Raw genomic sequence first — 112,476 nt, 5'->3', positions numbered from 1 at the left:
GACTCCGGAAAGGTTCATCAGACAACTCCTTTCAGCGCTTGGGCAATATCATGACAAACATGTCTTGTTGTCTGCTTTGACACAAATCAATTTTTTCTAGAACATTGGATATTGAGGTGAGTAATTATTATTAGCACAAGGAGCTTGCCATCGATGATGCTGGAACATCGCCACTCGATCGCCGAAATTCTTTCCCGCCAACCTCTGTTCCTTGGTTTGAGCGAGGCGGAATTGCAACAGATCGCCCTATCGACCCGGGAATACCGGGTGCAAAAAAACGAGGTGCTGTTCCAGAAGGGCCAATCGCCCATGGGCATGCATCTGGTCGTGATGGGTCAGGTCAAGCTGTCCATCCCTTCGCCCCAGGGTGGCGAGAAGGTCATGTATCTGGCCAATCCCGGCCAGTCCTTCGGCGAGGCGGTCACCTTCCTCGACCGGCCCTACCCGCTGAGTGCGCAGGCCACCCAGGACAGCATCGTGCTCCTGATCGACAAGGATCAGCTGCTCTCAGCCATCGACGGCAGCCCGGCGCTCGCTCGCAAGATGCTGGCCAGCCTGTCGGTGCGCCTGCATGAATTGATGATCGACATCGAATCCTGCGCCCTGCGCAGCAGCCTGCAGAAGGTGGCCGGCTATCTCCTGCAGGAAGGCGGCAACATCGAGGCCAACCAGTATCGAGTGGAACTCGGCTCCAGCAAGCAGACCCTGGCTGCCCATCTCAATCTGGCGCCGGAAACGCTGTCGCGGGTACTGGGCCAGCTGAGCAAGAAAGGCCTGATCGAGGTTCACGGCCGCACCATCCAGGTGCTCAATCGCAAGCAACTGGCCGAGGTCGCCGCCTAACGCCTAGCCCGTTGCTTCGCCGCCTTGTGCCAGAACGGCGGCGTCTCGACGAAGTCGTGCCAACTTGTCCCCAGGCCCCGCGCATGGGCCTGGGTGCGTACTTGCAAGGCGCGCTCGAACACCTCGCGCACAGCAGCCCCCTGCTCCCCTTTCAAGCCCAGTTCGTCGATCAGTTGCATCGCCATGACCGCGTCGTTGGCGGCGCCCAGCTTGTCCTGCAAGGCAGACAGCTGATCGAGATAGGGCACCGCCGCAGCGCCATACACCGGCGCCAAGGCATCGGCGGTATAGCGCAGCTTCTTGGCGGCGATGCGCACGCGGTGTCGCCCCTTGGCATCGAGCGCCTCGAAATCCCTGCCCAGGCGCTTGAGCCGGCGCAGCCGGCGATCGAGCAGGGTCCGCGCCCAGGACCGGATCTTGCCCTTGGCCTCGACCGGCGCCGACAAATCGCGGCCGATAGCGAGCACCAGGCGGACGCAGTCAGGTGAGCGCACCGCCTCCCGCGCCTCGGCCCGTGCCCGCTCTTGCAGCCTGACGGCGCGGACACGCAGCGCCTCGCCTTGGGCCGCCGCCATCGACTTCAACTCCGGCAGCAGTTCGGTGACCAGGACATCCCACTCCCGGGCGGGGGCCAAGGCTGCCAGCAGTTGGCGCAGATCGCTCCGCCAGCGCGGCCTGGGGAGGTCGAGGGTCTTGGCCATGCCGCTGACGGCGAGCAGGCGCCGGATCGCCACCCTTGCCTGATGCACGAACTCGGGCTCGTCATCGCTCAACAAGCCTGGCACATTGGCCGAGAATTGCGCCAGCGCCGCCGCCGCCATCGCCTGCCAGGCCCGGCCGGGATCGTCGTCGCGGCCAAGCACCGGCGCCTTGGCCTTGACCGGCATTGGCTTGAACGCCCCGGCCAGGGCATAACCGCGTTCAGCCTTGCTGCGCGGCTCCAGACCGAACGCCACGGTCTTCGCCAGCCGCCCGGCGACCTCGAACAGGCAATCGGGCGAACCCGCGCGCAGTTCGAATTCGACCTCGGCGATGGGCAGGCGAGAGCGACCCGCCTCGATCTCGCCGCGATCGAGGGCCAGTTCCAGGCTGTTGCCGGCCTCCTCCAGAAGCCAGGCCGTGCGCTCGAACCGCGTGCTGAAGCAGGGCTTGAGCGCCGCCACGACCTCGGCCGGGAAGTAGGCCCGGGCCGGCTCGGGCAGGCGCGCGATGTCCGGCTGCCCGCTCGCCACCTGAACCTCCCATTCGGGCCGCGTGGTCAGGGCACCGACCGATTGCGCCTCCGCCTTCACCGTCTGGATCCAGCGCCGGCCGACCCGGCGCACGCGCAAGGCCACGCCTTGGCCCAGCAGGTCGAATTCCGGGGTGTCGTAATAGATGCTGTACAGCAGGCGGCGCACCGGCCGCACGCCGGCCAGCATCGGGCTGCGCTTGAGGCGCAAGGCCTCGGCCGCCGTGACCGCCAGTTTCAATTCGATTTCGTCAGCCATTGCCGATGCGTGACCCGCGATAGATCGCCTTGGATTTTCAAGCTAGCATTAATCAAAGAAACCAAGATGACAACACCGTGACCGCCCTGCCCCCGCACGAATACCTGATCAACCGCGAACTCGGCCTGCTCGAATTCAACCGCCGGGTGCTGGCCCAGGCCGAAGATCCCGACACCCCTCTGCTCGAGCGCCTGCGCTTTCTCTGCATCTTCTCCAGCAACATGGACGAGTTCTTCGAGATCCGGGTCGCCGGGCTCAAGGAACAGATGCGGCTCAACCCCTATCACGCCGGGGTCGACGGCCTGACCGCCCGGCAGGTGCTCAAGGCGGTGTCCGACGAGGCGCACGCCTTGGTCGCCCACCAGTATCGCGTGCTCAACGAACAGGTGCTGCCGGCGCTGGCGGCCGAGGGCATCCGCTTCCACAAGCGGGCACAGTGGACCCCGGAACAGGCCGAATGGATTCACAATTATTTCTTCAACGAGCTGATGCCGGTGCTCACCCCCATCGGCCTCGACCCGGCCCATCCCTTTCCCAACGTGCTCAACAAGAGCCTCAACTTCGTGGTCGAGCTGTCGGGCAAGGATGCCTTCGGCCGCAAGTCGGGCATGGCCGTGGTCCAGGCACCGCGCTCGCTGCCGCGGGTGATCCAGCTGCCGCGCGAGGTGGCCAGCTGCGAATACAGCTTCATCTTCCTCTCCTCGGTGCTGCACGCCCATGTCGGCGAGCTGTTCGCCGGCATGGAGATCCTGAGCTGCAACCAGTTCCGGGTCACCCGCAACTCCGACCTGTTCGTCGACGAGGAAGAGACCAAAAACCTGCGTGAGCTGCTGCAGGGCGAACTGCCGCACCGCCACTTCGGCGATGCCGTGCGCCTGGAGGTGTCCGACATCTGCCGGCCGTCGAATGCCGAATTCCTGCTGCGCCAGTTCAACCTGGCCAAGGAAGATCTCTACCAGGTCGCCGGCCCGGTGAACCTGGTGCGGTTGATGAACGTGCCCGACCGGGTCGACCGGCCGGATCTCAAGTTCGCGCCGTTCACGGCAAGCATGCCGGCAGAACTGATCAAACAGCCCGACGTCTTCCAGGCCATCTCCGCCGGCGACATCCTGCTGCACCACCCCTTCCAATCGTTCCAGCCGGTGATCGATTTCATCAGCCAGGCGGCGCACGACCCCGATGTGCTGGCCATCCGCCAGACGGTCTACCGCACCGGCACCGATTCCGAACTGATGCGGCAGCTGATCCTGGCCGCCCAGCGGGGCAAGGAGGTCACCGCCGTGGTCGAGCTGCTGGCCCGCTTCGACGAAGAGGCCAACATCAACTGGGCCAAACAGCTGGAGGACGCCGGGGCGCACGTGGTCTACGGCGTGGTCGGCCACAAGACCCATGCCAAGATGGCCCTGGTGGTGCGCCGGGAGAAGGGCGTGCTCAGGCGCTATGTCCACCTCGGCACTGGCAACTACCACGCCCGCACCGCCGGCTTGTACACCGACTTCGGCCTGCTCACCTGCAACGAGGCCCTGTGCAGCGACGTCAACGAGGTGTTCACCCAGCTCACCGGCCTGGGCCGGGCGCACGCGCATGCCTACCTCTGGCAGGCGCCGTTCTCGCTGCATTCGAATCTGATCGCGGCCATCGGCCGCGAGATCGAGCAGGCCAAGGCGGGCAAACCCGCCCACATCATCGCCAAGATGAATGCCCTGCTCGAGCCGCGGGTGATCAATGCGCTGTATGAAGCCTCCCAGGCCGGGGTGAAGATCGACCTCATCGTGCGCGGCGTCTGCGCCTTGCGGCCGGGTATCAAGGGGGTGTCGGACAACATCCGGGTCCGCTCCATCCTCGGCCGTTTTCTCGAACACAGCCGGGTGTTCTACTTCCACAACGGCGGCGCGGAGGACGTCTATCTCGCCAGCGCCGACTGGATGGACCGCAACTTCTTCCGTCGGATCGAGACCTGCTTCCCGGTACTCGAACCCAAACTCAAGCGGCGGGTGATCAACGAGGGCCTCAAGCCCTATCTGAAAGACAACAGCAAGGCCTGGCTCATGCGTGCCGACGGCAGCTTCGAGCGGGCCCGGCGCCGGGGCAAGGCCTTCGAGGGCCAGGCCTATCTGCTTCAGCTGTTGTCGGCCAAGTCCTAAAGCTCGCGCAGCCCTGCCAGCCGCACGGGCGCGGCCAGCCCGCGCCAATCCTTGATTTCGCTCTCCAGCGCCGCCTGGGTAAGCGGGTTGGCCGCCAGCCAGCCAGCCGGCAGCTGGAACTGGCAGTCGCCGCCCTTGCAGACTAGGCGCCACTCGGGCAAGCCGACCTCGGTACGATTCTGGTGCAGACGCACCGCCAGGCGCAGACACAGGATCAAGGGCCACAGCCCCTCGTCCGGCTGCACGGGCAGCTTGGCCAGGCTGCCCCGGCTGGCCCGCACCAGGCTGGCCAAGCGCATCTGGTCCTGGCGCGAGAAGCCCGGCATGTCGGCGTTCTCCAGGATATAGGCCGAGTGTTTGTGAAAACCCGAATGGGCGATGGAAATGCCGATCTCATGTAGCTTGGCCGACCAGCCCAGGCACTGCGTCGCCGCGACCGGACAACTGTCCTGGAAAGCTCGGAACAGATGCAGCGCAAAACGCTCGACCCGTTCCGCCTGGCGGCGGTCGACATGGTAGCGGCGCATGAACTGCTCGACGGTGACGTCGCGCATATCGTGGTCGTGCACCCGGCCCAGCAGATCCCAGAGGATGCCCTCGCGCATGGCGCCCTGCGCCGCCTGCATCGACTCGATCTTCAGTTCCTCGAACAGGGCCGACATGATCGCCAGACCGCCGACGATGACCGGCTTGCGCTCCGGCTTCAGGCCGGGCAGATCGAGCCGGTCGGAACTGCCGGCCTTCACCGCCTGCTCGCGCAGCCACTTCAGGCCATCGGCGGTAATGGCGCCATCGGACAGCCCGGCCTGCTGGCACAACTCGGCCAGAGCGCGGGCGGTGCCGGAGGAGCCGACCGCCTCGGCCCAATGGCCGCGCTTGAACTGCTTGGCCACCGACTGCGCCTCGACCCTGGCGGCGGTCACCGCCGCTTTCAGCGCGGCCTTGTCGATCCGGCCATCGGGGAAATATCGCTTGCTAAAAACCACGCAGCCCATGCGCAGGCTCTCGCGTTCCTGCGGCTCGTAACCGACGCCGATGATGCATTCGGTCGAGCCGCCGCCGATGTCGACCACCAGACGCGGCTCGCTGCTCAGCGGCAGGCTGTGGGCAACGCCGAGATAGATCAATCGCGCCTCTTCCCGGCCGGCGACGATCTCGATGTCGAAGCCCAGTGCCGCCTTGGCCTGCTTGAGGAATTCATTCGAGTTCTTCGCCACCCGCAGGGCCGAAGTGCCGACCGCGCGCACCGCCCCGGCCGGCATGCCCTGCAAGCGTTCGCCGAACCGGGCCAGGCAATCGAGTGCCCGCTTCTGGGAAGCGGCATCCAGCCGCTTGTCCTCACCCAGGCCCGCGGCCAGCCGCACCGCCTCCTTGTGGGCATCGAGGTAGAACAGCTGCTCGCCCTCGACCCGTCCCACCTGCAGGTGAAAGCTGTTCGATCCGAGATCGACGGCGGCCAGCGTTGGATATTCCGGCATATCAGGCCCTAAAGAATCGAACAGCTTCGGTGCAGGCTAACATGAGCACAGCGAACGTTATGTCGGAGCCAAAGCTGTTCGACCCGAGATCGACGACGGCTAAGGTTGGGTACTCTTGCATCACGAAACCCCAAAAAGTCAGATCGCAGCGCCGAAGAACAAATAGGCCACGAACACGGCTGCCGTAAAGCCGGCCAGGTCGGCGATCAAGCCGCCGGCCACGGCATGGCGCACGCGCTTGATGCCGACCGCACCGAAATAGACGGCGAGCACATAGAAGGTGGTCTCGGTGCTGCCCTGCACGACCGAGGCCAGACGGCCGGCGAAGGAATCGGCACCATAGGCCTGCATGGTCTCGATCATCATACCCCGCGCCCCGCTGCCGGAAAGCGGCTTCATCAGCATGGTCGGCAGCGCATCCAGCCAGGCGGTGTCGAGGCCAAGGCCGGCAACCACCATCCGCATGAGGTCGACGAAGCCAGGCAGCACGCCGCTCGCCCGCAGCATGCCGATGGCCACCAGCATGGCGACGAGGTAGGGGATGATGGTGACTGCGATGTGAAAGCCCTCCTTCGCGCCTTCGATGAAGGCCTCGTAGGCGTTCACCCGCCGCAGCGTGGCCATGACCAGGAACAGGGCGACCACGGCGAGCAGCAGGAAATTGCTGATCAGCGAGGACTGCGGCGCCATGCGCTCGGCCGGCAGGCTGGCGAAGTAGGCGGCCAGGCCGCCGACCAGCAGGGTCAGGCCGCCGAGCCAGGCCAGCACCACGGCATCGAGCCGGATGCGCTGCACGGCGGCGACAAAGGCGAAGCCGGCCAGGGTCGAGCAATAGGTCGCCATCAGGATGGGGATGAAGACGTCGGTCGGGTCCGCCGCGCCGAGCTGCGCCCGGTAGGTGAAGATGGTGACCGGCAGCAGGGTCACCGAGGAGGCGTTGAGCACCAGGAACAGAATTTGGGCATTGCTCGCCGTCTCCTTGTCCGGATTGAGCTCCTGCAACTCGCGCATGGCCTTGATGCCCATGGGCGTGGCCGCGTTGTCCAGGCCCATGACGTTGGCCGCCATGTTCATGGTGATCGAACCCAGGGCCGGATGGCCGCGTGGCACCTCGGGGAACAGGCGGGAGAACAGCGGCGACAGCCCGCGCGCCAGATGATCGAGCAGGCCGGCACGCTCGCCGATCTTCATCACCCCCAGCCACAGGGTCATCACCCCGGTGAGGCCCAAGGCCACCTCGAAGCCGGTCTTGGCCGAATCGAAGGCGGCCTTCATGACCAGGCCGAAGATGTCGGCCTGGCCTTGAACGAGAAACTGGAACAGGGCCCCGGCGAAGGCCGCCAGGAAAAAGCCGATCCAGATCGCGTTCAGCATGAGCGCCCTTTCAGCGATTGGCTCCGGCTGGCTTCAATCATCCTCGCCGGGCTGCCGACTCAATGAACGCAAAGGATGGAGGGATCGACTTCGCCGCTCTCAGCCATCTGCTCAAGGTTGTGCAACACCCGCATGCTGGCCGCCTCCATGGCTTCGATGGCCTTCAGCACGGCGGGGAAATGGCCATTGCGAAAGTGCTGCACCGCCTCGATGCCGTGGGCGTGCACCGCCACGTGCGGCTCTTCAATCTCACGGTAGCCCGGCAGGCGTGAGAAGCAGGCATGGCCCTCGCCCTCGTAATACCACTGGCCCAATCGGCAGGCGGTATGGTTGGCGAAATCGCCGGCCTGCTTGGCCGAGTGGCCGAACAGCACCCGATAGATCTCGAACTTGTAGATGAGGTGATCGACCTTGGCCAATTCGACGAAGCTGCGCAGCGAAGAGGCGGCGATCGCACCTTCCATCCGCACCGCCAGGTCCAGCATGCTCTGCATGCCGTTGGTCGCCACCGTGCCCTTCTGGCTGAAATCCTCGGCTTCGGCCGAGAGTTCCTCCATCGCCCGGCTGGCATCCCGGGTCTCCGACTGGATGGCGGAGACCAGGCCTGATATCTCGCTGGTCGACTTGCTGGTGCGTTCGGCCAGCTTGCGCACCTCGTCGGCCACCACGGCGAAGCCGCGGCCCTGCTCACCAGCCCGCGCGGCCTCGATCGCGGCATTGAGGGCGAGCAGGTTAGTCTGGTCGGCGATCTCTTTGATCATGTTGACGATGCCATCGATCTGCGCCGCCCGCTGGTGCAGGTTGCCGACCCGCTCGGCCGAACTGTGCGACTCGGTCGACAGCTTCTGCAGATTGCCGGCGATGGTGGAAACCGAGCTGCGAGTGCTGGCCGACATGCCGGCGGCTTCAGCCGCATTGTCCTTCTCCGAGCGCATGGTCGCGGCCAAGGCCGCCAGAGTGCGCTGCGATTCCCGGAACGATTCGCCGAAGCGTTCCAGGTTGCTGAACAAGTCTTGGTAGAAATCCGCCTTGGCGTCCTTTTCGGCCAGGGCATGGGCCAGTTCGGACTTTTCCCGGCTCAGGCTTTCGATTTGCTGCTGCAGATCGCGGATTTCAGCCAGCAGCTTCGCGTCTTGCGCCGGCTGCATTTCTCGTTTTTTGCCAAAACCACCAAACATCAAGAAACCCCCTCTTCATTAAACGTACGGATGTCACAGCGTTATTGATTGTCGTCCGGCGGCAAACCGCCGGACGCTATTTTCTCAAAAAACCGTGAACTACTGCAGACGCTCAGGCGGCCAGTTCGCCCAGCTTGAGCAGGAACAGGATGGCCAGCCAGAACAGGGTGACGCGCCCAACCAGGGCCGTCGCGCCGTCGAGATACTCCGGGTCGGCCTCGTGGCCGGTGCCGAGTTCGGCCCGCTCAAGACGCGCGCCGGTCAGCGGCAGCGGGCCGCCGATCTTGACCCCGAGGGCGCCGGCACCCGATGCCAGCAACACCCCCTCGTTGCGCTCCCGCCACTGCCAGGCCTGACCGCGCCAGCACTCCATGGCGCCCTGGAAATTGCCGGCGATGGCGAAGCTGAAGGCGATCGCCCGCACCGGCAGCCAGTCGAGCAGGAACTTGAGCCGGTCGACATAGCCGACGAATTCGTCGCGCTCGGGAATCCGGGCGTGCCAGTCGTCATGTAGCACATGAGTCAGCCTGAAGAGCACGGCGCCGAACGGGCCGAACAGCACGAACCAGAAGGCCACGCCCAGGAGCCGGGCAAAGCCGGCGCGCAGGGTTTCTTCCAGTGCCAGCCGGGCGATGTCCGCCTCGCTCAGGGCCTCGACCGAGCCGCCCCGCCAGCGCTTGAGTTCCTCCCGGGCGACCTCGATCTCGCCCGTGCGCAGAGCGAGGACGATCTTGTTCAGGTGGCCGCGGGCCGACTTGAAGCCCAGGCAGAAATAGAGCACGACGGCGGACCAGACCCAAGCGAGGAATCCTGCCGCCCACCAGAGCAGGCCGCCGACGATGCCAACCGCAATGGCCGGCAGCAGGGCGCCGGTCACCCAGGCGAGCAGGCCCTGGTAGGGCTGGCCGCCGTTGAAGTGATGGCCCAGCCACTCGGCATGGCGCTCGATCTGGCGCAGCAGGCGATTGGGCCAGCTCGACGCCCAGTATTCCTCGACGGCCAGCGCGGCGATCAGGATCAGGAAACTCATGGCTGCTCCACCTCCACCGTCAATACGCCCATGTTCATGACGTTATCGGACGCGGCATAGAGTTCTACAGTGGGCATGCGAATGCCTTTGCCCTGCGCCGCCAGATGGTCGGCCAGGGCCTGGTAGGCACGGCTGGGCGCCAGGAGCATGCCGGCCCGCACCTCGGCCGCCAGCACGCTGCGCGCAGGGATGCTGTCGACCTGCATGGGCGCCTTCACCACCGTGCCGGCCGGCACCAGGCAACCGATGCGGGCCCGGCGCTCGGACTTGGCGACGACGGCAGGGTCGGAATAGAGCACGGTGATCGGCAAACCTGGCTCGATGCCCTGGTCCTTCAATTGCCCGCGCACCTCCTCCAACATCTTGGGCAGCTTGGCATAGTCGCCGGTGTGCTCGAGATAGGCATAGGTGTAGGGGCCGCGCACCTCGCTGCGAATGTCCACCGGATTGAAGCCGCCCCACCAGGCATAGACCAGCAAGATGGGCAGGACGAAGGCCAGTAGCACGGGCAGGAAACGCTTGTACGACACAGGACAACTCCAGGATTAATTAGTCCGAAGATACACCAAGATGAGCCATCGACGCTGCCGTGCTGGCGTAAAATGGCAGCCCTCTTTCGCCTGCCCTGCCCCATGTCCCCGCGCATCCCCGAACTGCTCGCCCCGGCCGGCTCCCTGGCCATGCTCGACACCGCCTTCGCTTTCGGCGCCACCGCCATCTATGCCGGGCAGCCGCGCTATTCCCTGCGCGTGCGCAACAACGATTTCGGCGACCTCGAGGTGCTGGCCGCGGGCATCCGCCGCGCCCACGGCCTGGGCCACGCCTTCTATCTGGTGTCCAACATCTATCCGCACGGGGCCAAGCTCAAGACCTATCTCGACGACATGGCGCCGGCCATCGCCCTCGGCCCCGACGCCCTGATCATGTCCGACCCCGGCCTGATCCTGCTGGCGCGCGAGACCTGGCCTCAGATGCCCATCCACCTCTCGGTCCAGGCCAACACCGTGAACAGCGCCGCGGTGCGCTTCTGGCAGCTGGCCGGTGTCTCCCGCGTCATCCTCTCGCGCGAGCTGTCGCTCGACGAGATCGCCGAGATCCGCCAGGCCTGCCCGGACATGGAACTGGAGGTCTTCGTCCACGGCGCGCTGTGCGTGGCCTATTCCGGCCGCTGCCTGCTCTCGGGCTACTTCAACCACCGCGACCCCAACCAGGGCAGCTGCACCAACTCCTGCCGCTGGGACTACAAGGTCGAGCCGGCCAAGCGGGATGCCAGCGGCGACGTCTGGCTCTTGGAGGAACGCGAGCGGCGTGAAGGCAGCCACATGCCGATCGAGGAAGACGAGCACGGCACCTACATCCTCAATTCCAAGGACCTGCGCGCCATCGAGCATGTGCAGCGCCTGGTCGAGATCGGGGTGGATTCGCTCAAGATCGAGGGCCGGACCAAGTCGCCCTATTACGTCGCCCGCGCCTGCCAGGCCTATCGCCAGGCGATAACCGACGCCGTGGCCGGCCGCCCGCTGAACCCCGCCCTGCTCGGCCAGCTCGAAGGCCTGGCCAACCGCGGCTATACCGACGGCTTCTACCAGCGCCACCACGAGGCGGATTACCAGAACTACCTGCGCGGCCATTCCGAATCCGGCCGCAGCCTCTATGTCGGCGACATTACCGGCTTCGATGCCGCACGCGGCCGCGTCGAATTCTGCGCAAAGAACAAGCTCTCAGCAGGCGACCGCATCGAGCTGATCCAGCCCGGGGGCGTGCGCGAATTCACCGTGGACGAGATCGAGAACGCCGAAGGCCAGGCCATCGACGTCGTGCCCGGCAGCGGCCATCGCGCCTGGCTCAAGCTGCCCGAGGACAGCGTCGGGGCCTTCGTCGCCCGCTTCGTCTGAACGCTGCCGCATGGCGGCTGGCCCACGCTTCGGCTATCGTTGATTTATGCGGACTGCATTATCGGAATACCACTCGCCCGGGAAGCATCGGACATGACCAAACACATCGGCATCCTCACCGCCGGCGGCGACAGCCCGGGCCTCAATGCCGCCATCCGCGGCGTTGGCAAGGCCTGCCTGAGCCATTACGGCATGCACGTCGTCGGTTTCCGCGACGGCTTTCGCGGCCTCATGGAAAACCGCACGACGCCGCTCGACGGCGGCCAGCTCTCGGGCATCCTCACCAGCGGCGGCACCATCCTCGGCACCAGCCGCGACAAGCCGCACAAGATGCCGGTGGGCGGCAAGCTCTTGGACATGACCGACGCCATCGTCGCCAACTACCACGAGCACCGGCTCGACTGCCTGGTCTGCCTGGGCGGCGGCGGCACCCTGAAGAACGCGCTGCGGCTCAAGCAGAAGGGACTCAACGTCATCACCCTGCCCAAGACCATCGACAACGATGTCGCCGGCACCGACATCACCTTCGGCTTCGACACCGCGCTCGGCATCGCCACCGAGGCGATCGACCGCCTGCATTCCACCGCGCACAGCCACCACCGCATCATCGTGGTCGAGATCATGGGCCATCGCGCCGGCTGGCTCGCCCTGGGCGCCGGCATCGCCGGCGGCGCCGACGTGATCCTGATCCCGGAGATCCCCTACGACATCGAGAGCATCGCCGAGGCGATCCGCGAGCGCGTGCGCAGCGACAAGCCCTTTTCCATCGTCGCCGTGGCCGAGGGAGCGCTGTCGAAGCCGGAACTCGCCGTGCTCAAGGCGGCCAGCGCAAAAAAGCCGGCCAGGGGCAAGCCGCCCAAGCGCAAGGCCGACGACGCCGAGGCCGATGCCGCCGAACTGCTCTACGCCGACCGCACTCTGCGCCTGGCCAAGCAGCTCGAGCGCATGACCGGACTGGAGGCGCGGGTCACCATCCTCGGCCACCTGCAGCGCGGCGGCACGCCCTCGGCTGCCGACCGCATGCTCGCCACCCGCCTGGGCACGGCGGCGGCCGACCTGATCGCCCAGGGCCGCTACGGCGTGATGGTGGCGGCCCGCGGCGAAGGCACCCGGGCGGTGAAGCTGGAAGAGGTGGCCGGCCAGGTCAAGACCGTGCCGCCCGACCACCCCTGGATCTTGAGCGCGCGCCGGGTCGGCACCAACTTCGGCGACTGAATCCGACTGAGCCGGACCTCGTTGCCGGCCCGTTTGCAACAGGAGACCAAGATGAAAGCATTGATCGTGACCGCCGAGCAGTTCGAGGACAGCGAACTGTTCGTGCCCAAGCAGGCACTGGAGCAGGCGGGAATCCAGGTCGACATCGCCACCCCGGAGAAGGGCCACCAGTTCCACGGCAAGCACGGCGGCAAGGTGCTGGCCGACCTGACCCTGCGCGAGGTGGCGGTCGAGGACTACGACCTGCTCGTGCTGCCCGGCGGCAAGGCCCCCGCGCAGCTGCGCCGCGACGAGCACGCCATCCGCATCGCCAAGGACTTCTTCAAGGCCGGCAAACCGGTGGCCGCCATCTGCCACGGCCCGCAGATCCTGGTCAGCGCCCGCCTGCTGGAGGGCCGCCGCGTCACCTGCTACAAGAGCGTGGCCCAGGAACTCAAGGACAACGGCGCCTTGTATGAAGACAGCGCCGTGGTGGTGGACGGCAAGCTCATCACCTCGCGCGAGCCGGGCGACCTGCCGGAATTCGTGCGGGAAATGCTCAAGCAGGTGCAGGGTTGAACAGCGGGATCAGCGCAAGGGCCTGACCCGCGCCGCCGCCTGTTTCGCCTTTTCCCGCGCCTCGTCGGTGTCGCGCCCCTCGGCCAGGGCCACGCCCATGCGCCGGCGCTCGAAGGCGACCGGCTTGCCGAACAGGCGCAGGTCGGTGCCGGGAATCGCCAGCGCCTCGGCCACGCCCTCGTAGCGGATGCCCGCCGCCTCGATGCCGCCGTAGATCACGGCCGAGGCGCCGGGCGTGCGCAGGCTGGTGTCCACCGGCAGGCCGAGGATGGCCCGGGCGTGCAGTTCGAACTCGCTCTGCCGCTGTGTGATCATCGTCACCATGCCGGTGTCGTGCGGCCGCGGGCTGACCTCGGAGAACCAGACCCGATCCCCTTGCACGAAGCACTCGACGCCGAAGATGCCGAGCCCGCCCAGGTCGTCGGTCACCGCCTGGGCGATGGCGCGCGCCTTGTCCAGCGCGGCCGCACTCATGGCCTGCGGCTGCCAACTCTCGACGTAATCGCCCTTGACCTGGACGTGGCCGATCGGCTCGCAGAAATGCGTCTGCACCTTGCCGTCGGCACCCAGCGCCCGCACGGTGAGCTGGGTGATCTCATAATCGAAATCGACGAAGCCCTCGACGATGACCCGGCCCTTGGCCACGCGGCCGCCGGCATTGGCGTAGTCCCAGGCGGCCTTGAGTTCGGCCGGCCCATCCACTTTCGATTGGCCCTTGCCGGAGGAGGACATCACCGGCTTGATCACGCAGGGGTAGCCGATGCCGCCGTCGATGGCGGCCTGCAACTGCTCGAAGGAATCGGCGAAGGCATAGGGCGAGGTCGGCAGCTTCAGCGTCTCGGCCGCCAGCCGGCGGATGCCCTCGCGGTTCATGGTGAGATGGGCGGCGCGGGCGGTGGGGATCACGCGGCAGGTGCCGGCCCGCTCCAGCTCCAGCAGGGTCTCGGTGGCGATGGCCTCGATCTCCGGCACCACGATGTGCGGCCGCTCGCTCTCGATCAGGCGGGTGAGCACATTGCCGTCGGTCATATCGATCACCTGCGCCCGGTGCGCCACCTGATGGCCGGGCGCGTTGTCGTAGCGGTCGACGGCGATCACCTCCACGCCTAGGAGCCTGTCGGACTTAATCCCCCATGCGCGTTGCCCCGACAAAGCGATGGATGCAAGGCGCGAAGCGCGGCGAAGGGTCGTTCCCTTCGCAAGCTTCGCAACGCCGCAGACGCGCTTTGTCGGGGCAACCCGAAGGGCCGGCCCGCTGCGGGCGCATCGCCGCGTTGCGGGGCGCTTGTAGTGGCCCGCACTACGGCGCGCCCCGCCGCCTTGCGCTGCATCCCGCAGCGGGCCGGCGCGCACGGGGTGTTAAGTCCGACAGGCTCCTAGGTGCTGCAGGGCGATGATCACCTCCTTGCCCAGTTCGCCCGCCCCCAGCAGCATGACCCGGGTGGCGGAGGGGGACAGCGGCGTGCCGATCTGCATGATGCGCACCTCAGTGTCTTTGCTCGGCCGGAATGTTGCCGGCCATGCCCTCGGCGAAGCTTCGGGCGGTATCGGCCTTGAACTGCTCGGACAGTTTCTGGGCATCGCGGATCAGGGACTTGATCCAGATGTCGCCGCTGTGGGCGCCCAGGGCATTGCGGTCGGCGCTGTCGCCCAGGTCGGGATAGAACACCCGGCGCCGGCGCTCGGCATCGAACCAGTAGACGTTCTTCACCACGTATTCGTAACCGAAGGGCATCAGCGCCGCGCCGAACTCGGCGCCATCGGGATAGCCCTCGCGGCCACGCGCCACGCCGATGAAGCCGGCCCCGGCCAGGCGCTCGACCAGGCGGGCGGCATCGCGCAGCGGGCAATGGGCAATGTAAAGGTAATGACTGCGACGCAGGGTCCAGGCGGCGACGCCCGCCTCGTCCTCCTCGCGCACCGGCATCTCGCCCGCCGGCGTGCCCAGGGCATTGACGTGATAGAGCACCAGGCCGACCGGGTGATTGAGCATGCCGGGATTGCGCCCTTCCAGGTAATTGACCACGCTGAAGTGCAGGCGGGCATAGGCGTCGATGTTGGTCGTGAGCGCGCCATCGCCTTGCAGCTGCTTGTGCAGCTCGAACAAGGCCATCAGGCGGTCGGCCGGCACCGGCAGCGCCAGGGTGAGCAGCGGCCCGTCGGCGAAGCTGCCGGCCACGGCATCGTCCTCGCGATGGGGGAAGACCTTGAGATTGTAGCGGCCGAGCTTGCCGGCGAGCTTTTCCATCCAGCCGGCCGGATGCAGGTTCTGCACCGTGCCGTCGAGTTCGGCGAAGCGCTCGGCGCTGACCAGGGTGACCAGCTCGTCGCCGGCGCAGCTCAGCTCCAGCGACGACAGGCCGCCGGCGAAGCGGAGCTTGGCCTTGTGGCCGTCGGCATCGTGCCACTCGGCCGACCAGCCCTTCTTCTCGAACTTGAAGCTGTCCGCGACGAGATCCCCCAGCACCAGCCGGCTGGGCAGATCGGCGGCCGATTTCACCTCGGCCAGCCGGTCGACCGGAAAACGCAGCGGCCGCTCGATCCTGGGCAACGGCAACAATTTGGGGAAGGCCGGCGCGGTGCCGGTGGAAGTCTCTTCAGCCATGGGAGTCATTTCAGGATTGCTTGCAGCCCCAAGTATACCGGCCTACGGACCGGCAGAGACCGTGCCCCGAGTGGGGCTGCTACCGTTTGCCGCCGCCGGAGGCCCGCATCAGCACCCAGTCCATAGCGCGGATGGGCAGCAGGCGCCTGAGCCACCAGAAGGCGACCGCAGGCACGGTGACCGGGTAGCGCGCCCTGGGCCGCGGGCTCTCGATGGCGTGGATCACCTTGTCCAGCACCGCCTGCGGCGACAGGGTGAAGGGTGCGGCCGGGCCGGGTTGCTTCAGCCGGGCCAGCTGGCGCTCGTATTGGGCGCGGTGGACGCTGTGCTGCCAGTCGATGTGTCGCAAAAAATGCGGCAGGCAGTTCTCGCGAAAGCGCGAGGTGATCGGCCCCGGCTCGACCAGGCAGACGTGGATGCCGGTACCGGCAAGCTCGTGGCGCAAGGTGTCGCTGATGCCTTCCAGGGCGAACTTCACCGCGTTGTAGGCGCCGCGATAGGCGAAGGCGGCATAGCCCAACACCGAACTGTTCATGACGATGCGGCCGCAACCCTGGCGGCGCATGACCGGGATGACGCGATTGGTCAGCTCGATCCAGCCGAACAGATTGGTCTCGAACTGCTCGCGCAGGGCGTCGCGCGTGAGGTCTTCCACCGCGCCGACCTGGCCGAAGCCGCCGTTGTTGAACAGGGCATCGAGCCGGCCCTCGGTGCGGCGCAGCACCTCGTCGAGCGCGGCGCGGATCGAGGCCGGGTCGTCGAGGTCGAGCGCCAGGCTCTCCAGGCCCTCGGCGTTCAGGCGGGCCACGTCCTCCGCCTTGCGCGCCGTGGCGAACACCCGCCAGCCGCGCGTGGCCAGGCCGTGGGCGACGGCATGGCCGATGCCGCTGGAGCAGCCGGTGATGAGGATGCTGCGCGCCTTCATGCCGGCCCTGCCCCGGTCGCACCCGACGCGGCGGGCCGGCGCGCGATCAGGGTGTCGAAGGCCTTCACGGTCGCGCCCGGCGCGGGAAAGCGCTCGTGCCGATCGAGCAGGATCTCCCAAGCGGCGAAACGGCGCGCCAGCTCACCCCGGGCGAACAGGTAATAGTGGCCCGGCTCGAACATGGCCAGATAACTGGTGCCCTCGGTCAGCACATTGAGCGCCACCAGGCCGCCCGGCTTCACCCGGTCGTGGATCGCGTCCAGCAAGGCCCTGGCCTGTGCCTCGGGCAGGAACATCAGCAGGCCGATCGAGACGATGGCATCGTAGTCGCGCCCGATGGCGTAGTGGGCCAGGTCCGCCAGCTGCGCCGTCAGGTCCAAGCCCTGCGCCGTCGCCTCTGCCTGGAGCCGGGCGATCGCGCTCGGGCTGCCGTCCAGGGCGGTGACCCGGCACCCCTGGCGGGCCGCCGCCAGGGCCAGATTGCCCAGGCCGCAGCCCAGATCCAGCACCTCGCCCGTCAGATGGGGCAGGGCCGCCTGCTCGAAGGGGTTGAGGGCATATTCGCCAGCCGCCGCCTGCTGGCGAAACTGGCGCTCGAAGAATTGCACGGCATGTTTGTCCAGAGTCATGGCCCTTCGCTCGATCGTCTCAAGTGGCCTGCCCGGCATAAAGACGGCCATCGACCAGCTCGATGCTCCGGTCGCAGCGTGCCGCCAGGCGGGGGTCGTGGGTGACAATGAGAAAGGCGGTGCCCTCCTCCCGATTGAAGTCGCGCATCAGGGTGAAGATCTCGTCCGCGGTATGGGTGTCGAGGTTGCCGGTGGGCTCGTCGGCCAGCACCAATGGCGGGTTGCCGGCAAGGGCGCGGGCAACCGCCACGCGCTGCTGCATGCCGCCGGACAGCTCGCTCGGCTTCTTGTGCATCGCACCGGCCAGCCCCACCCGCGCCACCAGCCATTCGGCGCGCCGGCGCATCGCCGCGTCGTAGCGGCCGCGTTCGATCAGGCTGGGCATCATCACGTTCTCGAGCGCGGAAAAGCCCGGCAGCAGATGATGGAACTGGAACACGAAGCCCAGGCTGCGCCCGCGCAGCCGGGTCAATCCGGCTTCGTCGAGGGCACCGATGCGCTCGCCGCCGATGTGGATCTCGCCCGAGGTCGGCCGCTCCAGCAAGCCGATCAGATGCAGCAGTGTGCTCTTGCCCGAGCCCGAAGGGCCGACCAGGGCGGCGAACTCACCCGCCCGCAGGCTGAGGTCGATGCCGTGCAAAACCTCGGTCTCGATCGGGGTGCCGACGTTGTAGGCCTTGCGCACCGCCTTCAGACTCAGAATCTCGGTCGGCTCAGCCATAGCGGATGGCCTCCACCGGATCGAGCCCGGCCGCGCGCCGCGCCGGCATCACCGCCGCGACGAGGCCGGTGACGATGGCCACGGCCGCGGCGCTGAAATAGTAGCCGGGCTCGATCCCGCCGCTGATCAGGGGTGTGCCGTCATCCTGGCGCAGTGCGAACGAGGCGCCATAGACCAGGGCGGAAGCGAGGCCCGAGCCAAGCAGCGCGCCGACCGCGCCGACGATGCCGCCCTGGATCAAAAACACCGTCATGATCCGGCGCGGCGAGGCGCCGATGGCGCGCAGGATGCCGATCTCCCGGCTCTTCTGCACCACCGACACCACCAGGACGCTGGCGATGCCCAGGGCCACGATCAGCACCAGAAACACGCGCACGGTGCGCGTGGTCATGGTCTGGTTCTTGAACGCGGTGAGCAGCTGGGTGTTGACCGCCATCCAGCTTTCGGCCAGCTGTCCGGTCTGGGCGGCGATGCGCTGGGCCACCGCCTCCGCGACGAAGATGTCGTCCACCGTCAGGTCGATGTTGGTCACGCCGCCGGGCAGATCGAGCAGGCTCTGCGCCGTGCGCAGGGGCACGATGACCCAGCGCCGATTGATGTCCTTCACGCCCAGGTCGAAGATGCCGGTGACCTGGAACAGCTCGCTGCGGTTTTCCGTGCTGGTGACCCGGATGCGGTCACCCAGCGCGGCACCCAGGTCGCGCGCCAGCTCGCTGCCGATCACCGTCTCGCCCGGGCCGACCCGGAAGCTGCCGGCGATCAGCCGCTCGGGCACGCCGACGATGCGCACGTAGCGCTCGGGCTGGATGCCGACGATGGCGATCGACTTGGTCGCCTCGCCCCGGGCGGCGAAGCCCGCGCCGGTGGCCATGGGCGAGACGGCGACGACATGCGCGAAACCGGGCAGCTCACGCTCGATGCGCTCCCATTGGTCGATCGAGCGCAGGCGCTGGGCACGCGGCTCGATCCGGGCGGCGACCGCCTGATTGCGATCGAGCACCAGGTTGGGCACATCGTCCGGCGGCCGCAGGGTGATATGGGCCTGGGTCGACAGGGTGCGGGCGGCCAGACTCGTCTGCAGGCCGTTGACCAGGGCGGTGATAAAGATGATCACCGCCACCCCGACCGTGGTGCCGGCCATGATCAGCACGGTCTGCATGCGCCCCTCGCGCAGAAAGCGCAGGGCGAGCACCCATTCGAAAGTCAGAGCGGGACGCCTCATGCCGCTACTCGACGAGGCGTACGCGCTGACCTGCGTGGACGCCCGAGACCGGCAGGATCACCGCTGCGCCGGCCGGCAGGCCCTCGGCCACCTCGACCTGGCCGGTGCCGCGCAGACCGAGCCGGACCGGACGGCGTACGGCGCGCCCGGCCTCGGCCACCAGCACCCAGGGCTGGGCACCGGCGGCGTCGCGCACCGCCTGGCTCGGCAGGATCAGAGCCCGCTCGCGTCGTCCCACCTCGATCTCGGCCGAGACCGTCATATCCGGTTTGAGGAAGGCCGGCACCCGGGTCACCCTGAGCTTCACTTGCACCGAGCCCTTCTGGGCATCCACCGCCGGCGCGATGAAGAAGAGCTCGGCGGGGAACGGCTGGCCCGGGTAGGCGTCGGCCACCACCTGGGCCATCTGGCCCGGGCGCAGGCGACCCAAATTCTTCTCGTCGATCTGCAGCTCGATCTGGGTCTCGCCCGCGGCCGCCAGCTCGAACAGCACCTTGCCCTGGGTGACCACGTCGCCCGGCTCCACCATCTTGCGCAGGACCAGTGCCTCGACCGGGGCGCGCAGCACCGTGTCATTCAGCCGGGCGCGCGCCAGGTCGAGCGCGGCGCGGGCCTGGGCCTGACGGGCGCGCGCCAGCCGGGTGTCGGCCCCGTTCGGCTGGTTGGAATGGGCCTGGGCGGCCGCCGCCTCGCGCCCGGCCCGGGCGTTGTCCAGATTGCGCCGGGCGATGTCGAGCTGGGCCTGGTTGTAAAAGCCCGCCTCGACCAGACGCCGGGTCCGTTCGAATTCCTTGCTGGCCAGATCGAGGGCGGCCTCGGCCTGGATCAGGGCCTGATCCGCCACCGGCCGGCCGACCCGCTCCAGCTGCTCGATTCGGGCATCGGCTTCCTGCAGGGCCTTGGCCGCCTGCTCCAGGGCGGCGCGCCGCTCGGCGGCATCCAGCGTCGCCAGCGGCTGGCCGGCCTGCACCCGGTCGCCCTCGGCCACCTGCACCTGGCTGACCGTGGCGGTGAACACCGGCCCCAGCGCGATCCGTGCGGGCGTGATGACCCGGCCGGTGGCGACCACGGTCTCGATCAACGGGCCTTCGCGCGCGATCGCCACCGTCACCGGCTTGCCGGCCACGGCGCCGAACAGGAAGCCCGCCGCGGCCAGGACGGCCAGGGCGCCCAAGAGGTAAGCCGGACGCAGACGCAGCTTCATGGCGCCGTGCTCCGAAGCAAGGCAGGAAGGTTCGGGTTCATGCAGTCGATTCGGTTTCCAGGATGCGCCGAGGTCGCCAGCCGGATGGGTGTATTCGCCGCATTGTTACGCCAAGCGGCGTCCGGCGCCAGATCACGCTCTTTGCGCTCCGCCTCAGTCGGGCTTGACCCAGACCTGGCCGGCCTCGACCTTCACCGGATAGCTGCGGATCGGGCAGTCGGCCGGCTCGTTCTCGGGCTGGCCGGTAGCCAGGTTGAAGTAGCTGCCGTGCAGCGAGCACTTGATCGACCTGCCCTTGATGCAGCCGAAGTAGAGCGAGTAGTCCTCGTGACTGCACATCTCGTCCACGCAGAAATGCTCGCCCTCGGCGTTGCATAGCAAAAGGCGCTTGCCGGCAACTTCGATGCGCTTCATCTGGGCCGGTTTGAGCTCGCCCACCTGGGCGACGGCGATGAATCCTTCGCGCATCACTTGACCCGCTGCGCCGCTTTGCCGGAATCCAGCACGGCGCGCACCTTGTCGGCCGCCTCGCTCAGGCTCCGGGCGCGGCCCAGGTGATGCAGGATCAGAGCGGCACCCAACACCAGGGAATCGTAGGTCGCGCCCCGGTTGCCGCAGAGCGCGGCCATGCCCGCCTCGGCCGCGGCCTGGGCGGTGGCCGCAACGTCGACCATGATCGCCACCTCGTCGCCCGCGCGCTCGGACTTGGGCAGATCGTCCGGCAGCGGCACCGCACGCACGGTCTGCGCGATGCCCAGGGCCTCGGGGTCGATCTCGAACTCGGCCTCCTCGCCGCGGTCCTGGTAGGCGAAAAACTTGCCGGTCTGGCGCAGGGAAGGGATCACGCCGCCCTCGACACCGCGGATGATCAGAGCGGAATCGAAACCGGCGTGGCGCGCCAGCATGGCGTAGATCGGCGGATAGGGCTTGTGCACATACCCGGTGACGAAGTGGGTGCGCTGGCGGCCGACGATGGGCTTGGCCAGCACCTCGACCGTGGTGATGGCCTGGCGCTTGATGATGCGGCTGCGCAGGTTCACCAGGTCGTGCAGCTTCGGGCAGTACTGCGCCTGGTCGACATAGGCCCAGCCGAGGGCCGGATCGGCCAGGCGTCTGGCCGCCGCCGCGGGTGACAGGTCGACATCCACACCGGCCGCCTGCAAGACGTGGCGCGCGGTCACGCCATACTTCGGGCCCACCGCATCGACGCTGTGGTTGACCGCCGGCACGCCCAGCTCGGCCAGCAGCGCCGGCAGGAAGGGCGCGGCCGGCAGGCAGCGGTTGTAGCCGTCATAGGGGTCGGCGATGTCGACCACCTCGTCCACTTCGGCGGTCACCCGCCGGGTGGCGGCCAGGATGGCATCGAGCACGCCCTTGTTCTCCTCGTCGGTCTCCCGCTTCATGCGCAGGGCGATGAAGAAGATGCCGGCCTGCACCGGATCGACGGCATTGTCGAGGATGGCCTGCATACCGAGCCGGGCCTCTTCCTGACTGATGTCTTTCGACAGGTCGGGACCGGTGGCGATGCGCTGGATGATGGAATGCATGACCTGCTTGGGGTCGGCAGCAACAACGGACATGGAACGCTCCAGAAAGCCTCGGCAATGGCCGAGTATTTTAGTCGGGTATAAGCCGCGCTACAATGCGGCCTGCCATGAAATTTAGCGGTTCCTAATATTACCCGACAACATGATGCCTACCCACTATGAACGCATCGGCGGCGCTACCGCAGTGCGCGCGCTGGTCGACCGCTTCTACGACCACATGGACGCGCTGCCCGAGGCCTACGGCATCCGCAAGATGCATGCGGCCGACCTCGGCAGCGCCCGGCAGAAACTGTATGAATTCCTCTCCGGCTGGATGGGCGGCCCACCCTTGTACGTCGAGAAATACGGCCACCCCATGCTGCGCCGGCGCCACCTGCCCTTCCCCATCGGCGACGATGAGCGTGACCAGTGGCTGCACTGCATGGACCTGGCCCTGCGCGAAACCGTTGCCGACGAGTCCCTGCGCCAGGAACTCTACGCCGCCTTCGTCAAGGTCGCCGACCACATGCGCAACCGCTCGCCGCTCAACATCGGCGTTTGAATCAGGCGGCCGGCCGCGCTAGTATCCCGCTCGCGAGAGGAGGCATTGTCCTTGCGGCCGTCCCCGCGCCGCACGACCCCGGGCAGCCGCACCACAACAACCGGGGCGAATCGAAGCGACATTGTTCAATCCATTGGAGGAGACACCATGCAGCGACACATCACCCTGAGCACCCTCGCCGCCAGCCTGATCCTGGCCGGCCATGTGCAGGCCGCGGAAGCCCCAGCCGAGCCGGCGGCGGTGCCGCGCCAGGCGGTCGGGGCCCTGATCAAGACCCTGGTCGGTGAGCTGAAGAAGGACATCGACAGCGTCGGCGCCGAAGGCGCCATCACCGTGTGCAAGGACAAGGCGCCCAAGATCGCCGGCGAAATCGCCAGGCAGCACAATGTGCAGATCAAGCGGGTCACCTTCAAGAACCGCAACCCCGAGCGCAGCACGCCGGACGAGTGGGAGACCAAGGCCCTGCGCGAGCTGGAAAAACGCCTGGCCGAAGGCGCCAGCCCGGCCAGCCTGGAATACACCGAGGTGGTCGACACGCCCCAGGGCAAGACCGTGCGCTACATGAAGGGCCTGGTCGTGCAGGAACTGTGCATGACCTGCCACGGCACCCCGGACACCATCCCGGCCGGGGTGAAGGCCAAGCTGCAACAGGAATACCCTAACGACAAGGCCACGGGTTATCTGCCCAACCAGTTCCGCGGCGGCGTCAGCATCAAGCAACTGCTGTAACCTTCAGGCCCGGGCCCCGGCCCGGGCGCATTCGATCAACCGAAGACACCCGCCATGACCGACACCTCCACCCCGCGCCTGCAGCACTTCCCCATCGCCTGGTTCGCCATGATCATGGGCCTGGGCGGCCTGACCCTGGCCTGGAACCGGGCCGAGAGCCTGCTCCGCCTGCCGGTCAGCCTGAGCCCCTACCTGCTGGTGCTCACCACCCTGCTGTTCCTGGCGCTGGGCGTGGCCTATGCCCTGAAGATGATCAAGTACCGGGCCGCCGTGCGCATGGAGTGGAACCATCCGGTGAAGATGAGCTTTTTGCCCACCTTCTCCATCGCCCTGATCATCCTCTCCATCGGCTGGCTGTCGGTGAGCGCGGCCGCCTCCAAGTGGCTGTGGATCACGGGCAGCGTTTTGCACCTCGTGCTCACCCTGCACATCATCAGCCAGTGGATGCATCAGACCAAATTCGAGATCGTCCACCTCAACCCGGCCTGGTTCATCCCCGTGGTCGGCAACATTTTGGTGCCGATCGCCGGCGTGCAGCACGCCCCGGTCGAGCTCTCCTGGTTCTTCTTCAGCATCGGCATCGTGTTCTGGCCGGTGCTGCTGGCCATCATCTTCTACCGGGTGATCTTCCACGGCAGCCTGCCCGAGCGCCTGCTGCCCACCCTGTTCATCCTGATCGCGCCGCCCGCGGTCGGCTTCCTTTCCTATCTGCGCCTGACCGGCGAGATCGACGCCTTCGGCCTGGTGCTCTATTTCAGCGGCCTGTTCTTCACCGTGCTGCTGATCGCGCAGGCCCCCTGGTTCCTGCGCCTCAAGTTCTTCCTGTCCTGGTGGGCCTATTCCTTCCCGCTCGCCGCCATCACCCTCGCCACCCTGGCCATGTACCACCATGCCGGTACCGGGCTCTTCCTCGGCCTCTCCGGCATCCTGCTCGGCATCACCACCGCCGTCATCGCCGGCCTGTTCGTGCGCACGGCCGTCGCGGTGGCCCGGCGCGAGATCTGTTTGCAGGAATGATAGGGATCAACTGAAAAGAAAACGGCCCGCATGCGGGCCGTTTTTGTTTGGCGGAGGCGGTGGGACAACACGCCGCGCAGCGGCTTGTTGCTGTGTAGGCTAACCGCAAGGTTATGCCGAAACTACAACACGCCGCGTAGCGGCTTGTTGCGGCGAAGGCTAACGTGCGCAGCACGTTAAGCGCGACGCGCGGCCGAAGCCAAGAGAACTCTCTTAATTAGAATTGGCGGAAGAGGTGGGATTCGAACCCACGGATGGTCGCCCATCGCTGGTTTTCAAGACCAGTGCATTCAACCGCTCTGCCACTCTTCCCGCATTACGCCGAAGCCCAAGATCAGTGTCTTAAACCAATCAACCTGCAGGCATGCCGGTTTCGGCGAGGTGCGCATTGTAGCCGCATGACTCGCAGATGAACATCGGGCTTCACAAACACATCAAGCGGGTTGAGGCAGTTTGCCATCTTGAAGCCTCCTCGGATATTCGGGCCAATATGAAGTAGAGTTTTCCGTGGATTCAAATTCGAAGTGCAATTTTGATTAACTGGAAGGTGGGTCAGAATGCGTGAGCATTTTGCCCCATCAACCGCCAAGTCGAAGTTGCCCAATGAACTACACGCATCTGACCCAGAACGAACGATACCAAATTTACGCCCTCCTCAAAGCCGGCCATACACAGCGCGAGATCGCCCAGTTGCTCGACCGTCACCCTTCCACCATCAGCCGCGAGCTTGCCCGCAACTGCGGATTGCGCGGCTACCGGCCCCGGCAGGCGCAGCGCCTGTCCGAGGCGCGGGCGGCCAATAGCCGCAACGCGCCGCGCATCTTGCCGGAAGTATGGGAGGAAGCCCAAAGACGACTTGCCCTGCAGCACAGTCCCGAGCAGATCGCCGCGCATCTGCCGATCAGCCATGAGGCGATCTACCAGCGCATCTATGCCGACAAGCGAGCCGGCGGCGCGTTGTGGCGCCACCTCCGATGTCAGAAACAGCGCCGCAAACGTTATGCCTCGGGCCGAAGCCTGCGCGGCCATATCCCCGGTCGCAGGCCGATTGCCTTGCGCCCGCAGGCCGTCGAGTCGCGCAGCCTGGTCGGCCATTGGGAGGGTGACACCCTCATCGGCGCTGGCCGCAAACAGGCCATCGTCAACCTCACCGAGCGTAAGTCGGGTTTCTGCCTCTTGGCCCACGTGCGCAACAAGACCAGCGAGGCGGTAAGCGAGGCCATCATCCGCTTGCTTTCACCCTTCAAGGCACGGGTGAAGACGCTCACCTTCGACAATGGCCTGGAGTTCGCCCGCCATGGCGAGATCGACCGGGCACTCGAATCCACGTCCTATTTCGCCGACCCTTATGCCTCCTGGCAACGCGGCACGAACGAGAATACCAACGGCCTCATCCGGCAGTACCTGCCCAAATCCAGGCCCTTTCACACCGTCACCCAGGAGGAACTGGCCATGATCATGGATCGCCTGAACCATCGCCCCAGAAAACGCCTGGGCTGGAAAACCCCGCATCAGGTTTTTATGCAATCATTCAGTCGTGTTGCACTTCGTGGTTGAATCCGCCTTCCCTGAAAGGAAGCTCTACATGAAGAAATCGAAATTCACCGAGCAGCAGATCGTGGCGATCCTCAAGGAGGTCGAACTGGGCGCCAAGGTCGGCGAAACCTGCCGCAAGCACGGCATCTCGGACGCCACCTACTACAAGTGGAAGTCGGCCTACGCCGGCATGGAAGTGTCCCAGCTCAAGCAGTTGCGAGACCTGCAGGCCGAGAATGCGCGGCTCAAGAAGATGTATGCCGAACTGGCCATGGTGCACAACGCCCTGCAGGACGTTGTCTCCCGAAAGCTCTAGCCCCGGCGCGCAAGATTGAGTTGGCCGACGTGCTGATGGATGCGCATGGCTTGTCCGAACGCCAGGCTTGCCGGGCGGTACGGCTAGCCCGATCCAGCCGGCACTATGTGCCGGTTCGGCGCGATGACAGCGCCGTCATCGAGGCGGTACAGGCCTACATGGCGGTCAATCCCCGGCATGGTTTCGGCCTGCTGCATGACAGCTTCAGGCTGCAACAGCAGCCTTGGGGCAAGACCGTGCTGTGGCGGGTGTATTGCCAGCTCAATCTGAACCTGCCGCGCCGGGGCAAGAAACGCTTGCCGGCTCGCATCAAGCAGCCTCTGGTGGCCGGGGCGCTGCCGAACGATACTTGGAGTTGTGACTTCATGGCCGATGCGCTGTGGAGCGGTCGGCGCTTCCGGACCTTCAACGTCCTGGACGAGTTCAGCCGCGAGGCCCTGCGTATCGAGGTGGACACTAGCCTGCCGGCGGCCAGGGTGGTGCGGGCCTTGAATGAATTGATTGAACTGCGGGGCAGGCCCCGCCGGCTACGCCTGGACAACGGCCCGGAACTGGTCAGCCAGGCACTGGCCCAGTGGGCCAGGGATAATGAGGTGGAATTGATGTTTACCCAACCGGGGAAACCAACCCAGAACGCCTATATCGAACGGTTCAACCGCTCCTACCGGACCGAGGTGCTGGACTGCTATGTGTTCGAGTCGCTGGCCGAGGTCAGGAAGCTGACGGAGGACTGGCTGCACCGCTACAACCATGAACGACCGCATGAAGCCCTGGGCAGGATTCCACCGGTGGCCTATCGCATGCAAAAATACCCAAACCCTCTACTTCTGAGTGGCACGGAATAACGAGGAGGCTTCACGTCAACTACGTTGCTCTGCTTAGCCCTAAGCACCCCGATGAAATCAATCTGACATGACGGGCCGCCTTGCCACGCCGCAGTCCGCCACAAAATGCGACAAGCCCGGTTCTACAGACACGGGACCACAAACCCTGCAACTTATGAGACTGATTTTATGGATATGTATGGTGCCGGCAGTCTGACTCGAACAGACGACCTACCGCTTACAAGGCGGTTGCTCTACCAACTGAGCTATGCCGGCGACGCTGGGATTATACGTGCTGATCTTGCCAGGAACGCAGTGACAAGCTGCTTACTTGACCACGCGCAAGGTGGGACGGCCTTTGGGCCGGGTGGGATCGGTGGTTGTCTCGGGCTGAGGCTGATCGGCGATAGCTGCGTCCTGCGCCACGGCGGCCGTATCGGCTTGGCTGAATGCCATGCCCTCGCCGGTCTCGCGGGCGTAGATCGACAGGACGTTGGCGACCGGCACCTGGATGTCCTGGGCGACACCGCCGAAGCGGGCGGAGAAGCTGACCCAGTCGTTGTCGATCAGCAGATTGCGCACGGCGTTGGGGCCGATGTTGAGGACGATTTGACCATCCTTGACGTAGGCCGCCGGCACCTTGCAACGGGCGTCGACCCGCACGGCAATGTGCGGGGTGTAGCCGCAGTCGACGCACCACTCGTAGAGGGCGCGCAGAAAATAAGGTTGCTGCGGCAGCTCGCTCACTTGCGCATGGCTTTTTCGACGGGGGTCAGCGCCTCGATGAAGGCCGGCCGGCTGAAGATGCGCTCGGCGTATTTCAGCAGCGGCGCGGCCTGCTTGGGCAGCTTGATGTCGTAGTGGTCCAGGCGCCAGAGCAAGGGCGCGATGGCGACGTCGAGCATCGAGTATTCCTCGCCCAGCATGTATTTCTGCTTGGTGAAGATGGGCGCGATCTGGGTCAGGTTGTCGCGGATGATCTGGCGCGACTTCTCGGCCGACTTCTGATTGCCGTGCTCGAGCACGTTGACGTGAGCGAACAGGTCCTGCTCGAAGTTGAACAGGAACAGGCGCGCCCGCGCCCGCATCACCGGATCGGCCGGCATCAGCTGCGGGTGGGGGAAACGCTCGTCGATGTACTCGTTGATGATGTTGGACTCGTACAGCACCAGGTCCCGCTCGACCAGCACGGGGACCTTGCCGTAGGGGTTCATCACGGCGATCTCGGAGGGCTTCTCGTGCAGATCGACGTCCCGGATCTCGAAATCCATGCCCTTCTCGTGCAGCACGATGCGACAGCGATGGCTGAACGGGCAGGAGGTACCGGAATAAAGAATCATCATAAGCGTCACCCCACTATGTAATTAGTGGACGTCCTTCCAGAATTCACGCTTCAGGTAGAAGGCCACGATAAAGAACACGAACAGGAACAGCATGACGCCGACGCCAAGATACAGGCGCTTGGCCTTGGCCGGCTCGCCCATCCAGCTCATATAGTTGACCAGGTCGCCGACGGTGGCGTCGTACTCGGCCAGGGTCAGCTTGCCGGGCTGGGCCAGCTCCAGGCGCTCGATCACATGGTGGGTCTTGCCCTCGTGGTCGGTTTCGGTCTTGTAGACCGGCACCATCTGGCCCTGCAGGTCATGCAGGACATGAGGCATACCGACCTTGTCGAACACGGTGTTGTTCCAGCCGGTCGGACGGGTGTCGTCGCGGTAGAAGCCACGCAGGTAAGTGTAGACCCAGTCGGAACCGCGCGAACGGGTGATCACCGACAGGTCGGGCGGGGTGGCGCCGAACCAGGCCTTGGCCTCTTTGCTGCGCATGGCGACGGTCATGGTGTTGCCTGGCTTGTCCGCCGCATAGAGCAGATTGTCCTTGATCTGCGACTCGGTCAGGCCGATGTCGGTCATGCGCGAGTAGCGCATGGCGTTGGCCGAATGGCAGGACAGGCAGTAGTTGACGAAGACGGCGGCGCCGCGCTGCAGGGACTCCTTGTCCTGGAAGTTGACCGGGGCGCGATCCAGGTGGACTTCCGCACCGGAGGCGAACGCGGTCAGCGGCAGCAACAGCAGGGCCTGCAGCAGGCCTTTGGCAAAGCTCGTTTTTTTCATTTGTCGGTCACCCTTTGCGGTTCGGGTTTGGTCTGATCGCCCTTGAGATAGAAGGGCATCAGCACGAAGCAGGCAAGATGGACGAAGAACAGCAGTTCGGTCAGGTAGGGTACCGGCGTGGTCCGAGCCGCGTTGAGCACGACACCGATGGCGGACACGACCAAGGCGATGATGAACCACTTGGCGCTGGCCTTGCCCGGACGGCTGCTGTCGGTATACCACGGCATGAGTAGGAAGAAGGCGAAGTAGACCACGCTCAGGATGCGGGAGATCCAGGTATAGAGCGGGGTCGCCGGCAGGATGCCGAGATAGCCCAGACCGATGAAGGCGACGACGAAGGCGGCCAGGAACCACTTGTAGGTGGCGCCGCGATAGCGGATCGACTTCACCTTGGCTTTATCCAGCCAGGGCAGCGCGAAGAAGATCATCACGGCAATGCCCATGGCGGCAACGCCCGGGAACTGGGAGCCGAACAACGGCGGCACGGCACGCAGCACCGCGTAGTAAGGCGTGAAGTACCAGACCGGGGCAATGTGCGGCGGGGTCTTCAGCGGGTCGGCCGGGATGAAGTTGTTGGCCTCGAGGAAATAGCCGCCCATCTCCGGCGCGAAGAAGACAATGGCCGAGAACACCATCAGGAAGACGACAACACCCAGGATGTCCTTCACCGAGTAATAGGGGTGGAACGGAATGCCATCCAGCGGCACGCCCTTCTCGTCCTTCAGCTTCTTGATCTCGACGCCGTCCGGGTTGTTGGAACCGACCTCGTGCAGGGCGATGATGTGCACCGTGACCAGACCGATCAGCACCAGCGGGAAGGCGATGACGTGGAAGGCGAAGAAGCGGTTGAGGGTGGCATCACTCACCACGAAGTCGCCGCGGATCAGGATCGACAGGTCCTCGCCGATGAAGGGCACGGTGGCGAACAGGTTGACGATCACCTGGGCGCCCCAGAACGACATCTGGCCCCACGGCAGCAGATAGCCGAAGAAGGCCTCGCCCATCAGCACCAGGAAGATCAGCACGCCGAAGATCCAGATCAACTCGCGCGGCTCGCGGTAGGAGCCGTACATCAGGCCGCGGAACATGTGCAGATAGACCACGATGAAGAAGGCGGAAGCGCCGGTGGAGTGGATGTAGCGGATCAGCCAGCCCCAGGATACGTCGCGCATGATGTACTCGACGGAGGCGAAGGCCAGTTCGGCATCCGGCTTGTAATGCATGGTCAGGAAAATACCGCTGACCACCTGGATCACCAGAACCAGCATGGCCAACGAGCCGAAGAAGTACCAGAAGTTGAAGTTCTTCGGGGCGTAGTACTCGGACAGGTGGGCGGTCCAATGCGCGGTAAGCGGGAAACGCGCGTCCACCCAGGCTAACAGCTTATTCATCGTTCAAATCCCCTCTGAATTAGGCCTTGGCGTCTTCGCCGATCAGGACCTTGGTCTCGCTCAGGTACTTGTGCGGCGGGATCACCAGATTGGTCGGCGCCGGCGAGCCGTTGAACACGCGCGCGGCCAGGTCGAAACGCGAACCGTGGCAGGGGCAGAAGAAACCGCCCGGCCAGTCGGCACCCAGATCGGCCGCACCGATGTCCTTGCGGAAGGTCGGGGAGCAGCCCAGATGGGTGCAGATGCCGACGGCGATCAGGTATTCGGGTTTGATCGAGCGGGTGGGGTTCTTGCAGTACTCGGGTTGCTGGGCGGTATTGTCCGAAGCGGGGTCGCTCAGCCTGTCGTCGTGCTTGGCCAGCAGGTCCAGCATTTCCTTGGTGCGATTGACGATCCAGACCGGCTTGCCGCGCCATTCCACGGTGAGAATGGCACCCGGCTCGACCTTCGACAGATCGACCTCGACCGGCGCACCGGCTGCCAGGGCTCGCGCCGACGGCATCATGCTGACCACGAAGGGGATCGCAACCCCCGCGGCGGCCACGCCCCCGACGGCGGAACTCGCCATCACCAGGAAGCGGCGTTTGGATTTATCCACGTTCATGTCGCTCATAACTTATCGTTCCTACCAGAAATTCAGCGGGCATCCCCGAATTCGTGTTGCAGAGCACGGCCGCAATCGACCCCGACATCGCAAATCGCGAGATTGTACAGGAAAGCCAATACGAATTTAATCCCCCAATCACGGGCAAAACCTTAACGGCCGGCCTTCGGGGGGGCTTGGAGTACAATCGACCGCCTCCATATCGGGAGCCATCATGCGCAAACACTGGCTGGTTTTTTCGCAGATCGTCGCCGCGGTCGTCCTAGTCCTGGCCGCCGTGGCCGGCCTGGGCTGGCTGTTCCCCGGCCTGATGCCGAACGGCACCAAGATCAGCATCCGGGAGATCGCCCAGACCGGCCAGGCGCAGCGCGCCGCCGGCACCTATGCCGAAGCCGCCAAACGTGCGCTGCCTTCGGTGGTCAACATCTTCACCAGCAAGGAAGTCCGGCTGCCGCGCTCGCCCTTCATGGACGACCCCATGTTCCAGCGCTTCTTCGGCTTCCGTCCGGAGAGCCAAGCCCAGCGGGTGACCAACCTGGGCTCGGGCGTGATCGTCAGCGACCAGGGCTATATCCTGACCAACCAGCACGTGGTCGAAGCGGCCGACGAGATCCAGGTCACCCTGGCCGACGGCCGCAGCCTGCCGGCGAAAGTGGTCGGCACCGACCCCGAGACCGACCTGGCCGTGCTCAAGGTTCAGCAGGCCGGCCTGCCGGCCATCACCTTCGCCAAGCCCGACAGCCTGCAGGTGGGCGATGTCGTGCTCGCCATCGGCAACCCCTTCGGCGTCGGCCAGGCGGTGACCATGGGCATCGTCTCCGCCCTTGGCCGCAGCCACCTCGGCATCAATACCTTCGAGAGCTTCATCCAGACCGATGCCGCGATCAATCCGGGCAATTCCGGCGGCGCCCTGATCGACATCTCGGGCAACCTGGTCGGCATCAATAGCGCGATCTACTCGCGCTCGGGCGGCAACATGGGCATCGGCTTCGCCATCCCGGTCTCCATCGCCCGCCAGATCATGGAACAGATCATCACCACCGGCGGTGTCACCCGCGGCTGGATCGGCATCGAGGTGCAGGACATCACGCCGGAAGTCGCCGAGTCCTTCGCCCTGCCTTCGACCCAGGGCGCCCTGATCGCCGGCGTGCTGCGCGGTGGCCCCGCCGACCGCGCAGGCATCCGTCCGGGCGATGTCCTGGTCAAGGTGAACGGCAAGGCGGTGACCGATTCGACCACCCTGCTCGGCCTGATCGCCGCCCTCAGCCCCGGCCAGACCGCCAACCTGGAAATCCAGCGCCGACAGCAGCCGCTGCAACTCAGGGTGCAGGCCGAGAAGCGGCCCCTGATGCGCCGCCAGGCACAGGAATAAGGCCCGGCGCAAGAGCCGGTGCCGCCAGACTCAGGCGCACCAGACCCGCCCGCCAGAAGACGTCCCCCCGCGTCATCTTCATGGCGCGCGCCAGGGCCGCACGGGCTCCTCGCCGCAGATCCGCCTCGCCCGAGGCCAGGCCCAACTCAATCAGTAGCGGTGCCGGCGCGTAAGTATGGCCCTCCTCCCAGGCATCCGCCTGGGCAACGACCAGGCGGCGCGCCTCCAAGTGAAACTCGCCCGCCCGATGGAAGCGGCGCCAGGCCTCGCGCTGGATCTGCACGGCCAGGCGGCGCGCCTGCGCATCGCCGCTCGCCAAGGCGTAATGCCACACCCCCCAAGCGACATAGGCATAGTCCTCCAGCTCCGCCCCGGTCAGAACGGCAGCCGCGGCCAGCCCCTTGCGCAGACTACGGCCGGTCCATAGCCGGTCGCGGACCTTGCCGTAGAGGGCCGCAGCGGCCTGAGCATGGCGTGGCAGCTCGCGCCCGGATTCGGCCAGGGCCGCCAGCAACAGCCCGTTCCAGCCGGCCAGCACCTTGCCGTCGCGCGGAATCGCCCGCCCGGCCCGATCCCCGGCCAACTTGGCCAATGCCGTCTGCTGCGCCAGCGCCTCCTCGGGCGTCGGCAGGCCGTGGGCGAAGGGCAGGTAGCCCGCCTCGTATTCCGCCGCCCGATCGAGCGCCCACAACCGGTGCACCAGCTGCCAGTCCGCCTCGCCGAGCAAGGCGCGAATCCTTTCGGCCGGCCAGAGATAGGCGCCGCCTTCGACGCCGCGGCTGTCGAGGGCCGACAGGCTGGCCGCATAGCCGTCCGCTTCGGCCATCTGCGCCAGGACGAAATCCAGGGTCCGCTCGGCCACCGCGCGATAGCGCGGCTCGCCGAGAAACCCGGACGCCCGCAAATACAGCGCCGCGAGTTGGGCGTTGTCGTAGAGCATCTTTTCAAAATGCGGCTGTTGCCAATCGGGGTCCACCGTGTAGCGAAAAAAACCGCCGGCCACTTGGTCGAACAGGCCGCGCCCGGCCATCTGGTCCAGGGTCAGGCGCAGGAAGCCGGCCAGATCGGGATGCCGCGCCCGCAAGTCGAGCAGCGCGGCCAGCTGGGGCACCTGAGGGAACTTGGCGGTTGCGCCGAAACCGCCGCGCAGGAAGTCGGCCTCTTCCAGGGCACGTTTGACGAAGGCGGCCGGCAGATCGGCCGGCAACGGCGGCGCCGGCTCGACCATGGCGGCCGCCCGCGCCGCCGCCTCGAGCTCGGCCGAACCGGTACGCCAGCGCGCCGCCAGGGCGCTGGCGATGCGCAGGAATTCATCCCTCGGGGCGTACTGCATGGCGAACAGGGGATAGCCTTCGGGCGTGACGAAGACGTTGAGCGGCCAACCGGCACGGCCGCGGGTCCGCTCGGAGAAGGCCTGCAAGGCCGCATCCAGCGCACTGTTCAGTTCGCGGTCCACCTTGACCGGGATGTAATGATCATTGAGTAGCCGGGCCACTTCAGGGTCACGATAGCTCTCGCGCTGCATGACATGACACCAGTGGCAGGCGAAGTAGCCGATGGAAACCAGCAGCAGGCGGTTCTGCCGCCTGGCCTCGGCCAGGGCGGCCGGCCCCCAGTCGCGCCAGTCGGTGGGGTCGTCGGCGTGCATGGCCAGATAGGGCGAGCCATGGCCGGCCAGTCGCCCCGCCGCATAAACCGGATTGATCCCCCATGACAAGAAAATCGCTATCAACGGGAGGGCAGTTCGCAATAAGATTGTCTTGGTCAGCATTGCATACCTACTCATCCGAAAACGACGCACAACTCAATGCATAGAGGGCGGCCCAGTGAAGACGTTGCAGCAAGGTGTCTTATTCCCGGCGGGGCGGTTGCCGACTCGAAGCAGACGCTAACCATGACATCGCAGCCATGAGCAAACCCATCAAAATCCTGCTGGCCGAAGACAACCCGGTCAACCAAAAAGTCGCCGTGCGCATGTTGGAGAAGGCCGGTCACTCTGTCACGGTGGCCGAAGACGGCGAACAGACCCTGGCTGCCTGGCGGCACGAAACCTTCGACCTGATCCTGATGGATGTGATGATGCCCAACCTCAACGGCCTCGAAGCGACCGAGCAGATCCGCCGGGAAGAGGCCGGCAGCGGCCGGCACATCCCCATCATCGCCCTCACCGCCAACGCCATGCAGGGCGACCGCGAGAAATGCCTGGCGGCCGGCATGGACAGCTACCTACCCAAGCCGATCCGGTTCGATATGCTGCAGGCCGAGATAGACGCCGTGCTGGCCCCCCGCCTCGTCCCTGCCGCGGCGCAAACCGCGGCCACCTCCACCGGCCAGAGCGACCTGCCCATCTTCGATCGCGCCGACGCCCTGGACCGCATCGGCGGCGATGAGGAACTGCTGCATGGCCTGCTCGACATCTTCATCGCCGAATATGACAACTACATCGGCAACATCGACCGGGCCTACGCCGCCGAAAACTGGCCGGACTTCGTGCGCGCGGCGCACACCGTCAAGGGGGCGCTCGGCACCATCTCGGCCACGCGCGCCCAGAAAAAGGCCGAGGCCCTGGAATTCGCCGCCAAGGCGGGCGAGCAGGCGCGCTATGCCACGCTGATCGCCGACCTCAAGCAGGCGTTGGCCGACTTCAAGGCTGAAATCGGCAAGTAGAGCCGCTGTTCGAGCGAATCGAGGAGCCTGCCATGCATGTCACCCTGGTCCACGTGCACATCAAGCCCGGTTGCGAGAGCGCATTCATCGCGGCCTGCCGGGCGAACCACCTGGCCTCGACGCAAGAGGCGGGCAATCTGAGATTCGACGTCCTGCAGGACGCGGCGGACCCCTGCCGCTTCATCCTCTACGAGGCCTACGCCAGCGAAGCGGATGCCCTCGCCCACAAGGAGACCGCGCACTACCTCGCCTGGCGCGACGCCGTGGCGGCGCTGATGGCCGAGCCACGCCAGGGCATGCGCTATCTCGGGCTTTACCCCGAATAGCCCTCCCACTCAGACCTCGTTACGCCACTCGGTCTCTTCCGAATCGAACAGGCGGTTGGCCTCCAACGGCCCCCAACTGCCGGCTGGATAGGTGTGGATGAAGTCGCGCTCCTGGGCCCAGTACTTCAGGATCGGATCGACCACCTGCCAAGCCCAGTTCACCTCGTCGAAGCGGATGAACAGGGTGTGGTCGCCCTCGATCACGTCGAGCAGCAGGGCGGCATAGGCGTCGAGCGGGCTCTCGTCGGCGCTGCGATAGCCGGCGTTGAGCCGGATCACCCGGGTGTTCATGCCCAGGCCGGGCTGCTTGGCGTGGATCTCCAGGTGCATGCTCTCGTCCGGCTGGATCGAGAGCACGATCCAGTTCGGGTCCAGCGTCTCCAGCGGCGTCTCGCGGAACAACTGCTGCGGCGGGTGGCGCAGGCGGATGGCGATCATCGACAGCTGCTCCTTCAGCCGCTTGCCGGTGCGCAGATAGAACGGCACCCCGCGCCAGCGCCAGTTGTCGATGTAGAACTTGGCGGCGACGAAGCTCTCGGTCACCGAATCCGGCTCCACTCCGGCCTCGTCCTGGTAGCCCGGCACCTGCTCGCCACCGACCAGGCCGGCCTTGTACTGGGCACGGAAGGCGTGGGCATGGACCGAGCGCTTGGAGATCGGCCGGATCGAGCGTAGCACCTTCACCTTCTCATCGCGCAAGGCATCGGCCTCCAGCGCCGGCGGCGGCTCCATCGCCACCAGGGTCAACAACTGCATCAGATGATTCTGCAGCATGTCGCGCAGGGCACCGGCCTTGTCGTAGTAGTCGGCCCGCTGCTCGATACCGACCGATTCGGCCACCGTGATCTGCACATGGTCGATGAAGTTACGGTTCCACAAGGGCTCGATCAGGGTGTTGGCGAAGCGGAAGACCAGAAGGTTCTGCACCGTCTCCTTGCCCATGTAGTGGTCGATGCGGAAGATCTGCTGCTCGTCGAAATAGCGGTGCAGCAGCTCGTTCAGGGTGCGGGCCGATTCGATGTCCTCGCCAAAGGGTTTCTCCACCACGATGCGGTGCAGGCCACGCGGTTTGTTCAGGCCGCAGCAGTCGAGGGCCTTGATCACCGGCGGGAAATCGGTCGGCTTGATCGCCAGGTAGAACACGACGTGGGAACAGACGCCCATCTTCGGCTTGGCCAGCAGCTCCTTCAGCCGCTCGTAGGAGGCCGCATCGTGCAACTCGCCGCGCAGGTAGTCGAAGCGGGCGGCAAACCGGGCCAGCACGGCGTCCTCCACCTTCGGGTATTTGGGCTTGAGCAGATCGATGACATGGCTGCGCCAGGCAGCATCGTCCCAGCTGCGGCGGGCGAAGGCGATGAAGGTCAGCGCCTCGGGCAGCTTGCCGCTGAGTTCGAGGTGGAACAGGGCGGGGATCAGCTTCTTGGTCGCCAGGTTGCCGGTGGCGCCGAAGATCACGAAATTGCAGGGCGGCAGCGCTTGTTCTTGCTCGGTCATGGTCACTCACCCTTGCCTTGCACGGCATGGCCGCCGAAGCCCTTGCGCATCATGGCCAGCATGCGGGCGGCATAGTCGTTCTTGCCCTGGCTGGCGAAGCGCATCATCAGCGCGAGCGACATCACCGGTGTCGGCACCCCCTGCTCCACCGCCTCCAGCGCGGTCCAACGGCCCTCGCCGGAATCGGCCACCACCGGGGCGATGTCGACGAGCTTCTGGTCAGCCTTGAGAAAGTCGGCGGTCAGATCGAGCAGCCAGGAGCGCACCACCGAGCTGTGCCGCCAGAGCTCGGCGATCTTCGCCAGGTCGAGCTCGAACTCGGTCTTCGCCTGCATCAGGGCGAAGCCCTCGGCGAAGGCCTGCATCATGCCGTACTCGATGCCGTTGTGGACCATCTTGGTGAAGTGGCCGGAGCCGACCGGCCCGGCATGCAGCCAGCCGCGGTCCGGCGCCGGGGCCAGCAGCTTGAGGAAGGGAATCACCGCCGCCAATGCCGCCTCGTCGCCGCCCGCCATCAGGCAATAGCCATTGTCCAGGCCCCAGATGCCGCCGGAAACGCCGACATCGACGAAGCGGATGCCCTGGCCGGCAAGCTGGTCGGCGCGGGCAATGGCCTCCTTGTAGTAGCCGTTGGCGCCGTCGACCAGGATGTCGCCCGGCTCGAGCAGGGCCGCGGCCTGGAGGATGGCCGCCTCGGTCGCCGGGCCGGAAGGCAGCATCAACCAAAGCACCCGCGGTGCGGACAGGCTGGCGACCACCTCTTCCAGGCTGCGGCAGGCCCGGACGTTGTCGTCGCCGGCGGCCAGCTTTTCCGCCACCTCGAAACTGCGGTTGTAGGCGTAGACCGTGACCCCGCCGCGGGCCAGGCGTTTGGCCATATTGCCGCCCATGCGGCCGAGCCCGTACAAGCCGATCTGCAATTGCGTCATTTTCGATTCTCCCCGATTACCGATGTGTTCTATCTTAGGCACAAGCCGCCGCCTATCGGCACTACATACCACCGGCGGACGCCACGACTTAGCGCTTGCGTTGCAACCAGACGATCAGATCGGCCAGCGCCATCGGCTTGGCGATCAGATAGCCCTGGACCAGATCGCAGCCCAGGCTGCGCACGACCTCGAGGTCTTCCTGGGTCTCCACGCCCTCGGCCACGGTGGTGAGATTGAGCTTCTTGGCCATGGCGATACTCGACTCGAGAATCGAACGCGCGGTCGCATCCTGATCCGCCCCGCGGACGAAGCCCTGGTCGATCTTCAATTCGCTGAACGGGATGCGCCGCAACTGCTCCATGGAGGAGTAGCCGGTGCCGAAGTCGTCGATCGACAGGCTGACCCCCTTCAGCCGCAGGCGGCTCAGCACGTCGAGCGCCACGGTCGGGTCGTGCACCAGGCCCGATTCGGTCACCTCGATGATCAGGTAGCGCGGGTCCAGGCCGGCCGCCTGCGAAGTCGCGACGATGAACTCGGGCAGCTCCAGGCTGCCGAAAGATTGGGCCGAATAGTTGACGGCGATCTTGAGCTGGTGGCCCAGGCGATGCAGCTCGCTGCCGGCGTCGATGGCGTTCTTGAAGATGGCCATGGTCAGGATCTCGATCAGGCCACCATTCTCCGCCAGCGGCACGAACAGGCCGGGCGCGAGGATGCCGTGCTGCGGGTGATTCCAGCGGGCCAGGACCTCGACCCCGATCACCTCGAGGCTGCGGGCATCGACCTTGGGCTGGAAATAGGCGACGAACTGGTTGGACTCCAGGCCGGTCAGCAGGTCGCCGACGCTGATCGCCGGGCCCGCCGCCGTGCCGGCCGCCGCCGTCTCGGATGCGCCATAGCGATTGAGCACATCGTAGAGCGCCGCGCTGTAGACCGGCTTGACCAGGGTACCCAGCACCCGCAGGTTCTGCGCCTTGGCCAGCTCCTGCACGCTGCTCAGTACCCGGCTGTCCTCGCCGCTGACGAAGGCGATGCCGCCGCGGAACTTGCGCGCGACCAGATGGCGGATGAATTCCACGCCGTCCATGCCGGGCATGTTGAGATCGGTGACAATGACGTCGGCATCGTGGGGATGGGCGTCCAGGCTGGCCAGGGCCTCGGTGCCGTTGCCCGCCTGGCGGACCTCGCGCACCCCGAGGCGCTGCAGGATGCTGCCGATCTGCAGCCGCATGAAGACGTCGTCGTCGACCACCAGGACCCGCAAGTTCGCCCAATCCGCTTCCGCCGCCGGCAGTCGAGCCGGGTCCGGGTCCGGGTCCGGGGCCTGGGCCTGGGCCGAGGCGTGCTGTAATTCCTCGCGGATCGCCTGGATCACCCCGGCAGCCGATCGGGACAGGATTGGCACCCCCCTGCGAATGGCGGCCCAGTCGCCGGCCTTGGCCGCCGATTCCAGCGCGACCGCCTGGCCGGCCAGGGCCTCGTCGCCGATGGCAAGCAGCGAAGACTTCAGCTTGTGCAGGGACTTGCCGACGGCCTCCGCGCTCGCCGCCTGCATGCCCGCATCGATCTCGTCCAGCAGCCCCTGCAGAGAGCCGATAAAAATCTCCGACATCCGTCCCAGCTCGCGCGGGTCGTTCTCGTCCAGCAGCATCCGCAACGCCTGCATGGGCGAACGCCGCTCCTGCGACGGCGCGGCCACCGTGCCGGCGGCCGGCATCTTGGCTGCGACCTGGCCGTCGCCCAGGCCGAAGCGATCCAGCATCTCTTTCAGGTCATGCAATTGGACCGGCTTGCCGAGGAAGGCGTCAATCCCGGCGCTCAGGCAGCGGTCGATGTCCTGCTGGATGGTATTGGCCGACAAGGCGACGATCGGCACATGCCCGCCCTGGCCCCGCTCGATCTCGCGGATGCGCTCGGCCAGGGTGATGCCATCCATCACCGGCATGTTGCAGTCGGTCAGAATCAGGCCATAGCCGCCGCCCTGCCACATCTGCAGGGCCTCGGCGCCGTCCCGGGCAAAATCCACACCGTAGCCCAGCTTGCTCAACTGCCGCTTGAGCAGGATGCGATTGGGCTCGTAATCCTCCGCCGCCAGGATGTGCCGCCTCGGCGCCGGTTCGGCCACGCCGGCAGCCGGCGTCGAGCTGACCGCGCCGATGACCTGCTTGACCATCTCCAGCATCTGATCACCGGCCGCCTTGATCTCGCGGATCTGCGTCCGTCCCGCCTGCGGCAGGTCCGGCTCCTGCTCGAGCAGCTGGGCATAGCCGAGGATGACATTGAGCGGCGCATAGATATCGCGGCCGATGCGGGCGACAAGCTCGGACTTCTCCCGCAACGCCCGGTCGGCCTCCGCCTTGGCCTGTTGCATCGCCTGCTCGGCCTGGCGCCGCGCGGTCAGGTCGATCACCGTCGCCAGGATGCGCTCGCCCAGGATATTGGCGCGCATCTCCAGATAGCGCGGCTCGCCGCCCTTGCAGGCGGCCATGCCGGCAATCGGCTCGACCTCGAACCGGGATTGTTCCGCCCGGCCCATAATCCCCTGCCAGTGATCGCGCAGTGCGATATAGCTGTCATGGTCGGGCGAGGCCTTCTGCCACCAGGCGTCCAGCGTCGCGATCTCCTGCGTGCCGTAGCCGAACAGGTCGACGAACTTGGCATTGACGTACTGGGTCCGGCCCTGCCGGTCGAACACCGCGACCGCCAGGGGCAGGCATTCCAGCAGCGGCCAGAGCCGGTCTTCGCCTTCCGGGTCAGGGCTCATGCGGACATCTCGCCTCAAGGTTAGAAAACACGACTGCCGTAGACTCAGAGTTCGGGTTCGACCAGCAGTCGATCCAGCAGGTCATACAACTTCTCGATCTTGAACGGCTTGGTCAAATAGGCCTGGAAGCCGGCGGCCAATCCCCGCTCCTCTTCGCCGGTCATGGCGTTGGCCGTCACCGCCACCACCGGCACCCCCTTGAGGTGATGGCTGTGCTGCAGCTTCTGCAGGGCCTGATAACCGTCCATGCCCGGCAGGTTGATGTCCATGAAGATCAGGTCGGGCCGGATCGTTTCAGCCAGGGCGAGGCCCGCTTCCGCCGTGTCGGCCTCGATCAGCTTGATCTCGGGCCGCTGGCTGAGCAGGCTCTGCATCAGGCGCTGGCTGAGAAAATTATCCTCGACATACAAGACATGATAGACCCTCCCCTCGGCCGGCTTCGGCCGTTTGCGCTCGACCGGCTCCGCCTCGGCGGCAGCCGCTTGCGTCGGGTCCGGCGACAGCGATGCCGGGGGCATGTCGACCCAGAATTCGCTGCCGAGGCCGGCCTCGCTATGCAGGCCGATCTCCCCGCCCATGATCTCGACCAGGTGACGGGTGATCACCAGCCCGATGCCGGTGCCGCCGACGCTGCTGCGCTCGGCGCCGAGGCGATCGAAGGGCGAGAACAGGCGGTCCTGCTTGTCGAGCGGGATGCCCGGGCCCGAGTCCTTGACGCTGAAGCGGATGCTGCCGAAGGGCATGGCCTGGCAGGTGACCTTCACCCAGCCGCCGGTGCGGTTGTATTTGATCGCGTTCGAAATCAGGTTGAGCAGCGCCTGCTTGATCCGCAACAGGTCGGCCTGGATCTCCTGGTCTGGCGGCACCAGCATCGCGAACTCGAGTTCGACCTCGCGCGCCCTAGCCAGCGGCTGGGCGATCGACTGGCACTCCTGCATGACGCTGGCCACCGGCACGGATTTGAGCTGCAGCTCCAGCTTGCCCGCCTCGATCCGGGCCAGATCGAGCAGATCGTTGATGATGTCCAGCAGGTGGCTGCCGGCCCGGTAGATCTCCTGGGCGCCGTTGCGAGTGTCGGCGTCGATCGCCTCGCCCTCGTCCAGCATCAGTTGGGAGAAGCCCAGAATGGCATTGAGCGGCGTGCGCAATTCGTGGCTCATGCTGGCCAGGAACTCCGACTTGGCGGTGTTCGCCGCCTCGGCACGCTCCTTCGCCTGCAGCAGATCGTCGAGGATCTGCTCCTGGCGCGCCGAGGCCCGATTCGCGTCGATGATCGCTGCGTAGGTGGCGTTGAACGGCGCCAGGAAATTGAGCAGCCGCTCGTCGTAGCCACCCGGACGATTGGCCAAGCCATACATGCCGACCATTTCCTCGCCGTAATAGATCGGCATGCCGAGGAAACTGTGCAGGGCCGGGTGTCCCGACGGCAGGCCGCCGCGCCGCGGATCGTGCGCCGGGTCGTTGCTGATCACCATATCGCCGGTAGCCATGACGTGGCCGAACAGGGTCTTCAGGTTGCGGAATTCCAGCCCTTTCTCTGCATGTTCTTCATAGAGCCGGCGCGTCTCCTCGTCCCAGGCGATATTGCTCAGGGCGTGAGTCTTGAGATAGGGCTGCCCCTCTTCGTCGTAGAGCACCTCGCCGATGAAGCCGTAGGCGCTCTGGGTCAGTTCGAGCAGGCCCTGCAAGAGGAAATCGGCACTGGCCGCCAGCTCGCGGGTCGCCACGTAGCTGCCCATGCCCTCGCGCAGCAGACTGAGCAGGCGCGATTGCAGCTTGGTTTCGGTGATTTCGGTGCGGATCGAGACATACAGCTCCGGCTGCCCGGCCTCGTCGAGGAAAGGCACGATGGTCGACTTCACCCAGTAATGGATGCCGCTCTTTCGCCGGTTTTCGATCTCGCCCTGCCAGATCCGGCCATTGCGCAGGGTCTGCCACATCTCCTCGTAGAAGCTCTCCGGGTGCCGGCCGGACTTGACGATGCGATGGTTTTGGCCAAGCAGCTCATCGACACGATACCCGCTTACCTCGCAGAATTTGGAATTGGCATAGAAGATGCGCCCATCGACATCGGTGGCGCTGACCAGGGCATGCTGATCGAGGGCGTGGCGCAAGCGCTCGAACTGGCGCCAGCGGCTCTGGCCGACCTGCTTGATCGCGCCCAGATGCCGCGCCCGCCTTGCCCGGGCGGAAACCGCCATGATCAGCAACTCGGGGTCGACCGGCTTGACCAGATAGTCGTCGCCCGCCGTCACCCGGGCCGCCATCTGCCGGTCCCCGTCGGACCAGGCGGTGAGATAGATCAGCGGAATGTGGGCATAGCGATCCTTCTGCCGGATCAGGGTGGCCAGCTCGGTCCCCTTGCAGGCCGGCATCTCGATATCGAATACCATGACGTCGGGCACGAACTCCTCGACGAACTCGAGGGCGATGAAGGGATCGTTGATCTCCGACACCTCCATGCCCTCATGGCGCAGGATGGCGGCAGTGTGGGCCATGGCGGCGACATCGTCGTCGACCAGCATGACCCGGTAGGGCCGGCTGGGCCGCCAGACAAGGCCGTCCAGGGTTTCGACCAGGCGTTCCGGCGTTACCGGCTGCTCCAAGAACAGGTCGATGCCGCTGCGCAATACGGTCAACTGATGGCTGAAGCCCTGGCCCGGGGTCACCGCGACGAAAACCACCCTGGCCTTGCCGTTCGTCGCGACGAACTGGCGGATCGCCTCCAGACCGGAAACCTCACCGGCCAGCCAATCGGCATCGGCCAGGACGACATGATTGGCGGCACCGGACAGATTCGCCAGCAAGGCCGTGACCGAATCGAACATCCGCTCGATCCGGCAACCGCCCTTGGGCGACGACTGCAACAGCACAGCGGCATCGGGCCCGAGCCCGAACAGGCGCCAGCCGTCGGGCAAGGCCGTCGGCCATCGGCCGGCGAGCTCCCAGCCGGCGCCGGCCAAAGGATCGCCGGCAGCCGAAACAAGGTCAGCCAGGTCGGAAACCGCCGCGACCAGTTCCTGCCATAAGCCCGATTCAGGCCGGTCCTTGTCCAGCAGCAGCACTTCCAGCCGGCTCAACAAACCCCGCGCCGATTGACCAAATTGGCTCCCGCCTTGCGGCACGGCCTGCTCGGCCAGCCCTTGCAGGGTGTGCGCCAACCGCAAGGCGCGCATCCGATCCCAGCCTTCGGTGGCCAGCAGGTCGGCCAGGTTGCGCAGATCCCGCGCCTGAGCCAGCCAGGCCGCGTGCATATCGCCATCGGCGGGTTTCGCCGCTTTCGTCACTATGGGCTCCCTCCGCCGACTCATGGCCGAAACGGATAAGTTATGGATTGAAGCAATGCCGGAGAATTCTTGATGAATTCCGCCAACGGGGCAATCCGCAACAATATCTACGTACGACTACAATAGCCGGAAAATCACTGAAAGCACCGTCCGCCATGAAGGTCCTGTTCGCCACCTCCGAGGCCCGCCCCCTGGTCAAGACCGGCGGGCTGGCCGACGTCAGCGGCGCTTTGCCACCAGCGCTGCGCGGCGACAAGATCGATTGTCGCCTGCTGCTGCCGGGCTATCCCGGCGTGCTGCATGGCGTGCAGGGCGCCCGTCAGTGCCTGGTCTTCGAGCGGCTGCCGATCTTCGGCCCGACCCGATTGCTCTTGGCCAAGATGCCGGACTCGGACACCCCGGTCTACGTCATCGACGCGCCGCATTACTATGGGCGCGAAGGCGGGCCCTATCAGGATACCGACGGTCGAGACCATGCCGACAACGCCCTGCGCTTCGGCCTGTTGTCCTGGCTGGCGGCCTACCTCGCCAGCGGCACCAGCCCGCTCGACTGGCGACCCGACGTGCTGCACTGCAACGACTGGCAGACCGGCCTGGCACCCGCTTGGCTGCGTTTCATGGGCGGCGGTGCCAAGAGCCTGATGACCATCCACAACCTGGCCTACCAGGGCATCTTCCCGCCCGAGACCGTGGGCCAGCTCGGCCTGCCGGCCGAGCATTTCCACATCGCCGGCCTGGAGTATTACGGCAATCTGTCCTTCCTCAAGGCCGGCCTGTTCTACGCCGATCGACTGAGCACGGTCAGCCCGTCCTATGCCGAGGAGATTCAGCACGAGCCGCTGGGCATGGGGCTGCAGGGTTTGTTGGCCGGTCGGCGCGAGGTGCTGTCCGGCATCGTCAACGGCATCGACACCGCCTTCTGGAACCCGGCGGCCGACCTGCACATCGGTTGCAGCTATTCGGCCCGCAACCCGGCGGCGAAGAAAAACTGCAAACAGGCCTTGCAGGAGGATTTGAACCTGGCGGTCGAGGCCCAGGCGCCCGTGTTCGGCATGATCTCCCGCCTGACCCACCAGAAGGGCCTCGACCTGGTGCTGGAGATGGCCGACTGGCTGGTCGGCCAGGGTGGGCAGATGGTTTTCCTCGGCAGCGGCGATGCCGCGCTGGAAGCCAGCCTGCACGAACTGGCGGCGCGGCATCCGGGCCGGGTTGCCAGCGTCATCGGCTACGACGAAGGCCTGGCCCACCGCATCGAGGCCGGCGCCGACTGCTTCCTGATGCCTTCGCGTTTCGAGCCCTGCGGCCTCAACCAGATGTACAGCCAGCGCTATGGCACCCCCCCCATCGTGCATGCCACCGGCGGCCTCAGGGACACCGTGGTCGATGCCACGCCGGAGGCGCTGGCCCGGGGCGCGGCAACCGGCTTCGTCTTCGCCGAGGCCACGGCTGCGGCCTTGCAGGCCGCGGTGGCGAGGGCGCTCGCGCTCTACCGCGATGCCGCCGCCTGGAAGCGGCTGCAGGTCGCCGGCATGAAGCGGGATTTCAGCTGGGAGAAAAGCGCGGCGGAATACGCCGAGCTGTATCGGGGAATGGTGGGAAAGGACTGAGTGCTGAGGGCTAAGGGCTCAGCCCTCAGTCCGGAATCACACCCAGACCATCAAGCCCGTCTCGAACGGATGGGTCAGCAACTCGTGGTAGGGATAGGCGCGGATGCGATAGACCAGTTTGCCGCACAGCTCCGGCGTCAAATCCAGACCGAACTGACACTCGTGGCCATGACACTCGGTGGCCCGCAGCTGGAACACCTTACGATCGTTCTCCTTGCCATTGCGCGAGGCGCGACCGACCAGCAGTTCCACCCGCACGTCCTCCGGCTTGAGGCCGTTCAGGTTCATCGCCACCTGGATATGCATGGCCTCGCCGAAGGGGATGCGCTTGACCGGCGCATCGATGCGGCGGATGCCGACCCCGCCCCAGGCCTGGCGCACCCGCGCCTTCCAGTCCGCCAGGATGCGGGCGGCGGCATAGTCGTTCTCGGCGAAACGGCGCGCCTGGCGGCTGGCCGGGATGTAGAACTTGTTCACGTACTCCATGACCATGCGGGTGGAGTTGAACTGCGGCAACAGGGTGGCGATCGAGCGCTTGGCCATGCGCACCCACTCGGGCGAGAAACCCAGCTCGTTGCGCCGGTAATACATGGGGATCACCTGATCCTGAAGCAGTTCATACAGGTCGCGGCTGTCTTCCTTGTTGCGCCGGACATCGTCGTAGTACTCGGGTGCCGGCTTGATCGCCCAGCCGTTGCTGCCGTCGTAGCCCTCGTCCCACCAGCCGTCGGTGACCGAGAGGTTGAGCACGCCGTTCATGCCCGCCTTCATGCCCGAGGTGCCCGAGGCCTCCAGCGGATAAATCGGGTTGTTCAGCCAAACGTCGACGCCGGCCACCAGGCGGCGGGAGAAGCCGAGGTCGTAGCCTTCCACCATCAGCAGCTTGCCCTCGAACTCGGGCAGGCGCGAGATCTCATGGATGCGCCGGATCAGTTCCTGGCCGGGCCGGTCGGCCGGGTGGGCCTTGCCGGCGAAGACGAAGAGGACGGGACGGTTGGCATCGCCGGTAATAGCACGCAGCCAGTCCATGTTCTCGAACAGCAAAGTGGCCCGTTTGTAGGTGGCGAAGCGGCGCGCGAAGCCGATGACCAGGACATTGGGGTCGAGCGGGTTGGCATGCTTGAGCATGCGGTCCAGGTGGGCCATGGAACCGTGGTTGCGCAGGTGCTGCTGGGTGACTCTGGAGCGCAGGGCATGCAGCATCTGCGCCTTGAGGCCCTGGTGTACCGCCCAGAATTCATGGTCGGGAATGGTCTCGACCTTGACGAAGAATTCGGGGTCGCAGTAACGCCGACGCCATTCGTAGCCCAGCTTGGTGTCGAACAGGTCCTGCCACTCCTGGGCCAGAAAGCTGGCGACGTGGACACCGTTGGTGATGTAGTCCATGGGCGACTCGTCCGGTGTCACCTGGGGCCAGATGTCGCCGCAGATGCGCGAGGAGACGTCGCCGTGGATGCGCGACACGCCGTTGTGGTGGCGCGAGCCATGCAGGGCCAGCTTGGTCATGTTGAAGTCGTTGCCGTGGCCGGCGCCACCCAGGCCCAGGAACTCCTCGCGGCTGATGTTCAGTTCGTTGCAGCAGGCGGCGAAGTAGCTCCAGATCATGTCCTCGGCGAAATGGTCGTGTCCCGCCGGCACCGGGGTGTGGGTGGTGAACACGGTGCTCGCCGCCACCGCCTCGAGGGCGGCGCGGAACGGCAGGCCGTCGCTCACCAGGGCGCGCGTGCGCTCCAGCACCAGGAAGGCGGCGTGGCCTTCGTTGATGTGATAGGTGGTGGGCTTGATGCCGAGCGCCTCCAGGGCGCGGATGCCGCCGACGCCGAGCACGATCTCCTGCTGGATCCGGGTCTGCTTGTCGCCGCCGTAGAGCTGATGGGTGATGTAGCGGTCTTCCGGACTGTTCTCCGGCAGATCGGTGTCGAGCAGATACAGCTTGTTCAGGCCGACCTTGGCCTGCCAGACCTTGACCGCCACCAGACGCCCCGGCATCTCGACGTGGACATGGATCTCGCTGCCGTCGGCGCGCTGCGCCGGATCGATCGGCAGATCCTCGAAATCGGAATCGGTATAGGTGGCGACCTGGTTGCCGTCGTTGTCGATGCGCTGGGAGAAATAGCCCTGGCGGTAGAGCAAGCCGACCGCGACGAAGGGCAACCGCATGTCGGCCGCCGCCTTGCAGTGGTCGCCGGCCAGGATGCCGAGGCCGCCGGAATAGATGGGAAAGCTCTCGTGGAAGCCGAATTCGGCGCAGAAGTAGGCGACCAGGTCGCCCGGCTTGAGCCCGATCGGCATCTGCAGCCGCAACGGCTCGCCATGATAGGTGTCGTAGGCCGAGAGCACCCGCTTGTAGCTGCCGAGGAAGATGTGGTCCTCGGCCGCCTCGTTCAGTCGGTCCTCGTCCACCCGCTTGAGGAAGGCCTTGGGGTTGTGGCCGACCGCATCCCAAAGGCCGGGGTGCAGGCGGGCGAACAGGGTGCGGCTCGGCCGGTCCCAGCTGTACCAAAGATTGTCGGCCAGTTCGCGCAGACGGGCCAAGCGCTCCGGAATCCGCGGATTGACCTCGACGGTGTAGTCAGTGCCCGGTTTCAACATCTCGGCATCCTTTCTCGATGATCCCCATCCGGATCATGCAGCAAGATTCAAGCCAGTCCCGACCCTGGGCGGCGGGCACATCATCCGCGACGCTTATGACTCGCGGATGAAATGCTCCCGGTAATAGCGCAGCTCCGCGATCGACTCCCGGATGTCGGCCAGGGCGGTGTGATTGTTCGCCTTGGTGAAGCCTTCCATCAGGCCGGGCCGCCAGCGCCGGGCCAGCTCCTTCAGGGTCGAGACATCCAGGTTGCGATAGTGGAAATAGGCCTCCAACTGGGGCATGTAACGCGCCAGAAAGCGGCGGTCCTGGCAGATCGAGTTGCCGCACATGGGGCTGGTTCGGTTCGGCACGTGTTTTTGCATGAAGGCCAGCATCCGGGCCTCGGCCTCGGCCTCGGTGAGGGTGGAGGCCTTGACCTTGTCGATCAGGCCGGACTTGCCGTGGGTGCCCTTGTTCCAGGCGTCCATCGCGTCGAGCACCGCATCGGGCTGGTGCACCACCAGGACCGGCGCCTCTTCCACCACCTCGAGCTGGGCATCGGTGACAATCAGGGCGATCTCCAGGATGCGTTCCTTGTCCGGGTCCAGGCCGCTCATTTCCATGTCGACCCAGACCAGATGCGTTGCGTTTTGTGCCATAAAACCACCTAAAAATCGGGAAAAATCATTGTGGCATAATCGGCGCCACTACGTCATCCCGGCCCGATTCCATGCCCTTTTTCAGCAAGCTGTTCCTTGCCGCCGTCATCGTCACTTTCGGTCTACGCATCTGGCTCGCCCTGCGCCAGATGCGCCATGTCTGGCAGCACCGGGATCAGCCGCCCGAGGCCTTCGCCGCCGAGATCACCCTGACCGAACACCGGAAGGCCGCCGATTACACTCTGGCCAAGATGCGCACCGCGCTGGTGCAGCTTGCCATCGAAATGGGCGTGCTGCTCGCGCTCACCCTGGGCGGCGGCCTGCAGCGGCTGCACGATGCGCTGGCCGGCCGGCTCGACGGCCCCCTGCTGCTGGGCACCGGCTTCCTGCTCGCGCTCATGGCCCTGCTCTCGGCCAGCGAGCTGCCGGTCGCGCTCTATCGCCAATTCCGCGTCGAGGCCCGCTTCGGCTTCAACCGCCAGACCCTGGCCGGCTTTTTCGGCGACCTGATCAAGCAAAGCCTGCTCGGCCTCATGCTGGGCGGGCCGCTGATCCTGGCCGTGCTCTGGCTGATGGCCGCCATGGGCGAGCTGTGGTGGCTCTATGTCTGGCTGACCTGGATGGGTTTCAATCTCCTGATGCTGGCGATCTACCCCACGGTCATCGCCCCGCTGTTCAACAAGTTCACCCCGCTCGACGACGCCAGCCTGCGTAGCCGGATCGAAGGCCTGCTCAAGCGCTGCGGTTTCGCCGCCCAGGGCGTCTTCGTCATGGACGGCTCGCGCCGCAGCAGCCACGGCAACGCCTATTTCACGGGGCTGGGCGCCGCCAGGCGCATCGTCTTCTTCGACACCCTGCTCAAACAACTGGCGCCGGACGAGATCGAGGCCGTGCTCGCCCACGAGCTCGGCCACTACCGACTCAAGCATGTGGCCAAGCGCATCGCCCTGCTTGCGGCCTTCAGCCTCGGCCTGCTCTTCGTGCTGGCCCAGCTCAAGGCCGCGCCCTGGTTCTACCAGGACCTGGGCATGGCGGTGCAAAGCGATGCCGCCGCCCTGGCCCTGTTCCTGCTGGTCTCGCCGGTGTTCCTGTTCCCGCTCACGCCCGTGATGAGCCTGTATTCGCGCAAGCATGAGTTCGAGGCCGACGCCTACGCCGCCCGCCAGGCCGACGCCCGCCAGTTGGTCGCGGCCCTGGTCAAGCTCTATCGCGACAACGCCACCACGCTGACACCCGACCCGATCTACTCGCTGTTCTACGACAGCCACCCCAAGGCGACGGAGCGCATCGGCCGACTGCATGCTAATAATGAGATTCCGGCGCAAGCCTGAAACCCCGGAGGAGGCAATCACCATGAATACGAAAAGGTTTCTGTTCGCGACGCTGATCGCCGGCCTGGCCCTGCCGGCCCTGGCCGACCCCTTTGCCGGCGCCGACCTCAAGGCCGGCAAGGCCCTGCACGACAAGCAATGCACGAGCTGCCACAGCGCCAAATTCGGCGGCGACGGCAGCAAGATCTACACCCGTGCCGACCGACGAATGAAGAGCGCCCAGCAACTGGCCCAGCAGATCACCACCTGCAACGCCAACCTCGGCAACAAGCTGTTCCCCGAGGATGAAAACAACATCGGCGGCCATCTCAACCGGCAGTTCTACAAGTTCAAGTAAGCCGACCTCGACGGGAGAGCATCATGAGCGAAGTTTTTTGCGACCTGGCCAAAGGCAAGTGCAAGCCCTGCGAAGGCGGCGTGCCACCCTTGAGCCAGGCCGAGATCGACCGCCTGCTGCCGAAACTGAAGGACTGGCAGGTGGCCGACGGCAAGCTGCGGCGCGACTTCAAGTTCGCCGACCACTACGTCACCATGACCTTCGTCAACGCCATCGCCTGGGTCTCGCACCAGCAGGGGCACCACCCGGACCTTGCGGTCGGCTACAACACCTGCCGGGTGGAATACCTCACCCATGCGATCAAGGGCTTGTCGGAGTCGGATTTCATCTGTGCTGCCAAGATCGATGCCTTGTTCGAGTTGTGACTAAAGACCGAAACGCCCTCCCCTCACCCCTGCCCTCTCCCAGAGGGAGAGGGGGTATTCTCCCCTCTCCCTCTGGGAGAGGGCGACGCGAAGCGGCGGGTGAAGGCGAACGGACCCAGCCCGCTCGTTCCATCTGCGCAAGTCAGATGCCTTTGCTCGTTTCTCTGTGCTGAATAGCGGCCGGGTCGTCGCCACTTTCGGCAAGCATTGCCTGGTCCAGGCCGATAGCGGCCTGATCGATTGTGTCAGCCGTGGCCGCAAGACCGACATCGCCTGCGGCGACGCGGTCGAATTCAAACCCACCGGCCCCGGCCAGGGCGTGATCGAGCACGTCGCGCCGCGGCGCAACCTGCTCTACCGTTCCGACCCGTTCAAGACCAAATACTTCGCCGCCAACCTCGACCAAGTGCTGGTGGTCACCGCGGCCGAACCGGGGCTGAACGAGAATCTGCTCAACCGCTGCCTGGTCGCCGCCCAGGCCGCCGGCATCCCGGCCGCCATCGTGCTGAACAAGGCCGACCTTGCCCAGACCGCAGCCTTGCACGATCACCTGAAAAGCTATGAGGCCATCGGCTACCCACTGCTGTTGGTCTCGGCCAAGACCGACGTCGCGCCCCTGCTACCGCGGCTCGCCGGCAAGACCTCGGTGCTGATCGGCCCCTCCGGCGTCGGCAAGAGCACCCTGGTCAACGCCCTGGTGCCCGAGGCCGATGTCCGCACCGCCGAGATCTCGCGCGCGCTCAACACCGGCCGCCACACCACCACCCACACCCGCCTGTATGCCCTGCCCGGCGGCGGCGCCCTGATCGATTCGCCCGGCATGCAGGAATTCGGCCTGCATCACCTCGGCCTCGACGATCTGCAGGCCGCCTTCCCCGAATTCAAGCCGTTCATCGGCCACTGCCGCTTCTACAACTGCCGCCACCTGAAGGAACCGGATTGCGCGATCGCCGCCGCCGCGGCGAGCGGTGGCATCCTGGCCGAGCGGCTGCGGGCCTACCAGATCCTGGTCGAGGAAATTTCCGCACGGCCTGCTACAAAGTAAGCATCCCGATCATGGCGAGGAGGTCGCCATGAAAACCCTGCTTGCCGTGATGTTGCTGACCCTGCTGCCGCTTTCCGTCCGTGCCGAGGCGCCGGTGGTCAACACCCCTTACACCGCGCCGAAGGTGGTCTACGACATCTTCCTCGACCACCCGGCCAAGCTGGGCGCCGCGCTCTACTGGATTCGCTCGCTGATCCTGCCGCTGTCCGACCCGCCTTACGAATACAAGCCGGAGACGATCAAGGTCGTGCTGCACGGCACCGAGCTGGTCGCCGTGGCGAAGAAGAACGAGGCCAAGTACCAGGAAGAGGTCGCGCGCATGCGCTACTACGCCGAACTGGGCATCGAGTTCAAGGTCTGTGCCCTCGCCCTGCAGGATTACGGCTATCGGCCGGCCGACATGCAGGACTTCGTCCAGGTCGTGCCTTCGGCGATGGTGGAACTGGTCCACTGGCAGAACCAGGGTTACGCCCTGCTGACGCCGCAGGTGCTGGAGAAGCGATTTTCGCTGGAAGAGATACGGTAAGGCGGCCGAGCGGTAACTTACTCGGGCCAGTGCTTGATATAGCGTTTCAGCAGTTCGTTTTGGTTCCGGCCGTCACTACGCGACTTAACGCCCGCTGCGCGGGCATTAGCCTATGCCGGAATGAGTTGCCCTTAGAAGCTCGAAAGCGCTACCAAGCCTATCACTCAGGCCAGTGCTTGATATAGCGTTTCAGCAACTCATTCTCATAATGCGCGTATTTGAGGGAGGCTTTGGCGATGTCGTGCAGGGAGATGACGCCGATCAGTTTCTCGCCGTCCATCACCACCAGGTGACTGATGCGATTCTTGGTCATCACGTCGCGGGCGTAGTCGACCGAGTCTTCGGGGGCGCAGACGAAGGGCTCCTTGTCCATGATCTCGCTCACCTTGATCTCGGCCAGGGAGCAGCCCTTGGCGGCCATGCCGCGCATGACGTCGCGCTCGGTGATGTAGCCCATCATCACTGCCTTATCCAGCACCACCAGCGAGCCGATGTTGTGCTGGACCATGCGTTTCACCACATCGGCGATCGTCTCGTCCGGCTTGGCGCTGTAGATCTCGGTGCTGCCTTTGACAGCGAGAATTTCGCGAATCAGCATGTTTGTCTCCTACTGTTATTTCCGTCCTGGACGCACCAGACCGGCCTCGACTTGCTCGCGCTTGGCCTCGCCGACCAGGAGGGCGATCAGCTCCAGGGCAAAATCCATCGCCGTGCCGGGGCCGCGCGAGGTGACCACCCGGTCATCGACCACCACCGCATCTTCGAGATAACGGGTGCCCGGCAGGCTCAGTTTATCCAGAAATCCCGGATAGCTGGTGGCCTTTTTGCCGGCCAGCAGGCCGGCCTCGGCCAGGGCGATCGGCGCGGCGCAGATGGCGGCGGTGTATTTGCCGGCCGCGGCCATCTTCTTCAGCAGGGCCTGGATGCGCGCGTCGTTCTTCAGGTTTTCCGCCCCTGGCATGCCACCCGGCAGGACGATCATGTCGAAGGCCTGATCGAGCACCTGATCGAGACTGGCATCGGGCTGCACCCGCATGCCGCGCGCGCCCTGGACCAGGCCAGGGACCAGGCCCGCCGTGATCACCTCGATGCCGGCCCGACGCAGGAGATCGACGATGGTGGTCGCCTCCAGATCCTCGAAGCCGGGCGCCAGTGGAACCAGTACCTTGCTCATGCTGCGCTCCCGCATAACCGCTCAAACTCGGCCTTGGACCGCTCGGCGCAATCGCCGATGGAGACGCCGTAGAAATAGTTGCCGACCAAGGCGAGCTGCTCGCCGGCAAGCAAGTGGTCAACCTCAGACACCCAGGCCAGATGCCCGGCCTGCAACGCCGGCAGGCGGCTGGTCCGCTCCGCCGTCTGAACCAGATGACCGAGCGGCAGGTCCAGCCAGGTGGCAATGCACGCCAGCTTTTCCTCCCGGCTCAAGCGGCCGGGGCGGAAATGGAAGGTGAAACCGCGGAAACGCTCGTCGGGCACGACATCGCGCGAGACGACCGAATAGAAATCCTGGTCGACGCCGATCACCCCGGCCAGCTCGGGCAGGGCCAAGCGCTCCTTGCGCACGACCACGGCCAGGCTCTCCACCTCGGCCGGATGAATCTGTTCCAGATGGTGGGTCAGGTCGGGGAATTCGCCATCGAGCAGTCGTGCCGCCTCCCAGGCCGGCACGGCCAGGGCCAGGCGCCGGCAGGTCCACTGCCGCGTACCGGCATGCAGGCGGAAGCCCTCACCCGTGCGCTCGATGCGCTCGACCGCAACGCCGGTCTCGATCTTTTGTCCCGCCCCCTCGGCCAGCATCTCGGCCAGGCCACGCAGGCCGCCCTTGAGGGTATAGCTGCGCGGCAGGTCCTTGCGCCGGGACTTCTTGCGGAACAAGAGGTCGGCCGGAAAATTGTCGGCCGGCTGGGCCAACACGGCGGCGAAAGCATGGCGCAACAGGCTGTCGTAGCTGCGCTGCCCCATGACCTGGGCGTAGTACTCGCGCAGGTTCAATCCAACCTTGGGCGTGAACAGCAGTCTCGGCAGGGCAGGAATCAGGCTGGGCCAATGCAGATGGGCAAACACCGATTTCAAGCGGCCGTCCCACACCCGCCAGGGCAGCTTCTGCCTGGGCTGCAGGCGCCCCAGCTCGTTGCCGCTGAGCAGCTCCAAGAGCGCGCCATAGGAATTGTAGGCCGTGTGCGCCGCCAGCTCGGTCCAGTAGCCCTCGGCCGGACCGTTATAACGGTGGCTGGCCAGGCAGCCGCCAAGTCGCTTGTCCGCTTCCAGAAGCAAGGTGCGCCAGCCCTGAATGGCGCCGCGGCGGGCGAAGGTCAGGCCGGAGACCCCGCCGCCCACTACGATCAAGTCATATTCGAACATCCGATAACGGTACCCCGGCCAAGCCCACTTGGCAACGGATCAATACCTGCAGGAAATCAGCCCTCGGTGAAGCGATGGATCTGGCGCCGGTCGCGCTTGGTCGGCCGGCCCTTGATCGCCAGACCCGGGTCGGCCGTGGCCTTGCGCTCGGCCACCTGCTGCTGGCGCCGGGCATGGCTGGCCTCGTCTTCGGTATACAGGGTCTTGGCCACAGCGGCCGGGCCGCGTTTATCGGACAACCCGGTCACCGTGATATCCCACGCATAAGCGCCGATATGGATCAGCAGGCGGTCGCCCGGCTTCAGCTCCTTGCCCGGCTTGGTCCGCTCGCCGTTGAGCTTGACCTTGCCGCCCTCCACCGCCTGGGCCGCCAGTCTGCGGGTCTTAGAGCCTGTCTCATAAAATCCTGTGGGCGCGATGGCGGCGATTTTGACGCAGGCCGCGAAGCGCAACGCGCGGTTTGGTTGTTCCAAACAAGCGGTGCGCGACAAAGGCCCGTGGCAAAATCGCCCCATCCCGAAGGGTTGCCGCCAGAAACGGCGTCTGCCGCGTTGCGGCGCTTGGCAATGGAACGACCATTGCCCGCGCACCACGCCTTGCATCCATCCGTTTCTGACGGCAACGCGCTCCACAGGATTTTATGAGACAGGCTCTTAAAGAAGCGGGCGGCCCAGAGCCACTTGTCGATGCGGATGCGTGCTATATCGATAGGCATGCCGAATGCTAACCCATAGTCAAACTGGCTTTGAAGACAAACGGAGAGAACGACATGAGGTGGATTCTGCTGCTGGGTATTTTCATGCTGGCGACGGCCTGCGATACGCCGCGCAGCTGGGGGCCGGACAGCCCCTATTTCGCCTACCCAGCCGGCAGCCAAATGGTTTTGCGCCGGCCGCTGGAGATTCCCGCCGACTGGGCCACGCTGCGCCTGCAACACGGCCACACCGTGGCCTTCGGTGCGGTGCAGGAACAGGAGCCGCATTGCATTCTGGAAATCGACACCGTACGCCCGGTGCCGCAGCGGATCGAACCGGACCGCTTCGCCATCATCGGCGTCCGGCGCGGCATCAGCGACCTGGCCGCCAGCTCCGGCTTCTTCATCCGCGCCGCCCATGCCGACAGCGACCTGCCCGCGCAACTGTTCTACAAGACCGAATTCCGCCTGCGCTCGGAACGACAGCCCGGGGTGCGCCGGCTGCTGTGCCAGCACGACCAGCTCGCCGCCGGCGCCGGCCTGCCCCGCCACCTCACCCTGGCCGAGATCCGTTCGGCCTTAGGCGACCTCATCGCCATCGAACTGCCTTAGAGCCTATTTCGGTAGGCCCTCAGTCCCCGCGCAACGCCGCCTTGAACTCGCGCCGCCGCCGATGCAGGGTCGGCTCGGTGTAGCCGTTGGGCACGCGCCGGCCGTGAAAGATCATGTCCTGCGCGGCCTGGAAGGCGAGGCTGATGTAATGCGGCGCCAGGTTGATGTAGTTGCGCTCGCCGGCGTTCTGCCGGTCCACCAGCCTGGCCATGCGGCGCAGGCTCTCCATCACCTGGGTCTCGCTCACCACGCCGTGGTGCAGCCAGTTGGCGATGTGCTGGCTGGAGATGCGCAGGGTGGCACGGTCCTCCATCAGGCCGACGTTGTGGATGTCCGGCACCTTGGAGGCACCGATGCCCTGGTCGATCCAGCGCACGACGTAGCCGAGCAGGCCCTGGATGTTGTTGTCGAGTTCTTCCTGGATCTGTTCGGGCGTCCAGGGCGGCGGCGCCACCACGGGGATGGCGAGCAGGTCGTCCAGGGTCGCCCGGCGCCGGCCGCGCAGGGCCTGCTGGCGCGCGAAGACATCGACCCGGTGATAGTGGAGGGCGTGCAGGGTGGCGGCGGTGGGCGACGGCACCCAGGCGCAGTTGGCGCCGGCCTCGGGGTGGGCCTGCTTGCTCGCCAGCATGGCCGCCATGCGGTCGGGCATGGTCCACATGCCCTTGCCGATCTGGGCCCGGCCCGACAGGCCGCAGGCCAGGCCGATGTCGACGTTCCAGTCCTCGTAGGCGGCAAGCCAACGTGCCGTTTTCATCTCCTCCTTGCGCAGCACGGGGCCGGCCTCCATCGAGGTGTGGATCTCGTCGCCGGTGCGGTCGAGAAAGCCGGTGTTGATGAAGATCAGGCGCTCGCGCGCGGCGCGGATGCAGGCCTTGAGGTTGAGCGTGGTGCGCCGCTCCTCGTCCATCACCCCGAGCTTCAGGGTGTTGCGCGGCAGCGCCAGCACGTCCTCGATGCGGGAGAACAGCTCGACGCTGAAGGCCACCTCGTCTGGCCCGTGCTGCTTGGGCTTGACGATGTAGACGCTGCCGGCCCGGCTGTTGCGCAAGCCGCCCACCCCCTTGAGATCGTGCACGGCGCAATAGCTGGTGACGAAGCCGTCGAGCAGGCCCTCGAACACCTCGTTGCCCTGGGCGTCGAGCACGGCATCGGTGGTCATCAGGTGGCCGACGTTGCGCACCAGCATCAGGCTGCGGCCGGGCAGCTCGAAATAGCGGCCCTCGGGCGAGAGATAGCGCCGGTCGGGGTTGAGGCTGCGGCTGTGGCTCCGGCCGCCCTTCTCGAAGCTGGCGCTCAGATCGCCCTTCATCAGGCCGAGCCAGTTGCGATAGACCAGCACCTTGTCCTCGGCATCGACCGCGGCGACCGAATCCTCGCAGTCCATGATGGTCGAGATCGCCGCCTCCAGATGGATGTCGCGGATACCGGTGGGATGCAGCTGGTGAATGGGATGGTCGGTATCGAAGCGGATCTCCAGGTGCAGGCCGTGATGGCGCAGGAGCAGGGCCGTGAGGCGCCCCTCCTGCTCCTGGTAGCCGCGAAACTGGGCCGGCTCGCGCAGGCCGGTGCGCCGCCCGCTCGACAGCGTCACCGCAAGCTGACCGTCCTTCACCGCATAGGCCACGGCATCGAGATAGCTGCCCTCGGTGAGCGGCACCGCCTCGTCGAGCAGGGCCTTGGCGTAGGCGATGACCTTGGCGCCGCGCACCGGGTTGAAGGCGCCCTTCTTCTCGGCACCGTCTTCGTCCGATATCGCATCGGTGCCGTAGAGGGCGTCGAACAGACTGCCCCAGCGGGCATTGGCCGCGTTCAGCGCATAGCGCGCGTTGTTCACCGGCACCACCAACTGCGGGCCGGCGATGCCCGCGATCTCGGCATCGACCTGATCGGTGGCGATCTCGAAATCCTCCACCTCGGGCAGCAGATAGCCGATGTCGTAGAGATACTGCTTGTAGGCCGCGGCATCGTGCGGCCGGCCCTTGCGCTCCAGGTGCCAGGCGTCGATGCGCGCCTGCAGCTCATCGCGCCGGGCCAGCAGGGCGCGGTTTTTCGGGGTCAGCTCGCGCACGATTTCGGCAAACCCGGCCCAGGCGCGCTCCGCGCTGATGCCGGTGCCGGGCGCGATCTCGTCGCGCACCAGATCGTGGAGCGGTTTGGCGATTTTCAGGCCGGCGATTTCGATCCGTTCGGTCATGCGCATCCCCTACGTGCGAGACAATTTTCCGCAGGCGGCCAGCACGCGCGCCAGCTGCTCGGCGCGGTCGGCCAGCAGGCCGTGCGCCCCGGCGAGCGCGGCTTCGAGCGGCATCGGCCCATCGGGCAGGGCGAAGCAGCCGTCGAAATGGGGCGCCAGTTCGGCCAGCGCCGCGCGCTCGAATGCTCCGGACAGCAACGATACCGGCACCCCGGCGGCGCGGGCATGGCGCGCCACCACCAGGGGCACCTTGCCCAGCAGGGTCTGGGCATCGGAGCGGCCCTCGCCGGTGATCGCCCAGTCGGCGCCTTGCAGGGCGGCATCGAGCCCGGCCAGTTCGGCCACCACCTCGGCCCCGGCCCGGTGGCTCGCCCCGAGCAATTGCAGGGCATAGCCCAGGCCGCCGGCGGAACCGGCACCAGGGCGTTCCGAGATGGCGGCACCGGCCCAGGCATCGCCCAGTTCGGCCCAGTGACGCAGCCGGGCATCGACCAGGCCGATCGCGTCGGGCGCCACGCCCTTCTGCGGCCCGAACACGGCCGTGGCGCCGAGCGGGCCGCACAAGGGGTTCTGCACATCGGTCATCAGGGTGAGGCGACACTGTTTCAGGCGCGGATCGAGCCCGGAGAAATCCACGCGCGCCAAATCGGCCAAGCCGGCCGGAGTCGGCGCGACGGTGTGGCCATGGGCATCGAGCAGGCGCACACCGAGCGCGGCCAGCAGGCCGCTGCCGCCATCGTTGGTGCTGCTGCCGCCCAGGCCGATCAGGAAGCGGGTGTGGCCGGCCTCCAGGCAATGGCGCAGAAGCTGGCCCAGGCCGACCGTGCTGCGGCTGGCCACCGGCTCGGCACCGGCCATGGGCAGGCCGACCACGGCGGCCGCCTCCAGCACCGCCGTCGGGCCGTCGGCGCCGTGCACCAGGCCGTAGGGCACCTCGATCGGGCGGCCGTCGGCCCCCTGGACCCGGGCCGTCAGCCGGCGGCCGGCGCTGGCGGCGAGCACGGCATCGAGCGTGCCTTCCCCGCCATCGGCCATGGGCCGGGCCAGGATGCGGGCATCAGGCCAGACCCGCTTAAAGCCGCTGGCCATCGCCTCGGCCACGGCCGGCGCCGACAGGCAGCCTTTGAAGGCATCCGGGGCGAGCACCAGGGTCGGCATGACGCCGCTACTTCACCAGGGTCACCGGCACGTCGACCAGGTGCGCCACCTTGGTGGTGACCGAGCCCAGGAGCAGGCCGGTCAGCGAGCCCAGGCCGCGCGCGCCCATGATGATCTGGTTGCAGCCCTTTTCCTTGGCGTAGGCGGCGATGGTCTCCGCCACCGGCCCGACGCCGATGTGGAAGACATAGGCCACGCCCGCGGCATCCAGCGCCGCGCGCGCGGCGGCCAGGGCCTTGATGCCCTCGTCGTGGTAATAGGCCTTGATCTGCTCCTCGCTCACGAACATCTTCACGTCGCCCGAGATGATCGGCAGCTGCACGTTGAGCAGGTGGATCTCGGGCGGCTCGGCCGCGCCCCTGGCCAGATCGATGGCCGCCTGCACCGCGCGCAGCGAATTGTCGGAACCGTCGACCGGCAACAGGATCTTTTTCATGTCTCGCTCTCCCTAAACGGAATCAATGGGCCTGTTGGTCGTCGGCCGCCAGGTCGACCACCTTGGCCGGCGGCCTGGCGGCGAACAGCTTGCCGATGGCCACCACCAGGATGGCGCCGAGGATGGGCACCAGGCTGTGCAGCATGGGTGCGTGGACCTCGATCCAGGGCACCACCTTGGCGTCGCCCACCAGCATCTCGCCGCCGATATAGCCGAGCATGGCCGCGCCCAGGGTGACGATGAGCGGGAAGCGGGCGATCAGCTTGAGGATCATGGTGCTGCCGTAGATGATCAGCGGGATGCTCAGCAGCAGGCCGATGATCAAGAGGACGATATCGCCGTCGGCGGCGCCGGCCACCGCCAGCACGTTGTCCACGCTCATCACCAGATCGGCCAGCACGATGGTCTTGATCGCGCCCCACATATTGCCCTGGCCTTCGATGCCATCGCCGTGGCCCTCCTCCGGCAGCAGCAGCTTCACCGCGATCCACAGCAGCAGGAGGCCGCCGACCAGCTTGAGGAAAGGCAAGGTCAGCAGGTAGACGGCGAAGGCGGTCAGGGTGACCCTGAGGCCGATCGCCGCGGCGCCGCCGAAGATGATGGCCCGGCGCTGCTGGTGCAGCGGCAGGCTGCGGCAGGCCAGGGCGATGACCAGGGCGTTGTCGCCGGAGAGCAAGATGTCCGCGACCACGATCTGGGCCAGCCCGGTCCAGGTCGCAGGATCGTTCAACCATTCCATCATTTGATGACGACTCCTTGAATTCCGATTTCAGACGACATTGCGCGGCGCCCCGGCGACGAAGGCCTCGATATTGTCCACCAATTGATCTGCCAGCGCCTGCATCGCCTCGCGGCCGGACCAGGCGACATGCGGGGTGAGGATGAAGTTGGGCAGGTCCAGCTCCAGCAGGGGATTGCCCGCGCGCGGCGGCTCGACCGCGAGCACGTCGAAGCCGGCGCCGGCGATGCGCCGGCTGCGCAGGGCCTCGATCAGCGCCGCCTCGTCGACCAGGTTGCCGCGCGCGGTGTTGATCAGGATGGCCGAGGGCTTCATCAGGCCGAACTCGCGCGCGCCGATCAGGTGCCGGGTCTCGGCGCTGAGCGGGACGTGCAGCGAGATCACGTCGGCCGCGCGCAGCACCGCATCGAACTCGGTGTAGCCCTCGCGCAGCGCCGGCGCCCCCTTGTGCTCGGCCACCAGCACCCGCATGCCGAAGGCCTCGGCCAGCTTCTCCATGGCCTGGCCGAGCGAGCCATAGCCGATCAGGCCCAGGGTGCTGCCGTAGAGATCGTGGATCGGGCGGGTGAACAGGCAGAACTGCTCGGCCTGCTGCCAGAGCCCGGCCTGCAGGTCCGCGCGCCAGCCCAGGAGATTGCGGCGCAGGGCCAGGATCAGCATGAAGGCGTGCTCGGGCACGGTGTGCACGGCATAGCCGCGAATGTTGCTGACCACGATGCCGTGCGCCCGGCAATAGGCCAGGTCGATGATGTCGGTGCCGGTCGCCGCCACGGCGATCATCTTGACCGTTGGTGCCTGGGCCAAAATCTCGCCCGGCAGCTTCACCTTGTTGCTGACCACGATGTCGGCCCCCCGGATGCGCTCGAGCACCTGCTCCGGTGCGGTCTGCGGGTAATCGACCCAGTCGTGCTCGAAGCTCGGCGCGCGCAGATCGGCGATGAGGCTCTGGCGGTCGAGAAAGACGATGCGGCGTTTCATCAGCGCTCCATGCCCGAGGCGCGTTCGAGGATCTTCATCACCGCCGCCGAATCCTGCTCGGCCTCGCCCAAACCCATGAGGGCATTGAGGTGCTGCATGACCAGGGCCGCGCCGGGCAGCGCCAGGCCCAGTTCCTTCGCCGTCTGCAGCACGATGTTCATGTCCTTCTGGTGCAGCCGGGTCTTGAAGCCGGGCTTGTACTCGTTGTCGAGCATGCGCTTGCCGTGCACCTCCAGGATGCGGCTGCCGGCGAAGCCGCCCATCAGGGCGTCGCGTACCCGGGCCGGATCGACCCCGTTCTTGCGCGCGAACAGCAGGGCCTCGGCCACGCCCTCGATGGTCACCGCCACCACGATCTGGTTGCAGGCCTTGGCCACCTGACCGGCGCCGTTGTCGCCGACCAGCACGATGTTCTTGCCCATGGCCTCGAACACCGGTTTGACCCGCTCGAACACCGCCGGCTTGCCGCCGACCATGATCGACAGGGTGGCGTTGATGGCGCCGATGTCGCCGCCGGAGACCGGCGCATCGAGCATCTCCACGCCCTGGGCGGCAAGCCTCTGCGCCATGGCCCGGGTCGCTGTGGGCGAGATGGTGCTCATGTCGACCACCACCGAGCCGGCCTTGGCACCCTGGGCCACGCCGCCCTCGCCGAAGATCACCTGCTCGACGTCCGGCGTGTCCGAGACCATGACGATGCTGATCTCGGCCTGGCTGGCGGCCTCGGCCGGCGACTTACAGGCGATGCAGCCGGCGGCGACCGGCTCGGCCATGGATTCCGGCCGGCGGCCGTGGACGTAGACCTTGTGCCCGGCCTTGTGCAGGTTGATGGCCATGGGCTTGCCCATGATGCCCATACCGATGAATGCCACGTTCGCCATGTTCGATCTCCTCTTAGCCACTAATTAGCAAATAACCAGACCCAGCCCGGCAGCAACAGGGCGAAGAGCAGGGTGCTCCAGCCCAGAAGCAGGGCCACGGTCTCGGTATCCAGGTGAAACCGGTCGGCCAGCAGCACCGAGGTGGTCATCACCGGCATGCCCGCCTCGATGATGGCGGCCCGGTGCTGCGCGCTCAACTCCCCGCCCTGCCCGCCCGCTGCGATCAGGCCCCAGACGATCAGGGGCATGAGCAGGAGCTTCACCGCCACCACCGAGAGCACCGCCCGCCCCGGCCGCAGCCGGCCCCAGGGCAGGGCCAGGCCGAGCACGAACAAGAGCACCGGGATGGCGGCCTGGCCGACCATGCGCGCGGCATCGGCCAGCGGCGTAAGGTCGAGGCCGGACAGATTGAGCGCCACGCCGAGGACGAAGGCCCAGAGCGGCGGCAGCCGCAGCAGGATGCGGCTGACCGGATGCACCGGAGCGCTCACGTCGGAGGCGCCCAGGCGGGTGGCGATCCAGACCCCCAGGGTCCAGACGATGGGGGTGAAGGCCAGCACGTCGGCGAACACCGCGTAGCGCTCGCCCGCGTGGCCGTAGAGAAAGCCCAGCACCGGATAGCCGATCAGGAGCACGTTGCCGAACATGCCGCAGAGCATGAGCGAGGCGCGGCTGCGGTTGGGCAGATTTTTTCCCAGCGGCGAGCGGTAGAGCACGAGATAAAGCAAGAGGCCGGTGGCCAGGGTGCCGAGCAGGAGATAGAACGGCACCGTCAGCAGCGCGGCATCGATCCGGGCGGTGGCCGCGGCGGCGAAGATCAGCGCCGGCAGGAAGAGATAGACCGCCAGGGTGCTCAGATAATTGCGCAGCACCGGGGCCGGGATCTCCGGATGCACCCGCTGCCACAGGCCGCCGGCGCCGATCAGGATGACCAGCGGCAGCCAGACGCGATAGAGCAGTTCGGCCAGGCCGTCGATCATGCCGGCTGCCCGGAAAAACCGATGCGCTCCGCGCACCAGGTGGCGCTGGCAAGCAGGGCGGCATCCTCGTTCAGGCCGCCGACCAGCTGCAGACCGAGCGGCAGGCCGCGCGGACCCAGGCCGACCGGAAAGGTCAGCGCCGGCACGCCGGTCAGGCTCCAGATCGTGCAGAAGGCCGGGCTGCCGGTGTGCGTCAGGGTGGCGGGCGCCTCGCCGGCAGCCGGCGGGGTGACGATGGCATCGGCCTCGCCCAGCCATTCGGCCAGAGCCAGGCGCAAATCCAGACGCCGGGCCAGGGCGGCGCGGTAGTCCGCCGTTTCGATCGCCAGGCCCTCGGCGATAATCTGCCTGAGCGGCAGGCTCATCTGCTGCGCGTGTTCCACATACAGGGGCACCATCTGCTTGGCCGCCTCGAAGGCCATGATGGTGCGGTGCACGGCATGGGCGTCATCGAAGACGGCGGGCAGTTCCTGCTCGACCACCTCGGCCCCCGCCGCGCGCAGGGCGGCCAGATTGGCCTCGAACATCTGCCGCTGTGCCGGCTCGGCCTCGGGCCAGGCCGGTGAACGCACGGCACGCAGGCGCGGCGGCCGGGCCGGCGGCACCACCTCGGCCAGGGCATCAGCCTCGCTCAGCACCGCGCCAAGCAGGCCGGCATCCGTCACCTCGCGCACGAACAGGCCGACCTGGTCGAGCGTGCCGCTAAAGCGCAGGATGCCGCGCGTCGGCACGTTGCCGGCGCTCGGCTTGAAGCCGACCACGCCGCAATAGGCGGCCGGCCGGATGACCGAGCCGTTGGTCTGGCTGCCCAGCGCCGCCGGCACCATGCCGGCCGCCACCGCCGCGGCCGAGCCGCTGGAGGAGCCGCCGGGGGTATGCGCGAGGTGCCAGGGGTTGCGGGTCTTGCCCGGGGTGTAATAGGCCAGTTCCGCCGTCACCGTCTTGCCCAGCACGAAGCCGCCGGCCGCCTCGATGCGCGCCACCACCTCGGCCGAGGTCTCGGGCACGAAGCCATCGAAGATGGGCGAGCCCATGCCGGTGGGAATGCCGGCGGTGTGCATGATGTCCTTGATGCCGACGGGAATGCCGTGCAAGAGGCCCTTGGCCGGCACGGCATCGGCGGCGCGCGCCTTGGCCCGCGCGGCTTCGGGATCGCACCAGGCCCAGGCGCCGATCTCGGCCTCCCGCTCGGCGAGGCGGGCCAGGCAGGCCTCGGTCAGCGCCGCGCTGGATAAATCGCCCTGGTGCAGACCGGCGACGAGGGCGCGCAAACTGGAATCGGTCGCCAGCGTCATGACCAGGCCTGCGGCGGTTCAGCCCCGGACTTCCGGGTTGAGCAGATTGGGCGGGGCCTCGCCGCGCAGGGCGGCGACCAGGTTGCGCGCGGCAAGCCAGGCCATGTTGCGCCGGGTCGCCTCCGACGAGCTGGCGATGTGCGGCGTCAGCACCACGTTGTCGAACTTGAGCAGCTCGGCATCGAGTCTGGGCTCGCCCTCGTAGACGTCGAGCCCGGCGGCGCCGATCCGGCCGCTCCTCAGGGCCGCGACCAGGGCCGCATCGTCCACCACGCCGCCGCGCGAGGCATGGATGAAGACCACGCCCGGCTTCATCCTGGCGAACTCGGCGGCGCCGACCAGATGATGGGTCTGCGGCGAATACGGCGTGTGCACCGTCAGGATGTCGGCCTGCGCCAGCAGCTCGTCCAGGCTGACATAACGGGCATTGAGCGCCCGCTCCTGCGCTTCAGGCAACCGGCTGCGATTGTGATAGAGCACCGGCATGTCGAAACCCAGGGCCCGGCGCGCCACCTTCTGGCCGATGCGGCCCATGCCCAGGATGCCGAGCGTCGCATGGTGCACATCGGTGCCGAGAAACTGCTTGAGCTTCCAGCCGGTCCACTGGCCGGCGCGCAGATAGCGCTCGGCCTCGGTCACGCGCCGGGCCGCGGCCAGGATCAGGGCCCAGGTAAAGTCGGCGGTGGAGTCGTCGAGCACGCCCGGCGTGTTGGTCGCCATCACACCGTGCGCGGTGCAGGCGGCCAGGTCGAAGTTGTTGTAGCCGACCGCGATGTTGCACACCGCCTTGAGGTCGGGACACCGATCGAGCAGGGCGCCGTCGATGCGGTCGACGATGCTGGTGAGCGCGCCGGCCTTGCCGGCCAGGCGCTGCGCCAACGCATCGGCGCTGAACGGCGCGTCGCCCTGGTTGGCCTCGACCTCGAAGTGCTCGCCGAGAAAGCCGAGCACGTCGTCGAACACCTCGCGGGTGACCAGAATCTTCGGCTTCATGGCTTAGCGATACAACACGGTCGGCAGCCACATGCCGATCTGCGGCCAGATATAGAGCAGGGCCATGGCAATGATCTGGATGCCCATGAACGGCATCATGCCGGCGAAGATCTGGTTCAGCGTCACGTGCGGCGGCGACACTCCCTTCAGGTAGAAGGCGGCCATGGCCACCGGCGGCGAGAGGAAGGCCGTCTGCAGATTGAGCGCGACCAGGAGACCGAAGAACAGCGGGTCGATGTTGAAGTGCGCCAGCAGCGGGATGAAGATCGGCATGAAGATGACGATGATCTCGGTCCACTCCAGCGGCCAGCCCAGGATGAAGATGATGACCTGGGACAAGAGCAGGAACTGCACCGGCGTCAGATCCAGCGACAGCACCCACTTCTCCACCAGTTCCTGGCCGCCGAGCAGGGCGAAGGCGGCCGAGAAGATGGAGGAACCGACGAACAGCCAGCAGACCATGGCCGAGGTCTTGGCGGTGAGAAAGACCGACTCCTTGAGCACGCCGAAGTTGAGCTGCTTGTACAGCGCGGCCAGGATGAAGCCGCCCAGGGCCCCCACCGCCGCCGCCTCGGTCGGCGTGGCCAGGCCGAACACGATGGAGCCGAGCACCGCCAGGATCAGGATGGACAGCGGAAAGAAGGAGCTCAGCAGCATCTTGAAGATTTCCAGCCGGGCGAAGTTGAGCAGGCCATAGAACACCGCCAGGGCCAGGGTGCCGGCGGCCAGCACGACCCAGTACCAGGTGGGCGCGTTCAGCGCGGCCTCGACCGGCGTGGCCGGAGCCTCGGCAGCGGCTGGCGCGGCCTCGGGCGGGGCCGGTTCGGCCAGGGCCTGTGGCGGTTCCTGCACGCCCAGTTCCGTGGCTGGCTCCTGCACCCCTTCGGCTACCGGCGGCTCCTGGATGCCTTCCGCCATTGGCGGTTCCTGAACGCCCTCGGCCTCGGGCGGTTCCTGGATGCCCTCGGCCTGGGGCCCGGCGCCCCCGGCCGCCTGCGGCTCGGCCGGCGCGGCCGCCTCCATGCCCATCTCGACCAGGCCGGCGGTATCCACGACTTCCGGGGCCGCCGTGACCTCGCGATAGATCAGGCCCATGGCGCCGAACCAGGTCACCGCCGGCAGCAACACGATGACCAGGTGCCGGGCGATCAGCCCGGTCGTGATGCCCTGGTTGCGCTTGCCCCTGAAGGCGCCGAGCAGGGCGGGCAGGGCCTTGTTGCTGACCGTCTCGGACAGGGTCCTGGCCCAGTCGGCCAGTGGCACCACCCGCTCCTCCATGGGCAGCGGCGGCGCCATGTGCGGCTTCAGCTTGGCCAGGATGATGACGTAGCCGATGTAGAGCGCGGCCAGCATCAGGCCGGGGAAGAAGGCGCCGGCGTAGAGCTGGACCACCGAGACGCCGGCAGTGGCACCGTAGACGATGAGCAGCACCGAGGGCGGGATCAGGATGCCCAGGCAACCGCCGGCGGTGATGCAGCCGGCGGTCATGCGCACGTCGTAGCCGTGGCGCAGCATGGTCGGCAGCGCCAGCAGCCCCATCAGGGTGACCACGGCGCCGACGATGCCGGTGGCGGTGGCGAACACCGCGCAGGTGATCAGGGTGGCCACCGCCAGCGAGCCCGGGATGCGGGCCATGGCCAGGTGGATGCTGGTGAACAGCTGCTTGATCAGGTTGGCCCGCTCGACCAGATAGCCCATGAACACGAACAGGGGGATGGCGATCAGCACGTCGTTGGTCATCACGCCATAGGCGCGCTGGACCATGAGGTCCAGGGTCTGGGTGACGGCGATGTCCGGGTTGACGCTGTCATAGGCATACCAGGTGAACAGCACGCCCATGCCCATCAGGGTAAAGGCGGTGGGAAAGCCGAGCATGATCGCGACCACGATCAGGGCCAGCATCAACAGCCCCATATGACCGTTGGTCATCTCGCCCCAGGGCATGAAAACGACGATGCCGGCCAGGATGATGGCCATCAGGGCGAAGCCGAAGCGAAGTTCTTTTTTCATCGCTTCGTCTCCTGCTTCAGCACATATTCATCCAGCTGGGCGATGTCCTCGTCCTTCACGTCGACCATGTGCTTGAGCTTGTCGACGTCGACCTCCTCCACGTCGCCCAGACGGGCCGGCCACTTGCCGTCGCGCAGGCAGACCAGGCAGCGGGCGATCTCGACCAGGCCCTGCAAGAGCAGGAAGAAACCGGCCAGGGGGATGAAGTACTTGAACGGCCAGAGTGGCATGGGCTCCGGACTGAAGGTCTGCTCGCGGATGGCGAAGGAATCGCCGGCATAGGTCCAGCCGGCATAGGTCAGGGCGAAGATGCCCGGCAGGAAGAAGATGACGTAGAGCGCGAGGTCGATCGTGGCCTGGGTGCGCGGCTGGAAAAAGCCGTAGAGCACGTCGCCGCGGACGTGGCCGCCGCTGGCCAGGGTATAGGCGCCGGCCATCATGAACAGGATGCCGTAGAGCATGATCTGGCCGTCCTGCACCCAGGCATGAGGGGTATTCAACACATAGCGGGAGAAGACCTCCCAGGAAATCAGCAGGGTCAGCACGACGATGGACCAGCCGAAGAAATGGCCGGCGAAGGTGCTCACCTTGTCGATCAGCAACATCAGCTTCTTCATGACGATCTCTCGAGCGGGTAAAGACACCCATCCGGCCAGGCCGGATGGGTAAGCGGGGCGCTACTTATTTCTTCTTCTTGGCGAAGAAATGGTTGTAGGCCATCTTGTAGTCGACCAGGGTGTCGTTCTGCCAGCGGCAGGTGCGGGCGGCGAAGGCGCGCATCGAATCGAGCACCTTCTTGAACGCCGGGTTCTCCGCGCTCTTGGCCGCCATGATCTTGTCCCAGGCCTCGAGCTGCTTCTTCAGTATGGCATCCGGCGTCTTGTAGAACTTGACGCCCTGCTGGCTGGCCATGGCCTGGTAGTCCTTGGAATAGCGGTCGATCGCCTTCCAGGACATGTCGGCCGAGGCGGCCTCGATGGCATGCTTGATGATGGCCTTGTGCTCGGCGTTGAGCGCATCGTACTTCTTCTTGTTGAACAGGATCTCGAACTGCTCGCTGCACTGGTGGAAGCTCTGCAGCATGCAGACCTTGGCCACGTCGGGGAAGCCGAGCAGACGATCGGACGAGGCATTGTTGAACTCGGCCGCATCGAGCAGGCCGCGGTCCATGGCCGGCACGATCTCGCCACCCGGCAGCGGGTTCACCGCCGCGCCCAGATCCTTGTACATGTCGACCGCGAGGCCGACGGTACGGAACTTGACGCCCTTCATCTGATCGGCGCTGGTGATCGGCTTCTTGAACCAGCCGAAAGGCTGGGTCGGCATCGGGCCGTAGAGCATGGACACCACGTCCATGTTCATGCTCTTGTAGATCTCGTCGAGCAATTCCTTGCCGCCGCCGTAGTAGTGCCAGGCCAGCACCATGTTGGGGTCCATGCCGAAGGCCGGGCCCGAGCCCCACAGCGCCACGGCGGAGTTCTTGCCGTACCAGTAGGCGACCACGCCGTGGCCGCCGTCCAGGGTGCCCTTGCTCACCGCATCGAGCAGGTCGAAGGCCTTGACCACGGCGCCGGCCGGCAGTACCTCGATCTTGAGTTCCTTGCCGGACATGGCATTGACCTTGTTGGCGAAGTCGACCGCGTATTCGTGGAAGATGTCCTTGGCCGGCCAGGTGCTCTGGAAACGCAGGCTGACCGGGGCCGAGGCCTTGGCGATGGCGGGGAAACCCAGGCTCGCGGCACCGGCGGCGGTGGCCGCGGTGGCGGTGAGGAATTTGCGGCGCGCGGCCTTGGTCGGTTTCACATCTTGCTTAGCTTCTACGTCCTTTTTCTTGCTCATGCTTTCGTCTCCTCGAGGTACGTGAAAAAGCGGGTAACCCATCGTGACAGCGTGTGCGACGCTGAACCGACAGAGTACCCCACTACAACGGCCGAAAACACCACTTGCCAAGCCGGATTCAGCCCAATGTGGGCATTACTAGGGTATTGGCCGTGCGCTCGGCCGGCGCAGGCCAACGGCTGGTAACCACCTTGGTGCGCGTGTAGAAATACACGCCCTCCATGCCATGCATGTGCAGATCGCCGAACAGCGAGGCCTTCCAGCCACCGAAGGAGAAGAAGGCCATGGGCACCGGGATCGGCACGTTGACGCCGACCATGCCCACCTCGATCTCGTGCTCGAAGCGGCGCGCCCAGTGACCCGATCCGGTGAAAATGGCCGTGCCGTTGCCGTAGGGGTTGGCGTTGACCAGGCGCACCGCCTCGTCGAAGCTGGCGACCCGCAGCACGATCAGCACCGGGCCGAAGATCTCCTCGCGGTAGATGTCCATCTCGGGCCTGACCCGGTCGAACAGGGTCGGCCCGACGAAAAAACCGCCTTCCAGACCGGCGACTTTCAGGCCCCGGCCATCGAGCACCAGCTCGGCGCCCTGGGCGACGCCGCTGTCGATCAAGCCGACGATGCGGTCGCGATGCGCCGCCGAGATCACCGGGCCCATCCCGACGCCGGGCGCATCGCCGCGGCCGACCCGGATCCGGGCGGCCTTGTCCTTGAGCAGTGGTACAAGACGCTCCCCCGCCTCGCCCACCGCCACCACGGTGGAGATCGCCATGCAGCGCTCGCCGGCCGAGCCGTAGGCGGCGCCGACCAGGGCCTCGGCGGCGAATTCCAGGTCGGCGTCCGGCATCACCACGGCATGGTTCTTCGCCCCGCCCAGGGCCTGCACCCGCTTGCCGTTTCTGGCGCCGGTCTCGTAGATGTATTTCGCCACCGGGGTGGAGCCGACGAAGGAGATGGCGCCGACATCCGGGTGATGCAGCAAGGCGTCGACCGCCTCCTTGTCGCCCGGCACCACGTTGAACACGCCATCGGGCAGGCCGGCCTCGCGCAACAGCTCGGCCATGCGCAGGCTGCACGAGGGCACCTTTTCCGAGGGCTTGAGCACGAAGGTGTTGCCGCAGGCGATGGCGACCGGGAACATCCAGAGCGGCACCATGACCGGGAAGTTGAACGGGGTGATGCCGGCGCACACCCCCACCGGCTGCAGCAGGGAATGGCAGTCGATGCCGCGGCCGACGTCCTCGGCCTGCTCGCCCTTCAACAGATGGGGCACGCCGCTGGCGAACTCGATCACCTCGATGCCGCGCTGGACCGAGCCGGCGGCGTCCTCCAGGGTCTTGCCATGCTCTTCCGAGGCGAGCCGGGCCAGCTCTTCGCGATGCTGCTCCATGAGTTCGCGAAAGCGGGTGAGGAGGCGGGCGCGGCGCAGGGGCGTGGTGTCGCGCCAGGCGGGAAAGGCGGCCTTGGCCGCCGCCACCGCGGCGTCGATATCGGCCTTGCCGGCCAGCGGCACCCGGCGGATCACCTCGCCGGTGGCGGGGTTGCAGACCTCGGCCGTCCTGTCGCTTTGCGCCGCTACCGGCTTGCCCGCAATCCACAGCTTCAGGGTCTGCACCATTTTTGTTTCCTCTCAGTCGATGGCCGGCCGATCGAGCAATTCCAGCCAGTGCAGCACCGGCCGGTCGGCCCCGGCCTCCAGGTGCAGCTGGCAGCCGACGTTGGCGGTGGCGATGAGCTCGGGCGCGCCGCCGGTCAGGGCGGCGAGCTTGGCGTCGCGCAGCCGGGTCGAGAGCTCCGGCTGCAATACCGAATAGCTGCCGGCCGAGCCGCAGCACAGGTGGCCGTCGCGCACCGGGGTCGGCACATAGCCCAGTTGGCTAAGCATAGCCTCCACCCGGCCGTTCAGCTTCTGGCCGTGGTTCAGGGTACAGGGCGTGTGGAAGGCCACCCGCCGTCCGCCGCCCGGCCGGCCCAGGGGCGCGAGGTCGAGGCCGGCGAGCAGTTCCACCGGGTCGCGCGCCAGCTCGGACACCCGCGCCGCCTTCTCGGCATAGGCCGGATCGTGGCGCAGCAGCGCCCCGTAATCCTTGACCTGGACGCCGCAGCCGCTGGCGGTGATGAGGATGGCCTCGGCCCCCTGCTCGATGTGCGGCCACCAGGCGTCGATGTTGCGGCGCATATAGGCCAGCGCCTCGGCCTCGGCCGACAGGTGATGGGCCAGGGCGCCGCAGCAGCCGGCGCCCTCGGCCCGCACCAGTTGAATGCCGAGCTTGGCGAAGACGCGGGCGGCCGCGGCATTGGTCAGCGGCGTGGCCACCGACTGGGCGCAGCCTTCCAACACCAGCACGCGCCGCTGGCTTTGCAGATTGGGCCAGGTGCCGGCCGGTCGCGGCTGCGGCAGCTTGCGCCGCATGGCGGCCGGCAGCAGGAAACCGATGCCACGGGCCAGACCGAGGACGAAACCGAAGCGAGCCGGTTCGGCCACCACCTTGCGCAGGCCCCAGCGCAGCAGGCGTTCATGCAGGGGGCGCGCCACTTTCGACTCGAGCACGGCGCGACCGATATCGGCCAGACGGCTGTAATGCACGCCCGAGGGACAGGTGGTCTCGCAGGCGCGGCAGGTGAGACAACGGTCCAGATGCTGCTGGGTGATGCGGCTGGGCAGCGCGCCCTCGAACACCTGCTTGATGAGATAGATGCGGCCGCGCGGGCCGTCGAGTTCGTCGCCCAGCAGCTGATAGGTCGGACAGGTCGCGGTGCAGAAGCCGCAATGCACGCAGGCGCGCAGGATGGCCTCGGCCTCCTGGCCTGCGCGGCTGCCGGCGAATTCGGGCGCGAGATGGGTTTCCATGCTTACAGGTCCGGATACATTCGGCCGGGATTGAACAGGCCCTGCGGGTCGAAGGCATGCTTGATCCGGCGCTGCAGCGCGGCCATGGCCGGCGGCAGCGGCTGGAACACCTCGCCTGCCCGATCGCCGCCCCGGAACAGCGTGGCATGACCGCCCGCCGCGACGGCGAGCTGGCGGATGGTCGCGGCCGGGGCCTCGCTTCTCAGCCAGCGCTGGGCGCCAGCCCAATCGAGCAGGACCTTGCCCGGCAGCTCGAGCCAGGGCGCGGCCGGCGGCAGCGACAGGCGCCAGAGCGGCATCTCGCCGGCGAAGAAGCCATGCCGCTGCTCCTTGATCTTGTCGCGCCAGAAATTTTCGTCCTCGGCGAATATCTCGCCGCCGAGCAGGCCGCGGCTCTGGGCCACGGCGCTGGCGGCACCGGACAGGCGCAGGTAGAGCCGGGCGCCGTCATGGCAGGCGGCCGACAACGGCAGGGGCCGGCGCGCCAGTTCGGTAAGGTAGGCCAGGCTGTCGGCCGCGCCGCGCTCCTGCACCAGGGTGATCTCCTTAGCCGGCCGCGGCACGACCTTGAGGCTGACTTCGAGCAGCACGCCCAGGGTGCCGAAGGCGCCGGCCTGCAAACGCGAGAGATCGTAACCGGCGACGTTCTTCATCACCTCGCCGCCGAAGCGCAGCACCTCGGCCCGGCCGTTGAGCAGGCGCACGCCGAGCACGTGGTCGCGCGCACTGCCGGCCCAGGGCCGGCGCGGGCCGGACAGGCCGCAGGCGATGCTGCCGCCGAGGGTGGCCGTCGCGCCGAAATGCGGCGGCTCGAACGGCAGCATCTGGCCCTGCGCCGCCAAGAGGTTCTCGATTTCGCGCAAAGGCGTGCCGGCGCGGGCGGTGAGCACCAGCTCGCGCGGCTCATAGCTGACCACGCCGCTATGCCCGGCGACGTTCAGGGGCGTGCCCTGGACGGGGCGGCCGAGGCTGGCCTTGCTGCCACCACCGACGATGGCCAGCTTCTCGCCGGCCGCGGCCGCCTCGGCCACGCGTTCTTGCAGCTCGCGGGAAAGATCGGCGCTCATGCGTGTTCGTGGGAATGCTTGTGGGGCAAGGTACGGTATTCCGAGCAATGGCGCGGGGTGGGCACGCCCTTGCCGGGGTTGAGGAGTTCCAGCGGGTCGAAGGCCTGCTTCACCGCGCGGAACTGGTTCAATTCCTCGGGCCTAAACTGCACGCACATCTGCCTGATCTTCTCGATGCCGACGCCATGCTCGCCGGTGATGGTGCCGCCGACCTCGACGCAAAGCTCCAGAATCCTGCCGCCCAGTTCCTCGGTGCGCGCGAGTTCGCCCGGCTTGTTGGCATCGAACAGGATGAGCGGATGCAGGTTGCCGTCGCCGGCGTGGAAGACGTTGGCCACCGGCAGGCCGTATTCGCGCGACAGCTCGGCCGTGCGCTTGAGCACCTCGGGCAGGCGCCGGCGCGGAATGGTGCCGTCCATGCAGTAGTAGTCAGGCGAGATGCGACCCACCGCGGGGAAGGCCGCCTTGCGGCCCTTCCAGAACAGGGCGCGCTCGGCCTCGTCGCGCGCGCTGCGCACCTCGGTCGCGCCCGCGGCCTCCAGGACTTCACGGATGCGGGCGATGTGCTCGGACACTTCCTGGTTGGTGCCATCGACTTCGCACAAGAGAATCGCCGCGGCATCGGTCGGATAGCCGGCATGGACGAAGTCCTCCGCCGCCTGGATCGCCGGCCCGTCCATCATCTCCAGCCCGGCCGGGATGATGCCGGCGGCGATGATCTCGCCCACCGCGCTGCCGGCCTTCCCGACATCGTCGAAGGCGGCCAGCACCACCTGGGCCCGTTCCGGCACCGGCAGCAGGCGCACGGTGACCTCCACCGCCACGCCGAGCATGCCCTCGGAACCGATGGCCAGGGCCATCAGATCGTAGCCCGGCGCATCCAGCGCGCGGCTCCCCAGTTCCAGCAGCTCGCCCTCGATGGTGAGCAGCTTCATGGCGCAGACGTTGTGCACGGTCAGGCCGTATTTCAGGCAGTGCACGCCGCCGGAGTTCTCGGCGACGTTGCCGCCGATGGTGCAGGCGATCTGGGACGAGGGGTCGGGCGCGTAATACAGGCCGTGCGGCGCGGCCGCCTCGGAGATGGCGAGGTTGCGCACGCCGGGCTCCACCGTGGCGGTCAGCCCCACCGGGTCGATACGCAGGATTCGGTTCAGGCGGGCGAGGCTCAAGAGCACGCCCTCGGCATGCGGCAGGGCGCCGCCGGAGAGGCCGGTGCCGGCGCCGCGGGCGACCACCGGGATCTGGTGCCGATGACACAGCTGGAGCACGGCGCGGGCCTCATCCACCGTGTGCGGCAGCGCCACCACGTAAGGCAGCTGGCGATAGGCCGACAGGCCGTCGCACTCGTAGGGCCGGCGCGCCTCCTCCGCCTCCAGCACCGCATCGGCCGGCAGCAGGGCACGCAAGGCGGCGATCAGGGCGGGACGGTCCAGGCTCATCTCAGGCGGCCTTGCCGGTCAGGCGTTGCAGGGCGACGGCCAGGGCATCCTCGGCGCCGACGTTGCCGGGGAAGATGACCACGGGCATGCCCGGGTAACGGGGATGATCCTCGGGACAGCGCACCACCGAGCAGCCGGGCAGGATCTGGCCGAGCACGCGCGCGGTGCGCAAGGCCAGGCCGACCGAGAGCACATCGTTGGAGGTGATGCCGCCCTTGCTGATCAAAAAGCCCAGGGTCGGTGGCAGGCCCTTGACCACGTCCATCAGGAAGGCGGAGACCTGCTCGCCGAAGGCCAGGCGGGCGGCCTGGTTGTCGAAGGTGCGCTCGACGCGACTGGTGTAGATCACCGGGGTGTCACCGTCGGCGTGGGCCCTGGCGGCCTGGGCCAGGATGTCCTGCAACAGGTGCTCGCGCTCGCGGCCGATGCGGTCGACATCGATCTCCAATGCCACCACATGGGGCAGCTTGAGCAGCCGTGCCAGCTGCTCGGTGGTCTTCTTCACGTGCGAGCCGACCACCACCGCGCCCGGCCGGCCGCCGCGCACGTAACGGGCCATGGCCTCGGCTGGCACCGGCTGGGGTGGCAGCTGGGCCAGGGCGGTGAGCAGGCTGGCGCCGCTGCGGAACAGGAAGCGCTTGCCCTGCCCGGCCGCCTGCTTGAGCTGGGCCGCGAAATGATCGAGATCGGCCTGGGTCTCGGCATCGACCACGCAGCACTGATTGCCCTTGAGCGCCATGAGCCGCGGCAGGGCATCGCCGCGCACGTCGGCAAGCAGGAAGCGCTCGACCGCATTCGCCTTGATCCGGCCGCGGGTCTTTTCCTCCACGTAATCCGGCAGATAGCTGTGCGTGTAGCCGAACACCGAATCGCGGGCGAACTCGGTCTCGTGCACCGGCACCGGCTTGCCGTCGACCAGGAGGTAATGCACGGAATCGCGCGTGATGCGGCCGCCTTCGAAGAAGGCCGGCACCAGGAAGTGGGCATCGAAGGGCCCGAGCTCCTCGGCGATGACGTCGGTCTCCACCGGGTAATGGCCGCGCAGGGTCGAATCGGAGCGGCTGACCAGGATGGGATTGATCGGCCGCCCTGCGCGCGCCAGCTGGTCGAGCACCCGGTGCAGGCGCCAGCAGACCTCGCGCGTGACCGCGGCGGCGCGGGTCGGGTCCATGCCCCGGGTGTTGGTCAGCACGAAGAACAGGGGCGCGGCATCGAGCAGCGCCTCGCGCAGAGTGGCCTCGTCCCAACGCGTCAGCAGCAGGCAGGAATGCACCGTCTGCGAGCCGGTCGGGTCGTCGTCGAGGACGATGATCTTGGTATCGGTCATAAATTCAAATTCAGGCACCACATCTCCCCTCTCCCACCGGGATTTATGCCCTTTAGGGTAGAGGGGCCGGGGGTGAGGGGAAATTGCGCGGGATCACGCAAAGGCCGGAAAACCCTAAGCGCTACGCGCTCCCTCACCCGGCTTCGCCACCCTCTCCCGCCGGGAGAGGGGAAAAACTACCCCGCCAGGGCCTGCACCCGCTTGGCCATGGCCTCGGCCGTGAGGCCGTTGTAGTCCATGATCTCGGCCGGGCTGGCGGTGGTCTCGCCGCGCTTCCAGGCGAAGGTATCACGCGCCTTGGCCCGGGTGCGCAGCAGCACCGGCTCCAGGCTGGCCGAGGGGCCGCCGCTCACGGCCAGCAGCACGTCGGCATCGAACAGCGCGTTGAAATGGGCGTCGTCCATGAAGGCGTTGTCCGGCTCGGACACGGTGTCCCAGGAAATGTCGGTCGGCCGGTACAGGCGGCGCGGGTTGACCACGGCGACGATGCGCACGCGCCAGCCCGCGGCCTCCAGCTTGTCCTTGGCCTCGAACACCGGCAGCAGCACCATGTCGCCGGTGACGGCGAAGACCACGCTGCCCTTCGTGCCGGCCTTGGATTCATAGAGAATGGCGGCGCCCTTCTCCACCGCATCGCGCGCCTCTTCCAGGCTCAGGTAAACCGGCAGCGGCGACTTCGAGGCGATGATGACCATGCCCTTGTTGAAACTGTTGGTGGCGTAGTCGTAGGCGGCCTGGATGGCGTTGGCATCGCAGGGGAACAGCAGATAGACGTTGCCATTGCGCATCTGGGCGGCGAAGTAGTTCTCGATCTCCGGCCGCTGGTGGGTCCAGCCGTTGCGCCCCTGTTCCAGGGCGCCCGCGGTGAACATGCAGACGATGGACGGGGTGCGGCGCCGCAGCTCGGCCATGGCCTGGGTCACGGTCTGCACGATGGGCCAGCCGTTGATGGCAAACGATTCGTACGACAGCCAGAGGGCACGCGAGCCAAACAGGGCGAGGCCCGCGGCGAGGCCGGCGCAGGCGTCCTCGTTCAGGGGCTCGTAGACCTGGCCGGTCGGCTCCTGGTTGTACAGCGGGTCGACCGTCGGGTGGCGGATCTTCAGGGCATCGTTGATGTTCTTCATGGCCGAGGCCTCGTTGCCGTCGGCGTTGGTCACCACGAAGCGCTTGTCCTGCTTGCCCACGTACGCGACCAGGGCGCCCATGGCGGTGGCGGGAACCGCCTTCTCGCCCTTGGCGTAGTCGTGGAAGGGCAGCTTGCCCAGCGGGGCGAGGTCGAGCACGCGCTCGGTCACCACGGTCTTCACGGCCGGGCCGCCGCCGGCGCGCACGAAGTTCTCGCGCACGATGGCCCAGGCCTCGGGGTTGAGGGCGCGGCGCTTGAGACCCTCGATCATGTGCGGCTTGTCCAGGGTATCGGCCGGATACAGGTTGTGCGACTTGGCACCCAGAGTGTGCACGCCGGTGCCCTTGAGCTGCTTGAGAATGAAGGCGGTGAGCTTGCCGGACAGAGCCGACTTGGCGGCGTAGTCCATGCCCTCCAGCACGGCCTGGGTGAAGGCCAGGCGCTGCTTGAGGGAGAAGCGGCTGCTGTCGACGTAGGCGCCTTCCTGGCCGCTGTCGTCGAAGGATTTGGCATCGACCAGCACCACCTCGTCGAAGCCGTGACCGGCCCAGTAGGCGATCATCTCGTCGTTCGACAGGCGCGAGACCATGGAATGATGCTCCTGGGAATAACCGTTCCAGATCAGTGTAGGCAGAAAGTTGGTCACGTTGGGGTAGGCGGTGTGGAAGTGCATCATCGAGTTGAGCACGTATGGCTCGCCCATGCCGCCGTCGCCGATGGTCACCGGGAACAGCACATCGGGGTGCAGCAAGGCACCGGCCATGGCGAAATGCTGGCCCTGGCCCAAGGGACCGGCCGGAGCCAGGAGGCCGGGGATGGCGCCCGAGAGATGGCCGAGCAGGCCATGCTTCTCGCGGAAGCGGGCCATCATGTCGGCCATGGTCTTGATGCCCATCTCCTCGAGCGAGGTGTCGAGGAACATGGCGCTGTAGAAGCCGGGGGCGTGGTGGCCCACCTCGGTCACGATGTTGGTGTGGCCGAGCATGACCAGGGCGGCATAGGCCTCGGCGCTGGAGGCGAAGCCGCCGGGGTGACCCGAGCCCTTGGCGCCGCACATCTGCAGGGTGACATAACGCAGGGCGTCGGCCATGAGCAGGGTCTGGAACACGGCGTCCGGGTCGGACGGATTGGCGATGGCCTTCCGGCCTTCGGCGATGGCGGGGCGGGCGGCGTGGCGGTCGAAACCGGGCCAGGGCTCGCCGTAATACTGGATGCCTTCGCAATAGGCGGGGATCGCGCGCTTGGTCAGCGTGGCCTGAGCAGACATGATGCACTCCTGAAGAAAAAAATCCTGTTGCGGCGACCTTAGTGCAAGGTCTACCATTTCACAATACGTAATCGTTTTCGCATAATGAAATGAAGACCGACGACAGCCGCAGCGGCATCCAGGTCATCGACCGGCTGAGCGCCCTGCTCCATACCCTGGTGACCAACGGCGGCAGCGCCAGCCTCAAGACGCTGTCGGCCGAGACCGGCCTGCACCCCTCCACCGCCTTCCGCATCCTCAGCTCGGCCGCCGACAACGGCCTGGTCGACCGCATCGACGGCGGCCAATACCGGCTGGGCGAGCGGCTGATGCAATGGGCCTGCGCCCTGCAGGGCGGCACCAACCTGCCCGAGCTCGCCCGGCCGGTGATGGAATGGCTGCGCGACAAGGTGGAAGAAACGGTGAACCTCACCCTGCGCGAGGGCGACGAGGTGGTCTACATCGAGCGGGTGACGCCGCGGCGGATGATGCGGGTGGAACAGGTGATCGGCAGCCACGCCCCACTGCACGTCACCGCGGTGGGCAAGATGATGCTGGGCGCCGCCGGGCGCGAGGCGGTGAAGGACTATGCCGCGCGCACCGGCCTGCCGGCCTACACCAGCCACACCATCACCACCCCGGGCAAGCTGTGGACCGAAGTCTCGCGCTGCCACAAACAGGGTTACGCCCTGGACGACGAAGAGGCGGAGATCGGAGTCGGCTGCATCGGCGTGCTCATCCGCAACGGCAGCGGCATCATCGTCGCCGGCCTGTCGATCTCGGCCCCGATCGAGCGCCGGCGCCTGGACTGGGTGCCGCTGGTGCAGGAGGCCGCGCGCCGCATCTCCGCACGCCTCAAATAATGATGTCGGCCGCGGTCTGGCGTGAGCCGGGCGCAAGCGCGGACGGGCCGGCACTGCTTGGTCAGGCCTGGGTGCGCGGCGCATCCGGGATGCGCGTGGCCAGCACCTTGTCGATGCGCTTGCCGTCGAGGTCGATCACCTCCAGGCGCCAGTTCTCCCAGGTGGCGACATCGCCGGTCTGCGGCAGGCGGCCGAGCAGCCACATCACCAGGCCGCTCAGGGTGTGGTAGCGGCCCTTCTCTTCTTCCGGCACGGTCTTGAGGCCCAACTGGTCCTTCAGTTCCGGGATCGGGATCAGGCCGTCGAGCAACCAGGAGCCGTCCTCGCGCTGCACCGCCCAGGCCTCGGCCTCGCCATGCGGCACGAATTCGCCGGTGACCGATTCGAGCACGTCATACAGGGTGACCAGCCCCTGCAACTCACCGTATTCGTCCACCACCAGCACCATCTGGATGCCGGTGCTGCGGAAATGCTCCAGCAGCTCCAGCCCGGTCAGGCTCTCGGGCACGAAGACCTCGGTCTGCACCAGGCCGGCCAGATCGATCGGTTTGCCCTGCAGGGTCAGGTTGAGCAGCTGCCGGGTATCGACGATGCCCAGCACCTCGTCCAGCCCACCCCGACAGACCGGAAAGCGGGCATGGCCGGACTCGGTGACGATCCTGAGGTTTTGCTCGAGCGGCCGGGCCAGGTCGAGATAGACGATGTCGGCGCGCGGGATCATGAGCGAGCCGAGCAGGCGTTCGTCCAGGCGGAACACGTTGCGCACCATTTCGTGTTCCTTGCGTTCGATCACGCCGGCCTCCGAGCCTTCCTCCAGCAGGGCGTGGATCTCCTCCTCGGTCACGCTGGGGGCGGACTGGCCGCGCTTGCCCAGGAGGCGCAGCAGGCCATCGGTCGAGACCGACAGCAGCAGCACGAAGGGGCGGGTGATCAGGGCCAGGCCGAGGATCGGCCGTGCCACCCATCGGGCGATCGCCTCGGGATGAAACTGGGCCAGGCGCTTGGGCACGATTTCACCGATCACGATGGAGACATAGGTGATGAGCACCACCACCAGGGCGGTCGCCGCGAAGTAACCGATATCCGGGGCAAGACCCCGGGTTTGCAGCCAGCCGGCGAGCGGGCTGGCCAGTGCCGCCTCGCCCACGATGCCGCTCAGGATGCCGATGGAGGTGATGCCGATCTGCACCGTGGACAGATAGCGCGTGGGCGTGTCGTGCAAGGCAAGGGCGACGCCGGCGGCCTTGTCGCCGCCCTCCGCCAGGCGGGCGAGCCGGGCGCGGCGCACGGTGGCCAGCGCGAGCTCGGACATGGAAAACAGGCCGTTGAGCAGGATGAGTGCCAGCAGAAAGAGGATTTCCATGATGAAGGTCCGTTCGCGCGATCGACAGGCGTGGTCGTCCGAGCATAGCCGCAGCCGGCCGGAAAACCCAAGCCGCCACACCCTTGTCATCCTGGGCAGTACTATAGTGGGACTCATGCGCCTCCTGCTCCTGCTCCCGCTCTGCCTGATGCTGCTCGCCCTGCCCGCGCGCGCCGTGCCGGTGCATGTGCTCACGCTGGAGGGGGCGATCGGGCCGGCCAGCGCCGACTACGTGACACGCGGCCTGGACAAGGCGGCCGAGGCCGGGGCCGGGCTGGTGGTCCTGCAACTGGACACCCCGGGCGGCCTCGACACCTCGATGCGCACCATCATCAAGGCCATCCTCGCCTCGCCGGTGCCGGTGGCCAGCTACGTCCATCCCAGCGGCGCGCGGGCGGCCAGCGCCGGCACCTACATCCTCTATGCCAGCCATATCGCCGCCATGACCCCGGGCACCAACCTGGGCGCGGCCACGCCGGTGGCCATCGGCATCGGTGGCCCAGCGGGGCAGGAACCCGAGAAAAAACCAGACGAGGGCTCAGCCAGCAAAGGAGATGCCGCGCCGGAAAAACCCGCGCCCGCGGGCGACGCCATGACCCGCAAGCAGGTGCACGACGCCGCCGCCTACATCCGCAGCCTGGCCGAGCTCAGGGGCCGCAACGCCGATTGGGCGGAACGGGCGGTGCGCGAGGCGGTCAGCCTGTCGGCAAGCGAGGCCCTGCAACTCAAGGTGATCGACGTCATCGCCGACGACATCGAAGACCTGCTCGGGCAAATCGACGGACGCCGGGTGAAGACGCTCACCGGCGAGGTCACGCTCGCGCTGAAAGACGCCACGCCCAGCCGGGTCGAGCCCGATTGGCGCAGCCGCCTGCTGGCCGTGATCGGCGACCCGAGCGTGGCCTACATCCTGATGCTGATCGGCATCTACGGCATCATCTACGAGTTCGCCAACCCGGGCTTTGGCCTGCCCGGCGTGGTCGGCGCCATCTCCCTGCTGCTGGCGATGTTCGCCCTGCAGATGCTGCCGATCAACTACGCCGGGCTGGCGCTCATCGTGCTCGGCCTGGCCTTCATGGTGGCCGAGGCCTTCGTGCCCAGTTTCGGCATCCTCGGCCTGGGCGGGGTCGCCGCCTTCGTCATCGGTTCGGTCATGCTGATCGACACCGACCTGCCCGGCTATGGCATTTCCTGGGGGCTGATCCTGCCCTTCGCCCTCGCCAGCGCCCTGTTCCTGTTCTTCGTGGTGAGCATGGCGCTGCGCGCCCGGCGCCGGCCGGTGGCCACCGGCCGGGAGGAGATGCTGGGCGCGCTGGGCGAGGTGCTGGAAGACTTCGAGCACACCGGCTGGGCCCACATCCACGGCGAAACCTGGCAGGTGAAAAGCCGCGTGCCGTTGAACCGCGGCACCCGGGTGCGGGTCACAGGAATGGACGGCCTGGTCCTGGAAGTGGCACCGGCAGAAGAGAAGTGATCGGTTTGCAGCCTGCAGTCAGCCAACCCCGGCAACCAACCGCTGAAAGCTGAATACTGAAAGCTGAATACTGAAAGCTGAATACTGAAAGCTGAATACTGAAAGCTGAATACTGAAAGCTGAATACTGAAAACTGAATACTGAAAACTGAATACTGAAAACTGGTAACTGACAACTTCGAAGGAGACTGACATGCCCGGATTCGGTGGCCTCGGCGCCCTCTTCCTCATCATCATGCTCGTGGTCGCCTCGCTCCGCATCCTGCGGGAATACGAGCGCGGCGTGATCTTCATGCTCGGCCGCTTCTGGAAGGTGAAGGGCCCGGGCCTCATCCTGGTGGTGCCAGGCATCCAGCAGATGGTGCGGGTGGACCTGCGCACCATCGTCATGGACGTGCCGAGCCAGGACGTGATCTCGCGCGACAACGTCTCGGTCAAGGTCAACGCCGTGGTCTATTTCCGGGTGGTCGATCCGGCCCGCGCCATCCTCCAGGTGGAGGACTACATGTCGGCCACCAGCCAGCTGGCCCAGACCACGCTGCGGGCCGTGCTGGGCAAGCACGAGCTGGACGAGATGCTGGCCGAGCGCGAGCGGCTCAACCTGGACATCCAGCAGGTACTCGACAGCCAGACCGATGCCTGGGGCATCAAGGTCTCCAACGTCGAGATCAAGCACGTCGACATCGACGAATCCATGGTGCGCGCCATCGCCAAGCAGGCCGAGGCGGAGCGCGAGCGGCGGGCCAAGGTGATCCACGCCGAAGGCGAACTGCAGGCCTCGGAAAAACTCCTGCAGGCCGCCCAGATGCTGGCCCAGCAGCCCCAGGCCATGCAGCTGCGCTATCTGCAGACGCTGTCCAACATCGCCAGCGACAAGACCAACACCATCGTCTTCCCCCTGGCTGGGGAGTTCATCGAGAGCCTGATGCGCGGCAACGACCAGAAGGCCAAGCCCTGAAGCAAAAACATCGGCTCCTGATCGCCCACGGCAGCCGGCGCCAGGCCTCGAACGACTGGGCGCGGCAACAGGCCGAGCAGGTCAGCCCAGCAGGCCCAGGATGATGCGATCCACCGCTGCGTCAGGCGCCAGCACGCGCGCCATCAGGGCTTCGAGCTTACGCTCGTTGTGTGACGGCCATCAGCCAACTGATACAGTCGACTGTAGCCGCAACCAGGACATTTCTTCATGACCAAATACTTCCAGGTTTGGTCCAGTTTGGTTAGCAGGCCGTTGAAAAACTACTGCGGTGGGCCATCTGCGGCGTTGCGCGGTGCTCGCTCCCTCGCCTATCTATTTGATATGTCTCGGTCGCTGCGCTCCGTGCGCCTTGCATCTGGCCATCCTCGCTACGTTTTTCAACGGCCTGTTAGGTATTACCTGCCAAAAGCACAGGATTTCAAGTCTTCGTTGGGTGTCCCAAAGATGCCCCGGTTTCGCTATCCGGTAGAAGCCCCGGCTCCGTATCCAATCTGCTGAACCTGCATGGCGCTCCTTCAAACTCAAAGGAGTGCCGAAGATTTCTGAACTTATGGCGCGACCGCTTTTCAGTTGCCAAACGGTAACGATGAATATAACCCATTGTTTTCAATATGACTAAAGCTTGGCTTGCATTGTGCTATACCAAACAGGTGCGAGACACGCACGCCATTCAAACAGGAGGAAGACATGACCCAACAGGTATCCCGCCGGGATTTCTTCAAGATGAGCGGCGGCCTTGCCGCAGGTGCCGGTGTAGCGGTGACCGGCCTGGCGCCCGCCACGGCCGAAGCTGCGCCGGTCAATACCGGCACCACCCTGCCTTATCCGATCAAGGCCGTCGGCAAGGCGGGCGAGATGAAGGTCAACGAACCGGTGGCGTTCAATTACCCGGATGCGTCGAGCCCCTGCCAGGCAATCAAAATGGGCGTGGCCGTACCCGGCGGCGTGGGACCGAACAAGGACATCGTCGCCTACAGCATCCTCTGCACGCACCAGGGCTGCCCCACCTCCTACGACAGCAAGGACCGCTGCTTCAAGTGCCCCTGCCACTACAGCATCTTCGATGCCGAAAAAGGCGGTCAGATGGTCTGCGGCCAGGCACCGACCAACCTGCCGCGCATCGTGCTGGAATACAACGCGAAGAATGACACCGTCACCGCCGTCGCCGTGGATGGCCTGATTTATGGCCGCCAGGCCAATGTGCTGTAAGGAGGAGAGAGACCATGGCTAAAGCAAAAGATCGCATCGCACTGCCGCCCGTCAATGCGCAGAAGACCAACATGACCTGCCACTTCTGCATCGTCGGCTGCGGTTATCACGTCTACAAGTGGCCGGAAAACACCGAAGGCGGCAAGGCTCCCCATCAGAATGCGCTGGGCCTGGACTTCCGTCGGCAGTTGCCGCCGTTCGCAACCATCGCCACGCCGACCCAGCAGAACGTCGTGACCGACAAGGATGGCCGGCGTCACCACATCCTCATCGTGCCCGACAAGGAATGCGTCGTGAACCAGGGGGGCGGCTCGGTGCGCGGCCTGCGCATGGCAAGCTACATGTATGCCGACGGGACGCTCACGGGCGAGCGCCTTGCCAATCCGCGCCTTTATACCGGCGACCAGTGGCTGGAGACCGACTGGAATCAGGCGCTGGCGCTCTACGCCGGCGTGACCAAGAAGATCCTCGACAACAAGGGCCCGCGCGAGATCGGTTTCGTCACCTTCGACCATGGCGGCGCCGGCGGCGGTTTCGAGAATACCTGGGGCTCGGGCAAGCTGATGTTCACCGCCCTGCAAACCCCTATGGTGCGCATCCACAACCGGCAGGCCTATAACTCCGAGTGCCACGCCACGCGCGAGATGGGCATCATGGAACTGAATAATTCCTACGAGGATGCCGAGGTCGCCGACTGCATCATGAGCATCGGCAACAACCCCTACGAAACCCAGACCAACTACTTCCTCTACCACTGGATGCCCAACCTGCAGGGCTCGACCGTGGACAAGAAGAAGAAATGGTTCCCGGGCGAGGAGGTCGGCCCCGGCAAGATCATTTTCGTCGATCCGCGTCGCACGCCTTCCATCGCCATCTGCGAGACCGCCGTCGGCAAGGACAGCGTGCTGCACCTCGACATCCAGCCGGGCACCGACGTGGCGCTGTTCAACGGCCTGTTCACCTATGTGATTGACCAGGGCTGGATCGACCGCGATTTCATCGCCAAGCGCACCAAGGGCTTCGACGAAGCCGCCAAGGCCAACCGGATGAGCCTCGACGAGTGCAGCCGCATTACCGGCGTGCCCGTGGCCAAGCTCAAGCAGGCGGCGGAATGGGCCTACAAACCCAAGGCCGGCGGCAAGATGAAGCGCACCATGCATGCCTACGAGAAGGGCATCATCTGGGGCAACGACAACTACGCCATCCAGTCCTCGCTGCTCGACCTCGTGATCGCCACCCACAACGTCGGCGGCCGGCGCGGCACCGGCTGCGTGCGCATGGGCGGCCACCAGGAAGGCTATGCGCGCCCGCCCCACCCCACCGGCGAGAAGATCTACGTCGACCAGGAGATCATCAACGGCAAGGTGCAGATGATGACCTTCTGGGGCGTGAACACCTTCCAGACCACCTGCAACGCCGAGCAATTCCGCGACGCCGTGCTGCGCCGCTCGGAAATCGTCAAGCAGGCGATGCGCAAGGCGCGCGGCGCCAGCACGCAGGAAATGGTCGAGGCGATCTATGATGCCGTCGCCAACAAGGGGGGCCTGTTCGTCGCGACCATCAACCTGTACCCGACGATGATGGCCGAGGCCGCGCACCTGCTGCTTCCGGCCGCGCATCCGGGCGAGATGAACCTCACCTCCATGAACGGCGAGCGGCGCCTGCGCCTGTCGCAGAAGTTCATGGACCCGCCCGGCTCGGCCAAACCCGACTGCCTGATCGCCGCGGATATCGCCAATACCCTGAAAGCGATGTACGAGAAGGAAGGCAACGCCAAAATGGCCGACCGCTTCAAGGGCTTCAACTGGAAGACCGAAGAGGACGCGTTCAACGATGGCTTCCGCTACGGCGGCATCAAGGACGTGGGTGGCGAGATCCACAGCCAGGGCGGGGATACCGGCCATCTGGCGACCTACGCGCTGCTCGCCAAGGCGGGCAACAACGGCGTTCAGTTGCCGATCAAGGAAGTCAAAGGCGACAAGCTCATCGGTACCGAGATGCTCTACACCGACAAGTTCGGCACCGACGACGGGCTCGCCCACTTCAAGCCGTCGCCGTGGAAGGGACTGTTCCCATCGGTACAGAAGCAGAAGGACAAGTATCGTTTCTGGGTCAACAGCGGCCGCACCAACGAAGCCTGGCAGAGCATGTATCACGACCAGTACAACCCGGACATAAAGGAACGCTGGCCGATGGCTCCGGTGGAAATCAACCCGGCCGACGCTGCCGAACTGGGGATCGCCAGCGGCGACATCGTCGAGTTGTACAACGACTACGGCTCGACCTACGCCATGGCGTACCTCACCGAGGATGCCAAACGCAATCACGTGTTCATGCAGTTCGGGCACTACAACGGCATCCAGGGCGACGTCACCACCGAGGCGGTGGATCGCAATGTGGTGCCGGACTACAAACACACCTGGGCAAACCTGCGCAAGATCACCGGCGGCGCCTACAAGGCGACGGTGAGCTTCAAGTCGCGGCGCTACGCGTTCTGACCGATCCTGGGCTTGTCAACGGGGCACGCGAGTGCCCCGTTTTTTTTGGTCAAGGGCGACGGGGTGTCGCGACGGCCGCACATCTGGATTTGAAGAGGATAAGTGCTGGCTGTTCGGCGCATTGCCGCTACGCATCCAGCGTCGGGGACGCGCACGCATGGCCCGGATGGAAATGATTCAGCCTGGGTGGTGGCGGCCTTGATCTTCTTCGCCCCCAGCAGGCTGGCGCCGGAGTCGATAAGGATCACCCAGGCGTGACGACGAAGCCGAAGTTGGGGTTGAGGCCGTCAGGGGCCGTGTTCCAAGCCGCTCCCCTCAAGCCGGGAATCGGTTTTCCAGCACCACTTCGGCCAGCGCCAATTGGCCCGGCTTGGGCCAGACCGGTTGGGTCGCCTTGCCAATGGCGATCATCGGGCCCATGACGTGGTCGGCCGGCAAGCGAATCAGTTCGGCCACCCGCTCGATCTCGTAACCGATCATGGGGCAGGAATCGTAGCCCATCGCCTTGGCGGCCAGCATCAGCGTCTGCGCCGCCATGCCGATCGAGCGCTGCGCCTCGTCCCGCTGCAGCCAGTCGCGCCCTTCGTGAAACGGGCCGATCCAGGCCACCACCATCTGCGCCACGTCCTTGGGCGCATTGCGCCAGTAGCGCTCCGGCTGCTTTTGCCAGGCCTTCACGTCAGCCGTCAGCAGCACCAGCAGCGAGGCGTCGGTGACCTGAGCCTGATCGGCGGCCAGCGCCCGGATCTGCCGTCGCAGCTCGGGGTCGCGCAGGATGACAAAGCGCCAATGCTGGATGTTGAAACTGGTGGGCGATTGGATGGCCGCCTCCAGCAGCCGTTTCTCTTCGTCCGGTGTCAGGCGGTGCGTCGGGTCGAAATGCTTGACGGCGCGGCGCTGGTAGATAGCGTCGAAGGTATCCATGTTCAGTCCCTCCTGGGTGGCGCGGTGTGGATCGGGTCGGCTTCAGCTGGAGCGGCCGTTCAGTTCAACCCAGATTGTCCATTAGGGCGCGCGATGATGGCGAGGCGCATGGTGAGCGGATTCGCGCACGGGCGACGAGCCCATAGTCGTTCTATGGGCGAGGAGGACGGGCGCACAGCCGCCGCCAGGCGCCCGTCAGGGCGCGCGCAGGCCGGCAGGACCCGCCCCAAGACCCGGCTGGCATTGGCTCACTCGATTGCCCGCCGGGGCCATGGCCGGCCTAATGGATAATCTGGGTTCAATCTGCAAGCCCTGGTTGCCGGGCAGGGCGCACAGGGTGGCGACCAGGGTCTTGAGCGCCTGCTCCTCGCCACCCTGGCTCACTTCCACATAATCCAGCTCGGGCATCGGCGCGCCGGCCGACATCGGAATGGCCGAGGCGCGGCCGCGCCCGGCCATGCGTCCGCCATCGGTCACCAGGTAATAGCTGCGGTAGATCTCGCTTGCATCCGCGGCCTTGCCGCGCAGTTTCAGGGTCATCGTTTCCATGGTCGGCCCTCCTCAGGGCGGGGCAAAGATGAAATTTGGGCCTCAGGCCCGGCCCGTGGCATAGGGCGCGGCGGCATAGGCAGCCGTGAAGGCCGAATCGCACAACTCGCTCACCAGCGCCGCGGCCGACTCGGCCGAACCCCCTACCATGCGGGCGCGGATCGCCAGCGCCATGGCCAGGGCCTGCAGCACGTCGCCGTCGCTCAGGTCGCGCCCGTCTTGCGCGCGTCGGCTGATGGCGTCCAGCACGGCGCCCAGCAGATCCGACACGGCCTGGGCCGAACGGGTTTGGGGGTGCAGCGGAAAATCGATGTCATAGGCCTGACCGCTGGCGCTGATGGCGGTAAAGCTGAGGATTCCATTCATGCCATGTCTCCTTCCAGTTGCGCCCGCATCAGGGCGGCCACGTCCACCCGCGCCTTGAGCCGGGCGCACAGCAAAAAACTGCCGGCCAGCTTGCGGTGCAGGAAAATCAGGTCGGCTGGCGGCGGCCGCCACAGGCCCTGATCGAAGCCGACCATGTAGCTCGAATCGCGCAGGCGCAGGGTCAGGTCGGACGCGCCGAAATCGTAGGGGCCGGGCTGGCGCGCCGGCTCGCCCACCAGGAGGAAGAGTTCGGTCACCGCCTGCTGACGCTCGGGCGGGTCGGTCTCGGTCAAATAGCCCGCCTCGTGCGCCGCCGCCGCAATGGCCTTGGCGTCGCCGGCGCAGGCGGCCGCCATCAGCCGGCGCACCTGGGCCATGCGCTCGGGCGGATAGACCCGGGTGGCGCCGAAATCGAGCAGGCCCAGGCGCTGCGAGGCCGGGTCGTAGCGGAAATTGGCGAAGTTGGGGTCGGTCTGCACCACGCCGAATTCCAGGAACTCGCGCAGCAGCAGGCGGATGAGCTGGCCGGCGATGCGGTCGCGCAGGGCCGGCTCGGCATCGGCCAGGGCCTCGACCGGCCCACCCGGGATGAAGCTCATGGCCAGGACGTCGCCGGTGCTGAGCTCCGCCACCACCTCGGGCAGCATGAGCTCGGCCTCGTCCGCGAGCAGCGCGCGGAAGCGGCGGATGTGCTCGGCCTCCTGCCGGTAGTCGGCCTCCTGGTGCAACTGGCGCTTGGCCTCGGCCAGGAGCTCGTCCAGCCGGGCATTGCCCGGCAGCAGCGGCAGCACGCGCAGCAATGACGCCACGTTGTCGACATCGCTGTCGATGCTGCGGCGTACGCCGGGATATTGCACCTTGATCGCCAGACGCCGGCCGTCCTTGAGCAGCGCCTCGTGCACCTGGCCAATCGAGGCCGCCGCCATCGGGGTGAAGGCAAAGCGCTCGAAGCGGGCATCCCAGTCGGTGCCCCACTGCGCCTCCAGGACCTCGGCCAGCTGGCCCAGGGGCATGAAATGGGCATCTTCGCGCAGCCGGGCCAGCACCGCGGTAAACTCGGGCGGCAGGAGGTCGCCCGCCTCCATCGACAGCAGTTGCCCCACCTTCATCGCCGCCCCGCGCAGACGCGAAAGCTTTTCCGCCAGACGGGCCGCATTGTCCGGGGTGAGCAGCAGCGCGCGCGCCTCGGGCAGCTCGCCGCGCGCCACGCGGCGGGCGCCCTCGGCCAGCATGCCGCCGGCCAGCCCGGCGGCCAGGCCGCCCAGATGCAGCAGACGGCTGGCGCGATGACTGGGCACACGGGCGGGCGGACGGTCCATGGGGGCTCCTGATCGGGTTGGCTCAATTATCTTCCCAGTGACCAGCGGCAACGCCAAGCGTTCCCGGCTGCTAAACTGGCGCCAACTCTACCGGCGGCCCGGCCGCCTCAACCTGGCGATGTTTCAATGGATGACTTGCTGTACTGGATCGGCCTGGCGGCCGTTGCGGTGAACGCCCTCACCGGCGTGCTCGACGCCGGCCGCAAGCGGATGGACCTGGTCGGCGTGGTCATGGTCGGCATGGCCACCGCCTTGGGCGGCGGCACCGTGCGCGACATCCTGCTCCAGCGCCCGGTGTTCTGGCTGAGCGACCAGAGCTATCTGCTCGCCGCCCTGCTCACCACGGTGCTGATCTTCTTCGCCGTGCGCAACCTCAAGCTGCCGCCCCGGTTGTTCCTCATCCCCGACGCAGTCGGCCTGGCCCTGTTCACCATCGTCGGCACCCGGATCGCCCTGGACTGGCACGCGCCCTGGCTGGCCGCCAGCCTGCTCGGCATGATCACCGGCGTGGTCGGCGGCGTGCTGCGTGACGTGCTGTGCAACGAAGTACCGCTGATCTTCGTGCGCGGCGAGCTCTACGCCTCGGCCGCCTGGGTCGGCGCCCTGGCGCTGATCGGCCTGCAGGCGCTAAACGTCTCCCCGGTGGCCGCCACCTGGGCCGGCATGGCGCTGGTGCTGGCCATCCGCCTGGCCGCCATGGCCTACAAGATCACCCTGCCGACCTATTCGGCGCGCGAGTGATTGCACAAAATCCAAGCAAAAACTGCTCAAAAGGCGCACACTGGTCGACCCGGTGCGATTGATCACCCCACAGCACCGGCAGACAAGGAGCCGTAACTATGCAAGAGATCCTGCAATATTTGAAAGCCAACGGCGAGCAACTCGACGCCGACATCGCTGCCGGCACCGGGGTTTCACTGAAAAACGTGCGCCAGCTCCTGACCGAATTGTCGGCCAAGGGCGATGTGATCATGTGCCGCACCACGCGCTACACCAACGGCAAGCCGGTGGAAGGCATGCTCTGCCGGGCCTCGGGCTACATCCCGCCGGCCAGCCCCGGCCGCAAGCCCAAGCCGGCGCAGTCCAGCCCCATTCCCGAAAGCCTGAACCCGCCCTTGCGCCAGTCCCGGCAATCCTCCGCCAAGAAGTAACGCCTGACCTGGAGCCGGGCCCTGCAACAGAGTCGTCATATGGACGACATACAGGGCCAGCAGCATTGCCCCCGCCGTCGCTCGATGACGCCTTGGCGCGTGGAGTAGCGCCATCAGCGCCTCGGTCGCCCTGGCATTGTTGCCGTTCCCGGCCAGTATCGCGCTTCAGACAATCAAACCGCCGCTTCGGCTGGCAGCCGTGGCACCAGGGCAACGCCGGCCATGCGCAGTTCCTGCGCCAGCGCCTCGACCAGCCTGGGCAGGCTTTGTTCGACGGTGGGGGTGAGCCGCATGTCGGTGGCGAGACTGGCGGGTTCGACGCCGTGGACGACGATGCGCTTGGGCGATTCGCCGGCGAGCACCAGCGTGGCCAGCACGTCGGACAGGCCGATCTGGTGCGGCGACATCTTGAGTTTCATCAGGGCGGGCACTTCGTCGTCGGCCAGGCGGATGAGGCTGCCGGGGGGCAGGCCGGCGCGGACGCAGTCGGCGATGATCAGCAGGTCGGCGTGGGCGAGGTCGTCGAGCATTTCCATGGCGGAGGTGCCGCCGTCGAGCAGGGTCACTTCGGGCGGCAGGTCGTATTGCCGGCCGAGCGCCTCGATGGCGCGCACGCCGACGCCTTCGTCGGTCAACAGGATGTTGCCGACGCCGAGGACGACGATGCGGGTTTGGGTTGTGGACGGCATTTCCTCACACCTTAAAAACTCCCCCTCCCAACCTCCCCCATTCATTTATGGGGGAGGTTGGGAGGGGGAGGCTTTGATGCCTTCTCAAGTTGTTGCTGGATGCCGGTTTACACCGGCATGACGGTATGCGGTCAGCCCAGCAGCCAGGCCAGGCCGGTGACGGCGGTGGCACCGCCGGCGGCGCGGGCAATGCGGCCCTGGGCCGGGACCACGCGGCTGGCGAAGACGTAGCCGATGCCGTGCAGCAAGGCGGTGGCAGCGAGATAGCCGGGCAGGTAGCCGGCGCTGCTGGCCAGCGGCAGTTCGGCACCGTGGGCGTGGCCGTGGAAGACGGCGAAGCCGGCGATCACCGCGAGCGACACAGCAACCGGCAGGCGCACGGCGAAGGCGGCAAAGAGGCCCAAGGCCAGCACCGAGAGCGCGATGCCGCTCTCGGTGGCCGGCAGGCTCAGGCCCGCATAGGCCAGCATCGAGCCGACCGCCATGAAACCGACGAAGACCAGCGGCGGCAAGGCCCGCTGCCAGCCTTGCTGCTGGGCGGCCCAGAGGCCGACCATGAGCATGGCCAGCAGGTGGTCGGCGCCCAGGAAGGGGTGGGCAAAGCCGGTGAACAGGCTGAAGTGGCCGCCGGGCTCGGCATGGGCCCAGGCGAGTCCCGGCAGCAGGGCGGCGGCGAGGATGAGGGCTGTGCGTGCGGGTTTCATTGGTCTGGCTCCTCGAATTGGATTTGCGCAATGGGAGAGCGAATCGCCCTTTCATCCCCTCTCCCTCCGGGAGAGGGGTAGGGGTGAGGGCCGGCGCCGCTTCCCTCACCCGGCTTCGCCACCCTCTCCCAGAGGGAGAGGGTAAGAAACGTCAGCTTCGGTTCGATCATCGCCTCACCCCAGCTCGCAACTGTTACTGTAGCTCGGACTGTAGCAGCCGGCATGCACCGTCGACTTTTGGCTGCCGTCGGTGTCGAGCACGTGCACGGCACAGGCCAGGCAGGGGTCGAAGGAGTGCACGGTGCGCAGCACTTCCAGCGGGCGCTCGGGGTCGGCCACCGGGTTGTTCACCAGGGCGGCCTCGTAGGGGCCGGGCACGTCGCCCTCGTTGCGCGGCGCGGCGTTCCAGGTGGTGGGCACCACGGCCTGGTAGTTCTTGATCTTGCCGTCGTCGATCACCACCCAGTGCGAGAGCACGCCGCGCGGGGCCTCGTGGAAGCCGACGCCGGAGATCTCGCCTTTGGGAAAGACCGGCTTGTTGTAGGTGTCGACGTCGCCCTTGCCGATGTTGTCGACCAGGCGCTGCCACATCTCGCCCAGCATATCGACCTGCACGTTGCAGGACACGGCGCGGGCGGCGTGGCGGCCGATGGTGGAATGCACGGCGGAGAGCGGCACCTGGCTGCCGGCGATCTTGCCGGCGGTGTCGAGCACGAAGTTCAGATACTTCAGCGTGGGGCCGTGCTTGGCCGCGGCCATGGCCAGCACCCGGGCGAGCGGGCCCACCTGCGCCGGCTTGCCGTAGAAGGTGGGCGATTTGACCCAGGAGTATTTGCCGTTGTCCTGGAAGTCGGTGTACTCGGGCACGGTCTCGCCCTCATAGGGGTGCAGGGCGCCCTTGCCGCCCTTGTACCAGGCGTGCTTCACGCTCTCGGCCACGCCTTTGACGAAGTACTCGTCGCCGAACCGGGTGATCGGCTTGAACCTGGCCAGATCGCCGCCGGGCACGTAGCCGCCGGGCAGCGCGAGCTGGGTGCCCTTGCCGTCGAGCGGCAGGTCGGGCACCGAAAGGTAGTCGGTGATGCCGGCGCCGTAGCTGGTCCAGTTGGCGTAGGAGCCGCCGATGATGGCGACGTCCGTGAGATAGACGTTGTGCACGAAATCGGCCAGCTCGTCGATCCAGCCCTTGACCGCCAGCAGCCGTTCGACGTTGAGCACCGACTGGCTGTCGGGGTTGATCGAGTTGGCGACCCCGCCCACCGCGACGTTCTGGATGTGCGGGGTCTTCGAGCCGAGGATGGCGACGATCTTGTTGGCCTTGCGCTGGATGTCGAGCGCCTGCAGATAGTGGGCGGTGGCGATCAGGTTCACCTCCGGCGGCAGTTTCATGGCCGGATGGCCCCAATAGCCGTTGGCGAACACGCCGAGCTGGCCGCTGCCGACGAAGCCGGCCAGGCGGTCTTTCACCTGGGCCAGCTCATGGCGGCCGTTGAGCTTCCAGCTCGACAGGCCCTCGGCCAGCTGCGCGGCCTTGGCCGGGTCGGCCTTGAGCGCCGAGGTGACGTCCACCCAGTCCAGCGCCGAGAGGTGGTAGAAGTGGACGATGTGGTCGTGTACCGCGTGGGCCAGGATGATCAGGTTGCGGATGTACTGGGCGTTGACCGGGATCTCCATGTCGAGCGCGTTTTCCACGGCGCGGACCGAGGCGATGGCGTGCACCGTGGTGCAGACGCCGCAGATGCGTTGGGTGATGGCCCAGGCGTCCCTCGGGTCGCGCCCGAGCAGGATCTGCTCGACGCCGCGCCACATCTGGCCCGAGGCCCAGGCCTTCTTGACCTTGCCGCCGTCGATTTCGCAGTCGATGCGCAAATGGCCCTCGATGCGGGTGATGGGGTCGATGGTGATGCGTTTGCTCATCTTCTTCTCCGTTATCTAGGAACCTGTCGGACTTAATCCCCCATGCGCGTTGTCCCGACAAAGCGATGGATGCAAGGCGCGAAGCGCGGCGAATGGTCGTTCCCTTCGCAAGCTTCGCAACGCCGCAGACGCGCTTTGTCGGGGCAGCCCGAAGGGCCGGCCCGCTGCGGGCGCATCGCCGCGTTGCGGGGCGCTTGTAGTGGCCCGCACTACGGCGCGCCCCGCCGCCTTGCGCTGCATCCCGCAGCGGGCCGGCGCGCAAGGGGTGTTAAGTCCGACAGGCTCCTAGCTTTCGCTTCATGCTTGGGCAGCACGGGCAGCCAGCGCACCAGGACAATGTAGCCCAGGATTTCGATGGCGATGATGCCGAGGGTGACCAGCATTTCCGGCACCGAGGGGAAGTAGCGCCAGCCCGCACCGGTGTCGTAGCCGACGAGGAAGCCGTTGATGCGCAGCAGGAAGGTGCCCAGCATCAGGTACACGGCCGACAGGAACAGGATGTTGGGCCGGCGGCGGTTGGCCGGCTTGGCCAGCAGCCAGGCCGGCAGGAGGAAGAACAGCATCTCCAGCCAGAACATCAGGGCGACGACGGTGGGCCTGAAGGCCTCGACGATGGCGCCGCGCACCACGAGGTCGCCCACGCGCACGGCCAGATAGGCCAGCAGCATGCCCCACATCACCTTGGACAGGCGGGACAGGATGTCCAGCTCATAGGGCCGCTTGAAGCCCATGGCCGAGAAGGTCGACTCGAACACCACCACCGCGTAACCCACCGTGATGGCGGTCATCAGGAACAGCACGGGCAGCAGCAGGGTCTGCCACAGCGGGTTGATCGCGGTGCCGAACACCACCAAGAGCGAGCCGAGCGAGGACTGGTGCATGGACGGCAGCAAGGCGCCCAGGGCGATGAACAGGAACATCCAGCGCGACAGCCGGCGCCTGATCTGCTTCAGGCCGAACTTCTCGAGGAACACCGGCGAGAACTCGATCCACATCACCACGATGTAGAGGGTGATGCAGACGGCCACCTCGAACATCACCGAATTCACCTGGGCATAGCCGGGCCAGAAGATGTGCCAGGTGTTCCAATAACGGCCGAGATCGACGATGACCGAGGCGCCGGCCAGGGTGTAGCCGAACAGGCTGCCCAAGAGCGCGGGCCGCACCAGCGGGTGGTATTCGCCCTTGTTGAAGATGTAGACCAGGAGCGCCACCGAATAGCCGCCGCAGGCGAAGGCCGAGCCGACCATGACGTCGTAGACCACCCAGATGCCCCAGCTGTAGCCGTCGTTGACGTTGGTGACCGCGCCGATGCCGAACAGGAAGCGGAGGAACAGGATGATGCCGGCGATGCCGATGAGCAGCGCCAGGTTGACCGCCAGCGGCGTGATGAACGGGCCGCCGAGCGGGGCGGGGGCCGGATGCGCGTGGTTGGCCATCGTGCGCTCCTATTCGTTCTCTTGCGCCTGGCCCGCCTCATCCTCTTCCGGACGGACGTTGCGCCTGGCGGCGATGATCAGGCCGCCGAGGACGATGGCCGGGGTGATGAGGTAGCCATAGAGCGAGTGCTGCATGGTCTCCGACACCGAGGCGAAGGAGCGCTCCGGCAGCTCGGGCATGCCCAGCTTGGCCATGGGCACGGCCGAGAGCTTGAGTACCTGGGTGCCGCCCAGCTCCTTGTCGCCGTAGATGCGCTGGAGGTAGTGGGGCACCCTGGCCACGTGGCTGTCGGCGAACGAAGCTTTCTGGCTCGGACTGGCCCAGGTGGTGGCGTCGGCCGTCTTGTCGCCGGGCGCCATGCCGATGCGGCCTCGGGGGAATTCGGCCTCGCTGCCGGGCTTGAGCGCCAGGCGGCGCTGGGCCTCGGCCTTGAGGTCGGCCACCGGCCCATAGAGGGTGGCGCCGGTCGGGCAGACCTGGGCGCAGGCCGGATACTGGAAGGCATCGCCCGGCTTGAGATGGCGGCACAGCTCGCATTTGACGATCTTGGGCAGGGCCTTGTCGTATTCGAACTTGGGCACGCTGAAGGGGCAGGCCACCACGCAATAGCGGCAGCCGATGCAGGCCTTCTCGTCGTAGCTGACGATGCCGTCGACCGGGTCCTTGCGCATGGCCGAGACCGGGCAGGCGGAGACGCAGGACGGGTCGACGCAGTGCAGGCAGGAATGCTTCATGAAGGCATAGCCGTCGACCTCGGCGTCCTTGGTCAGGCCGCTGCCGTGGCGGTAGACCTTGATGATGTTCTTGGTCTTGCCCGAGATGTCGAGTGGGGTGTCCCAGACATCGTCCGGCTTGGTGAATTCCGGCGGCAGGCCGTTGGCCTCCTTGCAGGCGGCGACGCAGGCCTTGCAGCCGATGCACAGGGTGCTGTCGAACAGGAGTCCCATGGCCTTGGGCGGCATGGTCAGGTTGCCGCGGGCCTCTACCCTGGTGGGCGTGCAGGCTACCGCAGAGGCACTGCCGGCCAGCATTCCCTTCAAAAACTGGCGGCGGTCGAGGCTCATGATTTCGCCTCGTGCTCGGGCTGGGTCTTTTCCACCTCCAGCTTCTCGCCCAGGTTCCGGTTGATCGCCCAGGTGGCACCGGCCACGGCGCCGGCCAGGGCACCCACCGTGGCGACGGCGGCGAGACTGGCACCGGAGCCGCGCGGTTCACTGATGTGCGGATAGCCCAGAGGCGGCTTGACCGACTTCAGATCGGCCAGGGCATGAATGGGCTTGGTGAAGCCGACGCCCTGCTCGGTGCAGCCGATGCAGGGGTGGCCGCAGCCGACCGGCCAGGACACCTCGCCGATATCGTTGAAGCCGATGACCGGGCAATTGGCGTAGGTCTCCGGGCCCTTGCAGCCCAGCTTGTACAGGCACCAACCGAGGCGGTGCCCCTCGTCGCCGAACTCGCCGGCGAAGCGGCCGGCGTCGAAGTGGGGTCGGCGCTCGCAATTCTCGTGGACCAGGCGGCCATAGGCGAACTTGGGCCGGCCCAGGTGATCGAGCGCCGGCAGCTTGCCGAAGGTGAGGTAGTGCACCACGGTGGACAGGAAGTTGTAGGGGTTGGGCGGACAGCCGGGGATGGTGACCACGGGCTTGCCCAGCACGGCGCCGGCGCTGGAAGCCCCGGTGGGATTCGGGCCCACCGAGGGCATGCCGCCCCAGGAGGCGCAGGAGCCGATGGCGACGACGGCCGCGGCATCGGCCGCGCATTCTTTCAGCATGTCGATCGCGGTCTGGCCGCCGATCTTGCAATAGATGCCGTTCTCCTTGGTCGGGATCGCGCCTTCCACCACCAGGAGGTACTTGCCCTTGTGCTCGGCCATCGCCGCGCGGCGCGCGGCCTCGGCCTGGTGGCCGGCGGCGGCGAACAGGGTCTCGTGATAGTCGAGCGAGATCACGTCGAGGATGAGTTTTTCCAGGGTCGGGTGCTCGGCCCGCAGCAGCGATTCGGAACAGCCGGTGCATTCCTGGAAGTGCAGCCAGATCACCGAGGGGCGCCGGGCCGGGTTGGCCACCGCCGCCGCGATGGCGGCCTCGGCGCCGGCCGGCAGGCCCATGGTGGCGGCCATGGCGGCGCAGAACTTGAGGAAGTCGCGGCGGGAGATGCCGAGGCGTCGTTCCACATCGGCCACATCGGGGGATTGTTCGAGACTGAAGATAGTGATGGGTTCCATGCTGTTCCCCATGACAAAAGACGACCGATGCGCATCGGCGAGCGGCACTTTTGCTTATCAGCATATGCAATAGTTTTTTTATTACTTATAAAAAGATTTAATTGTCCTGTTTCGGCGCAGAAGCCAGAAAAACCAAGCATCTAACAGGCCGTTGAAAAACGTAGCGAGGATGGCCAGATGCAAGGCGCACGGAGCGCAGCGACCGAGACATATCAAATAGATAGGCGAGGGAGCGAAAACGCAGTTTCGGCGCAGGCTAACCTCGGCGCCGCCGAGGTTAAGCGAAGCGGCCGAAGCCAGCACCGCGCAACGCCGCAGATGGCCCACCGCAGTAGTTTTTCAACGGCCTGCTAAGTCGATTTTTCCCCGACGATCTTTCATATACTGAGTGCATGTGTCTTGCCATTCCCATGCAGATCGAAGCCATCGATGGCTTCACCGCGCGCTGCCAGGCCAAGGGGGTCCGGCGCGAGGTGAGCCTGTTCATGCTGCAGGACGAGATGCCCAGGGTGGGCGACTTCGTCATGGTTCATGTCGGCTATGCCATCCAGACCGTGAGCGAGGCCGAGGCCCGCACCGCGTGGGAGGTGTTCGACCAGCTGCTAAAGGCCGCGCCCGATGCATGAGCTCTCGGTGGCCCAGGCCCTGGTCGACGCGGTGGAAAGCCTGATCGAGCAGAATGGGGCCCGCGCGGCGCGGCGCATCCGCCTGCGCATCGGCCCCCTGGCCGGCGTGGTGCCGGCACTCCTGACCAGCGCCTTCCCGCTCGCCGCCGCCGGCAGCCGCTGCGAACGGGCCGAACTCGACCTGATCGAGGCGCCGATCCGCGTGCGCTGCCAGACCTGCGGCGCCGAAAGCGAGGCCGCGATCAACCGCCTGCTCTGCGCCGCCTGCGGCGACTGGCACACCCAGGTGGTGAGCGGCGACGAACTGCTCTTGGAGCGCGTGGAGCTCGATTTGCAGGAAGAACCACAAGAAGAACCGATGGAAACATTGAATTATGGAAGTCCACCGTAATGGTCTTAGGCGGATGGCTATGAATCTTTGTCTACGGAAAGACCACCCCCTCCCAACCTCCCCTTTATGCCCTTCAGGGTGCACGAGTGGGGAGGGAGTACTCCTCCCCCACTTGTGGGGGAGGCGGGGAGGGGGATACCCCTCACTCCTCACGCCTCACTCCCATCATGTGTGATACCTGCGGCTGCAACCTCACTCCCGGCAACCGGCAATTCGCCTACAAGCCGGTCGAACCCAGCGCCACCACGGTCTCGGTGTTGAAAGGCCTGCTGCAAAAGAACGACGACCAGGCCGCGCACAACCGCGCCCACTTCGATGCCCGCGGCATCCTCGCGCTCAACCTGATGTCCTCGCCCGGCTCGGGCAAGACCGCGCTGCTGGAGGCGACGCTGGCGGCGCTGAAGGACGAATTCAACTGCGCCGTGATCGAGGGCGACCTGGAGACCGAGAACGACGCCGAACGCATCCGCGCCCAGGGTGTGCAAGCGCACCAGATCGTCACCGGCACCGCCTGCCATCTCGACGCCCATCTGGTGCACGATGCGCTGCACCACATGCAGCTCGACGGCGTCGACCTCTTGTTCATCGAGAACGTCGGCAACCTGGTCTGTCCGGCCAGCTTCGACCTGGGCCAGCACCTCAACGTCACCCTGCTCTCGGTCACCGAGGGCGACGACAAGCCGGCGAAATACCCGGTGATGTTCCGCGCCGCCGATGCCATGCTCATCAGCAAGACCGACCTTCTGGCCGTGCTCGACGACTTCGACCCGGCCAAGGCCGAAGCGCATCTGCGCGAGCTGGCCAACCCGGCCCCGGTGTTCCGGCTGTCGGCGAAGAAGGGCGAAGGCCTGGCCGCGTGGCTGGCCTGGCTGCGCGAGCAACTGACGGCGCAGCGCGCGCGCGTGGCGCAAGGCCGGACGCGGCTGCCGAAGATCCAGCCCGACGGCGTGCGACTGCACACGGCATGAGCGCGGCACCTCCCCCGAAAAATTCCTCCCTCTCCCCCGCGCACGGGGCAGAGGGGGGATTGAACGCCCGCCACTGGCTCAGCAAGATCCACGCCCTCGCCTTCGACCGCCCGGTCAAGATCATGAACGTCTGCGGCGGCCACGAGCGCGCCATCACCCACGCCGGCCTGCGCGGCGCGCTGCCGGCCTGGCTGGAGCTGGTGCCCGGCCCCGGCTGCCCGGTCTGCATCTGCCCGGAAGAGGACATCTACCAGGCCATCCAGCTCGCCCTGCAGGACAAGGTGATCCTGCTCGCCTACGGCGACATGCTGCGGGTGCCGGTGAACGTGGCCAAGGGCGAGGTCCGCTCCCTCATCGAGGCCCAGGCGGCCGGCGCCGACGTGCGGCCGATCGCCAGCCCGATCGAGGCGCGCAAGATCGCCCTGGACAACCCCGGACGGCCGGTGGTGTTCTTCGCCGCCGGCTTCGAGACCACCACCGCGCCGCTGGCGGCCATGCTGGCCGAAATGAAACTCCCCTCCCCCGCCAGCGGGGGAGGGGGCCCAAACAACCTGAGCATCCTGCTCTCCGGCCGGCTGACCTGGCCGGCGGTGGCCATGCTGCTTCACTCCGGCCGGCCCGGCTTCGACGCCCTGATCGCGCCCGGCCATGTTTCCGCCGTGATGGGACCGGAGGAATGGCAGTTCGTGGTGGACCAGCACAACATCCCCGCGGCGGTGGCCGGCTTCACGCCCGAATCGCTGCTCGCCGCCTTCTATTCGGTGCTGCGCCAGCTCGAAAGCGGCGAACGCTTTCTCGACAACTGCTATCGCGAAGTGGTGATGCCGGGCGGCAACCCCACCGGCCGCCGGCTGATGGCGGCCACGCTCGACGTGGTCGACGCCAACTGGCGCGGCATCGGTGTCATCCCGGCTTCGGGCTATGCGCTCAAGCCCGCGTTTGCCAGATACGACGCCCGCAAGCGCTATCCCGACCACAGCGCCCCCGGCCGCCGCCGCGCCGGCGAGATGCCGCCCGGCTGCGACTGCGCCGAGGTGGTGCTCGGCCGGCGCTACCCCAACCAGTGCCGGCTCTACGGCCGCGCCTGCACCCCGCGCCACCCGGTGGGGCCGTGCATGGTGTCGGACGAAGGGGCCTGCCGCATCTGGTGGGCCGGCGGCGTCGAGGCCGATTTGACGGCTTGATTCCCCCTTCCGTTTACAGGCTTCAGCACAACCAGGTGGGGAAACCATGCACCTCCCCCACTTGTGGGAGGGGGAAACACCGCCGAATCACTCCCTCGCCCTCCCCGCTCGCGGGGAGGGCATGCAGCATCAGGGCGTTTTCAGCAGCAGCACATGCAGCCGCCTCGGGCCGTGGGCGCCGAGCTGGATGGTCTGCTCGACATCGGCAGTGCGCGAAGGGCCGGTGACGATGTTGGTCGCGCGCGGCGGGGCGCCGCGCTCCTCCCGCAGCAGCGCCCAGGCGTCTTCCAGGCGCGGCACGATGCGGCCCTCCGGCAGGACGCAGAGAAAATCCTCGGGCAGGAAGTTGAGCGTGGTCGGGCTCTCGGGCCCCGACAGAAGAACCAGGCTGCCGGTCTCGGCGATGGCGCAGAAGGCCACATTGAGGCCGGTGCGGTCCTCGCCCTGGGCACGGCGCCGGGCCACCTGCCAGTCTTGCGGCCACACCACTTCGTTCAAGAGCGGATGCGGTGCCGCCACCAGTTGCCGCGGCAGGGCCTGCGCATCGAAATAGGCTTGCACGGCCGACACGATCTGCGACTTCGACTCCAATTCGGCATAGGTGGCCGCCACCTTGGCCAGCTTGGCCAGAAAACGCACGCGCGGGGTTTCCGCCCACTGTGGCTGCGGCCCGCGCGGATGCGCCTGCAAACGCCGGGTGACCTCGACATCGTCGGCCGCGCCGGCGTGACCCAGCGCCCGGCCGAGGCGGTCGAGGATGGCGGCGCGGGCCCCGCTCATGATTTGTTCCTCCGCCGCCACTGGTCCATGAAGGTCTCGCCCTGCGGCGCCGGCAGGTCTCGCGCCGCGGTCCAGGCGGAAGCGAAAGGCAAACTGCGGAAGCGCCCCCGACCTCGGGCGAGTTTGCCGAGCAGGCCGGCGGCCAGGCGCGCGGCCCGGCGATAGAGCTGCGGCCGCCTGGCGAAGAAGGCCCAGGCGGCCAGGGCCCAGCGGGCGCGCGGCGGCGTCAGATGCCGGGCGAATTCCTGGCGCCGGTGCTCGCGCAAGAGTTTCGGCAGCGGGATCGCCATCGGGCAGACCGCTTCGCAGCGGCCGCACAAGGTCGAGGCGTTGGGCAGCGGCCGGCCCTCCTCCAGGCCGACCATCAGCGGCGTGAGCACCGCGCCCATCGGCCCGGGATAGACCCAGCCGTAGGCATGGCCGCCGACCGCGCCGTAGACCGGGCAATGGTTGAGGCAGGCGCCGCAGCGGATGCAGCGCAGCATCTCGCGATAGGGCCCGGCCAGCATGGCACTGCGGCCGTTGTCGATGAGCACCACATGGAACTCTTCGGGGCCGTCGGGATCATCGGCCCGTCTCGGCCCGGTGAAGAAGGTGGTGTAGCTGGTGATCTCCTGGCCGGTGGCGCTGCGCGCCAGAAGGCGCAGCAGCACCGAGGCGTCCTCCAGGGTGGGCACCACCTTCTCGATGCTGGCGAGCACGATGTGCACCCGCGGCAGCGTGGCGGAAAGATCGCCGTTGCCCTCGTTGGTGACGATGACGGCCGAGCCGGTCTCGGCGATGAGGAAGTTGGCGCCGGTGATGCCGACGTCGGCGGCGAGGAATTTGTCGCGCAGCACCTGGCGCGCCTCATCGACGATCTGCGGCACGGTCTGCAAGGGCCGGGTCAAGCCCGGCTGGTGGTGCAGGCCCTCGAACAGCTCGGTGATCTGCTGGCGGGTCTTGTGCACCGCCGGGGCGATGATGTGGCTGGGCGGCTCGTGCGCGATCTGGATGATGTATTCGCCCAGGTCGGTCTCCACCACCTCGAAACCGGCCGCCTCCAGCGCATCGTTGATGGCGATCTCCTCGCCGACCATGGACTTGCCCTTGGCCACCAGCTTCGCGCCGGCCTGACGGCAGATGTCGAGCACGGCGGCGCAGGCCTCTTCCGGTGTCTCGGCCCAGTGCACCTGGCCGCCTTTGGCCTGCACCTGCGCTTCGAAGCGCAGCAGGTAGTGGTCGAGGTTGGCCAGGGTGTGGTCCTTGATCGCGCGCCCGGCCGCGCGCAGGGCGGCGAACTCGGGCAAGGCCTCGATGGCGGCGCGCCGCTTGTCGACGAAGCCGCCGCGCGCCCGGGCCAGGGCCTGCTGCAAGGTGGCGTCGTGCAGGGCCTGGCGGGCGTTGCGCTCGAAGGCGTGCGCGGTCGGCTTCATCGCCCGGCCTCGCCGATGCCCGGCACCTCGGTCATGCCGGCCAGCAGCTCGGCCAGGTGATACACACGCACGCTGCTTTCCATGCGCTTGAGCCGGCCGGCGATGTTGAGCAGGCAGCCGAGGTCGCCCGAGACCAGGGTGTCGGCGCCGCTGGCGATGACGGCGGCGGCCTTGTCGGCGACCATGCGCGCCGAGATGTCCGGGTACTTCACGCAGAAGGTGCCGCCGAAGCCGCAGCAGGTTTCCGCTTCCTTGATCTCCACGCGTTCCAGCCCATCGACCTGCGCCAGCAGGGCACGCGGCTCGGCCAGCACGTTCAGTTCGCGCCGCGCGGAACAGGAATCGTGCATGGCCACCCTGCCCGCATGGCTGGCGGCGAGCCGCGCGCCATGCTCGGCCAGAAAGGCGGACAGCTCGCGGGTGCGCCGGGCCAGGGTGATGGCCTTGGCGTGCCACTCGGGTTCGTGTTCGAACAGCTCGGGGTAATGCTTGACCAGCATGCCGGCGCAGGAGCCGGACGGCACCACCACGTGCTCGAAGCCGGCCAGGGCGTCGACCAGCGGCCTGGCCAGATCGCGGGCCGTGGCCAGGTCGCCGCTGTTGTAGGCGGGCTGGCCGCAGCAGGTCTGCTCCGGCGGCACCACCACCTCGGCGCCCAGACCTTCCAGCAGCTTCACGGCGGCGAAGCCGACGCTGGGCCGCATGAGGTCGACGAGGCAGGTGACGAACAGGGCGACGCGCATGGGCCGACTCGAATGAAAAGGGGTCCGACTATGCTAGCCGAAGCCACGTCGAATCAGTAACCGAATTCGCCCTGCCAGCGGCCGTTGCGGTGGTCCAATCTGAGCCAGCGCGGCACGAAGCGCTGGGGCTCGCCGGTGGGCAGGTCGACCAGCATCGCCTCGGGGTCGGTGTCGGCGACCGAGCAGCCGCCCCGGCTCATCACCGGCCGAAAGCCGATGCTCAGGTCCTGGCCGATCAGCGCCGTCTCGCCCCGCTGGGGCCGATCGAAGTGCACCCGTTTGCGGATCAGGCAGCTGAAATACAGCTCCATCTCGACATGCAGCGGCGTTGCCCGGTTCTCCAGCGCGGCGGCCGCCGCCTGGCTCATCTGGACATGCAAGCCCCGGCCGAGCAATTGGATATGCCATTCCATCCCTCACCCCTCCTGCTTGTTGTTTCCTTGCTTTTACTGTTGGCGCAGGCGCGCCTTGCCACCCTGCAAATCATAGACCGCACCGGCCACCGGCACCTCAACCGGCCAGCCCAACTGCTTGCGCATGGTATCAGCGAAGCCGAGCGCGGTGTCTTCCTCGCCGTGGATGACGAAGGCGGTCTGCGGCGGCCGCTCGAAGCGGCCGAGCCAGCCGAGCAGGGCGTCGCGGTCGGCATGGGCCGACAGGCCGCCCAAGGTATACAGGCTGGCCCGCACCGGCACCCACTCCTTGAAGATCTTCACCGAGCGGGCACCGTCGACCAGCCGGCGGCCCAGGGTGCCCTGGGCCTGGAAGCCGGAGATGATCACCGAGCATTCCGGCCGCGGCAGGTTGAACTTGAGGTGGTGCTTGACCCGGCCGGCGTCGCACATGCCCGAGGCGGAGATGATCACCGCGCCCTGGCTGATCTTGTTGATCGCCATCGAGTCCTCGACGCTCTCGGTGAAGCGGATGTAAGGCCTGCCGTTGTCGTTGTGGCGGGTCCAGTTGACCAGCTCGCGGCCCTCGACATCGAGCTCGGTCCAGTGCTTGAGGGTGATCTCGGTGGCCTCGGCCGCCATGGGCGAATCGACGAAGATCGCGGTATGCGGCGGTATGCGGCCCTCACGGATGAAGCGGGTGAGCAGGTAGAGGATCTCCTGGGTGCGGCCGACGGCGAAGGACGGGATGACGACGTTGCCCCGGCGCTTGACCAGGGTGTCGTTCAGGGCGTCGACGAATTCCTCCACCGTCGCCTCCAGGGTCTTGTGCAGGCGGTTGCCGTAGGTCGACTCGACCAACAGGTAGTCGGCCTCGGCGATCGGCGTCGGGTCGTTCATCAGCGGCCGGCCCGGCATGCCGATGTCGCCCGAGAACACCAGCTTGCGCGTCTCGCCGCCGTCCTGCAGCCAGACCTCGAGGATGGCCGCGCCCAGGATGTGGCCGGCGTCACGGAAGCAGGCGCGCACCCGCTCGTGCGGCTGGATGCACTCGCCGTAGTCCACCCGCTTCAGCCGCTTGAGCGCGGCCTGGGCCTGGGCCACGGTGTAGAGCGGCGCCGCCTCGGTCTTCAGCTCGCCACGCCGCTTGTGCTTGGCGTAGTTGCGCCACTCCGCCTCCTTTTCCAGGATGAAGGCCGAGTCCGGCCACATCACCTGCAAGAGGTCGGCGGTGGCGTCGGTGCAATAGACCGGACCGCGAAAACCCAGGTTGACCAGGCGCGGGATCAGGCCCGAGTGGTCGATGTGGGCATGGCTGAGCAGGACGAAATCCAGGGTCTCGGGGTCGAAGCGCGGCGTATGCCGGTTCTTGATCTCGGCCGGCTTGCCGCCCTGGAACATGCCGCAATCGACCAGAAAGCGCAGGCCGGCCGACTCCACCAGATAGCAGGAACCGGTGACTTCGCGGGCGGCGCCATAAAAGGTCAGGTTGATGGTCATGTCACGCTCTTGTTTCTTTCTTTATACAGGACGCCGGCACTGTCGATGAAGTAAATATTCCGGCAGAATTGAGCCATACAAAACATAACAAAACCGACAGCAGCCCTGCCGCTGCCGTTTGATTGGAGGCTTTGATCCCGTGACGTCGCACCCGGCCCTGCGCCGACTTGTCTTCGCTGTTCTGGCCCTCGGCCTGGCCACGGCCAGCGCCGCGGCCGAGCCCATGGCCAAGCCACCCACGCTGACCGCCGCGCAACTCAAGGCTCTGCTGCCCAAGCTGCAGAAAGGCGGCTATGTCTTCTACTTCCGCCACACGGCCACCGATATGTTCATGCTCGACGACAACCCGGTCATGGGCAACTGCGACACCCAGCGACCGCTTTCGGATGAAGGACGGAACCAGGCCCGCAGCATCGGCAACGCCTTCCGCCGAAACAAGATTCCGGTCGGCCTGGTCAAGGCCAGCCCGTTCTGCCGTGCCATCGACACCGCTCGGCTCGCCTTCGAGCGAGGCGAGGCCGACGAAGGCCTCTACTTCGCCACCCGGCTCACCGCCCCCGAGCGCGCCAGCAAAACGGCCCACCTCAAGCGCCTGCTGGACAAAGCGCCGGCCGAGGGCAGCAACACCGTCATCGTCGCCCACAACGCCAACATCATGGAGGCCATCGGCATCTGGCCCGACGAGGAAGGCGACGCCTTCCTGTTCAAACCGGAGAATGGCCAGGCCGGCGCGCCCCTGGCCAGGATTCCGGTCGATCTCTGGCAGAACCTGAACCGTTGACCATGCTCCAGACCAGCGCGCTTTCCCGCCGATTGACCTTGATCGCCCTGCTGGCCAGCCTGGCCATCGGCCTGATCGCCGCCAGCCTGTTCTTCGTCGCCCGCCAGTACAACGCCCTGCTCGATCACCTCACCGGCGACGACCTGGTGCGCCAGGAGGCGATCTCGAAAAGCTATATCGAGTTCTCCGAGATCAACAACGAAGTGTTCAAGCTGCTGGACCGTCAGCAGGATATCGGCAAGCCGGGCGAGGTCTATCTGCAGGGCCGCCACCTGATCGACCGCATCGACCGCCTGCAGGCCCAAGCCAGCGCCAGCCACTTCGGCATCGCCCCGACCGAATCGGCCTTGATGAACAACTTGCAGCAGGACCTGACCGACTACAAGAACACCGCCATCATCGGCCTGGAAATGGTCCTGGCCAACCGCGACCTGCGCCTGGTCTACACCAACCAGGTGTCCAACCGCTTCAACCGCATCAACCACATCTTCCTCAAGCTGATGGAGAACACCCGGCTGGAGACGACCAGGGAAATGCGCCGGGAATCGGCCACCATCCAGCAGCGCATGTTCCTGCTGGGCGGTCTGATCGCCGTGCTGGTGGCGGGCCTGGCCGGCCTCATCTACTGGCTGGTCCGCGGCATGTCGCAGCAGTTCGGCCACGTCGAGCACAGCCTGGGCCGGCTGCGCCAGGGCGACACCACGCCGGCACAGCCGGCGCCGGCGCGCGACCCGGCCTTCGCCTCGCTCTACAGCGCGCTCGACGCCTTCCGCGATGCCCTGGGCAAGCTCTATCGCAGCGAGCAGGCGCTGTCCGACAAGAACCGGGCCCTGGAGCTGCAGGCGGCGGAACTGGCCGAGGCGCGCGACGCCGCACTGCGGGCGAGCGAGGCCAAATCGCAGTTCCTCGCCAACATCAGCCACGAATTGCGCACGCCGCTCAACGGCATCATGGGCATGGCCCAGCTCATGATCGACACGCCGATGAACCGCGAGCAGCGCGACATGCTCAACATCATCGACCAGTCCAGCCGCGACCTCTACAGCCTGATCGAAGACCTGCTCGATTTCGCCAAGATCGAACAAGGCAGCCTCAAGCTGGCGCCCACCGCATTCAATCTGCCGGCCAGCCTCAACGACGCGGCCGACCTCTTCGCCGGCATGGCCCGGGCCAAGGGCCTGACCATCGTGCGCGACTTCGGCCCGGGCCTGCCCGAGCGGGTGATCGGCGACCCGCTGCGGCTGCGCCAGGTGCTGAGCAACCTGCTCGACAACGCCATCAAGTTCACCGAATCGGGCAGCGTCACCCTGAGCGCCAGCCTGGGCACCGCAGCCGAAGGCCGGGCCCATGTCCAGTTCGCGGTCAACGACACCGGCATCGGCATCCCCGAGTCGGTCCAGCAGAAGATCTTCGACGCCTTCGCCCAGGCCGACGGCAGCTCCACCCGCCGCTATGGCGGCGCCGGCATGGGCCTGACCATCTGCCAGCAACTGACTCGGCTGATGGGCGGCAGCCTCTGGCTGGAAAGCCGGCCCGGCGAAGGCTCCAGTTTTTATTTCGACCTGCCGTTCGAGCTTGCCGCCCCGGTGGTCGAAATTCCGTCGGCCCAGCCGCCGACGCCGGCCGCCGAACCGGCCGCTGCGCCCATCGCCGCCGCGGAGCGCCACATCCTGGTAGCCGAGGACAATCCGATCAACCAGACCCTGGTCAAGACCATCCTGGCCAAGCTGGGCTATCGCCACACGCTCGCCGGCAACGGCCAGCAGGCGCTGGATGCGCTCGATGCCGGCGACTTCGACCTGATCCTGATGGATTGCCAGATGCCGGTGATGGACGGCTACGAGGCCACCCGCATCATCCGCCACCGCGAGCTGGGCAGCGGCCGGCGCATCCCCATCCTCGCCGTCACCGCCCACGCCCTCACCGGCGATCGCGAACGCTGCCTGGAGGCGGGCATGGACGACTATCTGGCCAAGCCCTACCGCTTCGAAGAGATCAAACAGAAGATCGGCCAGCTGCTGGAAGCCTCCGACCGCATCGCGCAGGATTGAGCGCGCCCGGCCCATGCCCCGCCCAGACTGGCTTCGCCCCTACCGCACCCTGCACGCCCACTACGGCCCGCAGCACTGGTGGCCGGGCGAGACGCCGTTCGAGGTGATGGTCGGCGCCGTGCTCACCCAGAACACGGCCTGGACCAATGTCGAGAAGGCCATCGCCAACCTCAAGCGCGCCCGCGCCCTGAGCTGCGGCGCCATACTCAAGCTGAACGGCGGCGAACTGGCCGAGCTGATCCGGCCGGCCGGCTACTTCAACGTCAAGGCCAAACGGCTGCGGCACCTGTGCGCATTCCTCGAGGCCCAGGGCGTCGCCCGCCACCCGGAAAAGCTGCGCGACAAGGCCGAGCTGCCGGAACTGCGCCGCCGCCTGCTGGCCGTGCATGGCATCGGCGAGGAGACGGCCGACTCCATCCTGCTCTATGCCCTGAACCTGCCGAGCTTCGTGGTCGATGCCTACACCCGGCGCATCTTCGGCCGCCTGGGCCTGCTCGAAGGCGACGAGAGCTACGGCGCGATCCAGACCGCCTTCGAGGCCCACCTGCCGCGCGACGTCGCGCTCTACAACGAATACCACGCCCTCATCGTGCAACTGGGCAAGTCGACCTGCCGGCCCAAGCCGCGTTGCGGCGACTGTCCGCTGCGCCGGTTCTGCCCGGCAGCAGCATCGGCATGAAGCCAGCAGGGACTTCACACCAGCGCCGAGTATTTCCGGCTATGCTAGCTGGCCCATCACCCAGAGGAGGCTCATCATGCGCAAGCTCATTCCCGTCTTCGCCGCCTTGATTCTCGGCTTCGGCATTGGCACCAGCCAGGCCGAGATCCGCAGCCATGAAGTGACCTATAGCCAGAACGGCACCACGCTCAAGGGCTACATCGCCTACGACGACAAGATCAAGGGCAAGCGCCCCGGCGTGCTGGTGGTGCACGAGTGGTGGGGTCACAACGACTACGCCCGCAAACGCGCGCGCATGCTGGCCGAGATGGGCTACCTCGCCCTCGCCGTCGACATGTATGGCGACGGCAAAACCGCCAACCACCCGGACGACGCCAAGAAATTCATGATGGCGGTGACCGGCAACATGGACACGCTCAAGGCGCGCTTCGACGCCGGCCTGAAATACCTCAGGGGCAGCCGCATCGTCGAGCCGGACAATATCGCCGCCCTGGGCTACTGCTTCGGCGGTGCGGTGGTGCTCAACATGGCGCGCGCCGGCACCGACCTCAAGGGCGTGGTCAGCTATCACGGCAGCCTGGGCACCGCCACCCCGGCCGAGCCGGGCAAGGTCAAGGCCAGGGTCGCCGTGTTCACCGGCGCCGACGACCCGATGATCCCGGCGGACCAGGTGGCCGCCTTCAAGGCCGAGATGGACAAGGCCGGCGTCAACTACAAAGTCACGGTCTACCCCGGCGCAAAGCACAGCTTCACCAACCCGGACGCTGACAAGTACGGCCAGCAGTTCAACATGCCCCTGGCCTACGACGCGGCCGCCGACAAGGACTCCTGGGCGCAGACCGACGCCTTCCTGAAAGAGGTGTTCGGCAGGAAATAGCCAGCCGCCTATTTCGACCTTGCGGGAAGGAGGCGGCAGTAAAAGCCCGCGCCCTTTGCTCGACTTGAGGCGCAGGCGCCGGGCATGACCTCAGGGCCGGGATCAAGATCGTCCCCACCCCTGCCCTCCCCATGAATGGGGAGGGTGTATGCGCTACCGGCACCAATGCCGTCGGGCCCGACCGGCCCAGCCTTGGGCCCTCCCCCGCTCGTTGTAGAGGTTGGGCGGGGCTCAAACCCAACCTCCCTCCCTCAGTTATGGAGAAGCCGGAAGGGGCTCAAACCCAACCCAGCCATAGACCCCTCCCCCATTTATGGGGGAGGCCGGGAGGGGCTCAAACCCAGCCCAGCCTTAGACCCCTCCCCCATTTATGGGGGAGGTCGGGAGGGGCTCAAACCCAGCCCAGCCCTAGACCCCTCCCCCATTTATGGGGGAGGCCGGGAGGGGCTCAAACCCAGCCCAGCCCTAGACCCCTCCCCCATTTATGGGGGAGGCCGGGAGGGGCTCAAACCCAACCCAGCCATAGACCCCTCCCCCATTTATGGGGGAGGTCGGGAGGGGGATTTTTGCTTGACAGCCCAGCATCATTTCCATGATTATAAAAACATGGAAATAAAACAGACCGTCCAGCGCCTTGCCGCCCTCGCCCAGGAAAACCGCCTGGCCATCTTCCGCCTGCTGGTGCAGGCCGGCGAGGACGGCCTGGCCGCCGGGCGCATCGCCGAGACCCTGAACCTCGCTCCGGCCACCTTGTCCTTCCACCTCAAGGAACTGGCCCATGCCGGCTTGGTGCAGTCGCGCCAGGAAGGCCGCTTCATCTACTACTCGGCCGACTACGCGGCGATGAACGCGCTCATCGCCACCCTCACCGAAAACTGCTGCGGCGGCACGCCCTGCCTGCCCGTCTGCAACCCCGAGCAGGTGCGCGCAGCATGAGCGTCCAATGCAATGTGGCCATCGAACAGGCCGCCGGCGCGAAGCTCGGCTTTTTCGAGCGTTGGCTCACGCTTTGGGTGTTCCTCGCCATCGTCGCCGGCATCGCCCTCGGCCAGGCCGTCCCGGCGCCGTTCCAGGCCCTGGGCGCGATGGAAGTGGCCAAGGTCAACCTGCCGGTGGGCCTGCTGATCTGGGTGATGATCATCCCCATGCTGCTCAAGATCGACTTCGCCTCGCTGCACGAGGTAAAGCGGCACTGGCGCGGCATCGGGGTCACCCTGTTCGTCAACTGGGCGGTCAAGCCTTTCTCCATGGCCCTGCTCGGCTGGATCTTCATCCGCCATCTGTTCGCGCCCTACCTGCCGGCCGAGCAGATCGACAGTTACATCGCCGGCCTCATCATCCTGGCCGCCGCGCCCTGCACCGCCATGGTCTTCGTCTGGAGCCACCTCACGCGCGGCGAGCCGAACTTCACCTTGAGCCAGGTCGCGCTCAACGACGTGATCATGATCTTCGCCTTCGCCCCCATCGTCGGCCTGTTGCTCGGCCTGTCGGCCATCACCGTGCCCTGGGACACCCTGTTCCTCTCGGTGCTGATGTACATCGTCATCCCGGTGGGATTGGCCCAGGCCTGGCGGCGCTGGCTGCGGTTAAAAGGTGAGGCCGTATTCCAGGCCACCTTGCAGCGCCTGCACCCCATCGGCATCGTCGCCCTGCTCGCCACCCTGGTGCTCCTGTTCGCCTTCCAGGGCGAGGCCATCCTCAGCCAGCCGCTGATCATCGCCATGCTCGCCGTGCCCATCCTGATCCAGGTCTATTTCAACTCGGGCCTGGCCTAT

Annotated in this window: 103 protein-coding genes, 2 tRNA genes and 2 pseudogenes (2 of these 107 running past the window's edge); 37 read left to right on the top strand and 70 right to left on the bottom strand. The window is 66.5% G+C overall.

The window, feature by feature from the left end; all coding sequences use genetic code 11:
• On the bottom strand, nt 1-18 hold the 5' end (the start) of the coding sequence (locus EL388_RS04985; protein WP_126460507.1) for a chaperone NapD. 300 nt of this gene lie to the left of the window's left edge; the window shows 18 of its 318 coding nt (coding positions 1-18); it begins with the start codon at nt 16-18; the stop codon falls past the left edge of the window.
• A 135-nt stretch (nt 19-153) separates the two neighbouring features.
• Between EL388_RS04985 and EL388_RS04980 the strand changes: the two genes are divergently transcribed.
• Entirely contained in the window at nt 154-843 is a 690-nt protein-coding gene (locus EL388_RS04980) for a Crp/Fnr family transcriptional regulator (RefSeq protein ID WP_197721822.1), read from the top strand.
• Here the strand turns inward: EL388_RS04980 and EL388_RS04975 are convergent.
• Nucleotides 840-2,333, bottom strand: a complete 1,494-nt coding sequence (locus EL388_RS04975) for a CYTH and CHAD domain-containing protein (protein ID WP_126460504.1) — start codon at nt 2,331-2,333, stop codon at nt 840-842. The two genes, EL388_RS04980 and EL388_RS04975, sit on opposite strands and share 4 nt — an antisense overlap.
• 77 nt (nt 2,334-2,410) lie before the next feature.
• Between EL388_RS04975 and ppk1 the strand changes: the two genes are divergently transcribed.
• Complete coding sequence (ppk1, locus tag EL388_RS04970) at nt 2,411-4,477, top strand: polyphosphate kinase 1 (protein ID WP_232019187.1); 2,067 nt, start codon at nt 2,411-2,413, stop codon at nt 4,475-4,477.
• Here ppk1 and ppx read toward each other — a convergent pair.
• The 6 genes and pseudogenes from ppx to EL388_RS04945 all read right to left on the bottom strand — a co-directional run bounded on the left by ppx (nt 4,474) and on the right by EL388_RS04945 (nt 10,067).
• Nucleotides 4,474-5,955: an exopolyphosphatase gene (gene ppx / locus EL388_RS04965; protein WP_126460501.1), complete on the bottom strand. Its 1,482-nt coding sequence runs from the start codon at nt 5,953-5,955 to the stop codon at nt 4,474-4,476. The genes ppk1 and ppx overlap by 4 nt on opposite strands.
• Before the next feature lie 138 nt (nt 5,956-6,093).
• Nucleotides 6,094-7,329: a nucleoside recognition domain-containing protein gene (locus EL388_RS04960; protein ID WP_126460498.1), complete on the bottom strand. Its 1,236-nt coding sequence runs from the start codon at nt 7,327-7,329 to the stop codon at nt 6,094-6,096.
• A gap of 59 nt (nt 7,330-7,388) precedes the next feature.
• A complete protein-coding gene (locus tag EL388_RS14195; RefSeq protein WP_232019210.1) occupies nt 7,389-7,793 on the bottom strand; it encodes a CZB domain-containing protein in 405 nt (134 codons plus the stop codon).
• Between the two features lie 66 nt (nt 7,794-7,859).
• Nucleotides 7,860-8,111 (bottom strand): annotated as a pseudogene (locus tag EL388_RS14190) (methyl-accepting chemotaxis protein); the annotation flags it as partial.
• A 508-nt stretch (nt 8,112-8,619) separates the two neighbouring features.
• On the bottom strand, nt 8,620-9,537 hold the full coding sequence (gene ampE / locus EL388_RS04950) for a regulatory signaling modulator protein AmpE (protein WP_126460492.1): 918 nt from the start codon (nt 9,535-9,537) through the stop codon (nt 8,620-8,622).
• Nucleotides 9,534-10,067: a GyrI-like domain-containing protein gene (locus EL388_RS04945; protein WP_126460489.1), complete on the bottom strand. Its 534-nt coding sequence runs from the start codon at nt 10,065-10,067 to the stop codon at nt 9,534-9,536. The genes ampE and EL388_RS04945 overlap by 4 nt, the downstream gene beginning before the upstream one ends.
• 102 nt (nt 10,068-10,169) lie before the next feature.
• Between EL388_RS04945 and EL388_RS04940 the strand changes: the two genes are divergently transcribed.
• From EL388_RS04940 to EL388_RS04930, 3 genes are all read left to right on the top strand, one after another.
• Nucleotides 10,170-11,432 carry a peptidase U32 family protein gene (locus EL388_RS04940; RefSeq protein WP_126460486.1) on the top strand — a complete coding sequence of 421 codons (1,263 nt, stop codon included), beginning with the start codon at nt 10,170-10,172 and terminating at the stop codon, nt 11,430-11,432.
• Nucleotides 11,433-11,525: 93 nt separating this feature from the next.
• A complete protein-coding gene (locus EL388_RS04935) occupies nt 11,526-12,647 on the top strand; it encodes a 6-phosphofructokinase (RefSeq protein ID WP_126460483.1) in 1,122 nt (373 codons plus the stop codon).
• Between the two features lie 51 nt (nt 12,648-12,698).
• Nucleotides 12,699-13,205 (top strand): DJ-1/PfpI/YhbO family deglycase/protease, encoded by a 507-nt coding sequence (locus tag EL388_RS04930; RefSeq protein ID WP_126460480.1) that lies wholly within the window; start codon nt 12,699-12,701, stop codon nt 13,203-13,205.
• Between the two features lie 9 nt (nt 13,206-13,214).
• Here the strand turns inward: EL388_RS04930 and purT are convergent.
• The 10 genes and pseudogenes from purT to EL388_RS04885 form a co-directional block, all read right to left on the bottom strand.
• Nucleotides 13,215-14,315, bottom strand: a pseudogene (gene purT, locus EL388_RS04925) (formate-dependent phosphoribosylglycinamide formyltransferase); the annotation flags it as partial.
• Nucleotides 14,316-14,564: 249 nt separating this feature from the next.
• The gene (locus EL388_RS14320; protein WP_269470955.1) at nt 14,565-14,690 is read right to left on the bottom strand and encodes a hypothetical protein; all 126 of its coding nucleotides are present in this window, start codon (nt 14,688-14,690) and stop codon (nt 14,565-14,567) included.
• A gap of 1 nt (nt 14,691) precedes the next feature.
• Nucleotides 14,692-15,810, bottom strand: a complete 1,119-nt coding sequence (locus EL388_RS04920) for a hypothetical protein (protein ID WP_126460477.1) — start codon at nt 15,808-15,810, stop codon at nt 14,692-14,694.
• 79 nt (nt 15,811-15,889) lie between these two features.
• A complete protein-coding gene (locus tag EL388_RS04915) occupies nt 15,890-16,735 on the bottom strand; it encodes an SDR family oxidoreductase (RefSeq protein ID WP_126460474.1) in 846 nt (281 codons plus the stop codon).
• Nucleotides 16,732-17,364 (bottom strand): SAM-dependent methyltransferase, encoded by a 633-nt coding sequence (locus tag EL388_RS04910; protein ID WP_165919213.1) that lies wholly within the window; start codon nt 17,362-17,364, stop codon nt 16,732-16,734. Before EL388_RS04910 ends, EL388_RS04915 begins: the two co-directional genes overlap by 4 nt.
• Nucleotides 17,365-17,383: 19 nt before the next feature.
• On the bottom strand, nt 17,384-18,085 hold the full coding sequence (locus EL388_RS04905; RefSeq protein WP_126460468.1) for an ABC transporter ATP-binding protein: 702 nt from the start codon (nt 18,083-18,085) through the stop codon (nt 17,384-17,386).
• Complete coding sequence (locus EL388_RS04900) at nt 18,078-19,307, bottom strand: ABC transporter permease (RefSeq protein WP_126460465.1); 1,230 nt, start codon at nt 19,305-19,307, stop codon at nt 18,078-18,080. Before EL388_RS04900 ends, EL388_RS04905 begins: the two co-directional genes overlap by 8 nt.
• A 4-nt stretch (nt 19,308-19,311) precedes the next feature.
• Nucleotides 19,312-20,511 (bottom strand): efflux RND transporter periplasmic adaptor subunit, encoded by a 1,200-nt coding sequence (locus EL388_RS04895; RefSeq protein ID WP_126460462.1) that lies wholly within the window; start codon nt 20,509-20,511, stop codon nt 19,312-19,314.
• Nucleotides 20,512-20,664: 153 nt separating this feature from the next.
• Nucleotides 20,665-20,979 (bottom strand): non-heme iron oxygenase ferredoxin subunit, encoded by a 315-nt coding sequence (locus EL388_RS04890; protein ID WP_126460459.1) that lies wholly within the window; start codon nt 20,977-20,979, stop codon nt 20,665-20,667.
• The gene (locus tag EL388_RS04885; protein ID WP_126460456.1) at nt 20,979-22,091 is read right to left on the bottom strand and encodes an anthranilate phosphoribosyltransferase; all 1,113 of its coding nucleotides are present in this window, start codon (nt 22,089-22,091) and stop codon (nt 20,979-20,981) included. Before EL388_RS04885 ends, EL388_RS04890 begins: the two co-directional genes overlap by 1 nt.
• 112 nt (nt 22,092-22,203) lie before the next feature.
• On the opposite strand from EL388_RS04885, the gene EL388_RS04880 reads away from it, so the two are divergent.
• The 3 genes from EL388_RS04880 (at nt 22,204) to EL388_RS04870 (ending at nt 24,345) form a co-directional block, all read left to right on the top strand.
• Nucleotides 22,204-22,599, top strand: a complete 396-nt coding sequence (locus EL388_RS04880) for a group II truncated hemoglobin (RefSeq protein ID WP_126460454.1) — start codon at nt 22,204-22,206, stop codon at nt 22,597-22,599.
• Between the two features lie 147 nt (nt 22,600-22,746).
• The gene (locus EL388_RS04875) at nt 22,747-23,328 is read left to right on the top strand and encodes a Tll0287-like domain-containing protein (protein ID WP_126460452.1); all 582 of its coding nucleotides are present in this window, start codon (nt 22,747-22,749) and stop codon (nt 23,326-23,328) included.
• A gap of 54 nt (nt 23,329-23,382) precedes the next feature.
• Nucleotides 23,383-24,345: an SLAC1 anion channel family protein gene (locus tag EL388_RS04870; RefSeq protein ID WP_126460450.1), complete on the top strand. Its 963-nt coding sequence runs from the start codon at nt 23,383-23,385 to the stop codon at nt 24,343-24,345.
• A 224-nt stretch (nt 24,346-24,569) separates the two neighbouring features.
• On the opposite strand, the gene EL388_RS04865 is transcribed toward EL388_RS04870, so the two are convergent.
• Nucleotides 24,570-24,657 (bottom strand) — tRNA-Ser (locus EL388_RS04865).
• A 291-nt stretch (nt 24,658-24,948) separates the two neighbouring features.
• On the opposite strand from EL388_RS04865, the gene EL388_RS04860 reads away from it, so the two are divergent.
• The gene (locus tag EL388_RS04860) at nt 24,949-25,902 is read left to right on the top strand and encodes an IS30 family transposase (RefSeq protein ID WP_126460448.1); all 954 of its coding nucleotides are present in this window, start codon (nt 24,949-24,951) and stop codon (nt 25,900-25,902) included.
• Nucleotides 25,903-25,930: 28 nt separating this feature from the next.
• Nucleotides 25,931-27,042 (top strand): IS3 family transposase gene (locus EL388_RS04855; protein WP_420856645.1). Its coding sequence is split into 2 segments (ribosomal slippage): nt 25,931-26,186 and nt 26,186-27,042, totalling 1,113 coding nucleotides; the frame shifts between segments, so codons are not numbered across the junction.
• A gap of 179 nt (nt 27,043-27,221) precedes the next feature.
• Here the strand turns inward: EL388_RS04855 and EL388_RS04850 are convergent.
• The 6 genes from EL388_RS04850 to petA all read right to left on the bottom strand — a co-directional run bounded on the left by EL388_RS04850 (nt 27,222) and on the right by petA (nt 31,139).
• Nucleotides 27,222-27,297, bottom strand: a tRNA-Thr gene (locus tag EL388_RS04850).
• 51 nt (nt 27,298-27,348) lie between these two features.
• Nucleotides 27,349-27,768 carry a ClpXP protease specificity-enhancing factor gene (locus tag EL388_RS04845; RefSeq protein ID WP_126460444.1) on the bottom strand — a complete coding sequence of 140 codons (420 nt, stop codon included), beginning with the start codon at nt 27,766-27,768 and terminating at the stop codon, nt 27,349-27,351.
• Nucleotides 27,765-28,364: a glutathione S-transferase N-terminal domain-containing protein gene (locus EL388_RS04840; protein WP_126460442.1), complete on the bottom strand. Its 600-nt coding sequence runs from the start codon at nt 28,362-28,364 to the stop codon at nt 27,765-27,767. The genes EL388_RS04845 and EL388_RS04840 overlap by 4 nt, the downstream gene beginning before the upstream one ends.
• A 21-nt stretch (nt 28,365-28,385) precedes the next feature.
• A complete protein-coding gene (locus EL388_RS04835; RefSeq protein ID WP_126460439.1) occupies nt 28,386-29,135 on the bottom strand; it encodes a cytochrome c1 in 750 nt (249 codons plus the stop codon).
• The gene (locus tag EL388_RS04830; RefSeq protein WP_126460436.1) at nt 29,132-30,526 is read right to left on the bottom strand and encodes a cytochrome b; all 1,395 of its coding nucleotides are present in this window, start codon (nt 30,524-30,526) and stop codon (nt 29,132-29,134) included. Before EL388_RS04830 ends, EL388_RS04835 begins: the two co-directional genes overlap by 4 nt.
• A 19-nt stretch (nt 30,527-30,545) precedes the next feature.
• On the bottom strand, nt 30,546-31,139 hold the full coding sequence (gene petA, locus EL388_RS04825) for a ubiquinol-cytochrome c reductase iron-sulfur subunit (protein WP_126460433.1): 594 nt from the start codon (nt 31,137-31,139) through the stop codon (nt 30,546-30,548).
• Between the two features lie 205 nt (nt 31,140-31,344).
• On the opposite strand from petA, the gene EL388_RS04820 reads away from it, so the two are divergent.
• Entirely contained in the window at nt 31,345-32,502 is a 1,158-nt protein-coding gene (locus EL388_RS04820) for a Do family serine endopeptidase (RefSeq protein WP_126460429.1), read from the top strand.
• Here EL388_RS04820 and EL388_RS04815 read toward each other — a convergent pair.
• Nucleotides 32,450-34,219 (bottom strand): thioredoxin domain-containing protein, encoded by a 1,770-nt coding sequence (locus EL388_RS04815; protein WP_165919150.1) that lies wholly within the window; start codon nt 34,217-34,219, stop codon nt 32,450-32,452. The two genes, EL388_RS04820 and EL388_RS04815, sit on opposite strands and share 53 nt — an antisense overlap.
• A 191-nt stretch (nt 34,220-34,410) precedes the next feature.
• Here EL388_RS04815 and EL388_RS04810 point away from each other — a divergent pair, with 191 nt between their 5' ends.
• Nucleotides 34,411-35,169 (top strand): response regulator, encoded by a 759-nt coding sequence (locus tag EL388_RS04810; RefSeq protein ID WP_126460423.1) that lies wholly within the window; start codon nt 34,411-34,413, stop codon nt 35,167-35,169.
• 32 nt (nt 35,170-35,201) lie between these two features.
• Complete coding sequence (locus EL388_RS04805; protein WP_126460420.1) at nt 35,202-35,495, top strand: antibiotic biosynthesis monooxygenase; 294 nt, start codon at nt 35,202-35,204, stop codon at nt 35,493-35,495.
• Nucleotides 35,496-35,504: 9 nt separating this feature from the next.
• On the opposite strand, the gene zwf is transcribed toward EL388_RS04805, so the two are convergent.
• From zwf to EL388_RS04785, 4 genes are all read right to left on the bottom strand, one after another.
• Nucleotides 35,505-36,989 carry a glucose-6-phosphate dehydrogenase gene (zwf, locus tag EL388_RS04800; protein WP_126460416.1) on the bottom strand — a complete coding sequence of 495 codons (1,485 nt, stop codon included), beginning with the start codon at nt 36,987-36,989 and terminating at the stop codon, nt 35,505-35,507.
• A 2-nt stretch (nt 36,990-36,991) separates the two neighbouring features.
• Nucleotides 36,992-37,909 carry a phosphogluconate dehydrogenase (NAD(+)-dependent, decarboxylating) gene (gene gnd, locus EL388_RS04795; protein ID WP_172599413.1) on the bottom strand — a complete coding sequence of 306 codons (918 nt, stop codon included), beginning with the start codon at nt 37,907-37,909 and terminating at the stop codon, nt 36,992-36,994.
• Nucleotides 37,910-38,006: 97 nt separating this feature from the next.
• On the bottom strand, nt 38,007-40,679 hold the full coding sequence (locus EL388_RS04790) for an EAL domain-containing protein (RefSeq protein ID WP_126460408.1): 2,673 nt from the start codon (nt 40,677-40,679) through the stop codon (nt 38,007-38,009).
• A 44-nt stretch (nt 40,680-40,723) separates the two neighbouring features.
• The gene (locus EL388_RS04785) at nt 40,724-43,933 is read right to left on the bottom strand and encodes a response regulator (protein ID WP_172599381.1); all 3,210 of its coding nucleotides are present in this window, start codon (nt 43,931-43,933) and stop codon (nt 40,724-40,726) included.
• 188 nt (nt 43,934-44,121) lie between these two features.
• On the opposite strand from EL388_RS04785, the gene glgA reads away from it, so the two are divergent.
• On the top strand, nt 44,122-45,573 hold the full coding sequence (glgA, locus tag EL388_RS04780; protein WP_126460402.1) for a glycogen synthase GlgA: 1,452 nt from the start codon (nt 44,122-44,124) through the stop codon (nt 45,571-45,573).
• 36 nt (nt 45,574-45,609) lie between these two features.
• Here the strand turns inward: glgA and glgP are convergent, their stop codons facing one another.
• Complete coding sequence (gene glgP, locus EL388_RS04775) at nt 45,610-48,165, bottom strand: alpha-glucan family phosphorylase (RefSeq protein ID WP_338057667.1); 2,556 nt, start codon at nt 48,163-48,165, stop codon at nt 45,610-45,612.
• A 93-nt stretch (nt 48,166-48,258) separates the two neighbouring features.
• Nucleotides 48,259-48,807, bottom strand: a complete 549-nt coding sequence (gene orn / locus EL388_RS04770) for an oligoribonuclease (protein ID WP_126460399.1) — start codon at nt 48,805-48,807, stop codon at nt 48,259-48,261.
• Between the two features lie 71 nt (nt 48,808-48,878).
• On the opposite strand from orn, the gene EL388_RS04765 reads away from it, so the two are divergent.
• From EL388_RS04765 to EL388_RS04745, 5 genes are all read left to right on the top strand, one after another.
• Nucleotides 48,879-50,138, top strand: a complete 1,260-nt coding sequence (locus EL388_RS04765) for a M48 family metallopeptidase (protein WP_126460396.1) — start codon at nt 48,879-48,881, stop codon at nt 50,136-50,138.
• Between the two features lie 22 nt (nt 50,139-50,160).
• Nucleotides 50,161-50,475, top strand: a complete 315-nt coding sequence (locus EL388_RS04760) for a c-type cytochrome (RefSeq protein WP_126460393.1) — start codon at nt 50,161-50,163, stop codon at nt 50,473-50,475.
• A gap of 23 nt (nt 50,476-50,498) precedes the next feature.
• Nucleotides 50,499-50,840 carry a 4a-hydroxytetrahydrobiopterin dehydratase gene (locus EL388_RS04755; RefSeq protein ID WP_126460390.1) on the top strand — a complete coding sequence of 114 codons (342 nt, stop codon included), beginning with the start codon at nt 50,499-50,501 and terminating at the stop codon, nt 50,838-50,840.
• Between the two features lie 166 nt (nt 50,841-51,006).
• A complete protein-coding gene (gene rsgA, locus EL388_RS04750) occupies nt 51,007-51,885 on the top strand; it encodes a ribosome small subunit-dependent GTPase A (RefSeq protein ID WP_126460387.1) in 879 nt (292 codons plus the stop codon).
• Between the two features lie 28 nt (nt 51,886-51,913).
• Nucleotides 51,914-52,411 carry a DsrE family protein gene (locus EL388_RS04745; protein WP_126460384.1) on the top strand — a complete coding sequence of 166 codons (498 nt, stop codon included), beginning with the start codon at nt 51,914-51,916 and terminating at the stop codon, nt 52,409-52,411.
• A 160-nt stretch (nt 52,412-52,571) separates the two neighbouring features.
• Here EL388_RS04745 and EL388_RS04740 read toward each other — a convergent pair whose 3' ends face one another.
• The 4 genes from EL388_RS04740 to EL388_RS04725 all read right to left on the bottom strand — a co-directional run bounded on the left by EL388_RS04740 (nt 52,572) and on the right by EL388_RS04725 (nt 55,248).
• Nucleotides 52,572-53,009, bottom strand: coding sequence for a CBS domain-containing protein (locus EL388_RS04740; protein WP_126460381.1), 438 nt, complete (start codon nt 53,007-53,009; stop codon nt 52,572-52,574).
• A 15-nt stretch (nt 53,010-53,024) separates the two neighbouring features.
• A complete protein-coding gene (locus EL388_RS04735; RefSeq protein ID WP_126460378.1) occupies nt 53,025-53,585 on the bottom strand; it encodes a DJ-1 family glyoxalase III in 561 nt (186 codons plus the stop codon).
• Nucleotides 53,582-54,751: a protoporphyrinogen/coproporphyrinogen oxidase gene (locus EL388_RS04730; protein ID WP_232019209.1), complete on the bottom strand. Its 1,170-nt coding sequence runs from the start codon at nt 54,749-54,751 to the stop codon at nt 53,582-53,584. Before EL388_RS04730 ends, EL388_RS04735 begins: the two co-directional genes overlap by 4 nt.
• A gap of 80 nt (nt 54,752-54,831) precedes the next feature.
• A complete protein-coding gene (locus EL388_RS04725; RefSeq protein ID WP_232019186.1) occupies nt 54,832-55,248 on the bottom strand; it encodes an RNA-binding S4 domain-containing protein in 417 nt (138 codons plus the stop codon).
• Between the two features lie 296 nt (nt 55,249-55,544).
• Here EL388_RS04725 and EL388_RS04720 point away from each other — a divergent pair, with 296 nt between their 5' ends.
• Nucleotides 55,545-56,081 carry a hypothetical protein gene (locus EL388_RS04720; protein ID WP_126460372.1) on the top strand — a complete coding sequence of 179 codons (537 nt, stop codon included), beginning with the start codon at nt 55,545-55,547 and terminating at the stop codon, nt 56,079-56,081.
• A gap of 19 nt (nt 56,082-56,100) precedes the next feature.
• Here the strand turns inward: EL388_RS04720 and EL388_RS04715 are convergent, their stop codons facing one another.
• The 18 genes from EL388_RS04715 to EL388_RS04630 form a co-directional block, all read right to left on the bottom strand.
• Nucleotides 56,101-58,278 (bottom strand): malate synthase G, encoded by a 2,178-nt coding sequence (locus EL388_RS04715; protein WP_126460369.1) that lies wholly within the window; start codon nt 58,276-58,278, stop codon nt 56,101-56,103.
• A gap of 9 nt (nt 58,279-58,287) precedes the next feature.
• Nucleotides 58,288-59,436: a glycerate kinase gene (locus EL388_RS04710; protein WP_126460365.1), complete on the bottom strand. Its 1,149-nt coding sequence runs from the start codon at nt 59,434-59,436 to the stop codon at nt 58,288-58,290.
• A 7-nt stretch (nt 59,437-59,443) separates the two neighbouring features.
• Nucleotides 59,444-59,872, bottom strand: coding sequence for a universal stress protein (locus EL388_RS04705; RefSeq protein ID WP_126460362.1), 429 nt, complete (start codon nt 59,870-59,872; stop codon nt 59,444-59,446).
• Between the two features lie 22 nt (nt 59,873-59,894).
• Nucleotides 59,895-60,614, bottom strand: coding sequence for a TerC family protein (locus EL388_RS04700; protein ID WP_126460359.1), 720 nt, complete (start codon nt 60,612-60,614; stop codon nt 59,895-59,897).
• Between the two features lie 27 nt (nt 60,615-60,641).
• Nucleotides 60,642-61,589, bottom strand: a complete 948-nt coding sequence (locus tag EL388_RS04695) for a D-2-hydroxyacid dehydrogenase (protein WP_126460357.1) — start codon at nt 61,587-61,589, stop codon at nt 60,642-60,644.
• Nucleotides 61,589-62,470, bottom strand: coding sequence for a 2-hydroxy-3-oxopropionate reductase (locus tag EL388_RS04690; protein ID WP_126460354.1), 882 nt, complete (start codon nt 62,468-62,470; stop codon nt 61,589-61,591). Before EL388_RS04690 ends, EL388_RS04695 begins: the two co-directional genes overlap by 1 nt.
• Nucleotides 62,471-62,490: 20 nt before the next feature.
• Nucleotides 62,491-63,450 (bottom strand): AEC family transporter, encoded by a 960-nt coding sequence (locus tag EL388_RS04685; protein WP_232019185.1) that lies wholly within the window; start codon nt 63,448-63,450, stop codon nt 62,491-62,493.
• Nucleotides 63,447-64,745 carry an amidase gene (locus tag EL388_RS04680; protein ID WP_126460351.1) on the bottom strand — a complete coding sequence of 433 codons (1,299 nt, stop codon included), beginning with the start codon at nt 64,743-64,745 and terminating at the stop codon, nt 63,447-63,449. The genes EL388_RS04685 and EL388_RS04680 overlap by 4 nt, the downstream gene beginning before the upstream one ends.
• 18 nt (nt 64,746-64,763) lie before the next feature.
• The gene (locus EL388_RS04675; protein ID WP_126460347.1) at nt 64,764-65,738 is read right to left on the bottom strand and encodes a 2-hydroxyacid dehydrogenase; all 975 of its coding nucleotides are present in this window, start codon (nt 65,736-65,738) and stop codon (nt 64,764-64,766) included.
• Nucleotides 65,739-65,741: 3 nt separating this feature from the next.
• Entirely contained in the window at nt 65,742-67,748 is a 2,007-nt protein-coding gene (locus EL388_RS04670; protein ID WP_126460344.1) for a TRAP transporter large permease, read from the bottom strand.
• Complete coding sequence (locus EL388_RS04665; protein WP_126460341.1) at nt 67,745-68,365, bottom strand: TRAP transporter small permease subunit; 621 nt, start codon at nt 68,363-68,365, stop codon at nt 67,745-67,747. The genes EL388_RS04670 and EL388_RS04665 overlap by 4 nt, the downstream gene beginning before the upstream one ends.
• Nucleotides 68,366-68,429: 64 nt before the next feature.
• A complete protein-coding gene (locus EL388_RS04660) occupies nt 68,430-69,587 on the bottom strand; it encodes a TRAP transporter substrate-binding protein (RefSeq protein WP_126460339.1) in 1,158 nt (385 codons plus the stop codon).
• Between the two features lie 118 nt (nt 69,588-69,705).
• Complete coding sequence (locus EL388_RS04655) at nt 69,706-71,205, bottom strand: CoA-acylating methylmalonate-semialdehyde dehydrogenase (protein ID WP_126460336.1); 1,500 nt, start codon at nt 71,203-71,205, stop codon at nt 69,706-69,708.
• 12 nt (nt 71,206-71,217) lie between these two features.
• The gene (glcF, locus tag EL388_RS04650) at nt 71,218-72,438 is read right to left on the bottom strand and encodes a glycolate oxidase subunit GlcF (RefSeq protein ID WP_126460333.1); all 1,221 of its coding nucleotides are present in this window, start codon (nt 72,436-72,438) and stop codon (nt 71,218-71,220) included.
• Between the two features lie 2 nt (nt 72,439-72,440).
• Entirely contained in the window at nt 72,441-73,505 is a 1,065-nt protein-coding gene (gene glcE, locus EL388_RS04645; RefSeq protein WP_126460329.1) for a glycolate oxidase subunit GlcE, read from the bottom strand.
• Nucleotides 73,502-74,944 (bottom strand): FAD-linked oxidase C-terminal domain-containing protein, encoded by a 1,443-nt coding sequence (locus EL388_RS04640; protein ID WP_126460324.1) that lies wholly within the window; start codon nt 74,942-74,944, stop codon nt 73,502-73,504. The genes glcE and EL388_RS04640 overlap by 4 nt, the downstream gene beginning before the upstream one ends.
• Before the next feature lies 1 nt (nt 74,945).
• Nucleotides 74,946-76,271, bottom strand: coding sequence for a four-carbon acid sugar kinase family protein (locus EL388_RS04635; RefSeq protein WP_126460319.1), 1,326 nt, complete (start codon nt 76,269-76,271; stop codon nt 74,946-74,948).
• Between the two features lie 176 nt (nt 76,272-76,447).
• Nucleotides 76,448-78,667 carry a phosphoketolase family protein gene (locus tag EL388_RS04630; RefSeq protein ID WP_126460314.1) on the bottom strand — a complete coding sequence of 740 codons (2,220 nt, stop codon included), beginning with the start codon at nt 78,665-78,667 and terminating at the stop codon, nt 76,448-76,450.
• Nucleotides 78,668-78,756: 89 nt separating this feature from the next.
• Here EL388_RS04630 and EL388_RS04625 point away from each other — a divergent pair, with 89 nt between their 5' ends.
• Nucleotides 78,757-79,509 carry an IclR family transcriptional regulator gene (locus EL388_RS04625; RefSeq protein WP_126460308.1) on the top strand — a complete coding sequence of 251 codons (753 nt, stop codon included), beginning with the start codon at nt 78,757-78,759 and terminating at the stop codon, nt 79,507-79,509.
• A gap of 61 nt (nt 79,510-79,570) precedes the next feature.
• Here EL388_RS04625 and EL388_RS04620 read toward each other — a convergent pair whose 3' ends face one another.
• The gene (locus tag EL388_RS04620) at nt 79,571-80,872 is read right to left on the bottom strand and encodes a hemolysin family protein (protein ID WP_126460305.1); all 1,302 of its coding nucleotides are present in this window, start codon (nt 80,870-80,872) and stop codon (nt 79,571-79,573) included.
• Between the two features lie 115 nt (nt 80,873-80,987).
• On the opposite strand from EL388_RS04620, the gene EL388_RS04615 reads away from it, so the two are divergent.
• From EL388_RS04615 to EL388_RS04600, 4 genes are all read left to right on the top strand, one after another.
• Nucleotides 80,988-82,346, top strand: a complete 1,359-nt coding sequence (locus EL388_RS04615; RefSeq protein WP_126464000.1) for an NfeD family protein — start codon at nt 80,988-80,990, stop codon at nt 82,344-82,346.
• Between the two features lie 192 nt (nt 82,347-82,538).
• Nucleotides 82,539-83,303, top strand: coding sequence for a slipin family protein (locus EL388_RS04610; protein WP_126460302.1), 765 nt, complete (start codon nt 82,539-82,541; stop codon nt 83,301-83,303).
• 708 nt (nt 83,304-84,011) lie between these two features.
• Entirely contained in the window at nt 84,012-84,533 is a 522-nt protein-coding gene (locus EL388_RS04605; RefSeq protein ID WP_126460299.1) for an arsenate reductase (azurin) small subunit, read from the top strand.
• A gap of 14 nt (nt 84,534-84,547) precedes the next feature.
• Complete coding sequence (locus EL388_RS04600) at nt 84,548-87,031, top strand: arsenate reductase (azurin) large subunit (RefSeq protein WP_126460296.1); 2,484 nt, start codon at nt 84,548-84,550, stop codon at nt 87,029-87,031.
• 315 nt (nt 87,032-87,346) lie between these two features.
• Here EL388_RS04600 and EL388_RS04595 read toward each other — a convergent pair whose 3' ends face one another.
• From EL388_RS04595 to EL388_RS04580, 4 genes are all read right to left on the bottom strand, one after another.
• Complete coding sequence (locus EL388_RS04595; protein ID WP_126460293.1) at nt 87,347-87,955, bottom strand: nitroreductase family protein; 609 nt, start codon at nt 87,953-87,955, stop codon at nt 87,347-87,349.
• Between the two features lie 195 nt (nt 87,956-88,150).
• Nucleotides 88,151-88,504, bottom strand: coding sequence for a hypothetical protein (locus EL388_RS04590; protein ID WP_126460290.1), 354 nt, complete (start codon nt 88,502-88,504; stop codon nt 88,151-88,153).
• A gap of 42 nt (nt 88,505-88,546) precedes the next feature.
• On the bottom strand, nt 88,547-88,870 hold the full coding sequence (locus EL388_RS04585; protein ID WP_126460287.1) for a hypothetical protein: 324 nt from the start codon (nt 88,868-88,870) through the stop codon (nt 88,547-88,549).
• A complete protein-coding gene (locus tag EL388_RS04580) occupies nt 88,867-90,189 on the bottom strand; it encodes an ABC1 kinase family protein (protein ID WP_126460284.1) in 1,323 nt (440 codons plus the stop codon). Before EL388_RS04580 ends, EL388_RS04585 begins: the two co-directional genes overlap by 4 nt.
• A gap of 126 nt (nt 90,190-90,315) precedes the next feature.
• Between EL388_RS04580 and EL388_RS04575 the strand changes: the two genes are divergently transcribed.
• Nucleotides 90,316-90,930 carry a trimeric intracellular cation channel family protein gene (locus EL388_RS04575; protein WP_126460281.1) on the top strand — a complete coding sequence of 205 codons (615 nt, stop codon included), beginning with the start codon at nt 90,316-90,318 and terminating at the stop codon, nt 90,928-90,930.
• 98 nt (nt 90,931-91,028) lie between these two features.
• Nucleotides 91,029-91,340, top strand: coding sequence for an ArsR family transcriptional regulator (locus EL388_RS04570; protein ID WP_232019184.1), 312 nt, complete (start codon nt 91,029-91,031; stop codon nt 91,338-91,340).
• A 173-nt stretch (nt 91,341-91,513) separates the two neighbouring features.
• Here the strand turns inward: EL388_RS04570 and EL388_RS04565 are convergent, their stop codons facing one another.
• From EL388_RS04565 to EL388_RS04540, 6 genes are all read right to left on the bottom strand, one after another.
• A complete protein-coding gene (locus EL388_RS04565; RefSeq protein WP_126460278.1) occupies nt 91,514-92,029 on the bottom strand; it encodes a HyaD/HybD family hydrogenase maturation endopeptidase in 516 nt (171 codons plus the stop codon).
• 131 nt (nt 92,030-92,160) lie between these two features.
• Nucleotides 92,161-92,733: a HupE/UreJ family protein gene (locus EL388_RS04560; RefSeq protein ID WP_126460275.1), complete on the bottom strand. Its 573-nt coding sequence runs from the start codon at nt 92,731-92,733 to the stop codon at nt 92,161-92,163.
• A gap of 174 nt (nt 92,734-92,907) precedes the next feature.
• On the bottom strand, nt 92,908-94,650 hold the full coding sequence (locus EL388_RS04555; protein ID WP_126460272.1) for a nickel-dependent hydrogenase large subunit: 1,743 nt from the start codon (nt 94,648-94,650) through the stop codon (nt 92,908-92,910).
• A gap of 209 nt (nt 94,651-94,859) precedes the next feature.
• The gene (hybB, locus tag EL388_RS04550; protein ID WP_126460269.1) at nt 94,860-96,089 is read right to left on the bottom strand and encodes a Ni/Fe-hydrogenase cytochrome b subunit; all 1,230 of its coding nucleotides are present in this window, start codon (nt 96,087-96,089) and stop codon (nt 94,860-94,862) included.
• A 9-nt stretch (nt 96,090-96,098) separates the two neighbouring features.
• Nucleotides 96,099-97,154 (bottom strand): hydrogenase 2 operon protein HybA, encoded by a 1,056-nt coding sequence (hybA, locus tag EL388_RS04545; protein ID WP_126460266.1) that lies wholly within the window; start codon nt 97,152-97,154, stop codon nt 96,099-96,101.
• Entirely contained in the window at nt 97,151-98,314 is a 1,164-nt protein-coding gene (locus tag EL388_RS04540) for a hydrogenase small subunit (protein ID WP_126460263.1), read from the bottom strand. The genes hybA and EL388_RS04540 overlap by 4 nt, the downstream gene beginning before the upstream one ends.
• Nucleotides 98,315-98,724: 410 nt before the next feature.
• Here EL388_RS04540 and EL388_RS04535 point away from each other — a divergent pair, with 410 nt between their 5' ends.
• From EL388_RS04535 to hypD, 4 genes are all read left to right on the top strand, one after another.
• Nucleotides 98,725-98,940, top strand: a complete 216-nt coding sequence (locus tag EL388_RS04535; protein ID WP_232019183.1) for a HypC/HybG/HupF family hydrogenase formation chaperone — start codon at nt 98,725-98,727, stop codon at nt 98,938-98,940.
• On the top strand, nt 98,933-99,331 hold the full coding sequence (locus tag EL388_RS04530) for a hydrogenase maturation nickel metallochaperone HypA/HybF (protein WP_126460257.1): 399 nt from the start codon (nt 98,933-98,935) through the stop codon (nt 99,329-99,331). Before EL388_RS04535 ends, EL388_RS04530 begins: the two co-directional genes overlap by 8 nt.
• A gap of 167 nt (nt 99,332-99,498) precedes the next feature.
• On the top strand, nt 99,499-100,299 hold the full coding sequence (gene hypB / locus EL388_RS04525) for a hydrogenase nickel incorporation protein HypB (protein WP_126460254.1): 801 nt from the start codon (nt 99,499-99,501) through the stop codon (nt 100,297-100,299).
• A 59-nt stretch (nt 100,300-100,358) separates the two neighbouring features.
• On the top strand, nt 100,359-101,483 hold the full coding sequence (gene hypD, locus EL388_RS04520) for a hydrogenase formation protein HypD (protein ID WP_232019182.1): 1,125 nt from the start codon (nt 100,359-100,361) through the stop codon (nt 101,481-101,483).
• Nucleotides 101,484-101,612: 129 nt separating this feature from the next.
• Here hypD and EL388_RS04515 read toward each other — a convergent pair whose 3' ends face one another.
• The 5 genes from EL388_RS04515 to EL388_RS04495 are packed head-to-tail and all read right to left on the bottom strand — an operon-like array spanning nt 101,613 to nt 106,313.
• Complete coding sequence (locus EL388_RS04515) at nt 101,613-102,263, bottom strand: LutC/YkgG family protein (protein ID WP_126460248.1); 651 nt, start codon at nt 102,261-102,263, stop codon at nt 101,613-101,615.
• Nucleotides 102,260-103,678 (bottom strand): LutB/LldF family L-lactate oxidation iron-sulfur protein, encoded by a 1,419-nt coding sequence (locus EL388_RS04510; RefSeq protein WP_126460245.1) that lies wholly within the window; start codon nt 103,676-103,678, stop codon nt 102,260-102,262. The genes EL388_RS04515 and EL388_RS04510 overlap by 4 nt, the downstream gene beginning before the upstream one ends.
• A complete protein-coding gene (locus EL388_RS04505; protein ID WP_126460242.1) occupies nt 103,675-104,421 on the bottom strand; it encodes a (Fe-S)-binding protein in 747 nt (248 codons plus the stop codon). The genes EL388_RS04510 and EL388_RS04505 overlap by 4 nt, the downstream gene beginning before the upstream one ends.
• A gap of 53 nt (nt 104,422-104,474) precedes the next feature.
• Entirely contained in the window at nt 104,475-104,834 is a 360-nt protein-coding gene (locus EL388_RS04500) for a hypothetical protein (protein WP_126460239.1), read from the bottom strand.
• 33 nt (nt 104,835-104,867) lie between these two features.
• Nucleotides 104,868-106,313 (bottom strand): MBL fold metallo-hydrolase RNA specificity domain-containing protein, encoded by a 1,446-nt coding sequence (locus EL388_RS04495; RefSeq protein ID WP_476755999.1) that lies wholly within the window; start codon nt 106,311-106,313, stop codon nt 104,868-104,870.
• A gap of 139 nt (nt 106,314-106,452) precedes the next feature.
• Between EL388_RS04495 and EL388_RS04490 the strand changes: the two genes are divergently transcribed.
• From EL388_RS04490 to arsB, 6 genes are all read left to right on the top strand, one after another.
• Nucleotides 106,453-107,094, top strand: a complete 642-nt coding sequence (locus EL388_RS04490; protein WP_126460237.1) for a histidine phosphatase family protein — start codon at nt 106,453-106,455, stop codon at nt 107,092-107,094.
• A 2-nt stretch (nt 107,095-107,096) separates the two neighbouring features.
• Nucleotides 107,097-109,145, top strand: coding sequence for an ATP-binding protein (locus EL388_RS04485; protein WP_126460234.1), 2,049 nt, complete (start codon nt 107,097-107,099; stop codon nt 109,143-109,145).
• Nucleotides 109,146-109,158: 13 nt separating this feature from the next.
• The gene (locus tag EL388_RS04480) at nt 109,159-109,824 is read left to right on the top strand and encodes an endonuclease III domain-containing protein (RefSeq protein WP_126460230.1); all 666 of its coding nucleotides are present in this window, start codon (nt 109,159-109,161) and stop codon (nt 109,822-109,824) included.
• Nucleotides 109,825-109,900: 76 nt separating this feature from the next.
• Entirely contained in the window at nt 109,901-110,701 is an 801-nt protein-coding gene (locus tag EL388_RS04475) for a dienelactone hydrolase family protein (RefSeq protein WP_126460227.1), read from the top strand.
• A gap of 606 nt (nt 110,702-111,307) precedes the next feature.
• Entirely contained in the window at nt 111,308-111,637 is a 330-nt protein-coding gene (locus EL388_RS04470) for an ArsR/SmtB family transcription factor (RefSeq protein WP_126460224.1), read from the top strand.
• Nucleotides 111,634-112,476 carry the 5' portion of an ACR3 family arsenite efflux transporter gene (gene arsB, locus EL388_RS04465; protein ID WP_126460220.1) on the top strand. It continues 237 nt past the right edge of the window, so 843 of the gene's 1,080 nt are visible here — the first part of the coding sequence; the start codon lies at nt 111,634-111,636; its stop codon lies beyond the right edge, outside the window. Before EL388_RS04470 ends, arsB begins: the two co-directional genes overlap by 4 nt.

This window comes from Sulfuritortus calidifontis (genome assembly GCF_003967275.1).
GTDB lineage: Bacteria > Pseudomonadota > Gammaproteobacteria > Burkholderiales > Thiobacillaceae > Sulfuritortus > Sulfuritortus calidifontis.
The sequence above is the reverse complement of the archived record's forward strand: the minus strand, read 5'-3'. Positions and strand labels throughout refer to the sequence as shown.

What these genes read in the sequence shown, in the direction of transcription:
- EL388_RS04785 (WP_172599381.1), bottom strand. Translation starts at nt 43,933, where the DNA reads ATGCACGCGGCCTGGCTGGCTCAGGCGCGGGATCTGCGCAACCTGGCC.
- EL388_RS04805 (WP_126460420.1), top strand. Translation starts at nt 35,202, where the DNA reads ATGCATGTCACCCTGGTCCACGTGCACATCAAGCCCGGTTGCGAGAGC.
- EL388_RS04875 (WP_126460452.1), top strand. Translation starts at nt 22,747, where the DNA reads ATGCAGCGACACATCACCCTGAGCACCCTCGCCGCCAGCCTGATCCTG.
- EL388_RS04630 (WP_126460314.1), bottom strand. Translation starts at nt 78,667, where the DNA reads ATGTCTGCTCAGGCCACGCTGACCAAGCGCGCGATCCCCGCCTATTGC.
- EL388_RS04495 (WP_476755999.1), bottom strand. Translation starts at nt 106,313, where the DNA reads ATGACCATCAACCTGACCTTTTATGGCGCCGCCCGCGAAGTCACCGGT.
- hybB (WP_126460269.1), bottom strand. Translation starts at nt 96,089, where the DNA reads ATGGCCAACCACGCGCATCCGGCCCCCGCCCCGCTCGGCGGCCCGTTC.
- EL388_RS04975 (WP_126460504.1), bottom strand. Translation starts at nt 2,333, where the DNA reads ATGGCTGACGAAATCGAATTGAAACTGGCGGTCACGGCGGCCGAGGCC.
- EL388_RS04480 (WP_126460230.1), top strand. Translation starts at nt 109,159, where the DNA reads ATGCCCCGCCCAGACTGGCTTCGCCCCTACCGCACCCTGCACGCCCAC.
- EL388_RS04835 (WP_126460439.1), bottom strand. Translation starts at nt 29,135, where the DNA reads ATGAAAAAAACGAGCTTTGCCAAAGGCCTGCTGCAGGCCCTGCTGTTG.
- zwf (WP_126460416.1), bottom strand. Translation starts at nt 36,989, where the DNA reads ATGACCGAGCAAGAACAAGCGCTGCCGCCCTGCAATTTCGTGATCTTC.
- EL388_RS04940 (WP_126460486.1), top strand. Translation starts at nt 10,170, where the DNA reads ATGTCCCCGCGCATCCCCGAACTGCTCGCCCCGGCCGGCTCCCTGGCC.
- EL388_RS04695 (WP_126460357.1), bottom strand. Translation starts at nt 61,589, where the DNA reads ATGAAACGCCGCATCGTCTTTCTCGACCGCCAGAGCCTCATCGCCGAT.
- EL388_RS04920 (WP_126460477.1), bottom strand. Translation starts at nt 15,810, where the DNA reads ATGGCTGAAGAGACTTCCACCGGCACCGCGCCGGCCTTCCCCAAATTG.
- EL388_RS04485 (WP_126460234.1), top strand. Translation starts at nt 107,097, where the DNA reads ATGCTCCAGACCAGCGCGCTTTCCCGCCGATTGACCTTGATCGCCCTG.
- petA (WP_126460433.1), bottom strand. Translation starts at nt 31,139, where the DNA reads ATGAGCGACATGAACGTGGATAAATCCAAACGCCGCTTCCTGGTGATG.
- EL388_RS04960 (WP_126460498.1), bottom strand. Translation starts at nt 7,329, where the DNA reads ATGCTGAACGCGATCTGGATCGGCTTTTTCCTGGCGGCCTTCGCCGGG.
- EL388_RS04980 (WP_197721822.1), top strand. Translation starts at nt 154, where the DNA reads ATGATGCTGGAACATCGCCACTCGATCGCCGAAATTCTTTCCCGCCAA.
- EL388_RS04625 (WP_126460308.1), top strand. Translation starts at nt 78,757, where the DNA reads ATGAAGACCGACGACAGCCGCAGCGGCATCCAGGTCATCGACCGGCTG.
- EL388_RS04610 (WP_126460302.1), top strand. Translation starts at nt 82,539, where the DNA reads ATGCCCGGATTCGGTGGCCTCGGCGCCCTCTTCCTCATCATCATGCTC.
- EL388_RS04560 (WP_126460275.1), bottom strand. Translation starts at nt 92,733, where the DNA reads ATGAAACCCGCACGCACAGCCCTCATCCTCGCCGCCGCCCTGCTGCCG.
- EL388_RS04570 (WP_232019184.1), top strand. Translation starts at nt 91,029, where the DNA reads ATGCAAGAGATCCTGCAATATTTGAAAGCCAACGGCGAGCAACTCGAC.
- EL388_RS04935 (WP_126460483.1), top strand. Translation starts at nt 11,526, where the DNA reads ATGACCAAACACATCGGCATCCTCACCGCCGGCGGCGACAGCCCGGGC.
- EL388_RS04575 (WP_126460281.1), top strand. Translation starts at nt 90,316, where the DNA reads ATGGATGACTTGCTGTACTGGATCGGCCTGGCGGCCGTTGCGGTGAAC.
- EL388_RS04810 (WP_126460423.1), top strand. Translation starts at nt 34,411, where the DNA reads ATGAGCAAACCCATCAAAATCCTGCTGGCCGAAGACAACCCGGTCAAC.
- EL388_RS04540 (WP_126460263.1), bottom strand. Translation starts at nt 98,314, where the DNA reads ATGGAACCCATCACTATCTTCAGTCTCGAACAATCCCCCGATGTGGCC.
- EL388_RS04665 (WP_126460341.1), bottom strand. Translation starts at nt 68,365, where the DNA reads ATGAAGAAGCTGATGTTGCTGATCGACAAGGTGAGCACCTTCGCCGGC.
- EL388_RS04885 (WP_126460456.1), bottom strand. Translation starts at nt 22,091, where the DNA reads ATGTCCGTTGTTGCTGCCGACCCCAAGCAGGTCATGCATTCCATCATC.
- EL388_RS04595 (WP_126460293.1), bottom strand. Translation starts at nt 87,955, where the DNA reads ATGGATACCTTCGACGCTATCTACCAGCGCCGCGCCGTCAAGCATTTC.
- glcE (WP_126460329.1), bottom strand. Translation starts at nt 73,505, where the DNA reads ATGAGCGCCGATCTTTCCCGCGAGCTGCAAGAACGCGTGGCCGAGGCG.
- EL388_RS04530 (WP_126460257.1), top strand. Translation starts at nt 98,933, where the DNA reads ATGCATGAGCTCTCGGTGGCCCAGGCCCTGGTCGACGCGGTGGAAAGC.
- EL388_RS04755 (WP_126460390.1), top strand. Translation starts at nt 50,499, where the DNA reads ATGAGCGAAGTTTTTTGCGACCTGGCCAAAGGCAAGTGCAAGCCCTGC.
- EL388_RS04905 (WP_126460468.1), bottom strand. Translation starts at nt 18,085, where the DNA reads ATGGCTGAGCCGACCGAGATTCTGAGTCTGAAGGCGGTGCGCAAGGCC.
- EL388_RS04760 (WP_126460393.1), top strand. Translation starts at nt 50,161, where the DNA reads ATGAATACGAAAAGGTTTCTGTTCGCGACGCTGATCGCCGGCCTGGCC.
- EL388_RS04685 (WP_232019185.1), bottom strand. Translation starts at nt 63,450, where the DNA reads ATGATCGACGGCCTGGCCGAACTGCTCTATCGCGTCTGGCTGCCGCTG.
- EL388_RS04620 (WP_126460305.1), bottom strand. Translation starts at nt 80,872, where the DNA reads ATGGAAATCCTCTTTCTGCTGGCACTCATCCTGCTCAACGGCCTGTTT.
- EL388_RS04535 (WP_232019183.1), top strand. Translation starts at nt 98,725, where the DNA reads ATGCAGATCGAAGCCATCGATGGCTTCACCGCGCGCTGCCAGGCCAAG.
- ampE (WP_126460492.1), bottom strand. Translation starts at nt 9,537, where the DNA reads ATGAGTTTCCTGATCCTGATCGCCGCGCTGGCCGTCGAGGAATACTGG.
- glgA (WP_126460402.1), top strand. Translation starts at nt 44,122, where the DNA reads ATGAAGGTCCTGTTCGCCACCTCCGAGGCCCGCCCCCTGGTCAAGACC.
- hybA (WP_126460266.1), bottom strand. Translation starts at nt 97,154, where the DNA reads ATGAGCCTCGACCGCCGCCAGTTTTTGAAGGGAATGCTGGCCGGCAGT.
- EL388_RS04710 (WP_126460365.1), bottom strand. Translation starts at nt 59,436, where the DNA reads ATGCCGACCCTGGTGCTCGCCCCGGATGCCTTCAAAGGCTGCCTGTCG.
- EL388_RS04475 (WP_126460227.1), top strand. Translation starts at nt 109,901, where the DNA reads ATGCGCAAGCTCATTCCCGTCTTCGCCGCCTTGATTCTCGGCTTCGGC.
- EL388_RS04705 (WP_126460362.1), bottom strand. Translation starts at nt 59,872, where the DNA reads ATGAAAAAGATCCTGTTGCCGGTCGACGGTTCCGACAATTCGCTGCGC.
- EL388_RS04515 (WP_126460248.1), bottom strand. Translation starts at nt 102,263, where the DNA reads ATGAGCGGGGCCCGCGCCGCCATCCTCGACCGCCTCGGCCGGGCGCTG.
- EL388_RS04745 (WP_126460384.1), top strand. Translation starts at nt 51,914, where the DNA reads ATGAAAACCCTGCTTGCCGTGATGTTGCTGACCCTGCTGCCGCTTTCC.
- EL388_RS04910 (WP_165919213.1), bottom strand. Translation starts at nt 17,364, where the DNA reads ATGACTCTGGACAAACATGCCGTGCAATTCTTCGAGCGCCAGTTTCGC.
- EL388_RS04580 (WP_126460284.1), bottom strand. Translation starts at nt 90,189, where the DNA reads ATGGACCGTCCGCCCGCCCGTGTGCCCAGTCATCGCGCCAGCCGTCTG.
- EL388_RS04500 (WP_126460239.1), bottom strand. Translation starts at nt 104,834, where the DNA reads ATGGAATGGCATATCCAATTGCTCGGCCGGGGCTTGCATGTCCAGATG.
- hypB (WP_126460254.1), top strand. Translation starts at nt 99,499, where the DNA reads ATGTGTGATACCTGCGGCTGCAACCTCACTCCCGGCAACCGGCAATTC.
- EL388_RS04740 (WP_126460381.1), bottom strand. Translation starts at nt 53,009, where the DNA reads ATGCTGATTCGCGAAATTCTCGCTGTCAAAGGCAGCACCGAGATCTAC.
- EL388_RS04565 (WP_126460278.1), bottom strand. Translation starts at nt 92,029, where the DNA reads ATGCCGTCCACAACCCAAACCCGCATCGTCGTCCTCGGCGTCGGCAAC.
- EL388_RS04880 (WP_126460454.1), top strand. Translation starts at nt 22,204, where the DNA reads ATGCCTACCCACTATGAACGCATCGGCGGCGCTACCGCAGTGCGCGCG.
- EL388_RS04505 (WP_126460242.1), bottom strand. Translation starts at nt 104,421, where the DNA reads ATGCGCGTCGCCCTGTTCGTCACCTGCCTCGTCGACCTCATGCGGCCC.
- glgP (WP_338057667.1), bottom strand. Translation starts at nt 48,165, where the DNA reads ATGTTGAAACCGGGCACTGACTACACCGTCGAGGTCAATCCGCGGATT.
- EL388_RS04895 (WP_126460462.1), bottom strand. Translation starts at nt 20,511, where the DNA reads ATGAAGCTGCGTCTGCGTCCGGCTTACCTCTTGGGCGCCCTGGCCGTC.
- EL388_RS04660 (WP_126460339.1), bottom strand. Translation starts at nt 69,587, where the DNA reads ATGAGCAAGAAAAAGGACGTAGAAGCTAAGCAAGATGTGAAACCGACC.
- EL388_RS04640 (WP_126460324.1), bottom strand. Translation starts at nt 74,944, where the DNA reads ATGAGCCTGGACCGTCCCGCCCTGATCGCCGCCTTGCGTGCCCTGCTG.
- EL388_RS04690 (WP_126460354.1), bottom strand. Translation starts at nt 62,470, where the DNA reads ATGGCGAACGTGGCATTCATCGGTATGGGCATCATGGGCAAGCCCATG.
- EL388_RS04605 (WP_126460299.1), top strand. Translation starts at nt 84,012, where the DNA reads ATGACCCAACAGGTATCCCGCCGGGATTTCTTCAAGATGAGCGGCGGC.
- EL388_RS04860 (WP_126460448.1), top strand. Translation starts at nt 24,949, where the DNA reads ATGAACTACACGCATCTGACCCAGAACGAACGATACCAAATTTACGCC.
- EL388_RS04900 (WP_126460465.1), bottom strand. Translation starts at nt 19,307, where the DNA reads ATGAGGCGTCCCGCTCTGACTTTCGAATGGGTGCTCGCCCTGCGCTTT.
- EL388_RS04735 (WP_126460378.1), bottom strand. Translation starts at nt 53,585, where the DNA reads ATGAGCAAGGTACTGGTTCCACTGGCGCCCGGCTTCGAGGATCTGGAG.
- EL388_RS04870 (WP_126460450.1), top strand. Translation starts at nt 23,383, where the DNA reads ATGACCGACACCTCCACCCCGCGCCTGCAGCACTTCCCCATCGCCTGG.
- EL388_RS04590 (WP_126460290.1), bottom strand. Translation starts at nt 88,504, where the DNA reads ATGGAAACGATGACCCTGAAACTGCGCGGCAAGGCCGCGGATGCAAGC.
- EL388_RS04635 (WP_126460319.1), bottom strand. Translation starts at nt 76,271, where the DNA reads ATGACCGATACCAAGATCATCGTCCTCGACGACGACCCGACCGGCTCG.
- EL388_RS04655 (WP_126460336.1), bottom strand. Translation starts at nt 71,205, where the DNA reads ATGGTGCAGACCCTGAAGCTGTGGATTGCGGGCAAGCCGGTAGCGGCG.
- EL388_RS04890 (WP_126460459.1), bottom strand. Translation starts at nt 20,979, where the DNA reads ATGCGCGAAGGATTCATCGCCGTCGCCCAGGTGGGCGAGCTCAAACCG.
- orn (WP_126460399.1), bottom strand. Translation starts at nt 48,807, where the DNA reads ATGGCACAAAACGCAACGCATCTGGTCTGGGTCGACATGGAAATGAGC.
- EL388_RS04720 (WP_126460372.1), top strand. Translation starts at nt 55,545, where the DNA reads ATGAGGTGGATTCTGCTGCTGGGTATTTTCATGCTGGCGACGGCCTGC.
- EL388_RS04840 (WP_126460442.1), bottom strand. Translation starts at nt 28,364, where the DNA reads ATGATGATTCTTTATTCCGGTACCTCCTGCCCGTTCAGCCATCGCTGT.
- EL388_RS04830 (WP_126460436.1), bottom strand. Translation starts at nt 30,526, where the DNA reads ATGAATAAGCTGTTAGCCTGGGTGGACGCGCGTTTCCCGCTTACCGCG.
- EL388_RS04670 (WP_126460344.1), bottom strand. Translation starts at nt 67,748, where the DNA reads ATGAAAAAAGAACTTCGCTTCGGCTTCGCCCTGATGGCCATCATCCTG.
- EL388_RS04915 (WP_126460474.1), bottom strand. Translation starts at nt 16,735, where the DNA reads ATGAAGGCGCGCAGCATCCTCATCACCGGCTGCTCCAGCGGCATCGGC.
- EL388_RS04675 (WP_126460347.1), bottom strand. Translation starts at nt 65,738, where the DNA reads ATGAAGCCGAAGATTCTGGTCACCCGCGAGGTGTTCGACGACGTGCTC.
- EL388_RS04930 (WP_126460480.1), top strand. Translation starts at nt 12,699, where the DNA reads ATGAAAGCATTGATCGTGACCGCCGAGCAGTTCGAGGACAGCGAACTG.
- EL388_RS04700 (WP_126460359.1), bottom strand. Translation starts at nt 60,614, where the DNA reads ATGATGGAATGGTTGAACGATCCTGCGACCTGGACCGGGCTGGCCCAG.
- EL388_RS04555 (WP_126460272.1), bottom strand. Translation starts at nt 94,650, where the DNA reads ATGAGCAAACGCATCACCATCGACCCCATCACCCGCATCGAGGGCCAT.
- EL388_RS04820 (WP_126460429.1), top strand. Translation starts at nt 31,345, where the DNA reads ATGCGCAAACACTGGCTGGTTTTTTCGCAGATCGTCGCCGCGGTCGTC.
- EL388_RS14195 (WP_232019210.1), bottom strand. Translation starts at nt 7,793, where the DNA reads ATGGAAGGTGCGATCGCCGCCTCTTCGCTGCGCAGCTTCGTCGAATTG.
- EL388_RS04680 (WP_126460351.1), bottom strand. Translation starts at nt 64,745, where the DNA reads ATGACGCTGGCGACCGATTCCAGTTTGCGCGCCCTCGTCGCCGGTCTG.
- EL388_RS04715 (WP_126460369.1), bottom strand. Translation starts at nt 58,278, where the DNA reads ATGACCGAACGGATCGAAATCGCCGGCCTGAAAATCGCCAAACCGCTC.
- EL388_RS04600 (WP_126460296.1), top strand. Translation starts at nt 84,548, where the DNA reads ATGGCTAAAGCAAAAGATCGCATCGCACTGCCGCCCGTCAATGCGCAG.
- EL388_RS04470 (WP_126460224.1), top strand. Translation starts at nt 111,308, where the DNA reads ATGGAAATAAAACAGACCGTCCAGCGCCTTGCCGCCCTCGCCCAGGAA.
- EL388_RS04585 (WP_126460287.1), bottom strand. Translation starts at nt 88,870, where the DNA reads ATGAATGGAATCCTCAGCTTTACCGCCATCAGCGCCAGCGGTCAGGCC.
- ppx (WP_126460501.1), bottom strand. Translation starts at nt 5,955, where the DNA reads ATGCCGGAATATCCAACGCTGGCCGCCGTCGATCTCGGATCGAACAGC.
- EL388_RS04765 (WP_126460396.1), top strand. Translation starts at nt 48,879, where the DNA reads ATGCCCTTTTTCAGCAAGCTGTTCCTTGCCGCCGTCATCGTCACTTTC.
- EL388_RS04615 (WP_126464000.1), top strand. Translation starts at nt 80,988, where the DNA reads ATGCGCCTCCTGCTCCTGCTCCCGCTCTGCCTGATGCTGCTCGCCCTG.
- EL388_RS04510 (WP_126460245.1), bottom strand. Translation starts at nt 103,678, where the DNA reads ATGAAGCCGACCGCGCACGCCTTCGAGCGCAACGCCCGCCAGGCCCTG.
- EL388_RS04790 (WP_126460408.1), bottom strand. Translation starts at nt 40,679, where the DNA reads ATGAGCCCTGACCCGGAAGGCGAAGACCGGCTCTGGCCGCTGCTGGAA.
- glcF (WP_126460333.1), bottom strand. Translation starts at nt 72,438, where the DNA reads ATGGAAACCCATCTCGCGCCCGAATTCGCCGGCAGCCGCGCAGGCCAG.